This window comes from Variovorax sp. F042, assembly GCF_057814215.1.
In genome coordinates this window covers 1-108,792 of the sequence record NZ_JBVASX010000002.1, presented here as the reverse complement: position 1 = coordinate 108,792, position 108,792 = coordinate 1, and the positions used below count along the sequence as shown (strand labels likewise).

The window sequence follows — 108,792 nt, the reverse complement described above, 5'->3', positions numbered from 1 at the left end:
ACTTCCGCGGAGAAGCTGGAGAAGGTGGTGAGCGTGCCCAGGAAGCCGGTGATGACCATGAGCCGCCACGCGGGGTTGATGTCCGGCAGGCCGCTGAACACACCGATGGCCACGCCGATCAGGTAGCCGCCGATGAGGTTCACCGCCAGCGTGCCCCAGGGCAGGATGCCGCCGGGGTTGAGCCACAGGGCAAAGCCCCAGCGCATGAGGGCGCCGACACACGCGGCGAGGCAGATGACGAGGACGTTCAGCAGCATGCCGGCGATTATCCGCAAGCTGCCGGACGGCCTTGCTCTTTCTACTTCTCCTTGCCCATCACCACATCGGGCAGGATCGTCACGATGCTCGGGAACAGCGTGATCAGCACGATGCACAGCACCAGGCAGAAGAAGAACGGAATGGCAGCCTTGGCGATCACGTTGCTGTCTTTCCCGGTCATGTTCTGCAGCACGAAGAGGTTGAAGCCCACCGGCGGCGTGACCTCGGCGATCTCGACCAGCAGCACGATGAAGATGCCGAACCAGATCAGGTCGAAGCCCGCCTTCTGGATCATCGGCAGCACCACCGCGCTGGTCAGCACGATCATCGAGATGCCGTCGAGCGCCGTGCCCAGCACCAGGTACACGACGACCAGCGCGCCGATCAGTGCATAGGGCGACAGGTGCATGCTGTCGACCCACTCGGCCAGCTCGCGCGGAATGCCGGTGAAGGCCATGGTCTTGGTGAGGAAGGCGGCACCAGCCAGGATGAACATGATCATGCAGCTGGTGCGGGTGGCGCCCATGATGCCGTCCTTGAAGTTCTTCCAGGTCAGGCTGCGGCCCCAGGCCGCGATGGCCAGCGAGCCCAGCACGCCGAAGGCCGCGCACTCGGTGGCCGTGGCCCAGCCCGCCACCAGCACCCAGACGATGAAGACGATCAGCAGCGCGCAGGGAATCAGGTTGCCCGAGAGCCGGATCTTCTCCATGAAAGTGGTCGGCGGATCGGCCGGCGGCACCTGGTCGGGATTGCGCAGGCTCCACCAGCCGATGTAGCCCGAGAACAGCAGCATCAGCAGAAAGCCCGGAAGAAAGCCTGCCAGGAAGATGCGGATGATCGACGCGTCGGCGGCCACGGCGTACACCACCATCGTGATCGACGGCGGGATCAGGATGCCCAGCGTGCCCGCGGTGGCGAGCGAGCCGATGGCCAGCTTCTCGTTGTAGCCGCGGCGCTTGAGCTCGGGCAGCGCCACCTTGGCGATGGTCGCGCAGGTGGCCGCCGACGAGCCCGAGACCGATCCGAACACGCCGCAGCCGAGGATGGTGGTGTGCATCAACCGGCCGGGCACGCGGTTGAGCCAGGGGCGCAGGCCCTCGAACATCTCCTCGCTCAGCTTGGTTCTGAAGAGGATCTCGCCCATCCAGATGAACAGCGGCAGCGCCGCGAGCTCCCAGCTGGCGTTACTTTCCCAGAAGGCCGAGAACAGGTTCTTGCCCGGCAGCGTGTTGGTGAAGAAGGCCTGGCCGACCCAGCCGACGATGGCCAGAGTCATCGCGATCCAGACGCCGCCCGCGAGCAGAAGCAGCATGATGGCGAGCAGCAGCGCGCCCATGAGCAGGGTTTCAAGCATGGGCGTCAGACGTCGGAGGAGAAATCGCCGGCAGCATGCCGCTCTTCGATGGCGCGCTGGTAGCTGGGCTTCTCGCCGCGCACCACGCCCACCAGCTCGTCGACCATGGCAATCAGCAGCAGCCAGCAGCCGATGACGAAGGTCGATTGCGGAATCCAGATCGGAATGACGACGAGGCCGGTCGCCATCTCGGCGAATTCGTAGCTCTCGTAGGTGAAGCTGGTGGCCCAGTAGGTCAGGTAGGCCACGGACACCGACGCGATCAGCAGGCATGTCACGTCGAGGATGCGCCGCACTTTCGGCGGCACGGCTTCGAGCAGCAGCGTCACGCGCACGAAATCGCCGTGACGGAATGCATGCGCCATCGCGAAGAACGCGGCGGCGGCGCACAGCCAGGCCACCACGTCGTTGAGCCCGCTCACGTGCCAGTTCATCTGCCGGCCCACGCCGGCCAGGATCATCAGCACGAAGATCAGGAACACGCAGAACGCGCCGAGCGCGCCTGCACCGTCGTACAGGCGGTCGAGGAAGCGGCGCACGGCTTACTTCTTTTTATAAGCGTCGACGATGGCGGCGCCATCGGCCCCGGCTGCCTTGAGCCAGTCGGTCTGCATGATGCCGCCGACCTGGCGCATGTCGGCGTCGAGCTTGGGCGAGGGCTTGTGCACCTTCATGCCGCGCTCGGCGAGCAGGCGCTTGTATTCGTCGTTCTTCTCCTGCGCGACCTTCCAGCCGCGCACCTCGGCATCGGCTGCGGCCTTGGTGACGGCGGCCTTGGTGGTGGCGTCGAGCGCGTCGAAGGCCTTGGCGTTCACGAGGATCGCGTTCTTCGGGATCCAGGCCTGCGTGTCGTAGAAGTTCTTGATGTGCTCGTAGGTCTTGGTGTCGTAGCCGGTGGAGCCCGAGCTCATGTAGCTCTCGATCACGCCCGTGGCCATGGCCGCGCTGAGCTCGGCCTGCTGGATCTGCACGGGCTGCGCGCCGATGAGTTCGGCGATCTTGGCGGTGGCCGGGCTGTAGGCGCGCCACTTGATGCCGCGCAGGTCGGCCACCGAGCCGATTTCCTTCTTTGTGTAGATGCCCTGCGGCGCCCACGGCACCATGAACAGCACCTTGATGCCCTGGGCCGCGAGCAACTTGTCCATGGCGGGCTTCGATGCGTCGTAGAGCTTCCTTGCCTCGGGGTAGGTGGTGGCGAGGAAGGGCACGCCGTCGAGCGCGTAGATCGGGTTCTCGTTCGCGTAGTTGGCCAGCAGGATCTCGCCGGCTTGCGCCTGGCCGCTTTGCACGGCGCGCTTGATCTCGGGCGCCTTGAACAGCGAGGCGTTGGCATGCACCGTGATCTTCACCTTGCCGCCCGTGGCGGCGTCGACGTCCTTCGCGAACTGCGTGATGTTTTCCGTGTGGTAGTTGGTGGCGGGGTAGGCCGTGGGGAGGTCCCACTTGGTCTGCGCGAAGGCTGCGGCGCCGAGGGTGAGGCCCGCGAGGGCAATGCCGAACTTGTGATTCATGTACGCGCTCCGGAATGGATTGAAAGCAAAACGAAAGGAAGCTTACGTGCAAATTCCGGACCACTTCCTGAGGCATTTCCCTGCCATGGCGCGCATGAAAAAGCCGCCCGAAGGCGGCTTTGCATATTTCTACCGGAGCGGAATCAGGGCTTGGCGGCCTTGGGAGCTTTCGCTTCCTTCGATGCGGATGGCGCCGCGCCACCGAAGCTCTTGCCATTGACCGTCAGGCCCTCGGCCGACAGCTTGGCCGCCTTCTTCTCCTTCACGCCCTTGACGCGCTGCATGAGGTCGGGCCAGTCCTTGAACTCGCCTTCCTTGCGTGCTTCGAGAATGCGCTTGGACATCGACGGGCCAACGCCCTTGACGCCATCGAGGTCGGCCTCGGTGCCTTTGTTGACGTCAACGGCGGCGAACGAAACGGCCGCGAACAGCATGGCCGTGATGGCCAGGATCTTCTTGAACATGATGAAAAACTCCCTCTTTTTTGTTGATGAGTGACAGCCGACAGAAGCGTCGGCCCAGGCTCAACGAGGAGGGAAAGAACGGCGTTGACGCGTAAAAGCCGTGCCGGCTTCTACGTGACCATTGTTCAGAAATGTGATCAGAGTTCTTCGACGCGGCGCGGCGGATAGCTGTCCCACGCCTGGCAGCCGGGGCAGTGCCAGAAGTACTGGTGCGCCTCGAAACCGCAGGCTGCGCAGCGGTAGCGCATGAGCGGCCGGGTGGCCTGGTCGAGCGCGCGCTGCACCTGCGGATGGAACTGCTGGTGCTCGAAGTGTTCGCCCGCGAGCCAGCGCGAGGCCGCAACCAGCGAGGGCTGCTGTGCAAGATGCGCGATGTAGCCGTCGCGCGGCGTGGGGTTGGGTTCTTCTGCGGTGGCGGTCGGCGTGCCGCCGAGCGCCATCAGCGCCTCGAGCACGTCGATCGACGGCGACTCCACATAGCGGCGTTGCAGCAGTGCGAGCGCTTCGCCTTCGCGGTGCGCGGCCACGGCAGCCTGCTGCAGCGCGGCTGCGTAGAGCGGCAGCGCCAGCGGTGCGGTCTCGCTCAGGGCCACGAGCGTGTCGAAGGCCGCGGCCGCCTCGCCGTTGCGCAACTGCAGGTTGGCTGTGTCGATGGCGGGGCGCGGTGCCTGCGGCGCGAGTTCGACGGCCTGCGCGAGCAGCTTTGCGGCGTCGGGCAGGTCGCCCGCCGCAACGCGTTCGGTCGCCTGCTCGCAGAGGTGATGCGCGCGGCGCGTGCTGTAGCTGGCCTGGTCTGATTCGTCGAGCTTCTGCGCCACGTCGGCGGCCTGTGCCCATTCGCGCGAGCGCTCGTAGATGGCCAGCAGCGACAGCCGCGCCTCGTTCTCGTAGCGCGTGCCTTCGAGCTTCTGCAGCGCGGCTTCGGCACGATCGAGCAGGCCGGCGCGCAGGAAGTCTTGCGCCAGTGCGTGCTGTGCGCGTTCGCGGTCGCTGCGGCTCAGGTCGCCGCGGCCCAGCAGGTGCTCGTGCACGCGCACTGCGCGCTGGTACTCGCCGCGACGGCGGAAGAGATTGCCGAGTGCGAAATGAAGCTCTTGCGTGTCGGGGTCGTTCTGTACGGCTTCGATGAAGGCGTCGATGGCCTGGTCCTGCTGCTCGTTGAGCAGGAAGTTGAGGCCGCGAAAGTAGGCCTTGGGGGCTTGGCGGTTCTCGAGCTTGAGTTGCCGGATGTCGAAGCGCGATGCGAGCCACCCGAGCACGAAGGCGACGGGCAGGCTGATCAGCAGCCAGCTGGGATCAAAGTCCATGTTGACGTACGGCGGGGAGGTCGGTGGCGGAGATGGTCGGAGCCGCTGCGGGCGCGGTCGTGGCGGTCGATGGTGCGGAAGCCTGGGTTTCGGCAGCGGCAGGCACTTGCGCCGCGGCGGTGCGGTGCTTCCACCAGCCCGGCAGCATGCCCAGTGCACCCACCACGAGCCCGCCGGCAAAGGCCGCGAGCACGACGAGCACCAGCGGCGCACGCCAGTAGGTGCCGAAGAAGAAATAGACGGTCGCGTCGTGCTGGTTGTTCAGCGCGAAAGCGAAGAGCGTAAAAAAAATGGCTGCCTTGAGCAGCCACAGGAGGTATTTCATAGCCGTTCCCGTTGCCGGGAGCATTCTACGTTTGCATCCACGTGCGTCAGGCCTTGCGGCCCTTGGCTTCCTTGCCGCCGGCGTCGAGCTCCGCGGTGCGTGCATCGACGGCTTCGCGCAGCGCCTTGCCGGGCTTGAAGTGCGGCACCCGCTTCTCGGGAATCTGCACGCTCTCGCCCGAACGCGGGTTGCGGCCGATGCGCGGCGGACGACGGTTGACCGAGAAGCTGCCGAAGCCACGGATCTCGATGCGGTGTCCGCGCACCAGCGCGTCGCTCATGGCATCGAGGATGGTCTTGACGGCGTATTCGGCATCGCGGTGCGTGAGCTGTGCAAAGCGCGCTGCGAGTTCTTCGACGAGGTCTGAGCGGGTCATAGGCCGAACATAAACGAAAAACGTGGACGAAAAAAAAGACAGAGCGGCCCCAGGGCCTGCTCTGTCTTCCGACTCAGCTTACTTGCTGTCGTTGTTGTCGAGCTTGGCGCGCAGCAGGGCGCCCAGGCTGGTCGTGCCCGCGTTTTCGCGTGCCGACTGCTGGCTCAGGCTGGCCATGGCGCCTTGTTCGTCGACCATGTCCTTCTGCTTGATCGACAGCTGGATGTTGCGGGTCTTGCGATCCACATTCACGACGATGGCGGTGACTTCGTCGCCTTCCTTCAGCACGTTGCGGGCATCTTCAACGCGGTCGCGCGAGATTTCCGAAGCACGGAGGTAGCCGATGATGTCTTCGCCGAGGTCGATTTCAGCGCCGCGGGCGTCCACGGTCTTGACCTTGCCGGTCACGATCTGGCCCTTGTCGTTCACGGTGGTGAACGTGGTGAACGGGTCGCTGTCGAGCTGCTTGATGCCGAGGCTGATGCGCTCGCGGTCGACGTCCACAGCCAGCACGATCGCTTCGACTTCCTGGCCCTTCTTGTAGTTGCGAACGGCGGTTTCGCCGGCTTCGTTCCACGAGAGGTCCGAGAGGTGAACCAGGCCGTCGATGCCGGCAGCCAGACCCACGAACACGCCGAAATCGGTGATCGACTTGATCGGGCCCTTGACGCGGTCGCCGCGCTTGGTGTTTTGCGCGAACTCTTGCCACGGGTTGGCCTTGCACTGCTTCATGCCCAGGCTGATGCGGCGCTTGTCTTCGTCGATTTCCAGGACCATGACTTCGACTTCGTCGCCCAGCGAGACGATCTTGTTCGGAGCGATGTTCTTGTTGGTCCAGTCCATTTCGGAGACGTGCACCAGGCCTTCGATGCCGGGTTCGAGTTCGACGAACGCACCGTAGTCGGCAATGTTCGTGACCTTGCCGAACAGGCGGGTCGATTGCGGGTAGCGGCGCGAAACGCCCATCCACGGGTCGTCACCCATTTGCTTGAGACCCAGCGAGACACGGTTCTTTTCGGTGTCGAACTTGAGGATCTTGGCGGTGATTTCCTGGCCGGCCTGAACGACTTCGCTCGGGTGGCGAACACGGCGCCATGCCATGTCGGTGATGTGCAGCAGGCCGTCGATGCCGCCGAGGTCCACGAACGCACCGTATTCGGTGATGTTCTTGACCACGCCGCGCACGACTGCGCCTTCCTTCAGCGTTTCCATCAGCTTGGCGCGTTCTTCGCCCATGCTGGCTTCGACCACGGCACGGCGCGACAGCACGACGTTGTTGCGCTTGCGGTCAAGCTTGATGACCTTGAATTCGAGGGTCTTGTTCTCGTACGGGGTCAGGTCCTTGATCGGACGCGTGTCGATCAGCGAGCCCGGCAGGAACGCGCGGATGCCGTTGACCAGGACCGTGAGGCCGCCCTTGACCTTGCCGCTGGTGGTGCCGGTGACGAAGTCGCCCGATTCCAGTGCCTTCTCGAGGGCGAGCCACGAAGCCAGACGCTTGGCGGTGTCGCGCGAGAGGATGGTGTCGCCGTAGCCGTTTTCAACGCTGCCGATGGCAACGGAAACGAAATCGCCGGCCTGAACTTCGAGTTCGCCCTTGTCGTTCTTGAACTCTTCGATCGGCACATACGCTTCGGACTTCAGACCGGCGTTGACGACGACGTGGTTGTGTTCGACACGCACGACTTCGGCCGTGATGACCTCGCCGGTGCGCATTTCGGAACGCTTCAGGGACTCTTCGAATAGGTCGGCAAAAGATTCAGACATTTATGGTTCCTTCCGTCAGGCAGGGTTGGCAGGCGCTCTTGCGAAATTGCGTGCGGCTGCTGTGGGTCTGTAGACGGCGGTTTTGTGGGCTTTTTGGATATAAACCCGGGTTGGTTGAACAACCAGCAGGCCAGTGCGCTGTCGCGCGGAAGGAGCCTGCTGGAGCGGTATGCGCCTTATGAATATTTCGGGATATTCCGTCGGGCGCCAGCTTTTCAAGCGGGCTTGAAAGGCTGTACTTGTTGCCACCAGTCCAAGACCTGATCGATCGATTGCTCGATGGACAGCTGGGAGTTGTCGAGGTGGCGAGCGTCCTGCGCCGGCTTCAGAGGGGCGACACTGCGGGATGAGTCCCGGGCATCACGTGCTTCCAAGTCGGAGCGAAGACTGTCGAGTGTAGCCGAAATACCCTTTGAAATCAACTGCTTATGACGCCGCTCGGCGCGCTGGGCGGCACTGGCCGTGAGGAAGACCTTGAGCGCCGCGTCGGGAAAGATCACGGTGCCCATGTCGCGCCCGTCGGCCACCAGGCCGGGCAGTTGGCGAAAGCGCTGCTGCAGGGCCAGCAGCGCCTCGCGCACGGCCGGCAGCGTGGAGACGCGGGAGGCGTCCATGCCGGCGGCTTCGGTGCGGATGTCGTCGCTGACGTCTTCGCCGGCCAGCAGCACCTTTCCTTCGGTGAACTGCAGGGGCAGGGCGGCCGCGAGTGCAGCGATCTGCGTTTCGTGCTGGGCGTCAGCGCTCAGGCCTGCGCGGCGCATGGCCAGGCCGGTCACGCGGTAGAGGGAGCCCGAATCGAGGTAGTGGTAGCCGAGCAGGCGCGCTACTTCGGCCGCGAGCGTGCCCTTGCCGGAAGCGGTCGGGCCGTCGATGCAGATCACCGGCACCTCGGCGGCCTCTGCCACCGAGAACAGGGTCTCGAAGTAATCGGGAAAGGTCTTGGCGACGCAGTGCGGATCGAGAATGCGCACCGGCACCCCCGCCGGGTTGAATGCCGCGAGCGAGAAGCACATGGCCACGCGGTGGTCGTCGTAGGTGTGGATGCTCGCCGGGCGCCAGCCGGCCTGCGCCAGCGGGTGCACGCGGATGAAGTCCGGGCCGGCCTCGACGGCGGCGCCGAGCTTCTTCAGCTCGTTGGCCATGGCGTCGATGCGGTCGGTTTCCTTCACGCGCCAGCTCGCGATGTTGCGCAGCGTGCTCGGACCGTCGGCGTACAGCGCCATCACAGCCAGCGTCATCGCGGCGTCGGGAATGTGATTGGCGTCGAGGTCGATGGCCTTGAGCGGCCAGGCGCCGCGGCGCACTTCGAGCCAGTTCGGACCGCTGTCGACCTGCGCGCCCATCTGGCGGGCGGCGTCGATGAAGCGGATGTCGCCCTGGATCGAATCGGCGCCCACGCCTTCGATGCGGATGCCGTCCTTGCCGGAAACACCCGTCGCTATCGCGCCCAATGCTATGAAATAGCTAGCAGACGAGGCATCGGCCTCGACGTGAATGTCGCCGGGAGAGCTGTAGCTGCTGCCCGCCGGAATGGTGAAACGCTCCCAGCCGTCGCGCCGCACCTGGATGCCGAAGCGCGCGAGCAGGTTCAGCGTGATCTCGATGTAGGGCTTGGAGATCAGTTCGCCGACCACTTCGATCACGATGTCGCCGGCCGCCGCGAGCGGCAACGCCAGCAGCAGGGCGGTGAGGAACTGGCTCGACACGTCGCCGCGCACGCGGATCGGCGCGTCGAGCGCCAAATCACCGTGTGGCACCGGATGGATGCGCAGCGGTGGATAGCCGGGGTTGCCGAGGTAGTCGATTCGGCAGCCGAGCTGGGTCAGCGCGTCGACGAGATCGCCGATGGGGCGCTCGTGCATGCGCGGAACGCCGCTCAGCTCGAACTCACCGCCCAGCAGCGACAGCGCCGCGGTGAGCGGGCGCATCGCGGTGCCGGCGTTGCCGAGGAACAGCGGCAGCAGCGTTTCGCTGGGCTTCAGCTGGCCGCCGAGGCCGGTGATGCGCAGTGTGTTTCCGTCCGGGTCGATGCCGCAGCCGAGCGCGCGCAGGGCGTCGAGCATCACGCGCGTGTCGTCCGAATCGAGCAGGTCGTGGATGGTGGTGGTGCCGCTCGCGAGCGCGGCGAGCAGCAGCACGCGGTTGGAGATGCTCTTGGAGCCCGGCAGCCGGACCGTACCGGCCGCGCCCGCGAGGGGCGGGAGATCGAGGAAGGTCGTAGAGAACATCTCAGTTGTCCTGCTGCTGCGACGAGGTGTCGGTGGCCGGTTTCCAGGCCGCGCGGGCCTTGCTGGCGGCGGCAATGGATTGCTCCAGCGCCTGCAGATCGCCAGCGGCCATCAGCGCTTCGAGGTCGTCCAGGGCCTTGCGAAAGGCCTGTGACTGTTGCAGCACTTGTTCGCGGTTGGCCAGCAGCACGTCGCGCCACATGACCGGGTCGCTCGCGGCGATGCGCGAGAAATCGCGAAAGCCCGGTCCCCCGAGACTCAGGAAGCGGTCGCCCTGCGGCTGGCTGGCGATGGCGTTGGTGTACGCGAAGGCCAGCAGGTGCGGCAGGTGGCTCACGGCGGCGAAGGCGGCGTCGTGCTCTTCGTGCGTCATGGTGACGACGTGCGCGCCGATGCCGCTCCACACCTGCGAGGCCCGCTGCACGTTCGAGCGCAGCGTGGTCTTCACGGGCGTCAGCACGACCTGCCGGCCGGTGAACAGCGAAGCCTCTGCGTGCTCGATACCCGAGAGCTCCTTGCCGGCGATCGGGTGTGCCGGCACGAAGTTCGCAAACTGGCGCTGCAGGCCGTTGCGCGCGGCTTCGATCACGTCGCCCTTGGTCGAGCCGACGTCCATCACCAGCGTCTCGTTCGAGATGCCGTGGCGGATGGCCTTGAATGTGGCTTCCGATGCGGCCACCGGCACCGCCAGCAGCACGATGTCGGAGCCTGACACCGCCAGCAGCGCCGAAGGCGCTACCACGTCGATCACGCCAAGCTGGCGAGCCCGCTCGGTGGTGGAGGGCGACTTGCTGTAGCCGACCACGCGTTTCACCAGCTTCGCGCGCTTGAGTGCGAGCGCGAAAGAGCCGCCCATCAGGCCGCAGCCGATCAGTCCCAGTTGTTCGAACATGTTGTGGGGCTGCCTGCCGCTCAGGCCTTGACGGGGTAGGCGCCCAGCACCTTGTAGAACGCGCAGAGACCGCGCAGCTCGGCCAGCGCCGCGGCCACGTTGGGCTGCGAGGGATGGCCGTCGAGGTCGATGTAGAAGTAGTACTCCCACTGGCCGGTGCGAGCGGGGCGCGACTCGAAGCGGGTCATCGATACGTTGTTGGCCTTCAGCGGCACTAACAGGTCGTGCACCGCGCCGGGCCGGTTTGGCACCGAGACGATCAGGCTCGTGCAGTCGCGGCCCGAGGCTGGCGGCATGGCCAGCGTCTGCGGCAGGCAGATCACCGAGAAGCGGGTGCGGTTGTACGAGTCGTCCTGGATGGCGTGCGCCACGATGTGCAGGCCGAAGCGGGTGGCGGCGCGTTCGCCGGCCAATGCGGCCCAGGCCGGGTTGGTGGCCGCGAGGCGTGCGCCTTCGGCATTGCTCGATACGGCACGGCGCTCGGCGTTCGGCAAGTGCTTGGACAGCCAAGTCTGGCACTGTGCCAGCGCCTGCGGATGGGCCAGCACGGCCTCCACGCCTTCGAGCGAATTGCTGCTGCGCAGGAGGTGATGACGTACCAGCAGGCTGACTTCGCCGACGACATGGGTCGGCGAGTGCAGGAACAGGTCGAGCGAGCGAGTGACTACGCCTTCGGTCGAGTTCTCGACGCCGACCACGCCGTACTGGGCGCTGCCAGCGGCGGTGGCGTGGAACACCTCGTCGAAGCTGGCGCAATAGATCAGGTCGGCGGCGCCGCCGAAGTATTCGATGGCGGCTTGCTCGCAGAAGGTGCCTTCGGGGCCAAGCACGGCCACCCGTTGTGGCGACTCGAGTGCCAGGCAGGCCGACATGATCTCGCGCCAGATGGCCGCCACATGGAGGTCCTTGAGCGGGCCGCCATTGCTCTTCTGCATCTTGTCGATGACCTGCGCCACGCGGTCGGGGCGGAAGAACGGGGTGCCCTCGCGCTTCTTGACCTCGCCGACCAGCTCGGCCACATGGGCCCGCTCGTTGAGCAGGCTGAGCAGTCGCTGGTCGAGCGAGTCGATCTGCACGCGCAGATCGGCCAGGCTTTCGGAGTTGTCGGAGGGAGAAGAGGGCGGTGTGGGTGCGGAGGCGGTCATCGGTGCGAGCAGCTGGGCATGCGCCTAGGCATGCGATCGCTCGAATTCTCGCATGTAGGCCACAAGTGCCTGCACCCCTGCCAGCGGCATGGCGTTGTAAATGCTCGCGCGCATGCCGCCGACCGACTTATGGCCCTTGAGCTGCAGCAGCCCGGCTTCGCGCGCGCCGGCCAGGAAAGCCTCGTTGCGGCCTTCGTCGGCCAGGAAGAACGGCACGTTCATGCGCGAGCGGCAGCCCGGATCGATCCGGTTGGCGTAGAAGTCGGAGCCGTCGATGAAGTCGTACAGCAGCTTCGCCTTCGCGATGTTGCGCTGCTCCATGGCGGCCACGCCGGTGTGCGCGCCTTCGGTCTGCTGCAACAGCCATTGGAATGTGAGCCCCGCCATGTAGATGCCCCAGGTCGGCGGGGTGTTGTACATGGAGTGGTTGTCAGCCACGGTCTTGTAGTTGAACGCGCTCGGGCAGATCTCGAGCGCGTGGCCCAGCAGGTCGTCGCGCACGACCACGATGGTCAGGCCGGCAGGGCCGAGGTTCTTTTGTGCGCCGCCGAAGGCCAGGCCCACGCGGCTCCAGTCGACGCTGCGCGAGGCAACGTGCGAGGAGAAATCGATGACCAGCGGGGCGTTGCTGCCGAGCGCGGCCAGATCGGGCAACTGCTGGAACTCGATGCCGTTGATGGTCTCGTTCGAGCACACGTGCACGTACGAAGCATCCTTGGAGAGCTGCCAGGTCGTAGGGTCGGGCAGCTTCGTGTGCTGGTCGTCGGCGTTGCTCGCGACAACGCGCGCTGTACAGTAGCGCTGCGCTTCCTTGTGCGACTTGATGCTCCAGCTGCCGGTGATGACGAAGTCGGCGGTTTTGCCGCGCGACAGGTTCAACGGCACGATGGCGTTCTCGCCCAGTCCGCCGCCCTGCATGAACAGGACCTGGAAGTGCGAGGGAATGGCCAGCAGCGTGCGGATGTCGGCTTCGGCCTGGGTGCAGATCGCACCGAATTCCTTGCCGCGATGGCTCATTTCCATCACGCTCATGCCGCTGCCCTGCCAGTCGAGCATTTCGGCGGCGGCGCGTTGCAGCACCGCCTCCGGCATGGCAGCCGGACCGGCCGAGAAGTTGTGGGGGCGCTTGCCGGCCGGCATCTGCTGCTGGGTCACGTTGCTTTTACTTCTTGGCTGGGGCCTTGGCAGGTGCCTTGGCGGGAGCGGAGCCTTGGGCAGCGCCATCGGTCGGTGCGCCGAGTGCCTTGGCGACTGCGGTGTCGAGCGCGCGCATCTTGGGTTCGACCGTGGTGCGCGTGTCGGCCACGAGCTTTTCCGTCAGTGCGGTCTGCATCTTCGGGTTCAGGTCCTGGTACTTTTTGCTCAGGGGCGAGTTGATCCAGGCCAGCAGCTGCTTGAGTTCGTCTTCGTTGAAGTTCTGCTCCATCAGCGGGGTGAGGGCGCCCGGGGCCAGTTGAACGGCCTTGTCGCGAACGATGGGGTAGGTTTCGTCGAAGTACTTCTTCAGCTCGGCGTCGGCAGCCTTGGCGGCAGCTTCGCGCTTGGCTTCAGGCACTTGCGTCTGCAGGTATTGCGAACCCGCTTGTGCGATCGGAGCGCTCGATTGCTCGACAAGGCCGCGTGCCAGCGATTCGATACCGGGGCGCTGGATGTCGATGAACTGCTTGATGAGCGTGGCCTTGTCCTGGGCCATGGCGGCCATCGAACTGCTTGCCAGGGCGACCGTCAGAAGTGCGAGTTTGATTTTTTTCACTGAGGATTCTCCGTTGAAGATGAGGAAGTATCGTCCGCGTCAGGCTCGCTTTCGCCGTTCGCGTCGTTTTCGACGATACGTTGTAGCCCGCTGAGTTTGGCGCCTTCGTCGAGTCCGATCAGCGTAACGCCTTGCGTCGCGCGACCAAGTTCACGAATTTCGGCAACCCGGGTGCGCACCAGCACGCCCTTGTCGGTGATGAGCATGATCTCATCATCCGCATGCACGAGAGTGGCAGCAACGACCTTGCCGTTGCGCTCACTCTGTTGAATGGCGATCATGCCTTTGGTTCCCCGGCCGTGGCGGGTGTATTCCGTAATGCTTGTTCGCTTTCCGTAACCATTTTCCGTGGCCGTGAGCACGCTTTGCTGCTCATCTTCGGCAACCAGCATGGCAATCACGCCCTGTCCGGGGTCGAGCGACATGCCGCGCACGCCACGGGCATTGCGGCCCAGCGGGCGGACGTCTTCCTCGTCGAAGCGCACGGCCTTGCCACCGTCGCTGAAGAGCATGACGTCGTGCTTGCCGTCGGTCAGTGCCGCGCCGATCAGGTAGTCGCCCTCATCGAGGTTCACGGCAATGATGCCGCCCTTGCGCGGGTTGTTGAACTCGTCGAGCGCCGTCTTCTTGACCGTGCCCATCGAGGTCGCCATGAACACGTACTGGTCGGCCGGGAAGTTGCGCTTTTCACCCGTCAGCGCGAGCGCGACGTTGATCTTTTCGCCTTCCTGCAGCGGGAACATGTTGACGATGGGACGCCCGCGCGAGCCGCGCGAACCCGCCGGCACTTCCCACACCTTGAGCCAGTACAGCCGGCCGCGGTTGGAGAAGCACAGGATGTAGTCGTGCGTGTTGGCGATGAAGAGCTGGTCGATCCAGTCGTCGTCCTTGGTGGCGGTGGCCTGCTTGCCGCGGCCGCCGCGTTTCTGCGCGCGGTATTCGCCCAGCGGCTGGCTCTTGATGTAGCCGCTGTGCGAGAGCGTCACGACCATGTCGGTCGGCGTGATCAGGTCTTCGGTCGATAGGTCGTAGGCGCTGTGCTCGACCAGGCTGCGGCGCGCGCCGACCTTCGACTGGCCGAACTCCTGCTTGATGGTGCCGAGCTCGTCGCCAATGATGGTGGAGACGCGCTCAGGCTTGGCCAGGATGTCGAGCAGGTCGTCGATCTCGGCCATCACGTCCTTGTACTCGGCCACGATCTTGTCCTGCTCGAGGCCGGTCAGGCGCTGCAAGCGCATCTGCAGGATTTCCTGGGCTTGCGTTTCCGACAGGCGATAGAGGCCGTCGCCGCCCATGCCGAAATTGCGCTCGAGGCCTTCGGGGCGGTAGTCGTCGGCGTTGATCACACCGCCGTCGGCGCGCGTGCGCGTGAGCATTTCGCGCACCAGCTTGCTGTCCCAGCTGCGGGTCATCAGCTCGGCCTTGGCGACGGGCGGTGTCGGCGATTCACGGATGATGCGGATGAACTCGTCGATGTTGGCCAGCGCCACTGCGAGGCCTTCGAGCACGTGGCCGCGTTCGCGGGCCTTGCGCAGCGTGAAGACGGTGCGGCGCGTGACCACTTCGCGGCGGTGCTGCAGGAAGACCTGGATCAGGTCCTTCAGGTTGCACAGCTTGGGCTGGCCGTCGACCAGCGCCACCATGTTGATGCCGAAGGTGTCCTGCAGCTGCGTCTGCTTGTAGAGGTTGTTGAGCACCACCTCGGGCACTTCGCCGCGCTTGAGCTCGATCACCAGGCGCATGCCCGACTTGTCGGACTCGTCCTGGATGTGGCTGATGCCTTCGATCTTCTTCTCGTGCACCAGCTCGGCCATGCGCTCCTGCAGCGTCTTCTTGTTGACCTGGTAGGGAAGCTCGTCGACGATGATCGCCTGGCGCTGGCCGCGGTCGATGTCCTCGAAGTGGCACTTGGCGCGCATCACGACCTTGCCGCGGCCGGTGCGGTAGCCGTCCTTCACGCCGTTGATGCCGTAGATGATGCCGGCGGTGGGGAAGTCGGGCGCCGGCACGATTTCCATCAGCTCGTCGATGCTGGCTTCGGGGTTGCGCAGCAGGTGCAGGCAGGCGTCGACAACCTCATTCAGGTTGTGCGGCGGAATATTGGTGGCCATGCCGACCGCAATACCGCCGGAGCCATTGACCAGCAAATTCGGCAGCTGGCTCGGCAGCACCTTCGGCTCTTTTTCGGAGCCGTCGTAATTGTCCTGAAAGTCGACAGTTTCCTTGTCGATATCGGCCAGCATTTCGTGCGCAATTTTGGCCAGCCGGATTTCCGTATACCGCATTGCGGCCGCGTTGTCTCCATCGACCGACCCGAAGTTGCCCTGGCCGTCGACCAGCATATGGCGCATCGAGAAGTCCTGGGCCAGGCGCACGATGGTGTCGTAGACCGACTGGTCTCCGTGCGGGTGGTACTTACCGATGACGTCGCCGACGATACGGGCCGACTTCTTGTATGGCCGGTTCCAGTCGTTGTTGAGTTCGTGCATCGCGTACAGCACGCGGCGGTGCACAGGCTTGAGGCCGTCGCGGGCATCGGGAAGCGCTCGGCCCACGATCACGCTCATGGCGTAGTCGAGATAGCTGCTGCGCATTTCCTCTTCGAGACTGATGGGCAGGGTTTCTTTTGCGAAGGAGGTCATGAGCGAGGGGCTGGCGGCAGGAAGGCGAAATTTTACGCTGTGAGGGGTGTCGCACCGCCGCAACACAAGGCGCCTATTCCGCCTCCGTCCTACGCTTCGGGGCCGTCCAGCGGCCTGTTTGCCAAAGACCCTATGGCACAATCGCCTCAACGTTTTGGGTGGTGGTCACTTAAAGCGTCCTTGATTCGCAGCGCGGCTGCGGCTTTTTCCCCAAGAGGAGAACCATGAAGAAACTGAATAAAGTGGCGATGATGTTTGCAGTCGCTGCGCTCGCCACTGCCGCCGGCGCGCAGACCCGTGTCACCGCTGCGGACGGCGGTCCTACGATCGACAACTGGCAAAACGGCACCGGCGAACTGGTCTGGAAGAACGGCACGAATGAACTGTGCTGGCGCGATGCCAACTGGACGCCGGCTACGGCTGCCGCTGGTTGCGACGGTGCTCTGGTTCCTGCTGCTCCGGCTGCTGCTGCTCCGGCTGCTGCTGCCCCGGCTGCCCCGGCCGCACCGCAAGTCGCTGCCAACAAGGTGACCTTCGCTGCCGACGCATTCTTCGACTTCGACAAGTCGGTTCTGAAGCCTGAAGGTCGCGCCAAGCTGACCGATCTGGTCGAGAAGATCCGTGGCGTCAACCTCGAAGTCATCATCGCTGTGGGCCACACCGACTCGATCGGTACGGACGCCTACAACCAGCGTCTGTCGGTGCGTCGCGCCGAAGCCGTCAAGGCCTTCCTGGTCTCGAAGGGCATCGAACGCAACCGCGTCTACACCGAAGGCAAGGGCGAGAAGCAGCCTGTGGCTGACAACCGCACCAAGGAAGGCCGCGCCAAGAACCGTCGCGTGGAAATCGAAGTGGTCGGCACCCGCGCCAACTAATCAATCGATTCCATCGATCATGAAAACCCCGCCTCGGCGGGGTTTTTTTATGGCTGTCGAATTCGTGATTGATCTTTGGCAAAGCCCGCGCGGTGTTTATTGGACATTGCTCGTTTCATAATCGCTGCATGACAGAAAACGTGAATGCGGATCCGGCCGAACTGGCCAAGTTTTCAGAGCTCGCGCATCGCTGGTGGGATTTGGAAAGCGAATTCCGCCCGCTGCATGAAATCAATCCATTGCGCCTGGAATGGATTGACGGTATTGCACCTATTTCGCAGCGCCGCGTACTCGATATCGGCTGCGGCGGCGGCATCCTGGCTGATTCGATGGCGCGCAAGGGGGCCGACGTGCTGGGTATCGACCTCGCGGGCAAGGCGCTCAAGGTCGCGCAGCTGCATGCGCTCGAGGCCGGTACCCGCGGCGTGAAGTACCGTGAGATCAGCGCGGAGGCGCTGGCAGCCGAGCAGCCGGGCAGCTTCGACGTCGTCACCTGCATGGAGATGCTCGAGCATGTGCCGCAGCCAGCCTCGGTGATCCAGGCCTGCGCTACGCTGGTCAAGCCGGGTGGCTGGGTGTTCTTCTCGACGATAAACCGCAGCTTGAAGTCCTTCATGCTGGCGATCGTGGGCGCCGAGTATGTTCTCGGCATGCTGCCGCGTGGGACTCATGAATATGCGAAGCTGATCCGGCCCAGCGAGTTGGCTGGATACTGCCGCGCAGCGGGTCTGGACCTGCGGCACACCCGCGGCATGGAGCACAACCCCCTGACCCGGCGCTATTGGCTCAGCGGCGACACCAGCGTCAACTATATGTTCGCCACGCAGAAGCCGGCCGAACTGAAGTCGGAATCGCAAGGATGATGGGCATCGAGACGAAAGCCGTGCTGTTCGACCTCGACGGCACGCTGATCGACAGCGCGCCCGATCTGGGCGCCGCAGCCGACAAGATGCGCACTGAGCGCGGCCTCGATTCGTACCCGCTGGAGCGTTACCGTCCCATGGCTGGTGCGGGCGCGCGCGGCATGCTCGGCGTGGCGTTCGGCATCACGCCAGAATCGCCGGAGTTTCCTGAGCTGCGCGAAGAGTTCTTCGTGACCTACGAGCGCCGCATGCTGCTCAACACGCAGGTGTTCGATGGCGTCCAAGCGCTCATCGAGGCGCTGCGCGAGCGCGGCCTCTTGTGGGGTGTCGTCACCAACAAGTCGATGCGCTTCACCGATCCGCTGACGCGCGCCATTCCGCTTTTCGCGAGTGCGGGCGCGGTTGTGAGCGGCGACACCACGCCGTTTGCCAAGCCGCATCCCGAGCCCTTGCATGAAGCTGCGCGCCGGCTTGGCGTGGCATCGCGGGCATGCATCTACGTCGGCGACGACGAGCGCGACATCATCGCGGGCCGCGCTGCAGGCATGCGCACGGTCGCAGCCACCTACGGCTACATGGGGACACAGGCCGATTCGGAGCTCTGGCAGGCCGATGCTTCAATCTCTTCGCCCCTTGAACTCTTGAAGTTACTCAATAGCGCCTAAAATGAGTCGCTTGGGGCTGCACTGGTTTCGACGTGGGTTCGGAGTCGCAGCGGGGCATGTCGAGCTGAATGCGCTCGTAAAACAGATTCAAACAAACTAACTGCAAACGACGAACGTTTCGCACTCGCTGCTTAATTGCCAGTGAGCCTTGCAACAGTTGGCCGATGGGCTGGGCAAGGGGGTCTGGAGCAATCCTGACCTCCCGGCTGCAAGGATAATTACATGGGCTGGCTCCGATCCGGGTACCTTGGGTCGGGGCGAGAAAATAGGGTGCTGGCGTCCGGTTTAGCGTGTGACTGCGCGACTCCGGAAGCGAGACTTAAATCAGATCACTAAACATGTAGAACTGCGCGATGAAGGCTTGCGGACGGGGGTTCAAATCCCCCCAGCTCCACCAAATTTCTAGAGCCAAGTCCAATTAAATCAAGGACTTACGAAAAGGCTCTCCGTCTCGGACCGTCACTCACCGTCTCGGGATTCACACACTTCTCACACGCGATTCGCACCTGAATCGCTCGCGTCGCCGACCTCCGGCAGACCAGGCAGATGCTCCCGACCGTACTTTACCTGCGGTCGGTCGAAGCCCAGAGTGGCGCCTTGCTCGACCCACCGGCCGTAGTTCCTGATCACCATCTCCGTCGTCTTGTGGCCGAGCAGCTTGGCAATGTACGCCGGGTTCTCGCCCTGGCTCAGCAGTTGGCTCGCGAACGTGTGCCGCATCTGGTACGGATTGCGATAGCTGGCCATGGCCTTCTTGCAGGTGCGCTGCCACAGCCGCAGCAGCGACTGGTCCGTCCATTCCTTGTCGTTGCGCGGGTTCATGAAGACCCGACCACCAGCTTTCTCGGTGCGTTGCCGTTGATCCTCAAGCGCCTGGCGGGCGGCAAGAAGCAGCGGGATGGTGCGCACGCCGGCACGCGTCTTCGTGCCTTTTTCCTCGCCCTCGACGACAGCCCTGTGGACGCGCACAGTCCCGGCCTGCAGATCGATGTCGGCCCAGGTCAGCGCGATCAACTCGCTCGTTCTGACACCCGTGTATGCCCAGAACTGAAATGCCGCCCGCTCGGCGCCGGTCATGCTGACCAGCAGCGGCACTAGCTCTTCCACGCTGTACGGCTGCGGCTCGTAGTCCGTGTGGAGCGTGTCCCGCGGCAGGATCCGCGACAGCTTTAGCCGGTCGAGCGGGTTGAAGTCGATCACTTCGTCGGCCAGTGCTTCCGACAAGGCGTTGCGCAGCGGAAGAAGCAGGTTGCTCATGCGCTTGCGCGTGACCTTCTGCAGTGCGATCCACTCTCGCAATGTGCCCGTGCTCAAGGCTTGGACCTGCAGGTGCCCGAACTGCGGGATCAGGATGTTGTCGATGGCCATTCGGTAGCCGCGCCAGGTGCTGGGCTGCAGCGATGCCTTCGAGCGTTCGCGGTATCCCTCCAGCAGCTGCTTGATGGTCGCGTCCTTGCCCTTCGCCGAGCCGTGGCCGAACACCCGGCATTTCGCCGAAGACGGGAAGTAGTCGTTGTACCGGAACGTCCCGTGTTCTATCTTGCGCAGGATCTCGCCGCGCAGTCGTTCGGCGTAGCGCAGGTTTTCGCGCGTGCCGGGCAGGTCCAGCGTCTCGCGACACTGCACCCCCTGGAAGCTGAAGGCGATGCGGATAACCTCTTTGCGTTTGCGCTTGAGGACCGTGATCCCCTGGCTCACGCCTTGGCCTTGCGCTTGCTCGACACGTCGGGCTTGCGGCCCGCGGCCCAGTCGTTCACTGCGCGCACGTTGACCCACGACTGCTTGCTGCCATCGGGGTGGCGCACATGCACATCGCGCAGCCAGTGCCCGCTGCGCACGCGCTTATCGACAGCATCGGCCGTCTCGCCGAAGAGCTCGCAGTAGCGGCTCATAGGGACCCATTCGAGGGCGACGACGTTTGTCATGCGACCACTCCGAGCGGCGCTATGCTGCTTTCACGATCAGGCATATACCTAGGGGAACTATGACGGCAGCGGATCCGGTGCAGATGTACGTGAATCGCATGGGCGAACTCAAGAAGCGCTTTGTCGCCGTGGAGGCAGTGCTTCAAGCGAACCCTGGCCTTGGTGCGGACGCAGTACCCCAGGCGGACTGGTATGCGCTCGAGAGCGTTTGTCTCCAGCTTCGAAAGATTCTGGAACTGATCGCGTTCAGCGGCTTGCTTGCGCACAAGTCGAAATACGAACAGGCGCACGAAGATTTTCTGACCCATATGTTCGTCACGAAGATCGCTCGCAGGCTCGATGCTATCCACCCCCGCTGGTTTCCAGAGCACGTCACGATCACAACGATCGGTGATGGAAAGACGCAGGCGGGCGTGACGCCCACCGCTTCCGGCTTTAATCGAAAGGTCTGGGCACAACTCTACGACCAGATGAGCGAAATCTTGCACGTCAACAATCCCTTCGCCGGACGAACTGTCGTGCATGCAACTTGGCGCATTCCGGAGACGGTCGCACGGTTGAAGCGGCACATGCAGACCCATCTGGTGCACATTGTCGATGGGCCCTCCTTGATCGGAGACCTTGGGACTTGGCCCGCTGGCCGCTGTCAGGTTCACGAGGCCACCGTTGCGGATCCCGACAGCCTTTGAGTTACCTATCCAGCTCGTCAACACTTGCTGCTTTGTGCTGGTGCAGGCTGGGTACTTCATCGCTTCCCATCCTCCGCCATGACGGCGCGCACGATGGCATTGCGCAGGCCCACCCGCGCGGTTCTGGGCAGCGTCTCCCAGAGAGTCGGGTGCTCGGTGTCGATGTGCTCCATCACGGTGAAGGCCACCATGTCGGCATCGATCGTGCCTTGGGGCTTGGGCACCAGGCGCAGCGCTGGCTTGCGGGTGGTGGCGGTGCTCACGGCAGGCTCCCCACGTTGTCGTCGAGCAGTTCCTTGGCCAACACCAGCAGGGCGAGCGCGCCTTGGGCCGCAAGGTCCGGCGCTTCGTCGGTTACGAGCGTCAGGACTTCGATTGCCTCGTGAAGCGCGCAACTCGCGTACTCGCAGTTGTCGCGCGTGTTGGTTTCGTCCGCGGCGCTAGTGGCATCGACCGCGACCTTCACCAGCGAGCGTGCGCCGTAAGCGGCTCCGGTGTTCATTTCCGATACGCGAGAGTCGAGGATCGCGAATGCTTCGATGGTCCTCTCGTAGGCATCGAAAATGCGGCCCGCTGCGTCTTCGGTCGTCGCGGCTGCCGGTGAACGTGCTGCAAGATCGCTGTCGCCCCGGTCGGCTTCGGCGATGTCCGCGCGGTGCGGCAGTACGTCACCCATGCCGGTGAAGTCCATCAGGGTGTTCGCTTCGTCGAGCAGCACCCATGCTTCGCGCAGCGTGTCCTCGATGACCTGCCCGCGAGACAGGGCGATCACGCCGTCGATTGCTGCAAGCGATGTGAACATGCCAGTGTAGGCCGCGTCGGTGTCGTTGCGCGTCAGGGGCTGTCGGTACATGGGGGCGATGGCCGGTGGCAGCATGTCTTCGATGACTGCGCGCAGAAGTACATCTGCAGCATCACCAGGGTCCGTCATCTCAACCGACTGGTGTGCGAGCTGCAGTTTTTCCTGGCCGAGCTTGAGGTTGGAGAAGATCGCATCCAGTCGCGTCTGCAGTGCACTCTTCGTTGCCTTCGGCGCGACCTTGGCGCGGGGCTTGTCGAGGACGGCGCTCATTGCATCACCTCGCCGTTCGTCAGTTCGCCGATCGCGCACTTGGTGAGTTTCTCGACAGTCCAGTAGCACATCGAGAGGTAGCGATCTCCCAATCGGAATCCACGCTTTCCGTTGAAGAGCTCGTCGCGGGACTGCGCGTCGAGATGGCTAGCAAGAGAATTGGCGTGCTGGATTACTGTCCGCGCGCCGTCCGTGGCACCAGCCATGACGGCGTGCACGTTGGCCGCAGCGAGCAGACTTGCGACGCACTGGACCATCCCTGCGATGCCGGGCGCATCGCTCGGCTCGTCGAACGATCCGTCTCCGCCGAAGTTGTGGGAGAGAAGTCCGGAGATCATCTCTGCCTGTTGCAGGAGATCAACCAGATGGTCGTTGTCACCCTCAGGCATCGCGGCCAGATATGGACCCACGGGGGGGTAAGGTGGCAGGGTTGCACCTGCCAGCGGGGGCGTGGCATCATTCGACATGATTCGTTTCCTTGTTAGAGGGGTTTCGGGTCACAGAAGTCGTCATGCGGGTCCAAGCGCATGGCGACTTCGCCTTTTGGGGAGCTCTCGACCAAAGATACAGAGAGCGCAGAGAGTTCGTCTAGGTTGCTGGCGAATATTTCTGATTTCAAGCGGCCTCCTTCTCGGGGCCGAGTAGCGGCAGCACGTTGGGGCTCCACTTCACTTGCTGAATCGGAACGCCGCTGCCATGCTTCTTGCCGGTGTCCAGGATGCGCGCGAACTCGCGGCCGGCATCGGTGACCTCCCAGACATCGCCGCGCTTCATCTGCATGCCGGCCTCGGCGAGCAGCAGGTTCACGCCGCGAGCACTGGCACCGATGCGCTTGCCCAACTCGGTCGGCGTGAAGAACTGGGTGTCCTGCTTTTCGGCTTCGAGATGTACTTGACCGAGACCTTCAAGCAGGTTCACGTCGGTGAGCTTGCGCACCATCTGGTTGGCGCTGATCGCCGCGGCGTTCTTGTCGCAGCCGAGCAGACGGGCCACACGGAACAGCGGCGGGAATGCTTTGGCGGCGTCGTAGGCCAGCCGGACAGGCGATGGCGCTACCTTCGGTGCCGTGTAGCTGCCGGTCTTGCGGATCGAGGGCAGCACCTCCTCGAACACCCAACGCTCGAAACGCTCAGCCGCGGGCAGGGAGCTGTTCACGATTAAGCGCAGCATGTCGGGTTCGGAGATGACCCGCAGATCTTGCACCCCGCCGCCTGTTTGAAGGGGGCGGCGATTCACCGCTCCCTTGCAGTGCTGCTGAATCGCGTCGTTTGGACGAGCGTAGCCCAGGGCCTCGGCGACATCTTTGCCGACAAAGTAGGGCTCGCCGTCGATCTCGAGCGCCCGGATGTTTGCGCCTTCGAAGGTGTAGGGAACGATGTTGCTCATTGCTGTCCTTTCGGATTAGGGGAATGCGGAGCGCGTTTGTCCTTGAAGGTCACCCGAAGGCGATGCAGGATTTCGGCGTTGTATGAGCGCCCCTCCTCTTTTGCTGCGGCATGCAGCGATGCATGAAGCTCTGCCGGGAGGCGTAGCGCAGTCTTCACAAAGGTCTTTTGGCTCATTTGGTGTTTCCATCATGGAGGCGTTTTGCGGAATGTACAGTGCTTCCGTCATGGAGGCAATATCCGACAATAGCGAAGGGACTATCATGGAGGCATGGCAACTCGACTCGACCAAAGCGAATTCGTGAAAACGGCTCTTCGGCTGCCGCCTGCTTTGCATGCGGCAGTGCATGACGCGGCAGAAGAGTCGGGGCGCTCGTACAACGCGCAGTTGATCGCGCTGATTGAGGCGGGTCTTAACCCCAAAGACGACGACGCTGCGATCCGAGCTATGGCTGTGACACTTGCTGCTGCAGAGCACGAGGTGGCCGGGCTGACGCTCGTCGCCTACACGCGTTTGCTTGACTTGGTGCTCGTCTGCTACTCGATGGATGAATTGCTCGACGTGCTGAAAGAACTGGGCATCGAAGACGCCATATCCGAACAGGAAGTAGCCGATTTCAAAGAAATCGCCGAGCAGGCATACGAAGAAATGAGCGATGCCGGCGAGGTGGACGCGAGGACGCTTTTGGACGGAATACTGGCGGCAGAGAAACGTATGATGTCTGCCCAAAAAGCACTTAGACCCACGCCAGCAAAAACGCTGAAACAAGAGCGCGTAATCAAGGTCATGAAGCAAAGGGCCGCCAATCAAGCAAAGCCGCGAAAGAATGCCCGCGTCTCGCTGAAAAACTGAGCGTTCGGTCCCTGGTATCGGTGCCTTGTCGTTAGTTTTCAATGGTGAGCGCATGGTTTGCAGCGTATGACGAGCCGCCAAACATTGCGACCCACTGAAAAGTCGCTTTTCAGTAACTCGCAATTCCTCGCGAGATGTGGCATGCCCAGCCACATCTTCGGGACGACGCCCAGCGCTCCGCCGACGGTGTCCCGTCATGATCGTGTTCATGATTGGTTCCCCGCTTAGAGGGAAGCGATCAACTTGTCGATGTCGGATGCGCGCCAGGCACTTGTGCGCGGGCCGAGCTTGATGGCGGCGGGGTAGCGGCCGTCCTTGATGCCCTTCCACCAGGAAGCCCGGCCAACCGGTACTTTGGTGAGGACTTCAGGGAGGCGCAGCAGCCTGTCGGCTGGCGGTGCGGAATCAGGTTCGCGGGTCATAGGTGCTTTCAAGTAAGCGGCCAAACATTCCCCGGACCCGGTTAAACTTTTCCTCGTCTCCCCAGACGGGTGCCAGTTCTTTCGGGTTCGGGTGCTCAAGAGGGCCGCTTGCGTTGATCGCTTGCGGCCCTTGCCTTTTGGACAATCGGTGTAGGTAAAAACAGTTGAGTTGGTCCAAGTAGGTATCGCAAATGCTACTCCTGTGCCGGAGTCGGGCGTGGCGACGAGGCCGTGAATAACTACGAAATGGATCGAATTGCACCCTCCGCTCTGCAGTGGCGGCGCGTCCGTTGGGCTTGTGAAACGGAACGTCGTCGTCCATGTCGTCGAATAGAAGCTTGGCCGCAGCTGAAAGCTTCTGCCACCGATTGCCCACCGGCTGCGAAGCATCTGCATCTCTTCGACGCGGATTTCGGTGGTGGACTTGTCGATACCGATCTGGTAGCCGTGCTTACGCAGTGAGAAACGCCGTAGACCGTCACTGTGATCGCCTCGCGGAAGTTTGTCCGCGGTGCATCCGACGTGCTGCGGTATGGGGCGACTGTGCCGTGCAAGGTGGCGCAAGTCACTCCCTGCTTGCTGGCTGACCGTCCGGTTTGCTAGTAAGCGGGGTATCTTTCAGCCATACCTCGCGCAGTTGCTTCTCGGTGACCGCAACTCCAAATTCGTTCTTGAGGCGGCGAACGTAGTCACGGGCGAACGCAGATTTGTTGTGGTCATAGGCCGGTCGGTGCGCATGCCATTCCGCGATCACGAACTCCTTTGCATCCTTGGTTTTGATGTGCCGACGATTGGCCGATTTCCTTGCGGATGCGCGCCGCTTTTCAGCATCGCGCACGTACTCAAAGCACTCGAACAGTTGCTCATGCAGAACAAAGCACTCCACAGCGCCGGCTCTTCCCCAGTCGAGTTCGGCCATGCGGCCCAAGAGCACAAGCCCATAGGCTGAGAGCTCGGGAAGGCATTCCGAGGGCTCATCCAAAAAGTCGCCCACGTAGTTGTATTGAATAACAACCTCGAGGAGCTTGGCGAGCGGCTCGTCCGAACCAAATCCGAGGCGGTCCAGGCAATCAAAGAACGTGTCACGGTACATCTCGAAGTACGACGCAATCGAGTCGTCGTCGACCTTGATGCCGTTCAGAGTGCGGTAGTCGTACAGCAGCCGACGCGCTTCCTTCAGGTCGAAGTGCATGGCGCGGATTGGGGCTACGGATGACGGTTCTTGATCACACCCGTGATATTGCCATCAACACGAAGGGAGGGGGTTGATGGTGCTCGTTTATCCTAGCGCTGCAGGCGCGGCAGCTTGGCGATACTAATCAAGGCCAACGATTTAGGAACCTATGGCCGAGCACCTCGGCCAGCGCGGAAAGCCATATCGAACTCGGGTCAACATGAATGTACGCTACGAGGCGAATTACTGAACGACCATCGTTCAAGCCCCGCTGCAGCTCTTAGCCCATTCATTTCGAGTGTGACGCTGCCAAATTGAAGCACTGAACATTGACTGGATAACGTAATGAATCGCAAGGCCGTGCCTGCAGAAGTACAAGCCAAGCTGCTGGCCGAAAGCAGACGTAGGTGCGCGGTTTGCTATGCGATGAAGGGCGACTTGGAGGAGAAGCGCGGACAGATAGCGCATCTTGACCAGGAGCCAAGCAACAACAAGCCAGAGAATCTTATTTTTCTTTGCTTTGACCACCACGATATCTACGACTCCACAACTCGTCAGTCGAAGAATTTCACACACACTGAGCTGGTGACTTACCGTGAACAGTTGATAGCTGAACTGGAGCGCCGCTGGACTAGCGGCGAGTATGTTTCCTCGCCAAAGCCTGCGAGCATTTCTCTAGTGCTCAATGTCCAAAACTCTGGCGGGGCGGGGGGCGCAGGCGGCTTATTTGGCGGAGGCGGCGGTGGTGGTGGTGCCCCAGGTGGTGACGGAGGTGCCGGTGGGCGCGCGAGCAACTTCGGTGACCGCCCCGAAAGCGCATGAGCTATTCGCTCACCGTCTCCGTTGACGGGTCGCGAGAGATATCCTGTTCTATAGACATAGTCTTTGGCCGAACACTGGCCCTTCTTGGACTGCTGTTGCCGCAGCATTTGTCGGAAAGACCGCAGGACACAGCAATCGCAATGGGCTGCGTACTGCGCACCATTGAGTTCGCTTTGCAGAGCAGCCCTTCTTCGCATTCGAAGTGGATGGCGCTGCAACTCTCTCAGATGGTGGAGCCGGTGGTTGTAGATCTCGTCAGCCTTGATGAGGTCGTCAAAACATCTCTCGACGAGTCTGGCGGCGTAGGCGGCACGGGTGGTTGGCCTGCTGGCGGTGGCGGCGGCGGCGGAAGCGGTCCGCGAGGAAGCTCCGGTGGGGCAGGGGCTGATGGTGCATTGATGATCATGATGTACGACGCGAACGACCAACTCGTAGATATCGATTGCTTCGTACTCCAGGGCGAGTCCAACTGGGTCTGTCCTGCCGGAGTTGCTTCAGTCCTTGTATCCGCATTCGGAGGAGGCGGCGGAGGCGGTGGCGTGCGTGGTTGGCGAATTTGATCGCCCAGCAGCTGCAGCCCTCCTGAATCTCGGGCAGCACAGCTACCATCTGTACTATCTTCGCGACGGCTAGTTCAGACGGCGATTGCGACAGCAGTGCAGACGGTGCTGTCAAGCATGCCGGTTCGATGCCGGCCCCGGGCTGGTTGCCAAGAATCAAATTTGTCTGACATGGCCGAGGCCTAGGTAGTCCTACATTCCTGACGCCACGGCGCTCAACCGTGGCGCTTTGCTGTAACTCTCAGCCCGGCCAAGCGCCGGGCTCTTTTTTTGTGGCAAGTAGGTGGCGATCGGCTCGTTACCTTGGCCTCTTGAAAACTTTGTGGACGGCGTCTAAATTAAGCGTCGTTGAGGTTTTGGTCAACCGAAAAGGAGGCTTGAAATGACCATGAACTTGTTGCGGCAGATAGCGACTTCTCGCTTGCCCATCTCGTTCTATCGGACTGAAGACATCGACCAGGTCCGAATCCTTCGGGCTGCAGGACTGGTGGTCGCGCTGGTCCCAGCGCCATCTGAACCGCTCATCCTGTCAGGGGGCAGCTCAGCCGCACAGGTACTCTCGGTTACCCAGAAGGGGCGAGAAGTGCTCGCGGAGTTCAACTATCCGGAAGCCCGAGCACCGCTATGGCGCAAGCGGATGCCGCGGTTCATCACCAGGCACCGGGATTCCTCGAAATCATCGGCCGAGCAGTCCTCGTCGGCTCGAATGCAGTAGCCGAAACAGGGCCCGCTCAGTGCGGGCTCTGTTGGCTTGCGGTTTGATGATCAGCGAAGATCGCACTCGTGGGTGAGTGCGCCTTCTTCGGCTAGTCCTCAGCGAAGATCTCGCCAAATCCCTGGAAGACCCAACCATCATTGCTGCGCGCATAGACGGCCGTGAATTCGTTGTTGACGCCACGAGACCAAAAGTGCAGGCCAAGCCGTCCGCGATACAGGATGATCTGCGCCAGATCGGCGTTGATCTCCCCGAGTGCATCGACCATCTCGTCGATATGCGGGAGTACGGCCTCCAGCGTTGGCATGACCTCGCGTTCAAGCTCTGCTTGATCGACGGCATACACCTGAACCGTCACCTCGTTGGCCGTTCCACGGAAGAGATCGGAGTTGAACTCCACGCGGCCCTCGGAGTCGGGCTGGTCATCAGCCTGATGGAAGCCTTGATGTCGAAGTTCGGCGAGGTACATGTGGTAGCGATGTGTTGATGCTGCAGGCTGTAGAGCGTAGCCCTACGTCGAGAAGATGTGCCGGCTTGATTCCGGTCCGGGAATGAAAAAGCCGCCTCTAGGGCGGCTTCGACAAAGTGGGGTGACGTTATGGCGCCGCGAGCGCGGGTTTTTGCACCGCTGCCAAGATCGACTGGCCGCTATTCGGCAGGAACACGCCTTGGTTGACCTTGCTCTTGATGTACTTCGGTAACGACTCCTGTGCGTACTCTTGGTACATCCACATCTTGAAGTCACCCATCGCCTGCACAGGATAAATCCATGCCGCGACAGGGTTGGCTGCGGCTTGCGGGAACCATGACGGATAGCTGTGCGGATGCTTCATGCGTGGGCCATGAATTGATTCGAGGCCAGCTTCGTTCCAGTGCTTGGACCAAGCCAGCCCGACGCTGATGTCTGGCACCGTGTGGTTGTCGATTGGGCAGCCGCCGCGAATCAGATGCACTACTAGGTCTGCCATCTCGCGGAAAATGGAAAAGTAGCCGAGCGGCACCTGGTCGTTCATCATCACCCGCTCGGCGAAGGTGCGCCAGGATTCCGGGATGTGCTTGTCTGGGTCGTATCCGCAGCCTTGGTAAATGAATGTCCGGAACGACGACCGTGCGAGCAGGCGGAAATTCTTGAGTGCTACTTCCGAGGCTGCCTGCTTCGCGTCAAACGCGTAATACTCGAGCACAGCCATGCACACGGCATCCGTAATTGCCAATGTCTCCCCATAGACCCCATTGGTTCGAAGGAACAAGGCATCGGACTTGTAGCCCTGCGCGTTGAGCAACTCTTGAACACGCACGCCTCGCGGTTTGGTTTTTTCCTCCGACCAGTTTGAAATTAGTCGCTGAAGTACTGAGTGGTCCACGCCACAAAATCGCGCGAGTCCACGGAGATGCAGGTATGGCGTACCGTCGCTGAGGACGCCCATAACAACACCGTCGCGTTCGACTTCGGCGATGGGAAACAGAGCCAACTGAGGCTGGTGCTCAGAAGGGAGGTAAATCGAGCTAACTAGTTGATTTGAAACGGTTTTTGCTGGTGCTCGACCGGCTGGTTTCTTCTGCAAAGTCATAGGGTAAACCTTCGACAACTTCGCGCCTTCGGTATTACTTTGGCTGTTGACGGTGTCGTCAATAGTTTCGTATACTCCAGATCGCGCTAAATAAAACGTGAATCCCACTTAGTCTTGGCGGACGGGGTTTCACACGAAGCAAAAATTGCCGACCTTGGGGTCGGTATTTTTTTGCCCGCTCATCTTATACTGAAGTTCTATACAGCGGTTTAGCACTCCCTTGCTGAGAGTGCTAATATTTATGACCGCCTAGTCATTAGGCTAATTCGCCGCTGCCAGGTTGGTTCTGAACGTGGTAAACTCCTGGGGGAATCACGACCGAAAAGCCCGTGTTCAAGCTTTCCGAGGATCCGCGCTAGAAAAGCGCATGCCTGAACCTCGCGGCCGTCGCCACCCTCTGTTCCTCCGGCTGACCAAGCCGATCGATCCTGTCTACCCGGATGCTGTGACGCCTGTCGCCTGGGACGATGAGGAGTTCTACGAGAACGTGAGGGGCGTGGTCTACATCGTCACTCGGCAGTGCGCTCGGATGCGAGCCTGGGCGCAGCAGCTACGCAAGCTGCACGGAGCCGACGAGACCTACAGGACGGAGGAGGGGCTCAGCCGGCTCAGCGGTGCGCCATTGCGGGAAACGAAACTCCGTGGGCTTGGAACCAGCCTCGATCTGTATGCAGAACATGGCGGTGAAGTCCTCGCTGCGAGGTCTGCGGTGCGTGCATACGTGGCCACCGATCTGCTGGCGGTCGTGACTGATCGCGGCGGCGGTGGCGCTGTTGGCTTCGTCTCGTTCGGCCTGAAGTGGATCGCCGATGCCTTCGATGGCATGGATGACGAGGTCGAGTTGGAGGTTGAGCTTGACCAGGCCTGGATGGCTCCTGCGTTCCGGCGGCGCGGCTGGGGTGAGTTAGCAGCGACCGCCATCGCTTGCGCCACCAAGCGACACGTTGATCAGGTGGAGGCCACGACTCACTGGCCCGCCGGCTTCGTCGCTCCGCTCAAGATCACGGTCTGCGCCGACCTCTACAGCACGAGCGGCGAGGCGCTGCTGGCCAAGTGTGCTGACTACGTTGCGCTTGCGTTGGGGATCAGCTCGGAGCTGCAGCGGGTGCAGGTATCGAAGATCGTGCTGGATGGGCGGTGGTAGGTAGCGATAGCGGCTGAGAGAGCTGCCGATATAGTGACGTCGAATCACTTTTCAGGCGCCACCATGGATCTCTCTGTCTCGACTCTCGTCATCAGTTCAGTCCTCGCCATCGTTGGCATATCTATCTCGATCGCAGCACTGGATGAAGCAAAGCGTGCCTGGTTGTTTGGCTTTTGGAAGCGCTGGACGGGAAGGGCGTTCATCGTCGTGATGATCGTGAACTCTGTCCTTGGTATCACTCAGTTCTGGTGGCTCAAGGCAGCACCCGGAAGGGGCGAGATCCTTATGCTCGTGGTACACGCGTTTAACCTGTGCTCGGCAGTCTTCATCATCTTCATGTCGGAACTGGAGAAGGCTCTTGAAGTTCGAAACGCCAAGCGAGTTGCGCTCGAAGAGACGATCAAACGGCTCGAACTGAAGATCGAGGCCCTGACTTCGTTCAAAGCGATGCCAGCGACCGTCGACAGCAGTAAGCGGCTATAGGGCGAGGGGCTAACCTTGGAAGGTGCGAACTCCGGCAGGCAAGACATCCTCCTCGCCTCGCTTCGCGCGACGGTTTTGCTCGTGACGGAAGGCGCGCTCCTCAAGCTTCATCTGGATCTGAGTGTCCGGAGCGCCACGAAGCATCCGGCAGACTTTGCAAGAGCAGGACTTCGGGGTTTGCTTTGATGGCATCGCGGCGATTATCGGGGCGGTAGCGCCCATAAAGAAAGCCGCCTCGAGGGCGGCTTTCTTGATCGACTCACATCTATTTTCCGGCTATTGCTTTGGCGACTCTTTTGGCTGCAGGCCGATGAGGATCGGGCAAGGCGAGCTTGGTGGCGCCGAAGTACATTTTCGCGTCGCGATCAAGCAGATCCTTACTCCTCTTCTTGAACCCTGGGTCCGCGAAAAGCTCCTGTAAGTCTTCTACCATCCTGATCAAATTGACTGTCGGCATCGCGATAGTGACTACATGACGTGGAAAGTCCGATTCATCGTCATCACTGACGCCCAAGGTGAACTTGCTTACGTATGGGCCTACCTGAACTTCCGCTGGCTGGTCCGCGTAAATGATCGGCGGCTCGCTCTTGGGTAACGGTGTGGACGACTGCGACTTCTTGTTGCTCATTGAGGTCTTCCAGTTCTAAGGAGTAGGGGGCCGCGCACTGCTCGGCTTCGCCGAGCCGCTCGCTTTCGTACGCGAGTTGAGAATATGAAATGAACTTCACTGAGAGCGCGCAATCTAGTGCCTTGGCTACGTTGACCAAGGTTTCAAGACTGTGGGATCCGTAGCTAGGGTCTTCCAGTCGAGACACCGCAGATTGATGGGTGCATAGCATGTCAGCGAACTCGCGTTGCGTAAGGCCTCGAAGCTCTCGGTTTAGCTTGATCTGCCATGCAACACCCTGCTCAATCGCAGCCTCCATATAGGCTTCTCGATATTCTCGGTCGCGCCATTTTGGCCGCCTCACGAGGGCGTTCTGGACTGGGGACTTTTGGTACTGTTTGACCTCAACTGCGATTGCAGTTTGCCCCACAGATGTTGCAAAAATCTTCGAATGGAATGGTAGTGCCTTCGAAGTCCTTGTCGCAGTGGGTTCTGTGATTCTGCGCCAAGTTTTCGTAGTCTTCGGGGTAGTAGACATCGTCTTTCTCAAAGCCTTCCAGGGTCATTGCAAACGATTGGTGGCCGTCGAAAAAATGCCCAAAAATCCTCAATTGTGTTGAGGAAACTTCCTTGAATCGTATCACATATGTGTGATCGCCAATCTTGCTTGCTGGGCTGGGCTTCGACCATTTCTGCTTGGGAAGGAAGCGCACCTGGTCCAATGCGCGGTCCAAATTTGCCCTTGTCTTGACAGACCAATGAGACGAATCGATCCATTCCGAGATCACGCCCTTCCCTCGGTCGAGTCGCTCGTGAAAATTCCATTGACTCGAAGAAGTCCACCGCTCCGGAGTCGGGTGGATAGATTTCTCCTTGCTATCTTTGGCATGCTTCCTCTTACGTTTGTCCATCTGCGCCTGCGTGCCTCCATTGCGCAATCATAGGCAAGCGGTTACAAGAGCTTTCTAGTCGTAAACCAGCATCACTGTCTTTGATCTCAGCAACTTGCTTGCTGTGCCAGTCTGCTGCTGCAGTAGCCAATGTCGTGGCCCTTAAGCGAGGTGACTGTCCAGCGCACGCTCGGCGTGCCCCTACGCCCTCTAAAGCACGCTTCGCGCCGCTGGGCTTGAGGTGCTCCACTACTTCGTGGGCACAGGGAAAAACCGCTCGATGTCCGCGATGGTCTGCTCGATGAGCGCCGTGTCTTTCGGGTGCTCGATCAGATCGACCAGCAGGTTCGCCAAATTCTTTCGAAGAGTCGGCCGCTGCTGAGCGGCGATCTCGGCCAAGTACTCCACCAGCGCCCGTACTGACGGCTCGGCATCGGCACCTACGAGCTTGAGCGAGGCGCGTTCGGTCCTGGGGCCCTTGCCCGTCTCCAGCCACTCAGGCGAGACACGTAGCGCTTTTGCGATGGACACGAGCTCCCGCGGGCGCTGCCTCAGCCCGGACTCGATGTTCCCGATGGCGCTCTGGGTGACGCCGGCTTCGTCCGCCAGTTGGACCTGACTCCAACCAATCGCGCACCTGGATTCTTTGATGCGACTGCCGATGGTCATGGGGAGTTGCTACCGCTTCTGGATCGCGCTCTTGAGCCCGCGAGCCATGGCCAGCATCGCCAGTTGGTGCTCCGGGCCTAGCGAGCGGTAGATCTGCACGAGTTCAGCCTCTTCTGGACCGGTCACCGCCTGGGCTGGAACCGATGACGTGCTGACCGCCATTTCCCCGTCTCCCTCCGCGAGCCATTCGGAGCTGATGCCCAGGACGCGGGCGGCCTTGACGTGGTTCTCGACGCTCAGCGTCTTGCTGGTGCCCAGCATCACCTTGCTGATCGCTGCTGCGGAGATTCCAAGTGCTGCCGCAAGAGCGCTAGGTGACATCTTTCGCTCGGATAGAGCCAGACGGAGGCGGTCGCTGTAGGTGGGGGTATTAACCATGGTTGATATTGTGCCCGAGCGCCGGACAGTTGTGGAAATAATTGTTGAAAGCAAAAATGACTCATGGTTAAATGACGGCCATGAAGAAGCAACTCGCCATCGAACTCTTGGGCGGCACTGTGTCTGCAGCGGCGAAGACCCTCGGGGTGTCATACGCAGCGGTCCACAAGTGGCCTGAAGAGCTGCCCCGTCGCATCTCCGATCGTGTCGAGGGCGCGTATGCCCGCCGGAAGCGCCAGATCGCTGCATCGGTGGCAGCGGCCGAGGCTGCGCTGGCTGCAAGCCTCGCAGAGGAATAACGTGGGCGCTCATCACTTCACCCTTCGCGGGCTGGACGAACGGGTCAAATCGACCTGCTGCGCTGCAAATCGCACCTCGACATCTCCGTCTAGCCACCGTATGACCAGTCTGCTGGTGCGCAGCATCACGCGCGCCGGTGCTCGGCCCGTGGGATCCGCGTTGGTGCTCAGCGTTGTCCGCGTGCTGTTGTGGATGAAGTCCGGGTCGTTGGTGGCGGCTGACATGGCTTGGGGTGTGTTCATGGGTAGGCAGTCTCGGTACACGCACCTGGAAGCGCCAGCAAGACGGGCTGCAGGTTCTTGCACCGGCCGCAACCGGATGCACGGTGCTGGAACCTGGTGCATGTCGCTGCAGGGAGCTGGAACGTGACCGTCGAGCCTCCCGAAGATCGTGCCCGCAAGATCGTGTCGAGCATCCTCAAGGCGACCCAGCGCGACGCCTCCCAGACCGCTATTGCCGCGGCGATGGGCGTGAGCGAATCCACTGTCTCGAGGCTGCTCAGCGATCACCTGGACAAGCTGGCTCTGGTGATGGCACATGCCGGCCTGCGCGTAGTCGGCCAGGACATGCGGTGCTTCCCACCCGACTACGTCGATGCGCTGCTGCTGATGGCCAAGCAGCATCTGAGCGCCGTGCAGACCGTTCGCACTTTGGAGTGGGACTGATGCGCGCGCCGATCAATCGCGTGATCTACGTCGCGCACTTTCTCTACTACCTGCGCATCCATCGCTCCTGGTCGAGCGCGCTGTGGTGCATGGCCCATGAGGGCAGAGCTTGGAGATCACAGTAAATGGCCCGCGCACGCAATATCAAACCAGGTTTCTTCCGCAACGCGGACTTGGTTGAGCTTCCCTACGAGGCCCGTTTGCTGTTCATCGGGCTGTGGACGATCGCCGATCGCAAAGGGCGCCTTGAAGACCGGCCGAAGCAGATCAAGATGGAGCTATTCCCCGCAGACAACATGGACTGCGATGCGCTCTTGGATCAACTCGCGAAGATCGGCGTGGTGGCACGCTATCAGCACGGCGATGCGCGATACCTGCAGGTGGTGAATTTCGAGAAGCACCAGAACCCGCACAAGGACGAGAAGGCAAGTAGCGTTCCTGGACCGTGCGACGACGATGCCGAAACCGTCAATGCACAAGGTTTGCATGGTGCAAGCACGGTGCCCGCACCATGCACAGGTGGCGGCGACACCGTGGCAATCGGGCTGATTCCTGATTCCCGATCCCTGATTCCTGATTCCGGAAATACCCCCCTTACCCCCCAAGGGGGGAGGCGGCTGCGCAAGTCCTCGACTGCAGGCATCGAAAGCCTGCCGGGATTCGCGGGGTTTTACGCAGCTTATCCCCGCAAGATCGGTAGGGAGGCCGCGTTGAAGGCCTGGATCAAGCTGGCGCCGGACGAAGCACTGCAGGCCACGATCCTAGGTGCTTTGGCAGCACAGAAGCCGCACCTCGACAGGCGGGAGAAGGGGCGGTACATCCCCCACGCCGCGACCTGGCTCAACCAAGCCCGATGGGAGGATGAAATTCCGGGCGAAAAGCCTGCACCGGTCGATTCGGATGGCCGTGTGTGGTGGGAAGTCGCGGGGTTCACGCACATCGCGGAAGCGCAAAACGAACGCTGCCACCTCGGCAACTACCGCGAGTTCCGGGACGGCAAGCGCGTGCCGCAGGAGGCGACCGCTTGAACGCCGCCGAGGTGAAGCAGATGCTGGCCAGCCAAGCCGCCGAGATCGCGCGATTGCTGCTGCCGCAGGGCAGGGCGAAGGGGGGCGAGTGGAAGGCCGGCAACACCAATGGCGAGCCTGGCGACAGCCTTTCGGTGTGCATCCGCGGGCACAAGGCAGGCGTGTGGTCCGACTTCGCAAGCGGCCAAGCGGGCGACCTGATCGACCTGTGGATGGCGTGCCGCAACCAGTCGATGGCCGAGGCGATGAAGGACATCAAGCGCCACTTCGGCATCCGCGACGACTTCCCGCGTCCGCCTGAGCGGACCTTCCGTCGGCCCGAGAGCCCGCGCGCACCAGCAGCGAAAGCTCGTGCCGCCGAGTGGCTGATCGGACGCGGGCTGACCGAGGAAACGATCCGCGCGTTCAAGGTCGCCGAGCAGGTGCAACACGGCAAGACCTACGCCGTCTTCCCGTTCATCGATGAGTACGGCGAACTCATCAACATCAAGTACCGCAATCCCGATGAAAAGAGGGACATGCGGCAGGAAAAGGACGCGGCGCCGTGCCTCTTCGGCTGGCACCTGATCGACCCGAAGGCGCGCACGGTCACGATCACCGAGGGCGAGATTGACGCCATGACGTTGCACCAGATGCGCGTGCCGGCGCTGTCGGTGAACCAGGGGGCCGGCAATCACCAGTGGATCGAACACGACTGGGAAAAACTCGAGCGCTTCGACGACATCCTGATCTGCTTCGACAACGACGAGGCCGGCGACAAGGGCGCGGCCGAGGTCATCAACCGCCTTGGCGTGGAGCGCTGCCGCCGTGTGCGACTGGGCGCGAAAGATGCGAACCAGTGGCTGCAGGACGGCGCGGAGGCCGTCGATTTTCAGCAGGCGATGGAAGATGCGCGGCCCCTCGACCCCGACGAACTGCGCAACGCCAACGACTACACCGCGGCGGTGGAGGCGCTGTTCTATCCGCCGCCAGGAACCCCGCTGGATCCGGCGCTGTACATCGACAAGGAGCTCGACTGGTTCCGCTTCCGGCTGGCCGAGTACACCTGCTGGACCGGCATCAACGGGCATGGCAAGAGCTTGATGCTCGATCAGATCCTGCTCGGGCTGATGTTGCAGGGCGAGCGCGTGGTGATCTTCTCTGGCGAGATGGGCGCAGCCCGCCACCTGAAGCGCCTGCACAAGCAGGCTAGCGGGTTGGATCGCCCGAGCCGGGAATACATCCGCGCCATCGGCGCCTGGTTCCGCGAGCGCTTGTGGCTCTTCGACCTGGTGGGCGTGGCGAAGCTGGATCGCTTGCTCGAAGTGTTCGCCTATGCCGCGCGCCGGTATGGCGTGCGCCACTTCGTCATCGACAGCCTGATGATGATCGACGTTCCCCAGGACGGTCCCGGCGCGATCACCAAGCAGAACGAGGCCGTGCAGAAACTCGTGTCGTTCAAGAAGACGCACAACGTCCACGTCCATCTGGTGGCGCATCCGCGCAAGCTGCGCGACGAAACCGAGGCGCCCGGAAAGATGGAAGTCGCCGGGGCAGGGGGCATCGTCAACGGTGCTGACAACGTGTTCTCGATCTGGCGCGCCCAGAAGGATGAAGCACCCGCCAACCCAAACGACCCCGAAGCGCTGGCTAAGTGGAAAGAGGAACAGGAAGGCATCGACGCCAAGTTGATCCTCAAGAAGCAGCGCGAGGACGGAGTACAGGACTACACGCTGCGCCTGTGGTTCGACAAGCCAACCCAGCAATACCGCACCAGCCCGAGGCGCTACCCGCTGCGCTTCGTGGAGTTCTCAATCCAAGACCAGGAGATGCCCCATGAGCATGCGTGAGTTCGAGCAGTACCTCAAAGCTTCAGATTTCTTCGCCGACACGATGAACGCGCATCGAGCGGCCACAGCCGAGGTGATCGCAGGTTTCGCCGGACTGCTCAAAAAACGAGGCCAGCTCACCGACACCGAGATGAAGGAGTTGCTGCGCCGCATGGAGGACGCGACAGGACGACCGTCGATTGACAGCAGCAGGCGCAACCTGGCGGCACGGATCGGCGATAGCTTGAAAGGCCGTGCATGAACGTGATCGAGCGCTACGCCAGCGCAGTTCGTTCGACGAACTTGGAGATCAATGAGCGCACGACCCGCTCGGACTCGGATGTGCTGGGAGCGATGGGGCTCGCTGCCCGTGAGTTCCCCTTGGCCGTGGCGCTGCAGCGGCTGTTCCTGGGTGACAGCACCGCGGCGCGTGAGCTGGTCGAGATCCTGGCCGACGACGCATGGCGGCAGGCTAGGGCGATGAATGTGAAGCTCAACCGCGTGCAGGCCTATGACTTGGCGCAGGGCTGCGTCGCCTGGCACCGCAATCCGACCTGCGACAACTGCGGCGGTCACGGTGCGACGGTCATTCCGGGCAGCACCACACTGGGCGTGAAGTGCAAGCCCTGCAAGGGCACCGGACGTACATCGCTGAGCAAGGTCTTCAAGGAGCAAGCTGAGATCGCTGACTGGCTCGTGGCTCACATGGAGAAGCACCAGGCGATGGCAGGGCCTGAGGCGATGAAGCAGATTGCGGGCTATCTGGATCTGAAGATCGCTGCAGCCAAGGCTGCAAAGTAAAAACAATTTACACGGCTGCCGTTTCCGCTTTAAAATGGCGTGGCCTGTACAAATCCCGGGTGAGCCGGGAACAATAAGAGCAGCTCAACCCTTGATGGCGGAGCTTTCTCTTCAGGTTGATGACCCGCCCTGCGAAAGCCCGGCGGGTTTTCTGTTTCGGGCTCTGGTTCTTCAGCGTTTTCGCAAGAGCTCAGCTCGGCCCAATGGCGTTATTCGCTTCACGATGGCGAACTCCCTCTGCTCATAGGTCTGCGGGGACTTAGGGGGCGACGTGATCGTGGCTTCTATCAGCCCGGCAGCCTCGAGCACCGCAACGCAATTGATCTCGTTCTGGTCTTCGACGCGCAGAGGGAAGTCAGCGTTTTCGATTCTGCGCAGGTAGTCGAGTGGCATAAGGCCCTTGTAGTGATCGGCTGCCATTTTTCTTCATGGTCGCAATACTGCGGCCGCATTTTCGCGGTATGGCTCAGCCTGGTCGGACAGCGGCTCTTCAAGTGCCGTCCAAAAAAAGACCCACCTAGCGAAAGCCGGGCCGGTTTTCTTTTCACTGAAGGGTGAATTTCTAGGGCCGATTTCTCTTGTAGTTGTCGTCCCCGATCGTGACTGCGCCCGGGCATTCCTTTTTCAGGAGCGCGATTCCGTGCTCGCAGTCTTGAAGATTTACGTAGCCTTCGCCGCTGTCCGCGATGGTTTTGCTATTGGATGCAACAAATCTCCATCGCCATTGCGATGCCACGTCTTTGTAGACGTAAAAGTAAGGGACGCTCATGGACTCTCCTCACGATATTGTTTTGACGATTGACGAGACAACGTTCGCAGTTTTGCCAAACGGAGATTGCGAAATCTTGCGCGCGGACCGGCCCGCCTTCAGCTGTCCTGCCAGCGACATCTTAGGATTTGCGGCGATGCACCAGTCGAGAGTGCAAACCCCACGTTCAGACAACGAAAAGGGTGCTAGCTGACATCGGCGTTGACTCTATGGAATCCAAGTGGTGTCGTCACCCATGGCATTGAAGATTGCGATGGATATGTGATCACCTCTCCACATGCAAGTCAGCCCATAGGTCATGTTCAGCCAATCGAGTCTTGCGCGTCCTTCCACACTGTAAGCAACAACAATCATCCAGCGATTTGAACCTGCGGGGGCTAGCGTCCGTAGTTTGGTGATGTCACTCATGATCGCGGCATCCATACTCGGCTTGCCTGCATACGTACCTGCGTGGTGGGCGCTTTCGACTTTGAGCTCTACCCAGTACTGTTCTCCTTCATGTCCATAGACAAGATCACAGGTCTTTCGTGAGCCAGGGTAGGGCAGTTCCCGACCCATGACATTGAAGTGGGCCAGGATTTGAAGGGCCATGTCCGACTGGGCAGAGACCTCGTATTGCGCGCCCGTAGAAATAAACGAGGCTATGCGAGCGGCAAGTGGGGTGAGCGCATTGAGAAGTTCGGCTGGTGTCATAGCAAGATTGATAGTCGCGATTCGGCTTTTTCAGTTCGCCGAAGGCTGAGGTGACTGCCGGCGGGAGGACCGGACTCTTGTAATGCTGTGGGGCACGAATACTTCGGCGGTCGAATTGCCCTCAGCGGACCGAACCATCTGACTAGCGTTCGCGATCCGCAATTTCGCGTTTAACGCGGCGGACTGCTTCTTTGTGCGACTCGTTGCTGGTGTCGGAGACGCCTCCGCGAGTGACTTTCGTTGCCCCCCCAGACGTGGTTATCGTGACCGTCTGGCCGTCTCCTCCCTTCACCCGGGTGGTCTGAGGCGCAGCGAATGCCTGTGACACAGTCAGTGCGATTGCCGCCAGGACGACGGCATTGCGCCGGATATTCGGTTTCATTCTTTCCTCCAGTAGTTGGCGCTAGTGATCGTGACCGGTTGAGCTATCTCGGGTATCCCATAAACATGGGTTTCTTGACCGTCCGAGGCGTCTCAAGGACGGAGGGCTGTGTCCAACGGAGGACGAACCTCATGGCACTCGCAACCCTGAAGCCCAGACTCAGTGCGTCCAGCCTGACCCGCACTCCTGTGCTGCAGACCAAGGCCGGCACGGTGGAGCGGCAGCGCGGTAGAGCATGGATGGCAACCCGGGAGCGCGTGGCCCAGCGTCACGGCTACCGCTGCGCCAAGTGCGGCGCTGTCTGGGTATCGAGTCGGGACCACATCGACCACATCGTCGAGTTGGCCGATGGCGGGACGAACGACGACAGCAACCTGCAGCCCCTATGCGATGTCCCATGCCACAAGGCCAAGACAGACGCAGAGGCGAGAGCAAGGGCAAGAGGCTACTGAGGTCGAGATCGTGCAGCCAAGGCCCGCCTGATGCGGCGCAGGGGCGGCGACGAGGGGGAGGGGGCGTCGAAAGCCTGCCGACCCGATGTGCCGGAAACCACCAGGTTCCTCACGCGCAAAACACGCCCCGGAATCAAAGGAAAATCAAATGGCAGGTGTCAAAGGACGCAGCGGTGGTGCCCGTCCGGGCGCCGGCCGCAAGCCGAAAACCGTGGACCCGGCAACCACCGAAGACTCGAAAGAGTTCCTGACGATGGCCATGCAGGGGCTTTTGGACCCGAGCCCGGCTCAGTTGAAGGCCGCAATCGCGCTGCTGGGCGTCCAGCATGCCAAGAAGACTGAAGCGCCCAAGCCGGCGGTGCCTGAGCGCCCCGCTGGCGGCAAGTACGCGGTGCGGCAGGGCCCGCGCCTGGTCGCGAGCAAGTAACTCGTGGAGTGGTCCACCGCCTGCGTCGATTGGGAGCGCAGGATCGTGGCGCGCGAGAGCCTCATCTCCTCGCCGCCGCTCTTCAAGGCGCAAGCGGATGAGGCGTGGGATGTTTTCGGCGGCCTGGTCCTGGTGGATGTGGCTGGTCAGCCGACCATGCGCGAGGCCTGCCTGCCCTGGGTGAAGGATTGGGTACGCGCGATCTTCGGATCCTATGACGCCGACCAAGGGCGCCGGCTGATCAACGAGTTCTTCTTCATGGTCAGCAAGAAGAACATGAAATCGACCGCTGCGGCCGGGATCATGCTGACGGCGCTGGTGTTGAACTGGCGACCTTCGGCGGAACTGCTGATCCTGTCGCCGACCAAGGAGATTGCGGACAACAGCTACAAGCCGATCCGCGACATGATCAAGGCGGACGACGACCTGGCGGCCATGCTGAAGGTGCAGGACTACTTCCGCACCATCACCCACCGTGACAACGCGGCGACGCTGAAGGTGGTGGCCGCAGACAGTGACACGGTTTCGGGGAAGAAGGCCTCGTTCGTCTTCGTTGACGAACTGCACGAGTTCGGCAAGCAGGCCAAGGCCTCGAACATGCTGCTGGAGGCCACGGGTGGCCTGACATCGCGGCCCGATGGGTTCGTGATCTACGCCACCACGCAGTCGGCCGAGCCGCCGGCCGGCGTGTTCAAGGACAAACTGAGCTACGCGCGCAAGGTGCGCGATGGGCTCATCAAGGATCCGCGGTTCCTGCCCGTGATCTACGAGTTCCCGCAGTCCATGCTGGATGCGGGAGCGCACAAGGATCTGGCGAATGCCTATGTGACGAACCCGAACTGGGGCGCGTCGGTGGACATCGCGCGTATCACGCAGCTGCACAGCCAGGCGCTGGAGGGCGGCGAGAAGGACTTCAAGGAGTTCCTGGCCAAGCACCTGAACGTCGAGATCGGCATGAATCTGCGGTCCGACCGTTGGGCGGGTGCCGATTTCTGGGTGCCACGAGCCGAGGTTCCTGGTCTGACCCTCGAGCAACTGCTCGACGAGTGCGAAGTGGTGGACATGGGAATCGACGGCGGTGGTCTGGACGACTTGCTCGGCGCCGCGGTGGCCGGCCGGCGCAGGAAGGCTGAAGAGTTCCTCATCCCGGAGCACTTCGACGAAGAAACGAAAGCCGTTGTCCCAGCGAAGACTGTTCTGCGCAAGCGTTGGCTCTTGTGGACCCGCGCGTGGGCACATCCCTCGGTACTCGAACGGCGCAAGGAGATTGCCCCGCGCCTGCAGGACTTCGCCAAGGACGGCGACCTGATCCTGGTGAGCGCGATCGGTGAAGACGTGGCGGGAGCGGCTGATGTCGCCGCTCAGTGCGAGGCATCGGGTCTGCTGGACAAGATCGGCTGCGACCCGGCGGGGCTGGGCGGCATCCTGGATGCCCTTGTGGAGGCCGAGGTGCCTGAAGAGAAGGTGATTGGCATCAGCCAGGGCTGGAAGATGACCGGCGCGATCAAGACGACCGAACGAAAACTCGCCGAGGGCGCGCTGATCCATGGCGGTCAGCCCCTGATGGCTTGGTCGGTCGGCAACGCGAAGGTCGAGCCGAAGGGCAACGCCATCGTGATCACGAAGCAGGCCTCCGGCACCGCAAAGATCGACCCGCTGATGGCCACGTTCAACGCAGTGACGCTTCTGTCGCTCAACCCCGAGGCGCGAGGTAACTCAGTCTACGAAACCCGGGGCATCCGCTTCCTGTAAGGACCGACTGAATGAAGATTCTCGACTTCTTCCGGCGCTCGAATGCGTCGGAGGTGCAGTCGCGTCCGCGCGCGGAGGCCTCGCAGGGGCATCAGTTCAGCGGCCTCGACGATCCGGCGCTGTTGGAGTACATCCGCGGCGGAACCACGGCCGGCGTGGATACGGCCCGTGACCGCAGCCTTCGGAACATGGCAGTGCTGCGTTGCGTGACGCTGATCTCCGAATCGATCGGCATGCTGCCGGTGAATCTGCAGAGCAGCGACGACAAGAAGCAGGTGCAAAGCGACAACCCGGCGCACCGGCTGCTGAAATACAAGCCCAACGACTGGCAGACGCCCATCGAGTTCAAGAGCCTCTTGCAACTGCGGGCCCTGCTCGACGGGCAGTCCTTCGCGCGCGTGATCTGGTCGGGCAGCCGGCCGATCCGCTTGATCCCGATGGATCGTGGTTCGACCAAGCCGCGTCTGAATAGCGCTTGGCAGATGCAGTACGACTACACGACGCCCGACGGCAATCAGATCAGTCTGCCGGCGAAAGAAGTGTTTCACCTGCGCGATCTGTCGCTTGACGGCATTAACGGAATCTCGCGTGTCAAGCTGGGTCGCGATGCGTTGGAGCTGGCCGAGCAGGCGGAGCGCGCGGCGTCGCGGACGTTCAAGACCGGTGTCATGGCGGGCGGTGCCATCGAAGTTCCGAAGGAGCTTTCCGAGAACGCCTACAACCGGATGAAGTCGTCGCTCGACACCGACTACACGGGCGCGGAGAACGCCGGCCGCTGGATGTTGCTAGAGGAGAACGCGAAGGCCAACAAGTTCGCCAGCACGGCATCCGAGTCGCAGCAGATCGAGAACCGAAACCACCAGATCGAGGAAGCCGCGCGCATGTACGGCGTGCCCAGGCCGCTTCTGATGATGGATGACACGAGCTGGGGCAGCGGCATTCAGCAGTTGGCGATCTTCTTCATCCAGTACGGGCTATCGCATTGGTTCGTGTCCTGGGAGCAGGCAGCCGCGCGCTGCCTTCTTCCCGAGGAGCAACTCGGACGCCTGCAATACAAGTTCAACGAAGGCGCGCTGCTGCGCGGCACGCTGGCTGACCAGGCTGCCTTCTTCTCCAAGGCGCTCGGCGCCGGCGGCCAAGCGCCCTGGATGTCGCAGAACGAGGTGCGTGAGCTGTCCGACCTCCCGAAATCTGCCGACCCACAAACCGACGCACTGCGCAACCCGATGACCCAGCCGGGCAAGCCGGCATCAAGGAACAACGATGAGCCTCCTGAACCTGCCTGAGATCCGGGCCGATCACCGCCTGGGCGTCGCACAGTTCGACGTTCGCCCTGATGCGCTCGAGCGCTGGCAGCCGGAGGTGCGCGCCGCAGTGGAAGGCGAGGCCTCCATCTCCATCTACGACGCCATCGGTGAGTCGTGGGACGGGCAGGGCTTCACGGCCAAGCGCATGAGCGCGGCACTGCGCAGCATCGGCGCCCGAGACGTGACGGTCAACGTCAACTCTCCTGGCGGCGACTTCTTCGAGGGTGTCGCCATCTACAACATGCTGCGCGAGCACAAGGCCAAGGTCACGGTGCGCGTGATGGGGCTTGCTGCTTCGGCGGCGTCCGTGATCGCGATGGCCGGCGACGAGATCCTGATGGGTGATGGCGCGTTCCTGATGGTTCACAACGCATGGGCCGTCGCCATCGGCAACCGCCACGACATGGCCGACGCAGCCGCACGGCTGGCACCGTTCGACGACGCGATGGCGCAGGTCTATGCCTCGCGCACCGGCCTGTCGAAGGCTGAGACCGCCACTTTGATGGACAAGGAAACCTGGATCAGCGCGGCGCAAGCGGTCGATGACGGCTTTGCCACTGGCCTGATCGAGCGTTCCGACATCACCCAAGACACCAAGGCGCAGGGCGGCAAGAAGGCTCTCGCGCTGATCGAAGCGTCGATGGCGCGTGCGGGGCATTCCCGAACCGCTCGCCGTGATGCCTTCAAGTCCCTTTTCACTGGCACGCCGGGCGCTGCCTCTGAAGCCGCCATGCCGGGCGCTGGCGAAACCGCAGCTTTGCTGCTTTCTCTCACCAACTCCCTCAAGGTCTAACCATGAAACGCACTCTCATCTCTCTCGCGGCTGTTGCCGCACTCTCCGTCCTGGCCGCCGGTGCCGCCTATGCGTCCGCCGTCGATGCGGTCGCTGCCAAGGCTTCCGCGAATCCCGTCCCGCGCGGCCTCATTGCCGTTCGCGCGGACGGTGGCCCTCCGGGTGACATCAAGGCCACGGTCGAAGCACTCAACAAGGCCTTCGCCACCTTCAAGGAGGAGCACACCAAGCAGCTCGAAGACATCAAGAAGGGCAACGCCGATGCGCTGCAGGCCCTGAAAGTCGAGAACATCAACGCGGACATCGCCCGCTTGCAGAGGGAGGTTGACGACACCAATGTGAAGTTGGCAGCGGCCCAGATGGGCGCAGGGACCGGCGGCAAGGCCGTGGCGGATGCCGAGTACACCGGTGCGTTCCGCGCGCACTTCAAGAAGGGTGATGTCCAGGCGGCGCTCAACAAGGGCGCGGACGGCGAAGGCGGCTACCTCGCCCCGGTGGAGTGGGATCGCACCATCACCGACAAGCTCGTGCTCGTCTCTTCGATGCGTCAGCTGGCCACCGTGCAGCCGGTGTCGGGGGCTGGCCTGACCAAGCTGTTCAACCTGGGCGGCACCGCATCGGGTTGGGTTGGCGAGACCGCGGCGCGTCCGCAGACTGCTACCGGCACCTTCGCTTCGCTCGGCTTCGGCTGGGGCGAGATCTATGCGAACCCGGCGGCCACCCAGCAGATCCTCGACGACTCGGCCATCAACCTCGAAGCCTGGCTCGCGGGTGAGGTGGAGACTGAGTTCTCCAAGCAGGAGGGCGCCGCATTCTTCTCCGGCGACGGCACGAACAAGCCGTTCGGCATCCTCACCTACGTCACCGGCGGCGCCAACGCAGCGAAGCATCCCTTCGGCGCGATCAAGACCGTGAACAGCGGCGCAGCGGCTGCGATCACCTCGGACGGGATCGTTGACCTCATCTACGACCTGCCTTCGGCATTCACCGCGAACGCTGGATTTGCGATGAATCGCAAGTCGCAGGGCACGATCCGCAAGCTGAAAGACGGTCAGGGCAACTACCTCTGGCAGCCGTCCTATGTGGCCGGCCAGCCCGCCACCCTGGCCGGCTTTCCGATCACCGAGGTGCCGGACATGCCCGACATCGCCGCCAATTCGGTGCCGGCCCTGTTCGGTGACTTCAAGCGCACCTATACGGTGTACGACCGTGTCGGCGTGCGCGTCCTGCGCGACCCGTTCACTGCGAAGCCCTACGTGCTGTTCTACACGACCAAGCGTGTTGGTGGCGGCGTTCACAACCCGGAGCCGATGCGTGCGCTGAAGATCTCGGCGTAAGCAGGGGGACACCATGAAGCTAAGCAAGCCGTTCAAGGGTGTCCCCGACGGGGAGATCTACCCGGTCGAGTACCAGGCGGGCGACGAATGTCCGCCGGAACTCGAAGCTGGTGCGCGTGAGCTCGACGCCTTGGAGCAGAGCGACGACAAGCAGCCCAAGGCGAAAGGCAAGGGCTGACCATGCCCGTCATTACGCTCGATCAGGCTCGTGCGCACCTGCGCGTGGGTGCAACGTACCCGCAGGAGCAGATCGGGCCGTACATGGCGGGTGCGGAAGACCATGCCTCGCAGTATCTGAACCGAGTCATCTACGCCGATTCCGATGCGATGAACACCGCAATCGAGGCGCTGCCCGCATCGTTGACCGCCGCACGCGTTGCCTACGAAGAGGCCATCGCTGCGGCGGCGCTGATCGAGAACGCCAGCGATCGCCGCGACGCCGTGGACATCGCGGAGTCGCTACTTCGTGCTGCCCGGGCGGGCAGGGCGCGGGCGCTCAATGGCATCGTCGTCAATCCGAGCATCATCTCGGCGGTGCTGCTGATCCTGGGGCATCTGTTCGAAAGTCGGGAAGACGTGGTGATCGCCGCGACCGCGGTTGAACTCCCGCACGGCGCTCGCGCGCTGCTTCGCCCCTACCGCCGGGTGATGATGCCGTGAGAGCCGGCACGCTCAAGGACTGGATCGCCATCCAGCAGGCCGGCACGGTGCAGGACGAGCTCGGTCAGCCGATTCCTGGGTGGCCTGTGCTCGATTCGGTGTGGGCGGACATACGCTTTCTGTCGGGGCTCGAATCCGCGCGCGCAGATTCGCCCGTGAGCATCGTCAAGGCCAGCATTCGCATCCGCCGGCGCACGGACGTGCTCGCGAGCATGCGTGTCGTGGACGACGAAGGCCGGATCTACGACATCAAGGCCGTCCTGCCGAACAAGCAAAGCCGCCAGTACATCGACCTGGTCTGCGAGACGGGTGCCAACAATGGCTAACGGTCGAGGCAACCCGGACGGGAGTGCTTTTCACATCGGCTTCGACATGTCGGGCGCCGATGCATGGCTGGACGGCATCCAGCGAGCCACAGAGGAATCGATTCGCCCCGCTGCCCAAGCAGGGGCCGAAGAACTCTACCTTGAAGCCCGACTGAGGGTGCCGCAGTCCGCGGAGCCGCATTACTTCTACGGCAAGAACAGCAAGTCAACGGGAGTCCGCTACTACTTCGAGCCCGGCAGCCTGCGCAACGCGATCTACCAGGTCTATTCGAAGGACAACAGCGGAAAGGCGAGGGCGACGTATCACATCGCGTGGAATCACCAGAAGGTGCCTTATGGCTTCATGGTCGAGTTCGGTACGAGCCGGGCTCCGGCACACCCGTTTCTGCGCCCGGCCTACGCGGCGCGTCGTGACTTCGCGATGGAAGTGGCTCGGGCCTATCTGGTCCAGGAAGTGAAGAAGGCGATATGACGGTCGAGGCAGATCTTCACAACGTGCTCGCCGCCCTGGTTGACGGCCATGCATATCCCGATGTCGCGCCGGAAGACGCCGTGACGCCCTACATCGTGTACCAGCAGGTCGGCGGCACACCGATCGCATTCGTCGAGCGCGCCTTGCCTTCGAAGAAGAACGGTCGTTTTCAGGCCGCAGTGTGGGCCGCGACGCGCAAGGAAGCTGCAGCAATCGGCTTGCAGATCGAGAACGCGATGCTGCTCGCAACCGAATTCCAGGTCGAGGTCGTCGGCGGCCAGATCGCCGACTACGACTCCGAGACAAAGCTGCGCGGCTCGCGCCAGGACTTCAGCATCTGGTCCGACCGATAGACCGCAACCTTTTCCAACCCGGCCCGCCTCGCAGCGGGCTTTTTTCTGCCCGCTCCGGGCTCTGCAACCACCGGCATCGCCCGGATTTCCTCTGAAAGGCCATCACCATGAGTGCATCGCTCCCTAACGGCACGATCTTCTCGCTCGCCGCCAGCTACGCCGCTGCGATTCCGTTCACCATCTTGAGCAATGCCGCGCCCCCGCAGGCGACAGCAACTGCCCACGGCCTGACCAACGGCGACATCCTGGAGGTGACCTCGGGCTGGCCACTGCTGAATGACCGTCCCGCACGCGTCGCCGGTTCGACCGCGAACACCTTCAACCTCGAAGGCCACGACTCCACTGATCTGACGCGCTTCCCTGCGGGCAGTGGCCTTGGTTCGGTGCGCAAGGTACTGACCTGGCAACAGATCTCGCAGGTGATGCAGAACGCATCGTCCGGCGGCGAACAGCAGTCGGTCGAGTGGGTCTACCTGGAAGACGGCATCGAGCGCAGCAAGAACACCTTCAGGAAGGCCAAGGTGCTGACGCTCACGCTCGCCGACGACGCCGCGCAGGCCTGGAACGCCGTGCTGCTGGCCGCCGACCAGGACGGCAAGAACCGCATCCTGCGCGCCCAACTGCCGAGCGGGGGTTCGATCTACTACAACGTCAACGTCGGTTTCGACCCCGAGCCGAAGCTGGATGCCAACCAGATCATGACCGTGACTGCGACCTTCCGCAGCCAAGGCCGCTTCATCCGCTACGCGAACTGATATGGCACGAATCAGTCTCAACCCCAACCCGACCTTCAAGGCGATGGTCGAGATCTGCCGGCCAGGCCTCGAAGCCGAGAAGGTCGAAATCACGTTCAAGCATCGCACCCGCGATGAAATGGACGAGTTCATCAAGCAGATGGCCGAGATGTCGATCGAAGACCAGGTGATGGCCGTGGCCACTGGCTGGGAACTGGTCGATCCGTTCAACCTGGAGAACGTGAAGCTGCTCGCGCAGAACTACATCACGGCGCCCATGGCGATCCGCGACAAGTACATCAGCGAGCTCATCAAGGCCAAAGAAAAAAACTGATCGAGCTGGCCAGGGCCATCTATACGCCCGATGCAACGCCGTATGAAGCGGCCGAGCTCGGGCTGACGGTAGAGGAGGCCAGCTTTTCGGTGGAATGTTGGCCCGAGCACCAGGCTGCCCTTTCGGTTTTCTACAAGCTGACCACCCAGTGGCGCACCGGCTTTGCTGGTGCAACCGGGCTGGACTATGGGGCGCTGCCGGCGGTCTTCCGGCTGGCTGGCGTGCCTCGGGCGGACTGGGCGGCTCTCTTCGAAGACATCCGCGTCATGGAGCGCGGAGCGCTTCACTACATGCGCGAGCAGAACTCGCAATAGCCACCTTCGGGTGGCTTCTCTTTTTCTGGGATACCGATGGCCGATCTAACCGCACAGATGGTGTTCACGGCCGACGCGTCAGGCGTTGAGGCTGGTGTTGGCCAGGCCAAGCGCTCGCTCGCCGATCTGGGCGTGACCGCTGCCAAGGAAGGCAAGAAGGCGGCCGAGGGCGTTGCTGCCATCGGCGAAGGAAGCCAGCAGGCCGCGGCCAAGGTCGACACCAACACCAGGAACCTGATCAGCTCCATCCAACGCGCGACCGCCGCGGCCGAGGCTAGCAAGAAGTCGGGTTCAGAGTTCTACGCAGCGCTGGCCAACCAGCGGGGTGTCAGCACCGAGGTGCTGAAGCCATACCTGGCGCAACTCGATCAGGCGCTCGCCAAGCAGAAGGCTGCCCAGGAGGCGTTGAACGCGACGGCGCCGGCACTCGGCAGGGTAGGCGTGTCGGCCGCACAAACCGCCGCCGCGCTTCGTGGCGTGCCGGCACAGTTCACCGACATCGTCACCAGCCTGCAAGGCGGTCAAGCGCCGTTGACGGTGTTCCTGCAGCAGGGTGGCCAGCTGAAGGACATGTTCGGCGGCATCGGGCCCGCAGCCAAGGCTCTTGGCGGCTATGTGCTCGGCCTCATCAACCCGTTCACTGTGGCTGCAGCGGCTGCCGGCGCATTGGCGCTGGCCTACTACCAGGGCAGCCAGGAGGCAATTGCGTACAACAGGGCGCTGATCCTCACGGGCAACTACGCGGGGCAGACTGCAGGGCAGTTGCAGGAGATGGCCAAGGAGGTGGCCGGCACCACCAGCACGCAGGGCAAGGCGGCCGAGGCGCTTGCAGCGCTTGCAAGTACTGGTCGCGTGACGGGCGATGCCCTGAAGCAGGCAGCCGAGGCCGTCGTGGGGGTGAACCGCGTTCTGGGGACTTCGGTCAAGGACGCGGTCGATCAGTACATCAAGCTCGGCGATGAGCCCACGAAGGCGTCGGCCAAGCTGAACGAGTCGATGCACTACCTGACCCAATCGACCTATGAGCGGATCAAGGCGCTGGAGGATCAGGGGCGAAAGGAAGAGGCCGCGGCTCTGGCTCAGTCGAGCTATGCGTCTGCGATGAAGCAGCGTACCGGTCAGGTGACCGAGAACCTCGGCAGCATCGAGCGCGCGTGGAAAGCCGTGACGCTCGCCGCCAGCCAGGGCTGGGACGCGATCCTCGGCGTCGGGCGCAGCGCCACGATGCAAGTGCAGCTCGCGGAAGTGCAGCGCAAGATCACTGAGGCGCAGAAAGCCTCCAGCGGCAACAGCGTCACTGCGTCGTTCTACGAACCGCTGCTGAAGCGCCTCAATACACAGCAGGCTGTGATGCAGGCCGCCATCGGCTTCGAGAACGGGTTCGCGAAGATGGCCTCCGAGCGCGCCAAGGCGGAACAAGCAGGTGCCGACGCGACCGACGATGTCAACAAGTGGCAGGACAAGGCCAAGGGCGTCGATGCGGTCACGCGCGAACTGAAGAAGTACCGCGACGGGCTGGAGGCCATCCGCAAGGTCAACCCGAACAGCGAACTACTGACGCCCGATGCGATCAAGGCGGGCGAGGCGGCGATTCGGAAGGAGTTCGCCGGCAGCAAGGGGCCGAAGGAGAAGGCCTTCCAGGACGATGCGGCCACCAAGATGCTGGAGACCCTGCGGCAGACGGAAGCGGCGCTGAAGGACCAACTCGACGGCGAACTCAAGATCACCGACACGCAGAAGAAACAGGTCGAGTTCCAGCAACTAATCGCTGATCTCAAGGGCAAGAAGATCCTCACGGCGGAGCAGCAGAGCCTGCTCGCGAACAAGGATGCGATCGAAGAGCAACTCAAGAAGAACGTCGCACTGTCCAATCAGCTCGAGTTCGAAAAGAAGATCGCCGAGATCACAAAGAAATCGGCCGAGGACGCGAAGCAGTTCCGCCAGCAAATGGATGCAATCAATGTGTCGATCGCAGGTGGCCAGGATTCTCGGAATGAACAGAGTGACCGCAGTCTTGCTGCATTCGGCCTTGGTGATCGGGCCCGGCAGGAAGTTGAGGCGCAGCGCTCGATTCGGGCGGAGTTTCAGCGCTATCTGACCAGCGCCAACAAGGAGGCCGGCAAGACCGGTCAACTGGGTTCGCCGGCATATCAGGAGGAAGTCGCGCGCATCAAGAAGGCGCTCGACGACGCACTGGCTGCGCAGTACAACTACTTCGATGCACTGAAGTCCAAAGAGACGGATTGGCAGAACGGCGCCACGACAGCGCTCGCCAACTACACCGACGCGATTCGCAACGTCGCTGCCACGACCGAGCGAGCATTCACGGATGGGTTCAAGGGGGCGGAGGACGCGCTGGTGCAGTTCGTGACCACTGGCAAGCTGAGCGTCAGCAGCCTGGCGAATTCCGTCGTTGCCGATCTTGCGCGCATCGCGGTTCAGCAGACCATCACTGGGCCACTGGCAAAGGGGCTGCTCGGTGCTCTGAACGGGGTGGGGGGTGGATCGGCACTCAGCGGAGACGCCGGCTACCTCAATCAGATCGGTCTTTCCGGAACTTCGGGTCTCGCTATCACAGGGGGCGGACTGGACTGGGGCAAGCTCTTCGGCAGCGTCGGCGGATGGTTCAGTGGCTTGAAGTTTGCACAGGGTGGCGTTCCACCGGTTGGCAAGGCAAGCCTGGTCGGCGAGAACGGCGTCGAGATGTTCGTGCCGAGTGTGCCCGGCACCATCATCCCGAACCACGCGCTCAACGGCGCGGGCGGGAGCGGCGGGACCACCGTCTACAACCTCACGGTGGGTGATGTGGCGACGAAAAGCATGGTGATCGAAGCCATGAAGACCGTGCAGAACCAGCAGATGGCGCGGTATGCGCGGAGCCGCGACTTCGGGGGAGGTGTATGACCGTCATTGCAGCCCCAAGCACCTTCAAGCCCGATTCGTTCTCGATGTACTTGGCGACCAATGAGCGCGCGTTCGCCTCGCCTTACGAGGGCAGCGAACAGGTACTCGACATGGGGAATGACCGCTGGAAGATCTCGTTGACCCTACCTCGCGATAGACCGGAGGTCGCTGCGCGCAACGAAGCCTTTCTGAATGCTCTGCGCGGCCAGACCAACACCTGCTATCTCTGGCACATGAAGCAGCGCGTACCGCTAGGCACCATGCGCGGCGCACCTTTGACGAATGGGGCTTTCGCCGGCACCGACTCGATGATCATTGGCACAACGCCAGGCGCCACGCTGTTGGCGGGCGACATGCTGGGCGTGGCCGGCCTGCTGCTGCAGGTGCGCGATGACGCTGTTGCGGATGGCTCCGGCGTGATGACCGTCACGTTCGTCAACAAGTTCCGCAAGTACATCAACGCCGGTCTGCCGGTGATCTGGGACAGGCCCACTGCACCGTTTCGCAAGGTGTCGAATGCCTCGTTTCAACACTTCTTCGGCTACGCGGAGGGGGTATCTATCGACTTCGTGGAGGCGATCTCGTGAAGTCGCTCTCGCCGGCCTTTGTCGCTGCATTGGCCGGGCCGACTCCGCAAGTCGCGCAATTGGTCTCAATGCACTTCGCTTCGGGCGTTGTCGCGCTCAACTCGATGAATCGGGATCTGGACTTCGGCGGTATTACCTACAGGGGCGCGGCCGGCTTAGGTGAGATCAGCCCGATCAAGGACTCAGCCGGTAGCGAGGTGCAGGGCCTGCAGTTCGCCATGTCTGGCGTCGCGTCAGAACTCCTGGCCCTGGCCTTGTCCGATGCCACCGTGGTGCAGGGCACTCGTGTCGTGATCCGCCTGGCACTGATCGGAGAGGATGGTGCTGTCATTGATGCGCCAGTTGACTGGGATGGCTACCTGGACACGATGCCAATCTCTGCAGACGGCCAGACCTGCACCATCACCGCGACGGCGGAAAGCTCCGCGGTGGATCTGTTGCGGGGCAATGCGATGACCAACAGCAACGCCGATCAGCAGGCGCTGTACCCAGGCGACCGCTCCATGGAATACATCGTGTCGCAGGACGGCGTCCCCGTCGTTTGGCCGACCAAACAGTACTACATAGACAGCCGATGAGACTTCCTGACTGGCAATTGCGCCTCGCCGAGTTCGGCCAGGCGCGCGCAAGCATGCCCTTCCGCTGGGGATCGAACGACTGCTGCTCCTTCGCGGCCGCAGCAGTTGAAGCGATCACCGGCGAGAACCCAATGGCCGCGGCAGATCGCTATGACAGCGAGTTCGGTGCGCTGCGCCTGATTGCTGCCGCTGGCGGCCTTCGCGCGTTGGTGTCGTCGTTCCTCGGCGATGAAATCCGGCCCGCCGCCGCTGCCGTGGGCGACATCGTGCTGGTGTTGAACGACGGCGCCGAACTGGTGGGCGTCTGCAATGGCGTCAACGTCATGGCGCCCAGCGCAGGCGGCATGGTCGCGCTCTCAATGGATGCTGCCGTCGCAGCCTGGAGGATCTAATGCCGCAGGCAATTGGATACGTGCTGGTCAACGTTGCGGGGTGGACCGCAGCCGCTGCCACCGTGGCTGCCTACGCCATTACGCTCGTGGGCACCATGGCGCTCAGTGCCTACCAGAAGCGCAAGGCCGAGCGTGCAGCGAAGGCTCAGTTCGACGCCGCGCAGGTCGATCGGCTGGTCAATCTGCAGGGCACCGTCGTCCCGCGCCAGCTGGTGCTCGGGCGCACGCGCGTGGGCGGCCATTGCTTCTTCAAGACCAGCGTTGGCCAGTACAAGGAGCTGTTCGTCATGTGCGTGGCCCTGGCCGAGCACGAGATCGACGGCATCGAGCAGATCTACCTGAACAACCAGCCGGTCGAGGTGAACGGGCTCGGGCAAGTCATCACCGCGCCCTATGGCCGGCCGGCCAACATCAGCGTCGAGAAGACTTCGTCTTCCACGACCATCGAGCTCGATTTCGACCCCATCGCGGGTTCTGTGTCTGCGGTGGAGCGATACCCTGGATTGCTTGGCCAGCACGAGGTCGAGTGCAGCGTCAACGGTCGGACGGTGACCATCATCAACCCGCTACCGGGCTGGTACTTCACGGTCTACTACCAGTACTCGGGTTTCAATTCGTTCGTGCGCATCCTCCAGCACTATGGCTCTCCGGATCAGGAGGCCGATGGCGAACTGATCTCGATGCTGCCCGGGGTCTGGACACCGGCCCACCGTGCACGAGGCATCGCCTACCTGGTCTGCCAGTTCGCCTACAACGATGGAGCGCTACCTTCCGGCATCCCGACCGTGACGGCGCGGATTCGCGGCGCGAAGCTGTACGACCCGCGGGATGGTGTCACACGCTTCAGCGAGAACCCGGCGCTGATGATGCGCCACGTCATGATGCATCCGCGCTTCGGCAAGCGCATGAGCATGAGCGCCAGCGAGGACTCCAGGATCATCGCCGCTGCCAATGCTTGCGAGACAGCCATCAACTACACCGGCACCGAAGAGGTGGCGATGTACCGGTCGGCTGGCGTCTACCTCGAGGGCTCGCCCGCGCGCGACGTGCTCGACGACCTTGCCCAGGCGATGGCCGGCAAGTGGGCTTACGCCTCTGGCGAGTTGTTCGTCCGAGCTGGTGTGTACCAGATGCCGGTCATGGATCTGACCGAAGCGGATCTGGCCGTCGTGCAGACCGAGACTGGCGGCTCTGTTTCTCAAAGCGCGATCTCGATCAATCCGCATCAGCCGCGCAACGAGAAGGTGAACACGGTAGCAATCCGCATTTGGGACCAGGCTGCGAACTATGTGGAGACGCCGATCACGCCTTTCCGGGCCGATGCGCTGGTGGCCGACGACGGTGCCGAACTGTCGCAAGAGGTCACCATGCCAGGAGTTTTCTATGCCGGGCAGGCCTACCACGCCGCTGGCATCCTGCTGCGCGATAGCCGCGATCCGCTCACCGTCACGCTTCCGTTCAAGCTGCGCGCCTACCCACTAGAGATCTTCGACACGGTGCGGCTCACGCTCGCCCACTTCGGGTGGGTCAACAAAGAGTTCCTGATTCAAGACCGCACGTTCTCGCCGAGCAGTGGTGTGATGCTGGTGCTGAAGGAAACGTCTGCGGCGATCTTCCAATGGGGCGCCGCCTTCCTGCCCGGCGGCTATGCACCCAATACTGGCCTGCCGAAGCCTTGGGACATCCACCCGCCGCAGATCCTGTCGGTGGACAGCGGCGAAGGACAACTCATCGTGCAGAACGACGGCACGATCCTGAACAGCGTGCTTGTGACGTGGGCCCCGATTCAGGATGCTTCGATCCTCAACGGCGGCACGGTCGAGGTGCGGTTCCGCGTGCTGCCCGATGGCGGCTGGCGCAGCGTCACGGTGCCGGGCGATGCCACCGAGGCCAGGCTGACGGGGGTGAATGACCTGGATGTCATCCTGATCATCGCTCGCACGTCCAACACCATCGCGGGCAGCGACTGGAGCACGCAGCTCTCGCATACCGTGATCGGCAAGACCGAACCGCCGCCGAACGTCGAGAACCTTTCGATCTCGGGCTCTGTGCTCTCGTGGAGCCTGCTACGGCGCGTGCCCGACTTGGCCGGATTCGTCTTCCGTTTTCACTATGGGCAGAACCTCGACTGGAACAGCGCGGCGCCGCTGAACACCGGATTGGTCACGCAGAGCCCTTGGGAGCCGGAGATGCGACCCGGGGGCGTGGTCACCATCATGATCAAGGCCCAGGACACGAGCGGCAACCAGTCGTTCCTTCCGGGCAGCATCGTCATGAACCTGGGCGATCCGCCGATTGCCAACGTGATCGAGCAGTGGAACTACAAGGCGATGGGCTGGCCCTATGACGCCGCCGAGTCGTCGGGTTGGTCTTTCGTCAGTGGCGATCCGACGGCCGATCCGCTCGACTCGTTCTACGGTTCGGATAACCAGGCGTTCTACGGCGGAGACACCGATCCGTTCTACAAGGCCGAGTCCTATACGGAGATGGTCTACGTTACGCCGTATCTGCCGATCAACTCGGCGCTGGCCGGGTCGGTCATGACGCTGACTGCCGACACGGAAGGTATCGATCTGCGCATCGAGTATCGGTTCGCTGGGCCGGGCGCTTTCTACGGGCCGGACAGCGATTCGTTCTACGGGCCTGATGCCGACTCGTTCTATGGCGCTTCGGGCGATTGGCTGCCCTGGCCCGGTCAGATCGCTGTCACCAACGATGTCTATCAGTTCCGCGTGACCATCGGCGCCGGCGCGGCGCGCGGCATCCTGAAGCAACTCATCGTGACCGTGGACGCGCCTGACATGGAGGAGCGGATCGCCGATCTGCCTGTCGCTGCGGGCGGCACAGTGATTCCCTACACCAAGAACTTCACGAAGATCGCGGTGGTGAACGTGCAGCTGCAGGCCAACGCCAGCGGCGCAATCACCACCGAGACCGACAAGACGGCACCGCTTGCTCCAAAGATCCGCGCCTTCAACGCGGCGCACACCTCTGTGGCCGGCGCCACTGTCGACATCCTGATCCAGGGCTACTAGCCCGAGCTTTCCCATCTCAATCGGCCCGCCGCGTGCGGGCTTTTTTTCGTTCATCGAAAGGAGCTTCCATGCCAGCACCACCCGCAAAAAATGACATCTCCGGCAGCGGGGCGACCCCGAGTAACGCGCAGGCTCGCTCCGGCTTCGGCGCGCTGTGGGAGTGCCTGTTCGGCACCGGTGGCTTTCTGGGCACTACCGGCAATCAACCAGAGGCACGCGCCGGGCTCGGCATCCCCTCGATGCTGCAATACGAAGTCGTGCTGTCTGGTGGCAACCTGGTGCTGCTGCCGCGCGACGGAAACCTGATCTGCATCAACGGCTACAACCGGCCGATCCCGGCCGCTGGCGTCACGCTGGCGGCCACCGGGACCGCCGCGAACACGAGCTACAACATCTACGCCTACTGGACCGGCTCGGCGGTGGCGTTGGAGCGCGATACGGCCAGCCATGCGCTCGATGCGAACTACGGCGTTCGCGTGAAATCGACGGACGCCACCCGGACCCTCCTGGCGAAGGCGCGCACCGTCTCCGCAGGGGCATGGGTCAACTCTTCGTCGCAGCGCTTTCTCATCAACTGGGTAAATGGTGGTCGAAAGGTGTCTGCCAAAACCGCGCTCCCCAGCACGCTGACTACCAGCTCGACGAGCCCGCAGTTTCTTGGATCGGTGGAATTCCTTTCGTGGGGCAACGAAACGATCAGCGTGAGTTTGGCCGGCGGCATGCAGAACAACACGGCCAACGCTGTGAACTTCATTGGCATCGGTTTGGACTCGAACACGGTTTCGAGCACGCCCTCTTCCTATGGCCAGGCTGCGGTGAACAACGGCTACATGAGCCTGACGCAGACCTATCCGATTGACGTGGCGACCGAGGGCAATCACAGCCTGTCGATCCTCGGTTGGGTGAACTCGGGCATCGGTTCGTTCCTTTCGGGTTCAGGCATGTCCGCAATGGTCAGCGTCTGATCGAGAAGCGAGGCACACGATGGAAGAAGACGTCCAACCCGATGCGCCCGAGCTGACGCTCGAGCAGCGCATCGAGGCACTGCACATCGCCGTGAACGCGCACATGAACGTTGCGGCCGGTGCGCGGCGCTACGACAGCATCCACACCGCCGCGTTGCGCGCGGGCTACCCGGGCCCGTTTCACGAAGAGGGCATGGCGTTCGCGACATGGATGGATGCCGTCAACGCGAAGTGCTACGAGGTGCTGGAGCAGTTTCAGGCCGGCGCGATCGCCGAACCGACATGGGAAGAACTGCTGGTCATGTTGCCAGTGCTGGAGTTGCCGACATGAACGCCATGAAGAAAGACCCGAGTGCCATCGCGACCAGCGATCCGACGGCAACAGATTTCGGCCACCTCAGCGAGCGCGTGGGTCACCTCGAAGAAGGATTCGGCACGTTCAAGGCCGAACTTGCCGACAACACGGCGGCGACGAAACGAATCGAGGCGAACACTTCCGATCTGGTGGAGGCGTTTGCGAACCTGAAAGGCGCGTTCAAGGTGCTCAACTGGATCGGCAAGTTCGCGCGACCGCTCAGCTACATCGCCGGCGCGCTGGCCGCAGTGGTGAGCCTCTACACCGCCTTCAAGGCCGGGACGACCGTCAAATGAGCGCCAAAACCAAACTGATCAGCACCATCGTCGTCGCCGGTGCCACTCTCGTTGCCGGCAGCCCGTATCTGATGGGCTTCCTGCAGAAGTGGGAGAGCGGCAAGGCCCGAGTTCTGGTGGTCTACGCCGACAAGCTGGCTGGGGGCTTGCCCACTGTCTGCAACGGCCTCACGCGCCATGTCACCTCGACGCCGATCATCGTCGGCGAGCGCTGGAGCGATGAGAAGTGCGAAGCAGAAGAGCGTGCCGCGGTCGTCGATGTACAGCAGCGCTTGGCACCGTGCTTCAAGCGGGCACCGTCGCAAGCTGTCTTCGACATGGCGACATCGCATGCCTGGAATCTCGGGCCGGCCGCGACTTGCGGCAGCGGGGCCATGGTGGCATGGAACCGCGGGCAATGGGCTCTGGGCTGCCAGCGCATCGCGCGCGGGGACGATGGTTCGTTCGTCTGGTCGTACACCTGCAAGACGGTGAGCGGGCAGCGGCAATGCACCTTCGTGCAGGGCCTAGCCAATCGAAGGGCCGACGAGGCTCAGACCTGCAGCGGGAGCCTCTGATGCTGCCCGACCTCAAAACGCCGTTGCTCTGGGCCCTTGGCCTGGGGCTCGTTGCGGCGCTGGCCACAGCCGGCATCGAGCGCACGCGCGCCGCTGGTTCGCGCGCAGATCTGGCCTCAGAGAAGGCGGACCGTGCGAAGGAAAACTCCGCGCGTGCGCTGGCAGCACTGGTCGATCTTCAGCGCGTTGTGGCGCTGATGGCCAGTCACGCCAAGACCCAACAGGAGAACGTCAATGCTTTCGAGAAACGCCTCAAGGTGCTGGATGATCGCCGCCGCACTGTTGCTGCTGAGCGCGACCGGCTGCGCAAGCAATATGCCGATTTCGCCGCCCTTGATCGGGACCAAGCCGCAACCGACGTCATTGCCTGCCAGCGTGTTGCAGATCGATCCGCAGTCCTCGCAGCCATGGCTGCTCGAAGTCGAGAGCTTCTTGAAGGAGGCCGACTCGTTGTTGAAGGGCGAGACAACGAAGTGCAGCTTCTGCTCGACACCGTGAAGAACGACCGGGCGCTGCTCGCGCCGCCTTAGGGCCATCCATCGCTGCGGCCGAACTATCCCCCTAGCCTTCGGGCTGGGGATTGCTCATTGCGGTGTCAGAATCTGTTTGAGCCACTTCATGCTCGCGCGATGGCCGTTGTTTCCAACGAGCCAGTACCGGCATGGCTGGTATAGCTGGTCCACTGGGTAAACTTTGAATGCAGCGACCAGGTCATCCCTGACAAAGAAGGCGTTCACGCCACTCAGGTTGCAGCTCACCAGCGTATATCTGCCACTGAATAGATCCACCCACGCTTGCAGCGTTGCACCGTAGTAGTCGTCCTCTGCCCACTGGTGATCGCCGACGTAGGCCATCGACAGGCTTGTCGGTGGCGGGAACTTGCCGTTGTATTCGACGCAAATGATCTTGGGTGCAATCTCCTCCAGCGCAAGGGGCATGAGGTGAAGGTCATTCCCATCGAGATCGAACGAGAAGAAATCGATGTCGGCGGTGTCGAGGTGCTCGCGGAACTGCGCTACCAGCGGTCTGACGGTTTCTTTCGTCACGAACGCTTCTGTGACCAGGAGGCGTTCGCTCTTGAGCGTCCCAAGGTGCTCGGCGATGAAGGCGATGTTGCGCGGGCTGCCGTCAAGCCAGCCACCGCGGTATCCATCAAGTAGCAACTGGTGTGTGTTGTTCTCCAGACCGTTTCCACACCCGATCTCGATGAAGGTTCCTGACATTTCGGCTCGGCCCTTCAGGCGCTCCAGGCAGGCCCGGATCATCCCGTCCTCGTCGCACTGGGCGTAGCTATTCCAGCCCTGCAGCGCGACGTTGTCAGGCATCGTGCGCGCGAGCTCTGACCGCAAGCTCGCGAGCAGTTGCGCCGAATCCTGCCAGGTGTGGCCGATATTCCGATTTCCCTCGATGCCGGGCCGCGCGGCAATGGCGTCTAGCCTCGCAGAGAGGTCTGCAACACGGTCGGCCATCTGTGCTGACTGCACATTCGAATTCGAGCTGATGTCGTGGGCCTCAGCGTGAGACTGCAAAGCGACTTGGTGAAGTTGTGCCAACGTGTCCTGTTGCCGATTCAGGGAGGCCGTTGCCGAAAGCACCGAGCTGTAGATGCGGGCCAACTGACGGAAGGGGGTAACGGACTTGAGCATGGCGTTACTGTGCGATCAGATCTTGGATGGACGCGAGCCTGTCGCTACCTTGAGGAATTGCCACGATGTTGATGAAGCCCTGAGACTGCGGAGACATGCTGCTGGCCAAACCGGCGCGCACCCGCTGCTCATTGAGCGGATGAAGTTGGGGCTGCTCCTCGGTGAGTTCGAACATTTGATAGTCGAGCTCGACCAACTCATTCCACAGAGCCAGAGGATCGTCACCGGAGCCAGTCAGGCCGAACGGCCAGAACTCCATGACCAACACAGGTCGCCAGCCGCGCGCGAATGTAGCGCGTGCTCCGCGCAGGATTCGGGCCTCTGAACCCTGGGTATCGGACTTGACCAGATCTGGCAACTTCGGCCCGTCAGCGAGCAGCGCGTCAAGGGTCGAGGTGGGCACGTTGATGAATGGCCGCTCGGTGCCGTCGTCGAAGATTCTGTGGTCGCCGCGGTTTTCCGGGTCAATGAAGAGCTTCAGGGCCCCCTCCGAGTCGCTGACGGCCGCATGCCTTGGCAGTGTCTGCGCGCTCCCTTGAACTCGCTCTAGGTTACGCGACAGGATCTTGAAGTTGTCGGGGTCAGGCTCGAACGTCATGATGCGGCCGGAGGGTCCGATAGTTTTGGCCGCCACCACGCTGTACCAGCCGATGTTTCCCCCGATGTCCAGCACATAGTCGCCTTCTCGGCAGAGCCGTCGCATCACTTCCGTTTCCAGTGGCTCCCAACTGCCCGTCTGCTCCAGTTGGGTGGAGATGAAGGCATCGCCAGCACGATGGATTTCGAAAGGGAAGGGGGCCATCCCATGCACACGGCTTTCTATTAGGAAAGGGCGCGTGGTGTCGCTGGCAACCTGCATACGTAGATGGGCCACAAGCGTTTCCAAGCGCTCAACCCGTTTCGCCACGCTCGCCAGATCGCGAGAGTTCGCATCGAGCTGCAGTTGCGCGGCCGAAAAATCAGGAGTGGCCACAAGAGGCTGTGGTGCGGGCGGCGGCGTCGGCGCAGCGGCGTGCTGGCTGATCTTGGCAAGCGAATCTGCGACGGAAATCACGGCCGCATAGATGCGCGCAAGCTGGCGAAATGGGGTGCGTTGGGAAATCATTCTGGAACTCTGTTACGCGGCCGATGGTAGAGCATGCAGCCGACGCACCCCCAAGGCGCACTGCTTCGCTACTACAGCGCCACTTTGGTGCCGTCGGCAGCCATCGTCACGCCGGGCGTGTTCTCGCGACCATGAGGTCTCGCCATGAAAAAGCCCGCACGAGGCGGGCAAAGGTAGCCCTAAGGAGGGAGGAGGAAGAAAACGCGGGCTACCGAAGTGAATTCTATTGTATTAATTTCACGGAGCGCGGCTGATCTTCGATCATGCTGGGCGGTGCCTCGCCGCATTCCGGAGTGACCGGGGGATCACTCACTTCTCACACGAATCGAGGCCCTGAATCCGAAACCCGCATGGATAAAGGCCTGGCGGGCGATTCTTCGAGGGTTCAAATCCCCTCAGCTTCACCGAAGGCGATCCCCGCTGAGACGTTCCCTGCGTTATCAGGCTCCGGGACTCAGTAGCACTGAAACAAAACACCCTGCTCCGCAGGCGCCTTGCCAAGCCAGCGCGGCGTCTTGCTTCGCGCGTCGCAATAGTCCGAGGCTTGAACGTAGGTCATGGCACGCAGTACGCCTTCGCGAACTTGCGTCACCTCGTTGGGGGGGGTCGAGCAGCCGGTGAGGACCAGGGCAAGCGGAAGCAGTGTGCGCCAATTCATCGGGGCATTCTAAGTAAGACCACCGGGATCGTTCGAACTCCGCCCGCGGTCGGGATAGAGATACTTGAAGTACTTACCGGACTGGCCGAACAATTGCCGCGCCAGTTGCACCGGATCTTCGCCCTTGTGCTTTTCGTAGAGCACGGGCCCCCAGATGATGAAGCCGTCGATGCTGAGGCTCCTCGGGGAAGGCTCGATGGCCTTCCATGCATGTGCGAACTTCGAGATCCAGGCCAGCGCTTCCTTGAGCGCATGATTGGGCGGGGTGGTTGTTTCCTCGGTAAGAGACATGGCGGCATCCTTTGTTAAAAGACTGTACAAATATACAGTAGACTATGCCCATGAAGACATCGTTTTTTCCACCCATCCGAATTTCTCCTTGACGGGTAAACCGTCCCCCGCTGGTCAACCTGTGCGGGGGCCTTGATGCATGCCAAGCAGATAGGCTTTCAAGCCCAGCCTCACAGCTGGGCTTTTTTTATGCGCGGTTCGCGAGGCCCTGTGCAAGCCCGCTTTTTTTCGCCGGAACGCGGGGCTATAGTCGGCCAGCACTGTCACATTGCAGTCACTGCAGTTTCCAGCTGCCTGCCCAGATCCCGATAAGGACGCCCGTGCCGGATTCCCTGACTTCCGAGTTGACCAGCTATTACGACACGGTGCCCTATGACTCGCATCCGTTTCCACAGTCAGCGATGGAGCATCTGGAAGCCTTGGCATTTCTCTTCGGGCTCGATGCTCCGCCTCCCGCGAAGGCCCGTGTGCTGGAGCTCGGCTGCGCGGCCGGCGGCAACCTGATTCCCTTCGCGGCACGCCATCCCGAGGCGAGTGCAATCGGCATCGATCTGTCGCCGGTGCAGGTGGCGCAAGGTACTGCCGCCATCGGGCGCGCCGGGCTGTCGAACATCGAGCTCAAGGCTTTCAACCTTGCGGACATCGACGCTTCGTTCGGCCAGTTCGACTACATCGTCTGCCACGGCGTCTACAGCTGGGTGCCAGGTCCGGTGCAGGACGCGATCCTGCGCATCTGCTCCGAAAACCTCGCGCCCACCGGCGTGGCCTACGTGAGCTACAACGTGTACCCCGGCTGGAAGGCGCGCGAGATCGTGCGCGACGCGATGATCCTGCGCGGCGGTCCGCGCGACACGCCCGAAGAAAAGCTGTCTTACGCACGCGGCATGCTCGACTTTCTCGAGCAGTCGGCCCGTGCCGACAGCGTGCTCAAGAAGACGCTCGAAGAGGCAATGCCGATCGTGCGCAACGCCAACAGCTCGTACCTGCTGCACGAGTTTCTCGAGCCCTGCAATGCGCCGTGCTATTTCAAGGAGTTCGTGGCGCGAGCGGATGCCCACGGCCTTGCCTACCTGTGCGACGCGGAGCCATCGACGATGTTCGTGCAGAACTACGGCGACAAGGTGCGCGATCCGCTGCTGCGCGAATGCGGTGGCAGCCAGATCATGATGGAGCAGTACCTCGATTTCCTGGTCAACCGCACCTTCCGCCAGACCCTTCTGGTCAAGCAGACGCAAGCGGCGCACATCCGCTACAAGCTGGACCCCGCGCGCATCCGCTCGCTCGAATTCGCCGGCATCTTCAGGGCCGACGACGGTGGGGCGCTCACGCTCGATGCCCGCGAGCAGCCCTGCAGCGCAATGCGAGGCCTGAAGGTCACGCTGCGGTTGCCCGTGCACAAGGCGGTGGCGCAGCTGCTCGATACGCGTTATCCGGCATCGATCTCTGCGTCGGCCCTCATCGAGGCCGCCTCCGGGCTCACGGGTCAGCCGCAGGCCGCCATCGAATCTGCCGCGATGGCGATGCTCGAGGAGCTGCTGATCCTCGGCGCCCTGCGCATCCGGCGCACGCCGGTGTTCGCGGCCGACGTGGTCTCCGGTTTGCCGCAAGCGCTGCCCGCGGTGCGAGGCGCTTCGGGTCTTGCGTCGGGCGTCGGCGCCACCGCCAACACCTGCAATCAGTGGCACGAGCCCGTGGTGTTGACGCTGCTCGAACAAAGCCTGCTGCCGCTGCTCGACGGCACGCACTCGCACGACGCGCTGGCCGAGCACCTCGAAGCGGAGGTTCGAAGCGATCGCCTGCGCTTCGTCAAGGACGACAAGCCGCTGACTGACCCGTCGGCAGTCAGGGAATTCGCCCGCCAGCAAGTCTCGCTGGCGCTCGACGGCCTGCGCCGCAAGGCGCTGCTCACGGGCTGACCCGTACGTACATCACCGTTTTTCTTCAACACACTCAAAGAGGAGATACCTGCATGCAACAAATTCACTGGGCCCCGAAGCTGCGCGCCGCCGTTGCGGCGGTGCTCGCGCTGGCGGCCGCCGGCGCGTCGAATGCCGCATCGGTGGCGCCCGTCGCGGCCGAGCACGGCATGGTCGTGAGCGCGCAGCACCTGGCGAGCAAGGTCGGCGTCGACGTGCTCAAGCGCGGCGGCAATGCCGTCGACGCGGCTGTGGCCGTGGGCTACGCGCTGGCGGTGGTGTACCCCGCTGCGGGCAACCTCGGCGGCGGCGGCTTCATGACCGTGCAGCTGGCCGACGGCCGCAAGACCTTCCTCGACTTCCGCGAGAAGGCCCCGCTGGCCGCCACGGCCAACATGTACCTCGACAAGGATGGCAACGTCATCAAGGGCCTGAGCACCAACGGCCACCTGGCCGTGGGCGTGCCCGGTTCCGTGTCGGGCATGGAGTACGCGCGCGAGAAGTACGGCACCATGAAGCGCGCCGACCTCATCGCCCCCTCGATCCAGCTGGCCGACAAGGGCTTCGCGCTGGAGCAGGGCGATATCGACATGCTGTGGACCTCCACCGCCGATTTCCAGAAAGACCCGGTCTCCGGTGCGATCTTCCTGAACAAGGGCCAGCCCTTCCAGGTCGGCCAGAAGCTGGTGCAGAAAGATCTGGCGAAGACGCTGAGGGAAATCAGCGCGAAGGGCCCCGACGGCTTCTACAAGGGCTGGGTCGGCAACGCCATCGTGGCGTCGAGCCAGGCCGGCAAGGGCATCATCACCCAGGCCGACCTCGATCAGTACAAGACGCGCGAACTCGCGCCCGTCGAGTGCGACTACCGCGGCTACCGCGTGGTGTCGGCGCCGCCTCCCAGCTCGGGCGGCGTGATCATCTGCGAGATGCTCAACATTCTCGAGGGCTACCCGCTCAAGGACCTGGGCTTCCGCTCGGCCCAGTCGGTGCACTACCAGATCGAAGCCATGCGCCACGCCTACGTGGACCGCAACAGCTACCTGGGCGACCCCGACTTCGTGAAGAACCCGCTCGACCGCCTGCTCGACAAGGGCTATGCCGAGAAGATCCGCGCCGTCATCGATCCGAAGAAGGCCGGCGTCTCCAAGGACATCAAGCCCGGTGTCGCGCCGCATGAAGGCAGCAACACCACCCACTACTCGATCACCGACCAGTGGGGCAATGCTGTCTCCGTGACCTACACGCTGAACGACTGGTTCGGCGCCAAGGTCACGGCCGCCAAGACGGGCGTGCTGCTGAACAACGAGATGGACGACTTCACCTCGAAGATCGGCGTGCCCAACATGTACGGCCTGGTGCAGGGCGAGGCCAACGCCATCGCCCCGGGCAAGCGCCCGCTGAGCTCGATGAGCCCGACCATCGTGTCGAAGGACGGCAAGCCGGTGTTCGTGGTGGGCACGCCCGGCGGCAGCCGCATCATCACGGCGGTGCTGCACACCATCCTGAACGTGGTCGACTACGGCATGAACGTGCAGGAAGCGGTGGACGCTCCGCGTTTCCACCAGCAATGGCTGCCTGATGTCACCAACGTCGAGACCTTCGCGCTGAGCCCCGACACGCGCAAGATCCTGACCGACATGGGCCACAACCTGGGTGTGCCGCAGCCGGCCAACCACCTCGCGGCCATCATCGTCGGCGCGCCGTCGCTGGGCGGCAAGCCGGTCGGCAACAACCGCTTCTACGGTGCCAACGATCCGCGCCGCAACACGGGCCTGGCGGCGGGCTACTGATCCTGCGGCAAACTAGAAGGCGGTCGTGCCCTTGTCGGCGCGGCCGCTTTTTTCATTTTTCATGCACCTGCAAGACATCCTCTATACCCAGGGCTTCGGCACGCGGCGCGTGTGCGCGGGCCTCGTCCAGCAAGGCCACGTGACCATCGAAGGCCAGGCGGTGACCGACCCCTTCGCCGATCTCGACCCCGAAGGTCTTCACTACACAGTCCAGGGCACTGCGTGGGCGTACCACGAGAAGGCCTACCTGATGCTGCACAAGCCGGCCGGCACCGAGTGCTCGCAGAAGCCCTCGACCTATCCGAGCATCTACACGCTGCTGCCGTCGCCGCTGCGCCTGCGGCCCAACAAGGGCGCGGTGCAAGGCGTGCAGGCCATCGGCCGGCTCGACCAGGACACCACCGGCCTGCTGCTGCTGACCGACGACGGCCAGTTCATCCACAAGATGGGCTCGCCCAAGCATCACGTGCCCAAGGTCTACGAGGTGACGGCCAAGCACCCCGTGGACGAGGCGCAGATCGCCAAGCTGCTGGCCGGCGTGGTGCTCGACGACGATCCGAAGCCCGTGCGCGCCGCCGCTTGCGAATCCGACAGCCCGCTGCATCTGCGGCTCACGCTCACCGAGGGCAAGTACCACCAGGTCAAGCGCATGCTGGCCGCGGTCGGAAACCGGGTCGAGGGGCTGCACCGCTCGCGCATCGGCGACCTGGCGCTGCCCGACGACCTTGCGCCGGGGCAGTGGCGCTGGCTGACCGCCGACCAGGTCGCCGCCCTGCGCGCGCCGGCCAAACCGGCCAAACCGCCGAAATAAGCGGAACAAAGCGCCCCCTGACGGTCAGCCAGTCCTAAGGCTCGACCGTTAATCTCGCCAAGCTCTCTCCCGGAACCTTCCCTTGCGACTCCCTGCTCGACCGAACGGCCGCATCGCGGCTTTCCTGTTTTCCTGTCTGACGGCCCTGGCGGCATTCCCCGCTGCCGCCGCCGCGCCGGCCGAACCTCCCCCGATCTTCGTGCTCAACTCGCTGGACGCCAGCGTAAGCGTGATCAATCCCGTCGACTGGACGGAAAAACAGCGCATTGCCACCGGCAAGGAGCCGCACCACATCTACATGACGCCGGACGAAAAGTCGGTCATCGTGGCCAATTCGGCGGGCGATTCGCTGACGTTCCTGAACCCCCGCACGGCGGAAGTGCAGCGCGTGGTCTACGGCATCATCGATCCGTACCAGCTGCAGTTCTCGCGCGACATGAAGTGGTTCGTCACGGCCGGCAACCGCCTGAACCACGTCGACATCTACCGCTGGGACGGCAAAGACCTGAAGCTGGCCAAGCGCATCGCCAGCGGCAAGACGCCCAGCCACATCTGGATCGACAACACCAGCACCATCGCCTACGTGACGATGCAGGACAGCGACGAGATGATCGCCGTCGACCTGCCCACGCAAACAGTCAAGTGGCGCGTTGCCACCGGCACCATGCCTGCCGACATCTTCGGCGTGCACAACGACAAGACCCTGCTGGTGGGCCTGACCGGCAGCGACGGCGTGCAGGTGTTCGACGTGGCCGGCGCCGAGCCCAAGCTGGTCGGCAAGATCCCCACCGGCAAGGGCGCCCACGCCTTCCGCTCGGCCGGCGACGGCAAGAGCGTGTTCGTGAGCAACCGCGTGGCCAACACCATCAGCCGCATCGACCTGGCGACGCTGAAGGTCATCGCGACCTATCCCGTGCCCGGCGGTCCCGACTGCATGGACCTGTCGGCCGACGGCAAGACCCTGTACGTGACCTCGCGCTGGATCAAGAAGCTCAGCGTGGTCGACCTGGCCAGCAACAAGGTCGTGCGGCAGGTGAATGTCGGCCGTTCGCCGCATGGCGTCTGGACGCTCGATCATGCCAAGCGCATCTAGCCGCATCGGCGCGGCCCTCGCGCTGTCGCTGGCCGGAGTCGTGGCTCCCGTCGCCTGGGGGGCGACACCGGGCGCCACCTGCGAAAAGCCTGTCTACCTGACCTTCGACACCGGCCACATGGGCGTCGCTCCGCTGGTGGCCGACGTGCTCAAGCGGCAGGACGTGCGCGTCACCTTCTTCGCCGCCGCCGAGCGCACCCAGACCGACGGCGACAGCCTCGACGACCACTGGGCGCCCTGGTGGAAGGCGAGGGCGGCCGAAGGCAACGAGTTCGGATCGCACACCTACGACCATGCGTACTGGCGCGCCGACGTCAAGAGCACGCCGCCGAGCTTCCGCATCAAGCCCTCGGCGGGCCCGCAGGACGGCAAGGAATCGACCTGGAGCGCGGCCGAGTACTGCGCCAACATCCGCAAGTCGTCCGACCGGCTGGCCGCCATCACCGGCAAGAAGCCGCTGCCGCTGTACCGCGCGCCGGGCGGCAAGACCTCGCCCGCGCTGCTGGCCGCCGCCGAAGGCTGTGGCTACAAGTACGTCGGCTGGGCGCCCGCCGGCTTTCTCGGCGACGAGCTGCCGAGCGAGAAATTCAGCAACGCCAAGCTGCTGACGCAGGCGCTCGACACCATTCGCCCCGGCGACATCCTGCTCGCGCACCTGGGTATTTGGTCGCGCAACGACCCATGGGCTCCGGCCAACCTCGAGCCGCTGATCGTCGGGCTCAAGGCCAAGGGCTTCTGCTTCCAGACACTGCGCCAGCACCCGGACTTCCGCGCCTGGATTGCATCTCACCCTTGAACGAGTTTTCGCCGTGATCGATTGGCTGACAGACGCTTTTTCCGCCATGCAGGGCTGGTTCTTCGAGGCCGCCGTGCAGCCGCTGGTCTACGCCGTCGGTCTCGGCGGCTGGACCGAAGACGCCTTCGACGCCACCGGCTGGCTGCTGGTCGGCGTCATCCAGATCCTGGTGTTGCTGGCGATCATCGGGCCGCTGCAGCGCTGGCGATCGGTGGAGCCGGTGGTCGACCGCCACGCGATCCGCATCGACATGCTCTACACGCTGATTCACCGGCTCGGCCTGTTCCGGCTGGCAATCTTCTTCACGCTGCAGCCCTTCTTCGACGATGCGATGGGCAGCCTGCGCACGGCGGGGTGGGGCACCTTCCACCTCGACGAAGTGTGGCCCGGCGTGACCGACGTGCCGGTAGTCGCCTTCGCCATTTACCTGGTAGTGCTCGACTTCGTCGGCTACTGGATCCACCGCGGCCAGCACCAGTTCAACTGGTGGTGGGGCCTGCATTCGCTGCACCACTCGCAGCGCCAGATGACGATGTGGAGCGACGACCGCAACCACCTGCTCGACGACATCGTCCACGACACGCTGATCGTCATCGTGGCGCAGCTGATCGGCGTCGCGCCGGGGCAGTTCATTGCCTTTGTCGCCTTCACGCAGCTCAGCGAAAGCCTGCAGCACGCCAACCTGCGGCTCAGCTTCGGCGCCATCGGCGAGCGGCTGTGGATCAGCCCGCGGTTCCACCGGTTGCACCACAGCATCGGGCTGGGGCACGAATCGAACGGCAGGAGCACGCTCGGCGGCCACAACTTCGGCGTGCTGCTGCCTTGGTGGGACATGCTGTTTCGCACCGCCAACTTCGAGAACCGCTACGACCCGACCGGCATCCGCGACCAGGTCGAACCCAGCGCCGACGGCCGCGTGCGCGAATACGGGCGCGGTTTCTGGGCCCAGCAGTGGCTCGGCCTGAAGCGAATGGTCGGTCGCGGTTGAGGGGCTCCAGCCCCTGAACGGCTCGTCCGAGGCGTTATCCTCGCTGCTCAATGCGCCTGCTCCTCGACTCCTTCTGGCGCGCGGTCGCCTATTGCATGCTGCCGCGCGTGATCGTGCTGTCGCTGCTTCCTTTGGGGTTGATGGTGGTGCTGGCCGCGGGGCTCGGTTATTTCTACTGGGACTCCGCCGTGACCTGGACACGCGGCGCGCTCGATGCCTGGCCGCTGCTGTCGAGCTTCTGGGCGTGGATCGGCCGTCTTTTCTCGGGTGACGTCACTTTCGCGCTGGCGTCCCTGGTCGTGGTGTTCGCCGCCACGCCGCTGATCGTGGTGGTCTGCCTGCTGATCGTGGCCGGCTTCATGGCGCCTGCGCTGACCAGGCTCGTGGGCGAGCGGCGTTTTCCCTCGCTCGAGCAGAAAAAGGGCGCTTCGTTCTTCGGCAGCGTCGCGCGTTCGCTCGGCGTCACCATCCTGGCGCTGATCGCCCTCGTGGTGTCGATGCCACTGTGGCTCATTCCGCCGCTGGTGCTGATCCTGCCGCCGCTGATCTGGGGCTGGCTCACCTATCGTGTGATGAGCTTCGATGCGCTGGCCGAGCACGCCAGCCCCGAGGAACGCGCCGCGCTGTTGCGCGCGCACCGGCTGCCGCTGCTGTGCATCGGCGTGCTGTGCGGCTACCTGGGCGCCGCGCCCAGCATCGTCTGGGCATCGGGCCTGCTGTTCGCCGCGGCCTTCTTCGTGCTGGTGCCGATCGCCATCTGGATCTACACACTGGTCTTCGCCTTCTCGGCGCTCTGGTTCGCTCACTACTGCCTCGACGCGCTCGCGCGGCTGCGTGCCCAGCGCGCTGTGGCCGAGGCATCGGCCGCCAACGGCACAACACCGGCGCTCGAAGCCGAAGAGGCCAGCAAGGCCGCTCTTTCCCAATGGGGTTCACCATGACACGCGCATTCGGTCTCATCGTCGTCGGTGACGAGATCCTTTCCGGCAAGCGGGCCGACAAGCACATGGCCAAGGTCATCGAGCTGCTCGCCGCGCGCGGCCTGCAGCTGAGCTGGGCCGAATACGTGGGCGACGAACCGGCGCGCATCACGGCCACGCTGGCGCGCGCCTTCGCCTCGGGCGACATCGTCTTCTCGACCGGTGGCATTGGCGCCACGCCCGACGACCACACCCGCCAGTGCGCCGCCAAGGCGCTGGGCGTGCCGCTGGCGCTGCACCCCGAGGCCGAGCTGCTGATCCGCGAGCGCATGCAGGACACCGCGCGTGAGCAGGGCGTGCCCTACGAGCCCAACCGCTCCGACAACGTGCACCGGCTCAACATGGGCGTGTTTCCGCAAGGCGCCACGCTCATCTACAACCCGTACAACAAGATCCCCGGCTTCAGCGTTGGCGACGTGCACTTCGTGCCGGGCTTTCCCGTCATGGCCTGGCCGATGATCGAGTCCGTGCTCGACGGCCGTTACGCCGAACTGTTTACCCGTAATGCCGTCGCCGAGAAGTCGGTGATCGTTTTCGGTGCCATGGAAGCCACGCTGACGCCGCTCATGCAGGCCATCGAGGCCACCCACGCCGGCATCAAGGTGTTCAGCCTGCCGAGTGTCGATCACCCCGAATACGGCCGCCACATCGAGCTGGGCGTCAAGGGTGACCCCGGCCGGCTCGATGCCGCCTATGTCCAGCTGATCGAAGGGTTGCACACCTTTGATGCCAAGCTTGGTCCAGAATTGGTGCGTTAATACTGAGCGCACCATTTTGGTGAAATTCCGCCTTCATTTGGGGTTTGCGGCGGCCACTAAAGCCTCATCGAGTGAGGTGACAATGGCACAGAAACTGCATCCCTCATCCCTGTATTCCTAACCACCATCCAACTCAGGAGAAACTGATGGCAAAGACCGTCGCCGATGTACTCAAGCTCGTCAAGGAAAACGAGGTCAAGTTCGTCGACTTCCGCTTCACCGACACCCGTGGCAAAGAGCAGCACGTGACCGTGCCGGTCTCGGCTTTCGATGAAGACAAATTCACCTCGGGCCACGCATTCGACGGCTCGTCCATCGCTGGCTGGAAGGGGATCGAAGCTTCGGACATGCAGCTCATGCCCGACCCGAACACCGCCAACATCGACCCCTTCTTCGAAGAAACGACGCTGATCCTGACCTGCGACGTGATCGACCCCGCCGACGGCAAGGCCTACGAGCGCGATCCGCGTTCGCTCGCCAAGCGCGCCGAGGCATACATGAAGGCTTCGGGCCTGGGTGACACCGCCTTCTTCGGTCCGGAACCCGAATTCTTCGTGTTCGACGGCGTCCGCTGGAAGAACGACATGTCGGGCTGCTTCGTGAAGATCGACTCCGAAGAAGCCTCGTGGAACACCGACAAGGAATACGAGCACGGCAACACCGGCCATCGTCCGGCAGTCAAGGGCGGCTATTTCCCGGTTCCCCCGGTCGACAGCTTCCAGGACATGCGCTCGGAAATGTGCCTGGTGCTCGAATCGCTCGGCATCCCGGTCGAAGTGCATCACCATGAAGTGGCCAACGCCGGCCAGATGGAACTCGGCACCAAGTTCAGCACGCTGGTCCAGCGCGCCGACTGGGTCCAGTTGCAGAAGTACGTGATCCACAACGTGGCCCACGCCTACGGCAAGACCGCCACCTTCATGCCCAAGCCCATCGTCGGCGACAACGGCTCCGGCATGCACGTGCACCAGTCGGTCTGGAAGGACGGCAAGAACCTGTTCGCCGGCGACGGCTATGCAGGCCTGTCGGACTTCGCCCTGCACTACATCGGCGGCATCATCAAGCACGCCCGTGCCCTGAACGCCATCACGAACCCCGGCACCAACAGCTACAAGCGCCTGGTGCCCGGCTTCGAAGCCCCGGTGAAGCTGGCCTACTCGGCCAAGAACCGCTCGGCCTCGATCCGCATCCCGTTCGTGGCCAACCCGAAGGGCCGCCGCGTCGAAGCGCGCTTCCCCGATCCGCTGATGAACCCGTACCTCGGCTTCGCTGCGCTGCTGATGGCCGGTCTCGATGGCGTGGAAAACAAGATCCATCCGGGCGAAGCCGCCAGCAAGGATCTGTACCACCTGCCGCCGGAAGAAGACGCGCTGATCCCGACCGTCTGCCACAGCCTCGACCAAGCCCTGGAATACCTGGACAAGGACCGCGCGTTCCTGACCAAGGGCGGCGTGTTCACCGATGCGTACATCGATGCGTACATCGATCTGAAGATGCAGGAAGTCACGCGCTTCCGCATGGCGACCCATCCGGTCGAGTTCGACATGTACTACTCGCTGTAATCGCGCGAAGTACAACCTCACCAATCCATTGGCGAGGATGTAATGAAAAAGGACGGCCACGGCCGTCCTTTTTCAATGGAGTGGAACATCTTGTCACTGGTGGCATCGAATTGCACGAAAATGCACCTTTGTCGCCGCCCTCCACCGATACACATGAAGACTGCTTCTCTCATTTTCCTGGCCGGTTCATTGATCGCGCTGCCGGCGCTCGCGCAGGAACGCGTCTGGCGTTGCGGCAACGAGTACACCAACAACGCCACCATCGCCCAGCAGAAGGGCTGCAAGGTCATGGAAGGCGGCAACGTCACGGTCGTGCAAGGCACCAAGTCTTCGGGCGGTGGCTCTGCGTCATCCGGTGGCTCTTCCGCGGCGCGTGCGCCGGCGGGCAGCCCGCGTGTCGAAGGCGTCGACCAGCGTGCCCGTGACGGCGAGGCTCGTTCGGTGCTCGAGTCTGAGCTCAAGAAGGCCGAGGCGCGCCAGGCCGAGCTGCAGAAGGAATACAACAACGGCGAGCCCGAGAAGCAGGGCAGCGAAGGCCGCAATTACCAGAAGTACCTGGATCGCGTCGCCGAAATGAAGGCTGAGCTGGCGCGCAACGAGAGTGACATCGCCGGCATCCGCCGCGAAATCGGCCGCCTGCCGAACAAGCAGCAGTCGCAGTAGTCATGGTGTTCGGGAAGAAGGCGACCGGCGCCAATCCGCGCTTCCAGTCCTTCGACCTGCTGTCCACGCTGATCGCGGTGGTCAACAGCAACGGCTCCGTGCTGTTCGCCAACGCAGGCCTCGAAGACGCACTGGGCACCTCGCGCCGCACCCTCGAGGGTTCGCAGTTCGGCGCGTGTTTTCATGAGCCGCAGGTGCTGCGCACGGCCATCGACGGCGCGAGCAGCAACGACTTTGCAACGCTGCGCTATGAGGCCTTCCTGCGCCGCGTCAACCACGAGCTGATGCCCGTGCAGGTCACGCTTGCGCAGGGCGACAAGAAGGGCGAGCTCATCATCGAGATGTCGCCGCTCGAGCAGCAGGTGCGGCAAGACCGCGAAGAGCGCCTCATCGATCAGGCGCAGGCCAACAAGGAGCTCATCCGCAACCTCGCGCACGAAATCAAGAACCCGCTCGGCGGCATCCGAGGCGCGGCGCAGCTGCTGCAGATGGAGGTCGAATCGCGCGACCTCATCGAATACACCCAGGTCATCATCCACGAGGCCGACCGGCTGCAGACGCTGGTCGACCGGCTATTGGCACCGCACCGCCGTCCGCACGTGGTGGGCGACGTCAACATCCACGAGGTGTGCGAGCGCGTGCGCTCGGTCATCCTCGCGGAGTTTCCGCGCGACCTGCACATCGAGCGCGATTTCGACGTGTCCATTCCCGAGTTCCGCGGCGACCGCGAGCAGCTCATCCAGGCCACGCTCAACATCACGCACAACGCGGCGCAGGCGCTGACCGAGCGCCGCGCGGCAGGCGACGCGCAGATCACTTTCAAGACGCGCATAGCCCGTCAGGTGATCTTCAACAAGCAGTGGTATCGACTGGCACTGGAATTGCATGTAATCGACAATGGACCGGGTGTGCCGGACACGATCAAGGACCGCATCTTCTATCCGCTGGTATCGGGCAGGGAAGGCGGGACAGGGCTGGGATTGACGCTCGCGCAAACTTTTGTGCAACAGCATCACGGCGTGATCGAGTGCGACAGCGTCCCGGGCCGAACCGATTTCAAGATATTGATACCGCTGCCCTAGCGCAGCCACCGGCAACAGAGGAGATGCATGAAGCCGATCTGGATAGTTGATGACGACCAATCGATTCGCTTCGTGCTCGAGAAGGCTCTATTGCGCGAAGACCTGCCCACGCGCAGTTTCACGAACACGCGCGAGGTGCTGGCAGCACTCGAACAGGCCGCCGACGACGATCAGCAAGGTCCCCAGGTTCTGGTGAGCGACATCCGCATGCCCGGCGGTTCCGGGCTCGACCTGCTGGACAAGATCAAGGCCAAGCACCCCGGCCTGCCCGTCATCATCATGACGGCCTTCTCCGACCTCGACAGCGCCGTCTCGGCCTTCCAGGGCGGCGCCTTCGAATACCTGCCCAAGCCCTTCGACCTGCCGCGTGCAGTCGAACTCATCCGCCGTGCCGTCGATGAAAGCCAGCGCGAGGAAGTCGCCGAAGAACGCATGGTCGCGGCGCCCGAAATGCTCGGCCAGGCCCCTGCGATGCAGGACGTGTTCCGCGCCATCGGCCGGCTTTCGCAGAGCAACGTCACGGTGCTCATCACCGGCGAATCGGGCTCGGGCAAGGAACTGGTGGCGCGTGCGCTGCACAAGCACTCGCCGCGCGCCAACGGCCCCTTCGTTGCGATCAACACTGCGGCCATTCCCAAGGACCTGCTGGAGAGCGAACTCTTCGGCCACGAGCGCGGCGCCTTCACCGGTGCGCAAACCATGCGTCGCGGCCGCTTCGAGCAGGCCGAGGGCGGCACGCTGTTCCTCGACGAAATCGGTGACATGCCCTTCGACCTGCAGACGCGCCTGCTGCGCGTGCTGAGCGACGGCCATTTCTACCGCGTGGGCGGCCACAACTCGGTCAAGGCCAACGTGCGCGTCATCGCGGCCACCCACCAGGACCTGGAGCAGCGCGTCAAGCTCGGCGGCTTCCGCGAAGACTTGTTCCACCGCCTCAACGTGATTCGCCTGCGCCTGCCGGCACTGCGCGAACGCGGTGAAGACGTGCCCGCGCTCACGCGCCACTTCCTGCAGGTGAGCGCGCGTCAGCTGGGCGTCGAGCCCAAGCGCATTTCCGATGCGGCGCTGGCCAAGCTCGCGGCCTTCGGCTTCCCGGGCAACGTGCGCCAGCTCGAGAACATCTGCCACTGGCTGACCGTGATGGCGCCGGCCCAGCTGATCGAAGCGAAGGACCTGCCGCCCGAGGTGATGGCCGTCGGTGCAGGCGCTGAGACTCTCCACGTGCCCGAAGCCGCGACCGTCGCGCCGACCGCAGCGGCCCAGCCCGTGGCGTCGCTGCCAGTTGCAGGCAGCGAATCGGCGCCCGCGCACGCCGTCTCCGAGCCCGCTGAAGCCCATGCGGGCGTGAGCAGTTGGGAAAGCGGCCTGGAGCACGAAGCCCAGGCCTTGCTCGCGGCCGGCCGCACCGATGTGTGGGACGTGCTCTCGCGCCGCTTCGAGTCGAGGCTGATCCTCACAGCCCTGGCCAACACGCGCGGCCGCCGTATCGAGGCCGCGCAGAAACTGGGCATCGGGCGCAACACCATCACCCGGAAGATCCAGGAACTCGGCATCGAATGAAAAGGCCCCTTGGGGCCTTTTTTATTACCGGCCGGACTTATCCAGCCGGCCGTACCAGTGCAGAAGATCGCCCATCCCTCGTTCAAGTGATGCGCTGCTTCACCAATTGACTCACATTCCGGCCTGAGACCAAGGGGCATCCGGGCCCGCGCGCCGCGGGTACCGTCCACTCAAGCAAGGAGCGTAGCCATGTCTTTCAAGATTCTCTGCTGCGACGGCGGCGGTATCCGCGGCGTCATCACGGCGATGCTGATCCAGGACCTGGACAAGAGTTTCGGCATCGTCGCAAGCGCGAACGGTTTCGCCGGCACGTCGACCGGCGGCCTGATCTCGCTGGGCCTAGTGAACAAAGTGAGCATCGACAAGATCGTCAGCGTCTACCAGAACGATGGCTCCACCATCTTCAAGCCCAACGGCTGGCTGCTGGACGCACAGGCCAAGCAGCAGGACCGGGCACCGGCGCAGTCGACAGAAGACCTGCTGGGCAGCGGTCCGGGCATCTTCAAGTGCCAGTACGTCAACACCGGCTTGCAATCAGTCGCCCAGCAGCTGGTGGGTAGCGGCGGTGCGCTGTCCTCGGCGAGCCGCTTCGTGGCCGTCAACTCCGCGCGGCTGTGGGATGCGAACCAGAACAGCTGGGCGCCGTGCACCATCTCCAACGGCCAGAGCAACGCCTACCGCGGCATCAGCATGGTGGACGCCGCGCTGGCCACCTCGGCCGCGCCAACGTACTTCCCGCCGTACCAGATGGGCGACTTCGGCTACTTCGCCGACGGCGGCACCTTCGCCAACAACCCCTCGATGACGGCGATCGTGGAAGCGATCTACCAGGGCTACGCCACCGCCCCGTCGGACATCGTGATGCTGTCGCTGGGCACCGGCGTCAATCCGGTGGGTGTGCCGCCCAGTTCCGTGTCCAACCCGCTGGACTGGGGCGTCACGCATTGGCTGTGGCCGTTCAGCGACGGCGTGGTGCCGGCTACTGCGCTGCTCAACCTCACCATGGATGCCACCGCGGAGTTGGCGGCGACCCAGGCCGGCCAGCTGCTCGGCAGCAACTACATGCGCGGCAACGTGCCGCTGGCCCAGCCGTTCGGCCTGGACGACTACAAGAACGTGGGCGAGTTGGTGAGCGCGACGCAGAAATACATCGAGAGCTCGCCCGAGTGGGCGGCGGTGCGCAGCTGGGTCCAGCGGAACTGGACTTGAGCGAGGCGAGCGACGCCGGCGGCGTGACTATCGGCTTCGCTGGCCCAGGGTCAACGAATCGATCTGGAACTTTCCGCTCTTGTCCCAGAGCCAGGTATCCACGTACGTATGGGCGCCGAGCTTGCCGGGGTTCGGCAAGGGCGACGTGGCCTTGATCAGCTCCGCAATCATCGGCGGCACTTCGGGCGCGTGGCTCGGCGTGCGGCTGAAATCGACCCTGATCACCTTGCCCGTGGCGTCGATGTCGGTCTCGACGACCACCACCGCATACACCAGCGGCGGGATCTTGCCCTTGTAGATGCGGCTCGCGTACTTGTTGTAGATGTGGCGCGCGCCGATCTTGCGGTAGGTCCGCACGGCCGGCGTCTGCGCGGTGATCAGCCGCACCGTCGGCACGTCGCGTCCGGACGCGGTCTCGTCCGCAGGCGAGGTTGCAGCGCTCTTGCCGCCTTCTTCCGCCTTGTCGCCGGGCTTCAGCAGCGAGCAGGCCGTGAGTGTCAGCGCGACGGCCACGATTGCGAGGTTGCGTATGGTCATGGGCTCAGGCACCCTGCTCGAGATCGAGCACCACCGGCGCATGGTCGCTCGGCTTTTCCCACTTGCGCGGCACGCGGTCGATGATGCAGCCCTTCACGCGCGGCACCAGCGGCTGGCTCACCAGGATGTGGTCGATGCGCAGCCCGCGGTTCTTCTGGTAGCCCAGCATGCGGTAATCCCACCACGAATAGCTCTTCTCGGGCTGCTCGAACATGCGAAAGCTGTCCGTCAGGCCCAGGTCGAGCAGCGCCTTGAAGTGGTTGCGCTCTTCCGTCGTGTGATGGATCGTTTCCTTCAGGCCCACCGGGTCGAAGCTGTCGCGGTCTTCCGGCGTGATGTTGAAGTCGCCCAGCAGCACCAGGTTCGGGTTGGCCGCCAGCTCCTGGCGCAGCGAGTCGCGCAGTGCGTCGAGCCACTTCATCTTGTATGCGAACTTCTCGCTGCCCGGCTCCTGGCCGTTCACGAAGTAGCCGTTGACCACACGCAGCGGACCCGAAGGCGTCTCGACCGTGGCCGCGATCACGCGCGACTGGTCGTCGCTGAAGCCGGTGATGTTCTTCACCACGTCGCGCACCGGTGCAAGGCTGAGAATCGCCACGCCGTTGTAGGTCTTCTGGCCGAACACCGCGGCCTCGTAGCCGGCCGACTTCAGCACCTCGAGCGGGAACTTGTCTTCGGTCATCTTGAGCTCCTGCAGGCACAGCACGTCGACCGGGTTGGCAATGAGCCAGTCGAGCACGTGCTGCAGACGCGCAGTGAGGGAATTGACGTTCCAGGTGGCGATTTTCATGAAATTCTCTAAGTTGTTGATTTCAAACGATTTATTTTTGTTTTTGGCATATTTTCTGGCTTGTACCCGCTGGCGTACCCATTTCTGGATTGCTGAGCTTCGGCCGTGGGACGCCGGTCGGGCAGCTTAGCAAGCTCTTGAGCTTCGCGTGTGCTGCGGTTCATGGCTGCGCACGCGGCTTGCCCCAGTCCAGCGATCGACCAATCTCGAAAGGGCTCCACTCATTCCGGCCAGGGAAATCCCTCGGATCGCGGTGGCACGTCCAGTCAATGCCGTCGCAACGATGCCAGACCGCCCCGGTGGCATTTCCTACCCTTGCCTGACCCTCATTCATGGAAGCAGCGCAATGGACGCCTCGACAAAAATAGACAGCAGGACAACGATGTTCGCGCTGGCGATCTGCATGGTGACAGGCATGGGCACCATCCAGATGCAGCCCGTCCTCGGTGGCGCCCTGGTGGACCGCATGGGCATCGGTCTGCAGCAAATGGGAGTTCTGTTCGGGATCGAGCTGGTGTCGATGGCACTGGCTTGCACGGTCGCGGCTTTTGGCGCACACCGGCAGAACCGGCAGCAACTCGTGCGAATAGCCTTGGTCGTGCTTCTGATCGCCAGCGTCTGGAGCACGTTGGCAGAGAGCTTCGCGACGTTGTGCGTCGCGCGCTTGCTGGCGGGGGCTTCCGGAGGCGTGGTGCAGGCGGTGGTGTATGCCAGCACCGCCTTGCGTACCCACAAGGACAAGACGTTCGCGGTTCTCAACATCTGCATCCTGCTGTGGGGCGCAGCCTCCCTCGGCGTTCTCCCGCCCGTGATCTCGGCCTTCGGTATTCCGGCGGTGTTCGCAGGTTTCGTCGTCCTTTGTCTCCTGAGCCTGGGCCTATGCGGAAGAATCCCCGCCCGAGCTCCGGCGAGCGGGCAGGGCGGTCCGGGGCGCGCCGCTGTCTACGCGCTGCGCACAGACAGCACTTTGCTGCTTGTCCTCGTGGTCCTTCTGTTTGCCGGGCATGGCGCTCTGTGGGTCTACCAGGAGCGCATCGGCAAGGCGATCGGCATCGCGCCTGATCACATCGGCATGATTCTGGGGCTGAGCGTTCTGTCTGGCGCGGTGGGCGCTGCGCTGGCCGGCATCGTGGGCCGGCGGATCAGTCATCGCTCGGCGCAGCTGATTGCATTTGCGGGCTCCATCCTCGCCACCTTGCTGATGGTCTACGGCACTGGCGTGGCTGCCTACGCGCTGACAGCCTGCGTGATCATGCTGGTGTGGTTCTTCGGGCTCACCTATCTCCTGGCCCTGACGGCTGAAATGGACCAAACCGGCCGCCTGCCCGGCCTCGCCAATGCCGCGATCTTCATCGGCCAGGCGCTGGGGCCGGCCGTCGGGGCGGTTGCGGTGGGCACCGGCAGCTTCAGGAGCGTCGGCTGGGCTGCCACTGCCATCTATGTGATCGCACTCGCTCTCTCCGTGGTCGTGACATCGCACCACGCGCGCTCTGAGCGCCACCGTGTGCGCTCGCCTCTCGGTTCCACCTGAAACCGGGGCATCCGTCCTCGTTCCCGTCCCTGTTCCCGTCCCGAAGTTCACTCTTGTCCATGCACAACGACTCAAGCACTCCACGCAATTTCCCTGCATTGCCGCATTTCTCCGGGATGAATGCGCCCTCGCGCGTCGAATGCCAGATACAGGACCTGGAAGTCATCGGCGAGCTGCCGGCGGCACTCGAGGGCACCTGGTATCGCTGCGGCCCCGATCCGCAATACCCGCCCATGCTGGGAGACGACATCTACATCAATGGCGACGGTGTCGTCAGCGCGTTCACCTTTGCGAATGGCCATGTCGACTTCAGGATGAAGTACGTGCGCACGCAGCGGTTCGAGGCCGAGCGCGACGTTCGCCGATCACTGTTCGGCTTGTATCGCAACCAGTTCACCGATCATCCTTCCGTGCGCGGGCTCGACCGGGGCACGGCAAACACGACGGCGTTCATGCATGCGGGCCGGCTGTTCGCGCTGAAGGAGGACAGCCTGCCGTACGAGCTGGACCCCCTGACCCTGGAGACCAAGGGCCGTCACGATTTCGACGGAAAGCTACGCTCGCGCACGGCTACCGCTCATCCCAAGCGAGACCCGGAGACCGGCGAATGGGTGTTCTTCGGATACGAAGCGTCGGGCGACGCGAGCAAGAGCGTTGCCTACTGTGTCGCGGACAGGCACGGCACGCTGGTGCGGGAAGAGTGGTTCGAGGCGCCATACGCAGCCATGCAACACGATTTCGCGGTGACGCGCGACTACGTCATCTTCTCGGTCTTTCCGACGACCTGCGATATCGACCGCCTGAGATCGGGCGGAACCCACTGGATGTGGGACGGCTCGCTGGACACCTGGATCGGCGTGATGCGCAGGAACGGCCCCGCGAGTGACATGCGCTGGTTTCGCAGGCCGGCCTGCTATTCCTACCATGTTGCCAATGCCTTCAACGAGGGCAGCCGGATCACGATCGACCTCTGCGTCTCCGCGCGAAATGTTTTTCCCTACATACCTGCGGTGGATGGAAGCGTGTACGAGCCTGCGGCAAATGCTCCCTTTCTCACGCGCTGGAGCTTCGACGCCGAAAGTCCGGACACGTCGTTCGACGTGCGTGTCCTGAGTCCGATACCGGGAGAGCTGCCCCGGATCGACGAGCGCCTGTCGATGCGTCCGCATCGCTTCATCTACTACGGCGGAATCGACCCCGCCCGAAGTCAGCTCGTGGCGGGACCGATCGGGCTGGGTTCGAACCATCTGGTGCGCGTAGATACCCGGAGCGGCGACGTCAAGGCTCTCTTCCTGTCCGACACGACCACATTCCAGGAGCCTCAATTGGTGCCCGTCCCCGGGGCGGAAGGGCTGCTGCTGGCTGTCGTGGACCACCACGACACGGCACTGGCATCCGTGGTCGTGCTGGACGCCGCCGACATCGAAGCCGGACCGATTGCGCAGATCAAGCTGCCGATCCGGCTGCGCGATGCCTTCCACGGCGACTGGGCTCCCTTCAATCCAACGACCATTCAGGAAAACAGATGAACATTGTTCAACTTCAGATTCATGGGGAGCTTGCCCCTGCCCGTTCAGGCGCAACGTTTCAGCGATGCAACCCGATCACCAGGGAGGTGGTCACGACGGCGGCGGCAGCAGCACCCGAGGACGCCGTCGCGGCGGTTGTCGCGGCCGAGCGGGCCTTTCCAGCCTGGGCGCGAACCGGCCCCGCCGAAAGGCGCGCGATGCTGACGAAAGCGGCCGACGAACTGGAGCGCGACCTGCCGACCCTCGTCGCCACCATGATGAGCGAGACCGGCGCCAGCGAACTCTGGGCCGGTTTCAACGCCGTCACCGCGGTGGGAATACTGCGTGAAGCAGCGGCGCTCACGACCCAGATCAACGGTGAAATCATTCCTTCGGATCTTCCTGGCAATCTGGCGCTTGCCGTGCGCCAGCCCGCCGGCGTCTCCCTGGGCATCGCGCCCTGGAATGCGCCCTTGATTCTTGGCGTGCGCGCGATCGCAGTGCCCCTCGCATGCGGAAACACCGTGATCCTCAAGGCGTCTGAAGCCTGCCCGGCAACCCACCGGCGCATCGTCGATGCGTTCTCGCGTGCCGGTGTTGCGCCCGGTGTCGTGAACTTCGTGAGCCACGCCCCAGCCGATGCTGGGCCTGTCGTCGACGCCATGATCTCGCACCCCGCTGTGCGCCGCGTCAACTTCACCGGCTCCACCAGGGTCGGGAAAATCATCGCTGTCAAATGTGCGGAGCACCTGAAGCCAGTGGTGCTGGAACTCGGCGGCAAGGCGCCGCTTGTGGTGCTCGACGACGCCGACCTCGATCAAGCCGTGGACGGCGCAATCTTCGGCGCCTTCCTCAACTCGGGCCAAATCTGCATGTCCACAGAGCGGATCATTGTCGATGAGTCCATCGCCGATGAATTCGTCGAGCGGCTGGCCAGGAAGGCGCGCTCGCTGACTCCCGGCCCGGCAGGCTCCAGCGCGGCACTGGGCTCGGTCATCGACATGGTGACAGTGGATCGCTGCAACATGCTGCTCGACGACGCGCTGGCCGCGGGCGCCCGCCTGCTGTGCGGCGGTCGCGCGGACGGCACGCTCATGGTGCCGACGCTCCTCGATCACGTCGCGCCAGGCATGAAGATCTACGGCGAAGAGTCCTTCGGTCCCATCAAGGGCATTGTCCGGGTCAACGGCCTGGAAGAAGCGGTGCGCTGCGCCAACGACAACGAGTACGGCCTGTCGGCCGCGGTATACGGCCGCGACATCGCGCGCGCGATGCAGGTCGCGCAGCGCATCGAGTCCGGCATCTGCCACATCAACGGACCCACGGTGCATGACGAGCCCCAGATGCCGTTCGGCGGCGTCAAGGCCAGCGGTGTCGGCCGGTTCGGCGGGCGCTCCGGAATCGACGCATTCACGGACTTGCGCTGGCTCACCGTACAGACTTCGGCCCGGCACTATCCGTTCTGAAAGCCCGTGGCCTACTGCGCCAGCCGGTAGGCTTTCGGGGAGACGCCGAGGCTGCTCCTGAACGCCCTGCTGAAATGCGATGGACTGGAGAACCCCCAGTCCATTGCAATGTCCGTGACGGAGCGCAAGGCGTTGGTCGGGTTCCTGAGTGCGCTTGCGCACTGTGCAACGCGTCGGCTCCAGATGTACTCGGAAACGGAACCTTGAGGATCATCCGAGAACGCGCGGTGAACACTGCGCACGGAACAGCCGCAGCCTTGCGCGATCATCTCGACGCAGAGACCGGGCTCGGACAGATTCTTGTCGATGAAGGCCTTGAGCTTGTTGCGCTGGGTGTCGCGAATCGTGTCCTTGCTCGAAGTCATGCACCGCTCCTGGACTGCGTGCCAAGCGAACGATGCAATGGCATCAGCCAGGACACTGGCGGTTTCCGACGGCAGCCGGTCGAACTGTCCATAGGCCTCGCCGAGCATGGTCTGCACCAGCCGCGAGGATCCCTTCTTCCCGACACAACGCAGCGCGCGGCCTCGCGTGATCAAGTCGGTCAGCGCCGGATCGGAAGGCCGGGGCGGTGTCAGGATGATCTGGTCGCAACCAGACGGATGGTCGATTGCAAACGGCATCGCGGCATCGAGGATGCACCAATCGCCCGGCTCCAGCATTCCGCTGCGCCCGTCCTGCGCGAACACGGCGCAGCCCTTTTGCTGCATCACGAGCATCAACGGGCTGGGCGCATCTTCCAGCCGGGTGTACATCGATCGGGTAAATCGATGGGGCGTTGCAATCAGCCGGCAAAGCCCCGCGCCACCCAGCGTGCCGTATTCGAGACTTCCGCAGAACGCCTGGCCGGCCAGGGGCTCCCACCGGCCGGAGTCGCGGGCCCGAAACGACTCCGGCGTGCGCCCCAGATGCGTACTCACCAGGCTATGCCAGGCGGGCAGCCGTTGGGATGGACTCACCGCATCTACCGAAACGTGAGCGCGACTCGTCATGTTTGTCTCCTTCGTTTGCGGCGGCATGTTCTGCAGGCCATGGGGGCCGGTCAAGTGGGTTTCTCAGGAATTGCGAATTCAACGAGAGAAAAGGTGTTAACCCTTCCTTTTGCGGACAGCGCCGCGCCGTCCAGGCCAAGCCCCGACTCGACGCACGCGGACATGAATTTCGCCGCGAATCCTGTTTCCGGAATCTGGCATCTGGATTCTCAGAAATTGAGAATTCTGTTTGTGCTTCGAGAGGCGGCAATCGATGATGCAGCCATCGAAAGATCAGGAGAGACAAGATGGAAATCGGTGCATCCCTCGCCGCGCTGGAGCTGTATTCAAGCAACCCGGCTGCGATCGCGGACTTCTATGCCAAGACCTTTCGGCTGCATTGCGACGGGACTGGAGGGTCAATCACCTGCAGCGCGGACGATCGTCAGCTGACGGTCTTCGAGGGGCAGTCCGGCCAATTGCGGCGGGCCGTTTTCCGGTTTCAGTCACCAAGCGATTTCGATGCTCATCGAATGCTTCTTTCAACGCGAGAGATCCGGTTGCTCGAGCCCGAGGCGAATCGCTACACCGTTGCGGACCCGGATGGCCGCCGGATCACCTTTCTTGCACCCGAAGTGGATCGAACGACGCCGTCGGAAGACAGTCCTTTGCAAGCACGCCTTCAGCACTTTGCATTGCGCTCGCCTGCACCGGCGAAGCTGGTCGAGTTCTTCGTGGACAGCCTGGGGTTTGTGCTTTCCGACAGAGTGTTCGACGCCGAAGGCGACCTCACCGCTGCCTTCATGAGGACCGATTCGGAGCACCACTCGCTGGCGATCTTTCGTGCGCCGGAGGCGCGCTTCGATCATTTCTCGTGCGAGGCGCCGGATTGGCAACAGTTGCGCGACTGGGCCGATCACATGGCCAGCACCGGCACCGACCTGGCCTGGGGCATCGGACGGCACGGGCCGGGCAACGACACATTCCTCATGGTCCGGGATCCTGACGGAAACATGGGCGAGATATCTGCAGAGCTGGAAGTCTGTCGGGCAGACCGCCCCGTGGGTGTCTGGCCGCACCGGCCGCAGACCTTGAACCAGTGGGGCGTGGCCATCATGCGCAGCTGAGGCGCTCGCCATGTCCAAGACCAGCAACGTCTTGCAGGTCCTTCGCCTTTTCGGCGGAGTCCGCAAGCAACTCCGTGCTGCCGATATCGCATCCTTGCTCGGCGTATCGGCCGCAACGGCCTACCGCTACGTATCCGAGCTGGAAGAGGCCGGGTTCATCGAGGGCGCATCGGCCGGCTACTACGTGCTGGGTCCGACGATCGTCGAGCTGGATCGGGAGATCCGGGTCAACGATCCCCTGATCGCTGCAGCTTCGGAGGTGATGCGAACGCTCTGCGAACGTGGTGGCGCCACCGTCATTCTCAGCCGGCTGCACGGCCACAAGGTGGTCTGCGTGAGGGAGATGCGGGGCCGCTACGGCCCCAGCACCGTGAGCTACGAACGGGGCCGCGCGATGCCGCTCTATCGAGGCGCGACTTCGAAAGTGATCTTCGCCCACATGGCTTCGGCCGAGATCGCCTCGATCGTGCAGCGCGACGCGAGCGGGCTTCGAAAAGCGGGCCTGCCGTCAACCCACGCAGCGCTGCTCGAATACCTCGCCGAAATCCGGGCCCGGCCCGTCTACGCAACCGCGGGCGAGGTCGACGCGGAGGCGATGGGCTGGGCAGTCGCCCTTCATCACGGCAAGCATCTGCTCGGAAGCCTGAGCGCGATCTATTCGACGGCGACGCCTGAGGCCGCCAGGGCCAGGGTCGGCGATCAACTGATTCGCGCAGGGTTGCGAATCGAGGGCCGCATCGAAGCCCATGGACCCACGGGGCAGACATGAAGACAGAACGAAAGCGCAGACACGCATGACCGAAGCAAACTCATTCGACGTTGTCGTGGTTGGCGCGGGGCCGGTCGGCCTCACGTTGGCCAATCTTCTGGGCCAGTACGGCGTCAAGACGCTGGTGGTGGAGAGAAGCAGTCAGCTCGAAGCCGAACCGCGCGCCGTGACCCTGGACGACGAAAGCCTCCGCACGATGCAAGGCGTGGGCCTCATAGACGCCGTGATCCGGGATGTGGTGCTGGGCTATGGCGTGCAGTACTTCGACTGGCAAGGCAAGCCGCTCGCGTCCATCCAGCCGACACGCCAGGAGTACGGCTACCCCAAGCGCAACGCGTTTCGCCAACCCATGCTGGTGAAGACGCTGTTCGAGGGGCTGGGCCGGTTCAAGGACATCGAAGTCCGGTTCGGCCATGAACTCGTTTCCATCGAACAGAATGCCCATGAAGTACGTTGCGAAGTGCGCCACGAAGGTGGTCCGAGCGTGACGGTTGCAAGATGGGTGGTCGCGTGCGACGGCGGGCGCAGCAAGCTGCGTGATCTCTTGAAGATCACGCTCGATGGCAAGACCTACCCCGAGCGCTGGCTCATCGTCGACCTGGCAGAGCGCAAGCTCCCGCTGCGCCACACGAGCACGTATTGCGACCCGCGTCGCCCCGCCATCCGGCTGCCCGGCCCGCGAGGAAGCCTGCGCTACGAATTCATGCTCCGGGAGGACGACCGCGACGAGGATGTCCTGAGCGAGCAGACGTTCCGTCGATGGATCCGCGACCGAGTGGCACAGGACGCGGAACTGCCCCTGGTGCGCAAGGCCATCTACGGATTCCACGCCCGCGTGGCGACGCGATGGAAGGACGGACGCGTGCTGCTCGCGGGAGACGCCGCACACCTGACGCCGCCCTTCGCCGGCCAGGGGCTCAACAGCGGGATTCGGGACGCCACGAATCTCGCCTGGAAGCTCGCTGCCGTCGTCCGATGGGGCGAGCCGCCAGCGCTGCTGGACACCTACGAACCCGAACGCCGCCCCCATGCCGCGGCCCTGATCCGCATGGCATTGCGCATCGGGGCTTTCATGCAGCCCAAGACGGTCCCGGGTGCGTGGCTTGCGCAATCCGCGCTTCGCCTGGCCTGCCTGATTCCGGCCTGCCGCGACTACATCCTTCAACTGCGTTTCAAGCCCAAGCCGCAACTGCGGCAAGGCGCGTTCCATCCGACGGCCGCGCATCCCCGATCCGAATTGATCCCGCAGCCGGACGTCGAGCTGCAAACGGGAGAAGTCGTGCGCCTGGACAGCATGCTGGGGGAGGGCTTCGCCGTGCTCGGCTGGGATACGCCTGCATTCCGGGAACATGCTGCCTCGCTTCTGCCGAGCGGTCCGCCGGGGCGGGTCGTCGCGCTGCTCCGGTCCGACGAAGACTTCCTGCCAGGGCCGATCGACGCTTCGATCGTGGCCGTGCGCGATCGCAGCCGCGAACTGGAGAAGACGCTGGCCCGACACGATGCGGTCGCGCTGGTCATCCGGCCCGATCGCTACTGGTCACGGCTGATCAACCAGAAAACTCTTGCCTCCCCCGCGAGCAGCGTCGTCGCGTCTTCGACCATCAACCTTTCGATGCCGGCCGGAGTGCATTCGCGCAGTTCGTTCGGCAGCAAACCAATGGCGGCAACGACATCGTCAAGTCAGTCAATCTCAAACTCGATCAAGGCGAAAACATGAAATTCATCAGCTACCTGTCTGCGGGCGAGGCATCCTATGGAATGCTGCGCGGCGCATCCGAAGTCATCGATCTTCGCAAGCGGCTCGGTTCGCGGGCAAGCACCCTGAAGGCGCTGATCGAGACCGGAGAGGCGATGGCCCTGGCGCGCGCACATGCAACGGCCGATGCCGACCACGCGCTGTCCCGGCTCGAGCTGCTACCGCCGATTGCCGACCCGAAGACGATCGCGTGCGTCGGTCACAACTACGAAGCGCATCGCGTCGAAACCCAGCGCGATCCGACGGCACATCCGTCAATTTTCCTGCGCGGGAGCGAGTCGCTCCAGGTCGCCGGCAAGCCCCTGCTGATGCCTCGCGAATCGACGCAGCTCGACTACGAAGGCGAACTGGCCGTCGTCATCGGCAGGAAAGGCCGCCGCATCCCCGAGGCCGATGCCTGGGACCATGTCTTCGGCGTGAGTTGCTTCAACGATGCGAGCGTGCGCGACTGGCAGCATCACACGCGTCAATTCACTCCCGGCAAGAACTTCCCGAAGACCGGTGGATTCGGCCCTTTCCTGGTGACCCTCGACGAACTCCCCGAGGACCGCACGCTCGACTTGCGAACGCGCGTGAACGGCCAGCAAGTGCAGCACGCGCAAACCGACCAGATGATCTTTCCCATCCCTGTGCTGGTGAACTACATCTCGACCTTCGTGACGCTTCTCCCGGGCGATGTCATCGTCACGGGAACGCCGGGAGGCGTGGGCGTGAAGCGCACGCCCCCGCTGTGGCTCAAGCCGGGGGATCGAGTCGAGGTGGAGATTTCCTCGGTGGGCCTGCTGGTGAACGGTGTGGTGCCGGAGGAATGAACGCGGACATCGCGTTGGTTCTTTCGCACGAGAGGCGGCGTTGCCGTCTCCTGGAGGAGGGCGATGTCGAGGCGGTTGCGGCGCTTCTGGATGACGAGCTTGTCTACGTGCACTCCACCGGTGTCGTGCACACGCACGCCGATCTGATGAATTTTCTTCGGGGCGGCATCCGCTATCAGCTGGTTCGGCGCCGTGCGCTGCGTGCGGTCCCGACGGGCGATGCCGTGCTGCTCACGGGCTTTCTGCGCATCGAGGGGCGCCGCGCACAGGGCGCAGAAAGCTTCGGATCCAGCTCGTTCGTCTCGCAGATATGGGTGCCCGCCAGGGACACGGGATGGACGCTGCGGCTGTTCCAGTCGACCCGGGTCCCGGATGAGCAGTGGGAGTCTGCGCAGTCGCAGGAGGACTGCGCGCAGGTCCCCTCTGATCGATCGGGTTAACCACGACAAGGCGACGGCGCGTCTGGACAAGTGTGTCGCCGCCGAGCAAGCCACCTCGGCCTTCGATTCCTATCCTTCGAGTGTCGAAGCAATCCGCTTCGAACAATCGAGAGACCAAGTCTCGGAGGAGATGAGCGATGGTGAAGAAGTGTGTGCAGTCTCGCGGCTCCCTGCTCGCGGCGGCTGTGTCATTGGCGGTGACTACAGGCGTCGCGGCGCAGACGCCCAGCGTGAGCCAGCCGGCAGGACTCAACCTTGGAGCGACCAGCTTCTACGACGGCTTCACGGGGTCGCCTGGCTGGACCTGGCTGAGCTGGTTGAGGTACTCCTCTGCCAACGCCATCAAAGACAACAATGGCAAGAGCGTGCCGGCCTTCAGCAATCCGAAGATCACCAGCTATGTCTGGGCAAACCAGATCGCCTATTTGTCTGAGACGAGCTTCGCCGGCTGGCGGCCGGGTTTCACCGCGATCCTGCCGACCGTTGCCCTGAACAGCAGCTTTGGTCCGGGACAGTCATTGACGAACGGTGGAACCGGTCTGGGCGACATCACCGTAGGCGCCTTCATGCAGGCGGATCCAGTGCTCGCATCGGATGGCCGGCCGCTCTTCGTGCAGCGCTTCTCGCTGGATGCAATCTTGCCCACAGGCAAGTACGACCAGCGAACGGACATCAACCAAGGCGCGGGCTTCGCGTCCATCAATCCTTACTGGGCAGCGACCTTGTTCCCGGCAGAGCGTTGGGAAGTCAGCTGGAGGCTGTACTACCTCTACAACTTCAGGAACAACAAGCCCGCCTCAAGCAACCCGCAGCAGTCGTTCAACGGTGCTCCGCTGGCGAGCACGCAAGCAGGGCAGGCAGCGTGGCTGAATTTTGCGGCGTCCTATGCGATCACGCCCTCATTCAGCCTTGGCATCAATGGCTACTACTTCCAGCAGGTCTCGGACAGCAAGGCGAACGGAACGACGCTGCCAAATTCCAAGGAGCGCGTGCTGGGCATCGGACCGGGGATGATGTGGCGCATCGACCGCGATACCGCGCTGTGGATCAACGCATATCACGAGACGATGGTTCGGGGCCGCACCAGCGCACCTCTCACGGCGCAGGTAAGGCTCGCGATCAAGTTCTAGGCGTCTTCCAGGCGGCACGGAAGCACTGAACTGGACCTTGCCGTCCTGCCGCCGATCGCCGCCGTTCGCCGCCGCACAAGGGCTCCACATTTCCTCCTTCATTGCCCCCTAGCCTGAAGGGGTGCCTGATTCCACTCGTATTCCATCGCGGCGATCCACCCGGTCCAGAACGATTGCCATCGTCCTGGGCACGGCGCTGGCCACCGCCTGCTCGCAATCGCACGTGGCGCCTTCGGAGGATCACGCCAAGGGGCCCGTGACTTCGCTTGCAAGCCGCTCGGGCGATCGGCATGGAGATCTCCATCCGGGCCTCGCGGACGCTTCCGTTGCTGCTGCCGCGAAGACGAACGCTGCCTGCAGCGTCGAGCTCTACGGCGACTCCATCCTTCATGGCGGTTACCTGGGCGACAAGCGGCTCGATGAGGCGCCGGCGGCCGCAATCCGTCGGATGCGTCCTCGATACCATGTGATAGACCGCTCCGTGAACGGAGAAACAGCCAGCGCGCGATCGGCGGCTTTCGCGAACGAGGCACGCTCGGGCCGCATCGTGGTCATCGAGCACGGGCTCAACGACGCCATGCAGAACTTGCCGCTGGAGTCGGCCTTGCGTTCCATGGTCTCGACGGCCAGGGCAGAGGGCCGCGATGTGGTCTTGACGGGCTTGTCGCAGACGCTTGCCGGCGCCGACGTGCGCGCCCGAGGCGACGCGACGGTGCGACGCGTGACAGCGGATCTCGCGGTGCCGTTCGCCGACTGGGGCAGCGTGCCGATGCGTCGCGGCGAGATGGCGGACATTCTTCATCCGTCCCAAGCCTATTCAACTCGACTCGTTGAGCGCTTGATCAAAGTGCTGGACAACCTTGCCCCCGAATGTGCTTGAGGGAGCGCCCTTGCGAGACGGGCCTCCTTGCCCGGGACGGGGAGTGCTCCGGTTTCTTCGGCCACAGGCGCCCGGACGGCGAATGCGATGCGGCTACTCCGGCGCAGCAGCAGGTGCCTGGGATTCCTGCGCCTGCTGCAGGCTTTGTTGCTGCGGTGCGTCGACCGGAGCGGCCGGCCCGCATGCACTGCGGTTCCTGATCGCGATGCCTTTGACGAGGTGGCGGGGCACGTGGTGTGTCCTTATCAACTGCGCCAGCGCCTCGCTGCGTGCTGGTTCGCATACCGGTAGAAACATGTGCAATGAGCTCATGGTGTCGTCCAGTGAACGCCAGAAAAGAAAGCTCGGATCTGAAAGAGGAGGGGACGGCGGCCTCTGGCGTGGCCGGCGGACATTATGAGCGCCTGAATTCCGCTGTGCGCAATCGCCCTCCCGGCGCAGATGCCATCGGTCGAATGACGCCTACAGCGTCTCGTTTTCCTTGAGCACGCCCGCCTTGCGCAGGGCGGAGTCCAGCCATTTGGCCGCCGTGTCGCCTTTCCTGATGGCCTCGATGCGTGCGGCTTCGTCCTCGACCTTCTGCTTTGCGGCCTGAAGAAGTGTCTCGACTCTTTCCCGCTCGACCACCACCACGCCGTCGGCATCGGCCACGACCAGGTCGCCTGCACGCACGGCCACGCCGCCCACGGACACCGGATGCCCGATGCGGCCCGAGGCCAGCTTCGTCGGGCCGTTGGGATTGGTGCCGACCGAGAAGACGGGAAAGTCCATCTCGTCGATCTCGACGCTGTCGCGCACCGCGCCGTCGATCACCACGCCGGCGATGCCGACCTGCCGGCAGGCGTTCATCATGATCGTGCCCATCAGGGCGGCGCTCTGGTCGCCCTTGCCGTCGATCACCAGCACGTCGCCGGGCTTTGCCAGCGCGATGGCGGCGTGGATCATCAGGTTGTCGCCCGGCCGCACTTCGACCGTGAGCGCACTGCCGACGAGCTTCATCCGGTGGCGCAAGGCCTGGATGCGGCCGTGCAGGGCGCCCCGGCGGCCTGCCACGTCGGCAAGGATGGCCGGCTGGAACGCCGAGGCCTGCCGGACCAGATCGGAGGGAACGCGCTCGAAGTCGCGAATGATGTCGGGTAGCTGGTTCATCGTCTGTCTCTCGTTCTCTTTCTTACTCGGCCTTGACGTCGGCGTCCTTCACCACGCGGCCCCACTTGCGCTTGTCGGCAGCCAGGAAGGCGCGGAACTGCTCGGGGGTGCTCCCTACGGGCTCCAGGCCGTCGGCAGCGAGCCGCTTGGAGATCTCGGGCATCGCCAGCACCTTGGCAACTTCGCGCTGTATGCGGTCGACGACGGCCGGCGGCGTGTTCTTCGCTGCGCAGATGCCTGCCCAGGTCACGGGGTCGAAGTCGGGAACGCCGGCCTCCGTCACGGTCGGAATGTCCGGAAAGGCCGCCAGCCGGCGCGGGCTGGCCACAGCCAGCGCGCGGAGCTTGCCGGCGCGTGCGTACTGCATCGAGCTGACGGGCTGGTCGAAGATCATCGAGACCTGGCCTGCAATGAGGTCCGTCATGGCCTGGCCAGTGCCTTTGTAGGCCACGTGAACGATGTCGATGCCCGCGCGGCTCTTCAGCATCTCGCCCGCAAGATGCCCGCCGGTGCCCGTGCCCGAAGAAGCGAAGTTGATCTCGCCGGGCTTCTGCTTGGCGTATGCAACGAGCTCCTTGACGCTCTTCACCGGCAGGGTCGAATTGACCAGCAGCATGTAGGGCGCGTTGACGACTTGCGTGACCGGTGCGATGTCCTTCTCTGGATCGAAGGGCATGCTCTTCAGGATGTACGGCTGGATCGACAGCGTTCCCGTGGTGCACATCAGCAGCGTGTGCCCGTCCGCGGGCGCGCCGAGCATGGCCGATGCCGCGATGTTGCCACCGGCGCCGGGACGGTTTTCGACCAGCACCTGCTGCCCGAGCCCTTCCGCCAGCTTCGGCGCGATCAGGCGCGCCACGACGTCGTTGGAACCGCCGGGCGAAAAGCCGACGAGGATCTTCACCGGTTTCGACGGAAAGGCATCTGCAGCCCACGCATGGGTGGCGCCAAGCCAGACGGTGCCCGCGGCAAGGGCCGGCAGCAGCTTCAGAAGAGGTTGGAGTTTCATTGCAGTTCCTGGTTGATGGCTTGGCCCGAGAGTTCGTCGCGCGCCTGCGCAATGCGGCGGCAACCTTCCAGCAGCTGCTCCGTGCTGGCGGCAAACGAAATGCGGAAATGTGTCGGCACGCCGTAGGCACTGCCTTGCAGCGCCGCCAGGTCCTGCGAATCGAGCAGGTGCATCACCCAGTCGTCGCTGCTCTCGATTGCGGCGCCCGTGCGTGTGCGAAGCCCGAACAGCGCGCTGCATGACGCGAAGATGTAGAACGCACCGTCGGGCGCTGCGCAATGGATGCCGTCGATGGCATTGAGCGAGGCAACCACCATGTCGCGCCGCTTCTCGTATTCGCGCCGGTTCGAGGCAATGGTGTCCTGCGGCCCCGTGAGCGCGGCGACTGCCGCAGCCTGTGCGATCGAGTTCGGCCCGGAGGTGCTCTGCGACTGGAGCTTGACCATCGCCTTGATCAGCGCCGAAGGCCCGGCGCCGTAGCCAATGCGCCAGCCCGTCATCGCGTAGGCCTTGGAAACGCCGTTCACTGTCAGCGTGCGGTCCTTGAGGTCGGGCGCCACCTGGGCCATGGTGGCGAACTCGATGTCGCCATAGATCAGGTGCTCGTAGATATCGTCGGTCAGCACCCAGACGTGGGGGTGGCGCCGCAGCACCTCGGCCAGTGCCTGGAGCTCGGCACGCGTGTAGGTCGCCCCGCTCGGGTTGTTCGGCGAGTTCAGCATCAGCCAGCGCGTCTTGCCGGTGATGGCGCGTTCTAGGTCGGCAGGCTGCAGCTTGAAGCCCGATGCCGCCGGGCAGTCGACGAAGACCGGAGCGCCGCCGGCCAGCAGGGCGATGTCCGGGTAAGACACCCAGTAGGGCGCCGGCACGATCACCTCGTCACCCGCCGCGACCGTGCACATGAGCGCGTTGAAGATCACCTGCTTGGCGCCGGTGCCCACGATGATCTCGCCCGGCGTGTAGGCCAGCCCGTTCTCGTTCAGGAACTTGCCGGCAATGGCCTCCTTCAGCACCGGCGTGCCGCCCACGTCCGTGTAGCGGGTCTGGCCGTCGGTCATTGCTCGGATTGCCGCTTCCTTGATGTGCCCGGGTGTCTCGAAGTCGGGCTCGCCCGCGGTCAGGCCGAGGATGTCCCGGCCCATCGCGCGCAGCTCGCGCGCCCTCTGGCCGGCCATGGAACTGGGGGATGGTTTGATTCGATTCAGGCGTGGTGCGATGTGAAGCATGCACGCAGTATCAAAGTCCGGCTGCCGCAGGACAAACGAGAAATCGGAGGAGCGCGGTATTCCTTTTTTTCCTGCAGAGCCATGGGCGTACATTCCGCTGGCATGAACTTCACTTTCAAGCAGCTGGAGGCCTTCCTCTTCAGCGCCAAGCTCCAGAGCTTCAGCGCCGCGGCGGTGAAGCTGCACACCACGCAGTCGGCCATCTCCAAGCGCCTGGCGGAACTAGAGGAGTCGCTCGGCGGCCCCTTGCTTCATCGCACCTCCCACGGCCTGGAGCTGGCCCAGGCTGGCCGGGAGCTGCTGCCGCTCGCGGAAGAAGCGCAACGGCTCTGGCAGCGCATCGAGCACGACATCAGCCTCGACAAGACGCTGCGCGGCACCTTCCGTGTGGGCGTGACGGAGCTGATTGCGATGACCTGGCTCACGCGCCTGATCCAGCTGCTGCAGAAGCTGCACCCCCAGGTAACGCTGGAGCCGGTGGTGGATGCGGGGCTCACGCTCTTCGAGCGCCTCGAAGCCAACAAGCTCGATCTGACCATCATGCCCGGCATCTTCTGGGGCCAGGCCTTCGAATCTATCAAGGTGGGGCAGGTCGACCAGGCCTGGATCGCGAGCCCGCGGCTCGACATTCCCGCGCGGGCATTGAAGCCGCACGAGTTTGCCGACTACCCCGTGATCGAGCAGCCTGCAGGCGCCTCGAAGAACAGGTTCTACGAAGCCTGGCGCGCGGAGCACGGCTTCCGCTTCGGCAAGGTCATGCTGACGAACAGCACGACTGTTCTGCGCGAACTGACGATCAGCGGCTTCGGCATCAGCCAGCAGGCGCTCGACTATGTGCGCCCGGACATCAAGAGCGGCCTGCTGCGTGTGGTGAAGAGCGACCCCATGCCGCCGCCGCTGGTCTACAGCGCGGTCTACCGGCGCGACAACTCCAGCCCCGCGCTGGCGCGCATCGTCGAGCTGGCCGTGAAGACTTGCGATTTCACCTTGCGGGCGAGCCAGCACGACGTGGCCCCGGCGCGCCCACCGCGGGGCTCGGGCGCGACGCTGAGGCAACGCTCGCTGCGCCAGGGCGTGAAGACGCCTGCCAGGAAGACCAGGAAATAGATGCGGGGTTACTGGGCCTACTGGGCTACTGGGCCACGTGCCCGTAGCAGGCCTTCAGGCCCGTGTAGTCGTAGTAGTGCGCCGTGCCCGCAGCCTTGGCGCCATCGCAGGCCGCCTTGAAGTCGGTTTCCTTCTCGTTGTAGAGCATGCGCACGAGCAGTTTTCCGCCGCCGTCGGCGAACACGTCCCACTGCATGTTGGCCGCCATCGGCGAGACGTAATCGCCGCGCCATGTGTTGCTGTCGTAGCTGAAGCTGGAGGCCTTGGGCACGCTCTGCTCCTCGCCCTTCAGGCCCATGCGCACCGCGAAGGGCATCATGATTTCCGCGTGCGTGAAGCGCAGCTTGGCCGCGTGCGAGCGGTCTCCCCTGGCGATTGCATCGACCTCGTTGAACATGTCGTCGACCAGGATCTGCGACATGCGCGAAGTGATGTCGCCCTTCTCCGTCATGCCGGGGCCCTTGTCGTAGAAATCGGAGCCGTCGTTGAGCGCGGCGAAGAACTTCGCCTGCGCTGCGGGCATGTAGGCCGTGAAATCGACGCCGGCCTCGCTGCGCATCGCGGGTGCGATCACATACAGCTCGTACAGCAGCGCGCCTGCGTCGCCGGGCGACTTGATCGATGTCTTGCCGTCGCCGCTCAGGCTGGGCGCGAACTTGCCGTCGTCGCTCGTGTAGCTGAAGCTGCCGCTGTTGGAAAAGCTGTAGGTGCCGTTGGCGATCTTGTCGACGAAGCTCCTGGCGAACAGGCGCTCCAGCAGCAAGCGGCCGGCAGCCGCGGCCTCGGGCGTGACAGTGAGCCCACTCTGCTTGGCGAGCAGGTCGGCATCGTTGCTCTTGTAGTTCTGGTAGGCCAGGCTGGCCTGGTAGGTCGTGTAGAGCGGGTCGGTGGTGTTCGTTACCAGGTCGGTCGCCTTCACCAGCTTGTGAAAGTACAGCAGAAAGCGGTTGGTGCCCACCGGCTGGCTCACGGCCGTGCCGTTGTCGGGGTAGGGCGCCGGTGCCGGCGGATAGGTCAGCAGCGGCGCCAGCGCAGGCTGCACCGCCTTGAGCGACTGCACGAAGAAGTTGCCGCTGTCGACTGCGCGATCGACGCCGGAGGTCACCGTCACGATCTGGCGTGGGGCGGAGCCGGCGTTGTCGCCGATCTGCTTCCAGTAGGCCGGCAGGCGCTGGACCAGCCTTGCCGCAAGCTGCGTGTGCTCGTTGATGCCAACCTGCGTCTCGTTGCCGTAGCCGGGCGTGCTGATGCCGGCCACGCCATAGCCGAGCAGGAAGTTGGCCTTCATGATCTTCAGCACGTCGGGCCCGAGCTTCTCGCCCAGCGGCGTGAGGGCGCCGTCGTCCTGTGCCTTCTTCCACATGTTGTAGACCGCAAGGTCGTACTTGAGGCCCGAGAGCCCGCGCGAGCCGTGGCGCGCAACCACCTCGGTGTAGACCGGCGAGAAGCCCGCGGGCGCCGCCTCGTAGGTGCTGACATCCTGCTGCGGGCGGTACGGCGCCTTGGTCTGGTAGTAGCGGTCGGTCAGGGCGGCGGCCGTTACCACCGCCTTGACGTCGTCAGTGTTCGCGGCCGATGCGAGCGCATCGCGGATGCGCTGCAGGCCTTCGTCGGAAGCGGCCTTGAGCGCGGCCTTGGCAACAGGGTCGCTCTCGGTGTTGATGTCGCCGAGCAGCTTCGACACGACCACGCCGACAGAGATTGCCACCTTGCCCGCAGCGGTCTTGAAGTCGAGCCCGTTGGCTTCCATCTCCGCGACCACCGCGGTCGATTCGAAGTCGACAACGCCCGGTGCTTCCTTCGGCGCACGCAGCACGAGCGCTGAAGTCACCGGCTTGGATGAGGGGATGGACGGATCGAGCTCGGTGGCATCGGTGCCGATCTCGGCCACGATGCCCGCGCCCGAGCCGGCAAGCGTGAAGCCGCCCTGCTTGTCCGATCGGGTGGACGGTTCGCCCGCATCGCAGCGGCCGTTGGAGTTGAGGTCCAGGCAGACCTTGGCGTTGACGAAGTAGCTGCCGACCACGACCCCGCTGGTGCTGGTGGTCGTTGTGCTGCCCGGCGTTGTGGAAGCCCCGGCGGCCGGAGGCAAGACGAAAGAAGAACCGCTGTCTCCCCCTCCGCATGCAACCAGCAGGAGCGCCGAGAGACTGAGACAAGAAACCGGCACGAGGGCCAGGGCGCGGCGAAGCGGAGAAGTAGGCTGCATGAGAGTCACGGACGAGGGAAAGGGGTGGAGCTTTCAGCGCGTGCGTGACATGGCGGTGACTGACAGAGCGCAGCAGAAGCTGGTCAGGTCCTGGTCAGCTGGCCAGGCTGGCACTGACTACGCGCGATCAGTGCCGTCCGCTGCGCTGGATGCGGTGGCGCAGTTGACTGGAAAGCGTGTCCGCAACAATCACCATCACGGTGATGACGATGATGCAGGTGGCTGTCTCCGGATAGCGAAAGAGCTTGAGGCTGCTCACCAGTTCGAAGCCGAGCCCGCCGGCGCCGACCATGCCCAGCACCGTCGCCGAGCGCAGGTTCACCTCGAAGCGATAGAGCACCACGGCGATCCACGCAGTGACGACTTGCGGCAGCACACCGAACACGATGACCTGCAACGGCCGCGCGCCGGTCGCTCGCAAGGCTTCGAGCGGGCCCTGGTCGATTTCCTCGATGGCATCCGCGAAGAACTTGCCCAGCATGCCCGCGCCATGGAGCGCCAGCGCCAGCACACCGGGAAACGGCCCCAGGCCCACGGCCGAGACGAACACCAGTGCCAGGATGAGCTCGTTGATGCTGCGCACCACGTTCAATGCCTGCCGCGTGCTCTGGTAGATCCACCGGTTGCTCTGCAGGTTGCGCGCGGCCAGGAACGAAAGGGGAATGGCGGGCAGCACGGCCAGCAGCGTTCCCCACACCGCGATCTGCACGGTCTCGAGCGCGGGTGCGACGAGGCGGCTGAGGATGTTCAGGTCGGGCGGCAGGGTGCGGCCGAGAAAGTCCAGGATCTGCGGCAGGCCCGCTGCGAGTTCCGTCCAGCTGAGCTGGGCTCCGGCGGAGCTCCATTGCAGCGCCCAGGCCACGATGCAGAGTCCGATGAGCAGGTTGAACCAGCCGCGGCGCCCTTCGGGGAGCGGGCCGGTCCAGGCGTATCTGGTCGATGCGGTCTTCATGTTCGTCATGTTCATCCTTGCGTGCCGGCCATCGAGGGCATGACCAGTGCAGTCGGGGTGCTGGCTGCGTCCTTCCGGTCGACGGCCGGTTGCGGCATGTTGTAGATGCGATCGATGTCGTCCTGCCCCATGGCCTGCGGCACGCCATCGAACACGACGCGGCCTTGCGCGAGCCCGACGATGCGGTCGGCAAACTCGCGCGCGTAGTCGACCTGATGCAGGTTGCACAGCACGGTGATCCCCAGGTCGCGCGAGGCATCGTGCAGGTACTGCAGCACCTTGCGCGAGGTCTGCGGGTCGAGACTGGCAACCGGTTCGTCCGCGAGGATCAGCCTCGGTCGCTGCGCAAGCGCACGGGCGATGCCCACGCGCTGCATCTGGCCGCCCGACAGCGAATCGGTGCGTTCATGCGCCTTGTGCGCAAGGCCCACGCGGCCCAGGCACTCGTGCGCCAGCGCGATGTCTTCGCGGCTGAAGAAGTGCATCACCGAAGCGAGCGTCGACACTGCACCCAGGCGGCCGGTCAGCACGTTCTTCAACGCGCTCAGCCGCGGCACCACGTTGTGGTGCTGGAAGATCATTGCGACACGCTGGCGCAGCGCGCGCGTGTCCGCGCACTGCACGGCATCCATGCCGTCGACCTTCAGTTCGCCGCCGTCCGCCACGGCCAGGCGGTTCACGCATCGCAGCAGGGTCGATTTGCCGGCACCCGACTCGCCGAGCACCACCACGAACTCTCCCGCAGCCGCGTCCAGGTCGACGCCGCGCAGCACGGCGTTGTCGCCGTACTGCTTGGTGAGCCGCCGGATGCGGATCACTTCATGCTCCGCAGATCGAGCTTGAGCACCTTGGCGGTGTCGCGCACGACGTTGTAGGCCGCGTCGTTCGTGGGCTGGAAGCCGTTGAGCACGCCCTGGTCGCCCCACGGCAGGTCCTTGACGTTGGCCAGGGCCTTCGCGATCTTTGCCTTCAGCGCCGGATCGAGATCTTTGCGCCACACCATCGGCGATTCGGGAATCGGGTTCGACGACCAGACGATCTCGAACTCGTCCGCTTTCACCTGGCCCTTGGCGATGGCGCTCGCGAGGATGCGGTCCGCCACGGCTGCGGCATCGACCTTCTTGTTGGCCACGGCGAGGATGCTGGCGTCGTGCGAGCCCGAGAAGATGACGCGGCTGAAGAAGGTCTCGGGGTCGTAGCCGGCCTGCAGCAGGCCCGCCTTGGGGAACAGGTGGCCGGACGCGGAGGTCGGGTCGACGAAGGCGAAGGTGCGGCCCTTCAGGTCGGCGGTCTTGGCGAGACCGCTTTCCTTGCGCGCAATGATCACGCTCTTGTAGGAGCTCTGGCCAGTCTTCTTCGTGACGGCCACCGCGAAGGCTTCCACGTCGGCGATCTGGTTGGCAAGCACGTACGAGAACGGGCCGAGGTAGGCCACGTCGAGCTTCTTGGAGCGCAGGGCTTCGATGACGCCGTTGTAGTCGGTGGCAACGAAGGGTTTGACCGGCATGCCCAGTTGCTGCTGCAGGCTGTCGAGCACCTGGCGGCTGCTCTCGATCATGGCCTGCGAGTCCTCGGCCGGAATCAGGCCGATGGTGAGCGGTGGCGCGGCCAGCGCCGGCATGGCGGCGACGGTGGACAGGGCGAGGGCGATCAGGCTTCGGCGCAGGCGAAAGAGGGGGCTCATGGGTGGTGCTCGGTGGGGTGAAGGTTGGGAATTAGCGCAAGACTAAGAACACCATGTGACAACGAAATATCAAATCGATCACGTATTTGTCACGCATCTATTGAGACAATCTATGGATGTCAGCAGCCAGACTCCGTGCTTTTCTCGCCGTGGCCCAGCACGGCAGCTTCAGCGGTGCCGCGCGTGCCGTGGGCCTGAGCCAGCCGACGCTCACCACCCAGGTCCAGGCCCTTGAGCGCCAGCACAACGTCGTCCTCTTCCATCGCCAGGGTCACCGCATCGAACTCACCAGCGTGGGCGAGCGCCTTCTACCCATCGCGCGGCAGATCGCTTCGCTGGAGCAGGACTCGTACAACCTCCTTCACGACAGCGGCGACCTCCAGTCCGGCGAACTCAAGCTCGGGGCGGTTGGCCCCTTCCACGTCATCGAGATGGTCGATGCCTACCGCAAGCGCTACCCGCGCCTCGACGTCTCTATCCGCATGGGCAATTCGTCCTCGGTGTTCAAGGACCTGGAGGAATACGCCGTCGACATCGGCGTGCTGGCGCGCTTCCACGAAGCGCCCGGCTTCAGTGCCACGCCGTATGCGCGGCACGCACTCATCCTGTTCGTGCATCGCGACCACCCCTTCGCGAGCCGCGGCCAGATCCGGCTGGACGAGTTGCACGGACAGCCGATGCTCCAGCGCGAAAGCGGCTCGAGCACGCGGCGCGCGCTCGACGAGGCTTTCCAGCGCGCGGGCGTCCGTCCGAAGCTCGCCATGGAAATCGGAAGCCGCGAGGCCATCCGTGAAGCGGCCGCGCGCGGCATCGGCATCGGTGCCGTCTCGGAGGCGGAGTTCATTCCGGACGAGCGCCTGCGCACCGTTCGCATAGAGGGCGACCCCGCCGTGACGCACACCTACCTCTATTGCCTCCAGATCAGGCGCGAGAGCCGCGTGCTCGCATCTTTCTTCGACGTGGCGCTGAAGCTGCGCAAGGGGCTGCAGCCTGCGGTTACCTGAGCGCTGAGGAGGCAAGCGACGGCATCGATCCTCCGCGAGCCTGCAGGCGGGCGTCGATCGCATCGAAGAACGACGAGATCAGCCGACTCTCCCGACGCTCGCGCAGGCAGCACACGTGAATGTGCGTGGAGACGACATCGCCTTCGATGCGCACCGGCCTCAGGCGCGGATCGGGCACGTATTCGGACTGCGAGACGGTGCCGATGCCAAGCCCCCTGGCCACGGCTTCGCGCAGCGCCTCGCGGCTTCCGATTTCCATCGCGACCTGCACGGTCACGCCCTGCGCGATCAACGCGTCCTCCAGCGCCTTGCGGGTCGTGGAGGCGGGTTCGCGCATCAGCAGCGGTTGTCCCGACAACTCCTTCAGCGCGATCGACTTGCGCTTGGCGAACGGATGATCGACGTGCACGAACACGATCACCGGGTACTGCGCGTAGAGCTGCGTGTAGTAGCGCTCGTCGGGAAACCGGCTTGCCAGCACGCCCACGTCGCTCACGTATTTGTCGAGCGCGTCGAGGATCACTTCGGAATTGCCCAGCGTGATGGAGATCTTGATGCGAGGGTGGACCGCGTGGTACGCCTCGATCATCTCGGTGACATGAAAGGGCCCGACCGCGCCGACCTTCAGCGATCCGTGCCGCAGCTTGCCGCTGTCGTCCAGCAGCGAACTCATGTCGCCTTCGAGCGCGATCATGCGTCGGGCCAGGGGCAGCATCTCCAGCCCCAGCGCCGATAGTTCCACGCGCCGGCCGCGGCGGTGGAACAGCTCGGCGCCGTATTCGCGCTCCATCATCTGGATCTGCGAATTGAGTGTGCTGTGGCTCATGCCCAGCGTGCGCGCGGCGGCCGTGAAGCCGCCCTCTTGCGCGACGGCGATGAATGCGCGAATCTGGTTGAGCGTCACTGCAGGGTCTCCCGGGCCACTGGGTCGTCTGAAAGGGCGCCATGATGCCGGGCGATCATGATGGCCGCATGTAAGCCACCGGGCTACGTGGCCGCGACCCCCATGGCCGGATCGCTCACGCCGTCCTTGCCGGTCTCCAGCCGCCCCGCGAAGCGCCGTTCGAAGCTGGTGCCCATGGTCAGCGTGAAGTCGTACCAGCTGTTGGTTCCTGCGAGCGACCATGACGGCTCCACCTGCATGCCGGGCGCCACGGTGTAGGTCCAGGGGCCGTCTGTGCGGTACGCGTTGGCGCCGACCGTCACGGTCGCTGGGGCGTTGCCCATGTTCATGATTGTCAGGTACACCGAGTTGCCGCTGCTGTCGTAGCACACGCGAACTTCCGGGTTCGGCCCGCTCGCCAGCGCGCCGAGGTCGCCCTTGAAGCGCCGGTGATAGCCGTTGGGCCCGAGCACCCACAGGCTGTATTTGCCCGCGTTGTCGGCCACCGCCGCCCAGGCGTCGGAAATCATCTTGCCGGGCTCCACGGTGAAGCGCCTGGGGTAGCGCGACAGGTTCAGCTCGTCGTACACATGGAACACGGCGCCTTGCGTGCCCGTGTTGCTGAACGTGAGCCACACCTGGCCGTTGGGCAGGTCGACGTTGGCGCTGGTGTGCAGGTGATACGGAAGCGCACGCGAAGGCCGCAGGGCGAGCGCCTGCGAAGGCAGCGGCACCGAACCCGCCGCGGGCACCGGCACGCCGGGCGCGGCCACCTGCTGCGACAGCGTGGCATCGGCCTGCGCCTTGGTCGGCGCCGTCACCAGCGCGGGCTTGGCCGCGTTCGGGTTGCGGAAGTCGAAGCACGACATCAGGTCGCCGAACACCGTGCGGCGCCACGGGCTGATGTTGGTCTCGCGCACGCCGAAGCGCTGCTCCAGGAAGCGCAGCGTCGAGGTGTGGTCGAACACCTGCGAGTTGACCCAGCCGCCGATGCTCCACGGAGAAATCACCAGCATCGGCAGCCGCACGCCGGCGCCGAAGGGCTTGCCGTCGGGCGTGCGCTTGCTCGAGTCGCCGGGCGGCGGCGGCATCGTGTAGTACTCGTTGGTGATGTCCGCCGTCGACTTGCCGGCATAGGTGCCGTCCGCGTTGCGCCACGGCGGGGCCGGCGGTGGCATGTGGTCGAAGAAGCAGTCGTTCTCGTCGAAGTTGATGATGAGCACGGTCTTGCTCCACACCTCTGGATTGGCGGTGAGCATGTCGAGCAGCGTCTGGATGTACCACGCGCCCTGCTGCGGGACCGACATGCTCGGGTGCTCGCTGTAGGGCCCCGGCGCGACGATCCAGCTCACCTGCGGCAGCGTGCCCGCGGCGATGTCGTCGGCCACCGCCTGCAGGTAGCCGCCGTCGGGCATGGTGTTGCCGAAGCCCTTGTACAGCGGCGACTGCGCTTCGATCGCAGGCGAGTACGCCACATTCGGCGAGCCTTGCGACCGCAGCTGCTCGTCGACGGCGCGATAGGAAGCGAACGCCACCAGCTGGTTGTTGTTGCTGTTGTTGCCCGGCCTGTTGTAGACCTTCCAGCGCACGCCGGCAGCCTGCAGCCGCTCGGGGTAGGTGGTCCAGGTCAGGCCATCGGTGGAGGGCCCCAGGCCGCCCCAGTTGGCGTTGGTCACGCAGGCCTGGCCGGCCACGTTCGCACCGTTCGTGCCGCTCCACAGGAACATGCGGTTGGTGAAGGTGCCCGTGTGGATCGACGTGTGATACGCGTCGCAGATGGTGAAGGCATTGGCCAGCGCCCAATGGAACGGCAGGTCGGACTGCTGCAGGTAGCCCATCGAGATCTTGGTGTTCTTGGCCTTCGGCCATGCCGCCATGCGCCCGCCGTCCCACGCAGACTGCTGGTCGCCCCAGTCGTGCGCGCCGCCGACGCGCAGCGCGTTGCCCCTGGTCGCATCGAGATAGAACGGCTGCACTGCGTCGGCGGTGCCCTGCTGCAGCCACACGGGGTTGCCCGACGCCATCGGGATGGTGAAGCGGTCGCTGAAGCCGCGCACGCCGGGCATGGTGCCGTAGTAGTGGTCGAAGGAGCGGTTCTCCTGCATCAGGATGATGACGTGCTCCACGTCGTTGATGGTGCCCGTCGCGTTGTTCGCCGGGATGGCAAGCGCGCGCTGGATGGCGGGCGGAAACGGGCCGAGCGCGGCGCCGGCCGCGGCGGCGCGAAGGAAGGAGCGGCGGTTGAATGGAGTCATGGTTGTTGCAATCGACGTGCCTTCAGGGCGCGCAGTTGAGCTTCGAGTTCGGGAGCGTTGGCGGCAGGTCGGTGCCGGCGGCTGCGCAGCTTGCGCATGGCGCCGCCACGATCGGAATCTCGGCAGGCGCCGCGCCGTCGCCGGTTGCCGCAGCAGCGATGGGCAACTGCAGGCTGGCCCCGCCGCTGTTGCCGCCGCCACCGCACCCGGCGATGAACAGGCACGCGATACCTGCTGCAAGGAAGAGGCAGAAGCTGGATTTCATGATGGGTGCCTCCTCAGTTGACCTGCAGCGTCGACAACGGCTTGTTCGACAGGAAGATCGATTGCAGCTCGGCATCGGTCAGCACGCGGTTCCACATCGCCAGGTCGCCGAAGTGGTGCTGGTACGTGGGCGCGGTTGCGCACTTGCCGGCGTAGTACGGCGGCGTGACGGTGCCGTTGCACTTGTTCATCAGGAAGGTGCCGGTGCCGTCGTCGCCGATGCCCCACTGCGGAAACGGCGAGAGCTTGGAGAGATCGACCGACCCCGTCGACTTGCCCACGGCCACGCGGTTGGTGGTGCTCGTCACCGGATCGAACACGTACATGTTCATGGTCTTGGCCACGCCGTCGACCGAGAAGGCGATGTACACCCAGCGGTTGACGGTGATCTGCGTGTAGGGGCTGGTCGGCCCGTCCGCACGCACGCCCCCGCCGGAGCCGATGTTGAATGCCACGCCGCACTGGTTGCCCGAGCTGGCGAACAGGCCGATGGCAACGCCGGCGTTGCCGCCGCTCACATAGCTCTTGTTGGAGACGATGGTCACGTTGTTGGTGGCAACGCACGATGGCGTCTTGAACCAGAGCCCGATGGTGAATTGCGGTGCCGTGCCCTTGGAGATGTCGAAGCCATCGGCCGGCGTGAGACGGTAACCCTCGACGCCGTTGGTGTTGACGAAGTTCGTGTCCACCAGCAGGCCGTTGGTGCCCGCGAACGGACCCGGTACCACGAGGCCGGCTGCGGGCGGAAGGTCGCTCGCGGCGGGCCCCATCGTGCTGTGCGCCATCGCATCGACCGGCGGCAGCGTGGCGCTGAACGGGTAGTAGGAGACCAGTCCGTTCTTCAGCGTCGGCGCCAGCGGAACCGGCGGAACGTAGGACACGAGTGGTGAGAGCACGGCTCTCGACGCGGCGTCCGCGCCGTCGCCGGCCTGCACCGTGTAGCTGAGCTGGTACGTGCCCTTGGCGCTCAGCACTTGCGAGAGCTGGTTGTCGGTGTATGTGGCGGTGCCCGCCGGCAGGTTCGAAGCGATTACCTGTCCGTCGCGCATGACCGTGATCGCACCCTTGGCCGGAGCCGTCCAGTTCAGTACCACGCTCGCGCTGGAGGAGTTGTTGTCGGCCACCGATGCAGTCAGCTGCGACACGGCCTGCGCTCCGGTCAGCGGGCTGCCGTCCAGCGCGTAGGTCTTCGCGTCCGGCAGTGCGCCCAGATAGCCGAGCACGGTCGGCGCAACGTCGGCGATGCTGGCGTTCGCATACAGGTCGATCAGCTTCTGCGGTAGCGCTGCGCCGACGCCTTGCGTTCCCATGTTCGCGGGCTGGTTCAGGCCGATGAAGGTGCTCGACTCGGGCACCAGCGGCAGGCCGTCGTCCTGGCTGTTGGCGCTGAGCCCGTGGTTGCCGGTCACGACGACGAGCCACCGGGTGTTCGGGCGCTTCGACGTGGCGTCGACGAGTGTGCCGACCGCCTTGTCGAGCTTGGCCAGCGTGCCTGCGTACTGCGTGGAGCCGAGTCCGAAGTCGAGTGTGGCATCCTTCATTGCGTGGTACTGCGCGAGCACCGTGGCGTAGTCGCCGCCGATCAGTTGCGTGGCTTGCGTGGTCACGCAGTCGGTGGCGGTCGCATTGCCGGAGCAATCGGTGAGCGAGTCGAGGTAGCCGCTGTCGTGGTCGGAAGACAGCAACTGGGCCAGCCCCGACGAAGCGACGACCGCGCCGTTTGGCCCCGTGTTCCTGCCCTTGGTCAACTGGAACACGGTGGCGCCGCGCACCGCCTGCTTCGGTGCTTCCGACATCACCTGGTGGCGGCTGGCCCAGGTGCCGGTGAGCAGCGTCGCCCAGCCGGGCGTGTCCAGCGTGGGTTGCTGGCTGGGCGTGCCGGCCATGCCGCCGCTGTAGGCCAGCCTCACTTCGAGCTTGGCGAGGTTCGGCAGCGTGCCGCCGGCGATGCCGCTTTGCACTGCGGCGTAGGTGGCGCCGTCGAGGTCGATGACCAGCGTGCGGTTGGCGAGCGGCGTCGATGGTGCTTCGGGCGACGTGGGGGCGGGTGATGACGGGGCCGGCAATGCAAGCGCCGCGCCGCCTGAACCGCTGCCGCCGCCGCAGCCGCTCAGTGCGGCAACGAGCGCGGTCGTGAGCGCGAAGGTGCGCGTCCATCCTGCAGCGCGCTGCCGCGTGCCGGTCGGGTCTGGTGCCTTGCGCGCCCGCATGGCGGCGCCTGGGGGAATGGCTTGGGGAATGAAGTGCTCGACTGACATTTTTTTCGGCTGCCTCTGGTGGGGGGAGTGGTCGAATTACAGAAGAGCGGGGTGACGTGCCAGCGACGAAAGCCCATGGGTATTTCGATAGTCCTGTCGGCTTTTTCGTCAGATCGAGGCGCATCCACGCGCGCGACTTCGGCGTCCCTGGCAAGGGACGCAAGACGATGGAGAGTGCGATGCGGTGGGCGGCCAGGGCCTGGCTCCCGGTGTATCCGGGAGCAGGCCTCGAGCTCACCAGGGCAACGAGTAGGTCTTGGTGTTGGTAAAGCTCTTCATGGCCTCGAGCACGCCTTCCTTGTATCCGAGGCCCGAGTCCTTGATGCCGCCGAAGGGCGTGAGCTCCAGGCGGTAGCCCGGTACCTCGCGCACATTGACACTGCCCACGTTCAACTCTCGGATGAAGCGCGTGATGTAGTCCATGCGGTTGGTGCACACCGCCGACGACAGCCCGTAGGCCGTGCCGTTGGAGATGCGGATCGCGTCTTCGATCGTCCTGAAGCGGATCACCGGCGACACCGGCCCGAAGGTCTCGTGCCTGGCCACCGTCATCCCGGGGTCCACATGGTCGAGCACCGTGGGCGAATACAGCGCACCGCTGCGCTCATTGCCGTACAGCAGCTTCGCACCCGCCTTGATCGCCTCGTTGACCACCGCCTCGAACTGGATCGCAGCCGCCTCGTCGATCACCGTGCCCATGTCCGTGGCCGGGTCCATCGGGTCGCCGTACTTCAGCGCCCGCGTCTTGGCCAGCAGCAGCTCCACGAACCGGTCCGCCACCGCCTCGTGCACCAGCATGCGCTTGATCGCCGTGCAGCGCTGGCCCGAGTTCTTGTACGAGCCGCTGGCCGCCAGCGTGGCCGCCTCCTCGACGTCCGCGTCCTCCATCACGATGATCGGGTCATTGCCCCCCAGCTCCAGGATCTGGCGCTTGTACACCGCCTTGCCCGCGATGTACTTGCCGATGGCCACGCCCCCCGTGAAGGTGACCAGGTCCACGTCGGCGC

119 protein-coding genes, 1 other RNA gene and 1 pseudogene (1 of these 121 only partly in view) are annotated in these 108,792 nt (G+C 63.6%); 66 read left to right on the top strand and 55 right to left on the bottom strand.

The window, feature by feature from the left end; genetic code table 11:
• The 15 genes from crcB to gyrA form a co-directional block, all read right to left on the bottom strand.
• Positions 1-257: the 5' portion of a fluoride efflux transporter CrcB gene (gene crcB / locus ACZYSP_RS08970; protein ID WP_093075291.1), read on the bottom strand. Its footprint begins 121 nt before the window's first position; the window shows 257 of its 378 coding nt (coding positions 1-257); the start codon lies at positions 255-257; its stop codon lies off the left edge, out of view.
• Between the two features lie 41 nt (positions 258-298).
• On the bottom strand, positions 299-1,612 hold the full coding sequence (locus ACZYSP_RS08965; RefSeq protein WP_093050084.1) for a TRAP transporter large permease: 1,314 nt from the start codon (positions 1,610-1,612) through the stop codon (positions 299-301).
• A gap of 5 nt (positions 1,613-1,617) precedes the next feature.
• The gene (locus ACZYSP_RS08960; RefSeq protein WP_093075288.1) at positions 1,618-2,151 is read right to left on the bottom strand and encodes a TRAP transporter small permease; all 534 of its coding nucleotides are present in this window, start codon (positions 2,149-2,151) and stop codon (positions 1,618-1,620) included.
• A 3-nt stretch (positions 2,152-2,154) separates the two neighbouring features.
• Positions 2,155-3,123, bottom strand: coding sequence for a TRAP transporter substrate-binding protein (locus tag ACZYSP_RS08955; RefSeq protein ID WP_093050090.1), 969 nt, complete (start codon positions 3,121-3,123; stop codon positions 2,155-2,157).
• 143 nt (positions 3,124-3,266) lie between these two features.
• On the bottom strand, positions 3,267-3,587 hold the full coding sequence (locus tag ACZYSP_RS08950; RefSeq protein WP_093050093.1) for a ComEA family DNA-binding protein: 321 nt from the start codon (positions 3,585-3,587) through the stop codon (positions 3,267-3,269).
• 137 nt (positions 3,588-3,724) lie between these two features.
• A complete protein-coding gene (gene lapB, locus ACZYSP_RS08945) occupies positions 3,725-4,894 on the bottom strand; it encodes a lipopolysaccharide assembly protein LapB (protein ID WP_489013857.1) in 1,170 nt (389 codons plus the stop codon).
• On the bottom strand, positions 4,884-5,219 hold the full coding sequence (locus ACZYSP_RS08940; protein ID WP_093050099.1) for a LapA family protein: 336 nt from the start codon (positions 5,217-5,219) through the stop codon (positions 4,884-4,886). Before ACZYSP_RS08940 ends, lapB begins: the two co-directional genes overlap by 11 nt.
• A 46-nt stretch (positions 5,220-5,265) precedes the next feature.
• A complete protein-coding gene (locus tag ACZYSP_RS08935; RefSeq protein ID WP_093050102.1) occupies positions 5,266-5,595 on the bottom strand; it encodes an integration host factor subunit beta in 330 nt (109 codons plus the stop codon).
• Positions 5,596-5,673: 78 nt separating this feature from the next.
• Complete coding sequence (gene rpsA / locus ACZYSP_RS08930) at positions 5,674-7,362, bottom strand: 30S ribosomal protein S1 (RefSeq protein WP_007829366.1); 1,689 nt, start codon at positions 7,360-7,362, stop codon at positions 5,674-5,676.
• A gap of 215 nt (positions 7,363-7,577) precedes the next feature.
• On the bottom strand, positions 7,578-9,590 hold the full coding sequence (locus ACZYSP_RS08925) for a bifunctional 3-phosphoshikimate 1-carboxyvinyltransferase/cytidylate kinase (RefSeq protein ID WP_489013854.1): 2,013 nt from the start codon (positions 9,588-9,590) through the stop codon (positions 7,578-7,580).
• Between the two features lies 1 nt (position 9,591).
• Positions 9,592-10,482 carry a prephenate dehydrogenase gene (locus tag ACZYSP_RS08920; RefSeq protein ID WP_093050107.1) on the bottom strand — a complete coding sequence of 297 codons (891 nt, stop codon included), beginning with the start codon at positions 10,480-10,482 and terminating at the stop codon, positions 9,592-9,594.
• Between the two features lie 20 nt (positions 10,483-10,502).
• Positions 10,503-11,627 (bottom strand): prephenate dehydratase, encoded by a 1,125-nt coding sequence (pheA, locus tag ACZYSP_RS08915; protein ID WP_093050110.1) that lies wholly within the window; start codon positions 11,625-11,627, stop codon positions 10,503-10,505.
• Positions 11,628-11,651: 24 nt separating this feature from the next.
• Positions 11,652-12,767, bottom strand: coding sequence for a 3-phosphoserine/phosphohydroxythreonine transaminase (gene serC, locus ACZYSP_RS08910; RefSeq protein WP_489014510.1), 1,116 nt, complete (start codon positions 12,765-12,767; stop codon positions 11,652-11,654).
• Positions 12,768-12,789: 22 nt separating this feature from the next.
• Positions 12,790-13,380, bottom strand: coding sequence for a DUF2059 domain-containing protein (locus tag ACZYSP_RS08905; protein WP_093050116.1), 591 nt, complete (start codon positions 13,378-13,380; stop codon positions 12,790-12,792).
• Positions 13,377-16,022, bottom strand: a complete 2,646-nt coding sequence (gyrA, locus tag ACZYSP_RS08900; RefSeq protein ID WP_093050119.1) for a DNA gyrase subunit A — start codon at positions 16,020-16,022, stop codon at positions 13,377-13,379. Before gyrA ends, ACZYSP_RS08905 begins: the two co-directional genes overlap by 4 nt.
• Positions 16,023-16,246: 224 nt before the next feature.
• Between gyrA and ompA the strand changes: the two genes are divergently transcribed.
• From ompA to ssrA, 4 genes are all read left to right on the top strand, one after another.
• Complete coding sequence (ompA, locus tag ACZYSP_RS08895; protein WP_093050122.1) at positions 16,247-16,897, top strand: outer membrane protein OmpA; 651 nt, start codon at positions 16,247-16,249, stop codon at positions 16,895-16,897.
• A gap of 128 nt (positions 16,898-17,025) precedes the next feature.
• Complete coding sequence (ubiG, locus tag ACZYSP_RS08890) at positions 17,026-17,760, top strand: bifunctional 2-polyprenyl-6-hydroxyphenol methylase/3-demethylubiquinol 3-O-methyltransferase UbiG (protein ID WP_093050125.1); 735 nt, start codon at positions 17,026-17,028, stop codon at positions 17,758-17,760.
• The gene (locus ACZYSP_RS08885) at positions 17,757-18,425 is read left to right on the top strand and encodes an HAD family hydrolase (protein ID WP_489013849.1); all 669 of its coding nucleotides are present in this window, start codon (positions 17,757-17,759) and stop codon (positions 18,423-18,425) included. The genes ubiG and ACZYSP_RS08885 overlap by 4 nt, the downstream gene beginning before the upstream one ends.
• Positions 18,426-18,437: 12 nt before the next feature.
• Positions 18,438-18,822: a transfer-messenger RNA gene (gene ssrA / locus ACZYSP_RS08880) on the top strand.
• A 92-nt stretch (positions 18,823-18,914) separates the two neighbouring features.
• Here ssrA and ACZYSP_RS08875 read toward each other — a convergent pair.
• Both ACZYSP_RS08875 and xisR read right to left on the bottom strand, forming a co-directional pair.
• Positions 18,915-20,123 carry a site-specific integrase gene (locus ACZYSP_RS08875; protein ID WP_489013847.1) on the bottom strand — a complete coding sequence of 403 codons (1,209 nt, stop codon included), beginning with the start codon at positions 20,121-20,123 and terminating at the stop codon, positions 18,915-18,917.
• Positions 20,120-20,350, bottom strand: coding sequence for an excisionase family protein (xisR, locus tag ACZYSP_RS08870; protein ID WP_489013845.1), 231 nt, complete (start codon positions 20,348-20,350; stop codon positions 20,120-20,122). The genes ACZYSP_RS08875 and xisR overlap by 4 nt, the downstream gene beginning before the upstream one ends.
• Positions 20,351-20,448: 98 nt before the next feature.
• Here xisR and ACZYSP_RS08865 point away from each other — a divergent pair, with 98 nt between their 5' ends.
• Entirely contained in the window at positions 20,449-21,039 is a 591-nt protein-coding gene (locus ACZYSP_RS08865) for a hypothetical protein (RefSeq protein ID WP_489013843.1), read from the top strand.
• Between the two features lie 56 nt (positions 21,040-21,095).
• Here ACZYSP_RS08865 and ACZYSP_RS08860 read toward each other — a convergent pair whose 3' ends face one another.
• The 5 genes from ACZYSP_RS08860 to ACZYSP_RS08840 all read right to left on the bottom strand — a co-directional run bounded on the left by ACZYSP_RS08860 (position 21,096) and on the right by ACZYSP_RS08840 (position 23,673).
• Positions 21,096-21,302 carry a hypothetical protein gene (locus ACZYSP_RS08860; RefSeq protein ID WP_489013841.1) on the bottom strand — a complete coding sequence of 69 codons (207 nt, stop codon included), beginning with the start codon at positions 21,300-21,302 and terminating at the stop codon, positions 21,096-21,098.
• Entirely contained in the window at positions 21,299-22,111 is an 813-nt protein-coding gene (locus tag ACZYSP_RS08855; protein WP_489013839.1) for a hypothetical protein, read from the bottom strand. The genes ACZYSP_RS08860 and ACZYSP_RS08855 overlap by 4 nt, the downstream gene beginning before the upstream one ends.
• A complete protein-coding gene (locus ACZYSP_RS08850) occupies positions 22,108-22,578 on the bottom strand; it encodes a hypothetical protein (RefSeq protein ID WP_489013837.1) in 471 nt (156 codons plus the stop codon). The genes ACZYSP_RS08855 and ACZYSP_RS08850 overlap by 4 nt, the downstream gene beginning before the upstream one ends.
• 148 nt (positions 22,579-22,726) lie before the next feature.
• Complete coding sequence (locus tag ACZYSP_RS08845; protein WP_489013835.1) at positions 22,727-23,497, bottom strand: BRO-N domain-containing protein; 771 nt, start codon at positions 23,495-23,497, stop codon at positions 22,727-22,729.
• Entirely contained in the window at positions 23,494-23,673 is a 180-nt protein-coding gene (locus ACZYSP_RS08840) for an Arc family DNA-binding protein (protein ID WP_489013833.1), read from the bottom strand. Before ACZYSP_RS08840 ends, ACZYSP_RS08845 begins: the two co-directional genes overlap by 4 nt.
• 94 nt (positions 23,674-23,767) lie before the next feature.
• Here ACZYSP_RS08840 and ACZYSP_RS08835 point away from each other — a divergent pair, with 94 nt between their 5' ends.
• A complete protein-coding gene (locus tag ACZYSP_RS08835) occupies positions 23,768-24,349 on the top strand; it encodes a hypothetical protein (protein ID WP_489013831.1) in 582 nt (193 codons plus the stop codon).
• 224 nt (positions 24,350-24,573) lie between these two features.
• On the opposite strand, the gene ACZYSP_RS08830 is transcribed toward ACZYSP_RS08835, so the two are convergent.
• Together ACZYSP_RS08830 and ACZYSP_RS08825 are read right to left on the bottom strand one after the other, a co-directional pair.
• Positions 24,574-24,771 carry a helix-turn-helix transcriptional regulator gene (locus ACZYSP_RS08830; RefSeq protein WP_489013829.1) on the bottom strand — a complete coding sequence of 66 codons (198 nt, stop codon included), beginning with the start codon at positions 24,769-24,771 and terminating at the stop codon, positions 24,574-24,576.
• 565 nt (positions 24,772-25,336) lie between these two features.
• Positions 25,337-25,963: a hypothetical protein gene (locus ACZYSP_RS08825; RefSeq protein ID WP_489013827.1), complete on the bottom strand. Its 627-nt coding sequence runs from the start codon at positions 25,961-25,963 to the stop codon at positions 25,337-25,339.
• A 327-nt stretch (positions 25,964-26,290) separates the two neighbouring features.
• On the opposite strand from ACZYSP_RS08825, the gene ACZYSP_RS08820 reads away from it, so the two are divergent.
• The 3 genes from ACZYSP_RS08820 (at position 26,291) to ACZYSP_RS08810 (ending at position 28,042) form a co-directional block, all read left to right on the top strand.
• Complete coding sequence (locus ACZYSP_RS08820; protein ID WP_489013825.1) at positions 26,291-26,767, top strand: hypothetical protein; 477 nt, start codon at positions 26,291-26,293, stop codon at positions 26,765-26,767.
• Complete coding sequence (locus ACZYSP_RS08815; protein ID WP_489013823.1) at positions 26,764-27,327, top strand: hypothetical protein; 564 nt, start codon at positions 26,764-26,766, stop codon at positions 27,325-27,327. The genes ACZYSP_RS08820 and ACZYSP_RS08815 overlap by 4 nt, the downstream gene beginning before the upstream one ends.
• A gap of 382 nt (positions 27,328-27,709) precedes the next feature.
• The gene (locus ACZYSP_RS08810; RefSeq protein WP_489013821.1) at positions 27,710-28,042 is read left to right on the top strand and encodes a hypothetical protein; all 333 of its coding nucleotides are present in this window, start codon (positions 27,710-27,712) and stop codon (positions 28,040-28,042) included.
• Between the two features lie 91 nt (positions 28,043-28,133).
• On the opposite strand, the gene ACZYSP_RS08805 is transcribed toward ACZYSP_RS08810, so the two are convergent.
• Both ACZYSP_RS08805 and ACZYSP_RS08800 read right to left on the bottom strand, forming a co-directional pair.
• Positions 28,134-28,511, bottom strand: a complete 378-nt coding sequence (locus tag ACZYSP_RS08805; RefSeq protein WP_489013819.1) for a hypothetical protein — start codon at positions 28,509-28,511, stop codon at positions 28,134-28,136.
• 127 nt (positions 28,512-28,638) lie between these two features.
• Positions 28,639-29,613 carry a BstA C-terminal domain-containing protein gene (locus tag ACZYSP_RS08800; protein WP_489013817.1) on the bottom strand — a complete coding sequence of 325 codons (975 nt, stop codon included), beginning with the start codon at positions 29,611-29,613 and terminating at the stop codon, positions 28,639-28,641.
• Between the two features lie 367 nt (positions 29,614-29,980).
• Here ACZYSP_RS08800 and ACZYSP_RS08795 point away from each other — a divergent pair, with 367 nt between their 5' ends.
• On the top strand, positions 29,981-30,757 hold the full coding sequence (locus tag ACZYSP_RS08795) for a hypothetical protein (protein WP_489013815.1): 777 nt from the start codon (positions 29,981-29,983) through the stop codon (positions 30,755-30,757).
• A gap of 63 nt (positions 30,758-30,820) precedes the next feature.
• Positions 30,821-31,240, top strand: a complete 420-nt coding sequence (locus tag ACZYSP_RS08790; RefSeq protein WP_489013813.1) for a hypothetical protein — start codon at positions 30,821-30,823, stop codon at positions 31,238-31,240.
• 265 nt (positions 31,241-31,505) lie between these two features.
• Here ACZYSP_RS08790 and ACZYSP_RS08785 read toward each other — a convergent pair whose 3' ends face one another.
• The 5 genes and pseudogenes from ACZYSP_RS08785 to ACZYSP_RS08765 form a co-directional block, all read right to left on the bottom strand.
• The gene (locus tag ACZYSP_RS08785; protein ID WP_489014536.1) at positions 31,506-31,868 is read right to left on the bottom strand and encodes a hypothetical protein; all 363 of its coding nucleotides are present in this window, start codon (positions 31,866-31,868) and stop codon (positions 31,506-31,508) included.
• A 115-nt stretch (positions 31,869-31,983) separates the two neighbouring features.
• Positions 31,984-32,166: pseudogene (locus tag ACZYSP_RS08780) on the bottom strand (helix-turn-helix domain-containing protein); the annotation flags it as partial.
• A gap of 85 nt (positions 32,167-32,251) precedes the next feature.
• A complete protein-coding gene (locus ACZYSP_RS08775) occupies positions 32,252-32,758 on the bottom strand; it encodes a hypothetical protein (protein WP_489013811.1) in 507 nt (168 codons plus the stop codon).
• Between the two features lie 228 nt (positions 32,759-32,986).
• Positions 32,987-33,406: a helix-turn-helix domain-containing protein gene (locus ACZYSP_RS08770; RefSeq protein ID WP_489013809.1), complete on the bottom strand. Its 420-nt coding sequence runs from the start codon at positions 33,404-33,406 to the stop codon at positions 32,987-32,989.
• 9 nt (positions 33,407-33,415) lie between these two features.
• Positions 33,416-33,727: a helix-turn-helix domain-containing protein gene (locus ACZYSP_RS08765; RefSeq protein ID WP_489013807.1), complete on the bottom strand. Its 312-nt coding sequence runs from the start codon at positions 33,725-33,727 to the stop codon at positions 33,416-33,418.
• Positions 33,728-33,864: 137 nt separating this feature from the next.
• Here ACZYSP_RS08765 and ACZYSP_RS08760 point away from each other — a divergent pair, with 137 nt between their 5' ends.
• Entirely contained in the window at positions 33,865-34,083 is a 219-nt protein-coding gene (locus ACZYSP_RS08760; RefSeq protein ID WP_489013805.1) for a Cro/CI family transcriptional regulator, read from the top strand.
• Between the two features lie 12 nt (positions 34,084-34,095).
• Here ACZYSP_RS08760 and ACZYSP_RS08755 read toward each other — a convergent pair whose 3' ends face one another.
• On the bottom strand, positions 34,096-34,326 hold the full coding sequence (locus ACZYSP_RS08755) for a hypothetical protein (RefSeq protein ID WP_489013803.1): 231 nt from the start codon (positions 34,324-34,326) through the stop codon (positions 34,096-34,098).
• A gap of 123 nt (positions 34,327-34,449) precedes the next feature.
• Between ACZYSP_RS08755 and ACZYSP_RS08750 the strand changes: the two genes are divergently transcribed.
• The 5 genes from ACZYSP_RS08750 (at position 34,450) to ACZYSP_RS08730 (ending at position 38,386) form a co-directional block, all read left to right on the top strand.
• Complete coding sequence (locus ACZYSP_RS08750) at positions 34,450-34,749, top strand: helix-turn-helix domain-containing protein (protein WP_143062545.1); 300 nt, start codon at positions 34,450-34,452, stop codon at positions 34,747-34,749.
• Positions 34,750-34,874: 125 nt separating this feature from the next.
• Positions 34,875-35,777 carry a hypothetical protein gene (locus ACZYSP_RS08745; RefSeq protein ID WP_489013800.1) on the top strand — a complete coding sequence of 301 codons (903 nt, stop codon included), beginning with the start codon at positions 34,875-34,877 and terminating at the stop codon, positions 35,775-35,777.
• A complete protein-coding gene (locus ACZYSP_RS08740; RefSeq protein WP_489013798.1) occupies positions 35,774-37,606 on the top strand; it encodes a toprim domain-containing protein in 1,833 nt (610 codons plus the stop codon). Before ACZYSP_RS08745 ends, ACZYSP_RS08740 begins: the two co-directional genes overlap by 4 nt.
• Positions 37,593-37,847, top strand: a complete 255-nt coding sequence (locus tag ACZYSP_RS08735; protein ID WP_489013796.1) for a hypothetical protein — start codon at positions 37,593-37,595, stop codon at positions 37,845-37,847. Before ACZYSP_RS08740 ends, ACZYSP_RS08735 begins: the two co-directional genes overlap by 14 nt.
• On the top strand, positions 37,844-38,386 hold the full coding sequence (locus ACZYSP_RS08730; RefSeq protein WP_489013794.1) for a hypothetical protein: 543 nt from the start codon (positions 37,844-37,846) through the stop codon (positions 38,384-38,386). The genes ACZYSP_RS08735 and ACZYSP_RS08730 overlap by 4 nt, the downstream gene beginning before the upstream one ends.
• Positions 38,387-38,557: 171 nt before the next feature.
• Here ACZYSP_RS08730 and ACZYSP_RS08725 read toward each other — a convergent pair whose 3' ends face one another.
• The 3 genes from ACZYSP_RS08725 to ACZYSP_RS08715 all read right to left on the bottom strand — a co-directional run bounded on the left by ACZYSP_RS08725 (position 38,558) and on the right by ACZYSP_RS08715 (position 39,848).
• Positions 38,558-38,806, bottom strand: coding sequence for a hypothetical protein (locus ACZYSP_RS08725; RefSeq protein WP_489013792.1), 249 nt, complete (start codon positions 38,804-38,806; stop codon positions 38,558-38,560).
• A 142-nt stretch (positions 38,807-38,948) separates the two neighbouring features.
• Positions 38,949-39,155 carry a YegP family protein gene (locus ACZYSP_RS08720; protein WP_489013790.1) on the bottom strand — a complete coding sequence of 69 codons (207 nt, stop codon included), beginning with the start codon at positions 39,153-39,155 and terminating at the stop codon, positions 38,949-38,951.
• Between the two features lie 207 nt (positions 39,156-39,362).
• The gene (locus tag ACZYSP_RS08715) at positions 39,363-39,848 is read right to left on the bottom strand and encodes a hypothetical protein (protein WP_489013788.1); all 486 of its coding nucleotides are present in this window, start codon (positions 39,846-39,848) and stop codon (positions 39,363-39,365) included.
• Positions 39,849-40,361: 513 nt separating this feature from the next.
• Here ACZYSP_RS08715 and ACZYSP_RS08710 point away from each other — a divergent pair.
• From ACZYSP_RS08710 to ACZYSP_RS08595, 24 genes are all read left to right on the top strand, one after another.
• The gene (locus tag ACZYSP_RS08710) at positions 40,362-40,682 is read left to right on the top strand and encodes an HNH endonuclease (protein ID WP_489013786.1); all 321 of its coding nucleotides are present in this window, start codon (positions 40,362-40,364) and stop codon (positions 40,680-40,682) included.
• Positions 40,683-40,830: 148 nt separating this feature from the next.
• Entirely contained in the window at positions 40,831-41,109 is a 279-nt protein-coding gene (locus tag ACZYSP_RS08705; protein WP_093073486.1) for a hypothetical protein, read from the top strand.
• Between the two features lie 3 nt (positions 41,110-41,112).
• Positions 41,113-42,861, top strand: a complete 1,749-nt coding sequence (locus ACZYSP_RS08700; RefSeq protein WP_093073488.1) for a terminase large subunit — start codon at positions 41,113-41,115, stop codon at positions 42,859-42,861.
• 11 nt (positions 42,862-42,872) lie between these two features.
• The gene (locus ACZYSP_RS08695) at positions 42,873-44,147 is read left to right on the top strand and encodes a phage portal protein (RefSeq protein WP_093073490.1); all 1,275 of its coding nucleotides are present in this window, start codon (positions 42,873-42,875) and stop codon (positions 44,145-44,147) included.
• A complete protein-coding gene (locus ACZYSP_RS08690; RefSeq protein WP_093073492.1) occupies positions 44,125-44,961 on the top strand; it encodes a head maturation protease, ClpP-related in 837 nt (278 codons plus the stop codon). The genes ACZYSP_RS08695 and ACZYSP_RS08690 overlap by 23 nt, the downstream gene beginning before the upstream one ends.
• A 2-nt stretch (positions 44,962-44,963) precedes the next feature.
• Positions 44,964-46,298: a phage major capsid protein gene (locus ACZYSP_RS08685; protein ID WP_093073494.1), complete on the top strand. Its 1,335-nt coding sequence runs from the start codon at positions 44,964-44,966 to the stop codon at positions 46,296-46,298.
• Positions 46,299-46,311: 13 nt separating this feature from the next.
• Complete coding sequence (locus ACZYSP_RS08680) at positions 46,312-46,476, top strand: hypothetical protein (protein WP_177192703.1); 165 nt, start codon at positions 46,312-46,314, stop codon at positions 46,474-46,476.
• 2 nt (positions 46,477-46,478) lie between these two features.
• Positions 46,479-46,958 carry a head-tail connector protein gene (locus tag ACZYSP_RS08675; protein ID WP_093073496.1) on the top strand — a complete coding sequence of 160 codons (480 nt, stop codon included), beginning with the start codon at positions 46,479-46,481 and terminating at the stop codon, positions 46,956-46,958.
• Positions 46,955-47,284 carry a phage head closure protein gene (locus ACZYSP_RS08670; protein ID WP_093073498.1) on the top strand — a complete coding sequence of 110 codons (330 nt, stop codon included), beginning with the start codon at positions 46,955-46,957 and terminating at the stop codon, positions 47,282-47,284. Before ACZYSP_RS08675 ends, ACZYSP_RS08670 begins: the two co-directional genes overlap by 4 nt.
• 46 nt (positions 47,285-47,330) lie before the next feature.
• A complete protein-coding gene (locus ACZYSP_RS08665; RefSeq protein WP_093073500.1) occupies positions 47,331-47,756 on the top strand; it encodes an HK97-gp10 family putative phage morphogenesis protein in 426 nt (141 codons plus the stop codon).
• Complete coding sequence (gp17, locus tag ACZYSP_RS08660) at positions 47,753-48,109, top strand: tail completion protein gp17 (protein ID WP_093073502.1); 357 nt, start codon at positions 47,753-47,755, stop codon at positions 48,107-48,109. The genes ACZYSP_RS08665 and gp17 overlap by 4 nt, the downstream gene beginning before the upstream one ends.
• 107 nt (positions 48,110-48,216) lie before the next feature.
• Positions 48,217-48,864: a phage tail protein gene (locus ACZYSP_RS08655; RefSeq protein WP_093073504.1), complete on the top strand. Its 648-nt coding sequence runs from the start codon at positions 48,217-48,219 to the stop codon at positions 48,862-48,864.
• A 1-nt stretch (position 48,865) separates the two neighbouring features.
• Entirely contained in the window at positions 48,866-49,177 is a 312-nt protein-coding gene (locus tag ACZYSP_RS08650; protein ID WP_426391964.1) for a phage tail assembly chaperone, read from the top strand.
• Positions 49,178-49,266: 89 nt separating this feature from the next.
• Positions 49,267-49,491, top strand: a complete 225-nt coding sequence (locus ACZYSP_RS08645; RefSeq protein ID WP_218149732.1) for a DUF1799 domain-containing protein — start codon at positions 49,267-49,269, stop codon at positions 49,489-49,491.
• 36 nt (positions 49,492-49,527) lie between these two features.
• Complete coding sequence (locus tag ACZYSP_RS08640; protein WP_093073510.1) at positions 49,528-52,395, top strand: phage tail tape measure protein; 2,868 nt, start codon at positions 49,528-49,530, stop codon at positions 52,393-52,395.
• The gene (locus ACZYSP_RS08635) at positions 52,392-52,982 is read left to right on the top strand and encodes a hypothetical protein (RefSeq protein ID WP_093073512.1); all 591 of its coding nucleotides are present in this window, start codon (positions 52,392-52,394) and stop codon (positions 52,980-52,982) included. Before ACZYSP_RS08640 ends, ACZYSP_RS08635 begins: the two co-directional genes overlap by 4 nt.
• Positions 52,979-53,560 carry a DUF2163 domain-containing protein gene (locus ACZYSP_RS08630; RefSeq protein ID WP_177192704.1) on the top strand — a complete coding sequence of 194 codons (582 nt, stop codon included), beginning with the start codon at positions 52,979-52,981 and terminating at the stop codon, positions 53,558-53,560. Before ACZYSP_RS08635 ends, ACZYSP_RS08630 begins: the two co-directional genes overlap by 4 nt.
• Positions 53,557-53,952, top strand: coding sequence for a DUF6950 family protein (locus tag ACZYSP_RS08625; protein WP_143062547.1), 396 nt, complete (start codon positions 53,557-53,559; stop codon positions 53,950-53,952). The genes ACZYSP_RS08630 and ACZYSP_RS08625 overlap by 4 nt, the downstream gene beginning before the upstream one ends.
• Positions 53,952-56,987 carry a phage tail protein gene (locus ACZYSP_RS08620; protein ID WP_093073520.1) on the top strand — a complete coding sequence of 1,012 codons (3,036 nt, stop codon included), beginning with the start codon at positions 53,952-53,954 and terminating at the stop codon, positions 56,985-56,987. The genes ACZYSP_RS08625 and ACZYSP_RS08620 overlap by 1 nt, the downstream gene beginning before the upstream one ends.
• 68 nt (positions 56,988-57,055) lie before the next feature.
• Complete coding sequence (locus tag ACZYSP_RS08615; RefSeq protein WP_143062548.1) at positions 57,056-57,952, top strand: hypothetical protein; 897 nt, start codon at positions 57,056-57,058, stop codon at positions 57,950-57,952.
• A 19-nt stretch (positions 57,953-57,971) separates the two neighbouring features.
• Positions 57,972-58,283, top strand: coding sequence for a hypothetical protein (locus ACZYSP_RS08610; RefSeq protein WP_489013777.1), 312 nt, complete (start codon positions 57,972-57,974; stop codon positions 58,281-58,283).
• Complete coding sequence (locus ACZYSP_RS08605; protein WP_489013775.1) at positions 58,280-58,603, top strand: hypothetical protein; 324 nt, start codon at positions 58,280-58,282, stop codon at positions 58,601-58,603. Before ACZYSP_RS08610 ends, ACZYSP_RS08605 begins: the two co-directional genes overlap by 4 nt.
• Positions 58,600-59,160 (top strand): lysozyme, encoded by a 561-nt coding sequence (locus ACZYSP_RS08600; protein ID WP_489013773.1) that lies wholly within the window; start codon positions 58,600-58,602, stop codon positions 59,158-59,160. Before ACZYSP_RS08605 ends, ACZYSP_RS08600 begins: the two co-directional genes overlap by 4 nt.
• On the top strand, positions 59,160-59,690 hold the full coding sequence (locus tag ACZYSP_RS08595) for a hypothetical protein (protein WP_489013771.1): 531 nt from the start codon (positions 59,160-59,162) through the stop codon (positions 59,688-59,690). The genes ACZYSP_RS08600 and ACZYSP_RS08595 overlap by 1 nt, the downstream gene beginning before the upstream one ends.
• 54 nt (positions 59,691-59,744) lie before the next feature.
• Here the strand turns inward: ACZYSP_RS08595 and ACZYSP_RS08590 are convergent, their stop codons facing one another.
• The 4 genes from ACZYSP_RS08590 to ACZYSP_RS08575 all read right to left on the bottom strand — a co-directional run bounded on the left by ACZYSP_RS08590 (position 59,745) and on the right by ACZYSP_RS08575 (position 62,860).
• Positions 59,745-60,806 carry a class I SAM-dependent methyltransferase gene (locus tag ACZYSP_RS08590; RefSeq protein ID WP_489013769.1) on the bottom strand — a complete coding sequence of 354 codons (1,062 nt, stop codon included), beginning with the start codon at positions 60,804-60,806 and terminating at the stop codon, positions 59,745-59,747.
• 4 nt (positions 60,807-60,810) lie between these two features.
• Positions 60,811-61,911 (bottom strand): FkbM family methyltransferase, encoded by a 1,101-nt coding sequence (locus tag ACZYSP_RS08585; protein WP_489013767.1) that lies wholly within the window; start codon positions 61,909-61,911, stop codon positions 60,811-60,813.
• A gap of 454 nt (positions 61,912-62,365) precedes the next feature.
• Positions 62,366-62,569: a hypothetical protein gene (locus ACZYSP_RS08580; protein ID WP_093050163.1), complete on the bottom strand. Its 204-nt coding sequence runs from the start codon at positions 62,567-62,569 to the stop codon at positions 62,366-62,368.
• A 9-nt stretch (positions 62,570-62,578) separates the two neighbouring features.
• Positions 62,579-62,860, bottom strand: coding sequence for a hypothetical protein (locus tag ACZYSP_RS08575; protein ID WP_097199680.1), 282 nt, complete (start codon positions 62,858-62,860; stop codon positions 62,579-62,581).
• A gap of 320 nt (positions 62,861-63,180) precedes the next feature.
• Between ACZYSP_RS08575 and ACZYSP_RS08570 the strand changes: the two genes are divergently transcribed.
• The 13 genes from ACZYSP_RS08570 (at position 63,181) to ACZYSP_RS08510 (ending at position 78,068) form a co-directional block, all read left to right on the top strand.
• Positions 63,181-64,776, top strand: coding sequence for a class I SAM-dependent methyltransferase (locus ACZYSP_RS08570; protein ID WP_489013764.1), 1,596 nt, complete (start codon positions 63,181-63,183; stop codon positions 64,774-64,776).
• 53 nt (positions 64,777-64,829) lie between these two features.
• Positions 64,830-66,566, top strand: coding sequence for a gamma-glutamyltransferase (ggt, locus tag ACZYSP_RS08565; RefSeq protein ID WP_489013762.1), 1,737 nt, complete (start codon positions 64,830-64,832; stop codon positions 66,564-66,566).
• Positions 66,567-66,627: 61 nt separating this feature from the next.
• A complete protein-coding gene (locus ACZYSP_RS08560) occupies positions 66,628-67,377 on the top strand; it encodes a pseudouridine synthase (RefSeq protein ID WP_093050175.1) in 750 nt (249 codons plus the stop codon).
• An 82-nt stretch (positions 67,378-67,459) separates the two neighbouring features.
• Positions 67,460-68,470: a YncE family protein gene (locus tag ACZYSP_RS08555; protein ID WP_307615682.1), complete on the top strand. Its 1,011-nt coding sequence runs from the start codon at positions 67,460-67,462 to the stop codon at positions 68,468-68,470.
• Positions 68,454-69,266, top strand: coding sequence for a polysaccharide deacetylase family protein (locus ACZYSP_RS08550; RefSeq protein WP_489013759.1), 813 nt, complete (start codon positions 68,454-68,456; stop codon positions 69,264-69,266). The genes ACZYSP_RS08555 and ACZYSP_RS08550 overlap by 17 nt, the downstream gene beginning before the upstream one ends.
• 13 nt (positions 69,267-69,279) lie before the next feature.
• A complete protein-coding gene (locus ACZYSP_RS08545; protein ID WP_093050184.1) occupies positions 69,280-70,254 on the top strand; it encodes a sterol desaturase family protein in 975 nt (324 codons plus the stop codon).
• A gap of 50 nt (positions 70,255-70,304) precedes the next feature.
• The gene (locus ACZYSP_RS08540) at positions 70,305-71,195 is read left to right on the top strand and encodes an EI24 domain-containing protein (RefSeq protein WP_489013757.1); all 891 of its coding nucleotides are present in this window, start codon (positions 70,305-70,307) and stop codon (positions 71,193-71,195) included.
• The gene (locus ACZYSP_RS08535) at positions 71,192-71,992 is read left to right on the top strand and encodes a competence/damage-inducible protein A (protein WP_489013755.1); all 801 of its coding nucleotides are present in this window, start codon (positions 71,192-71,194) and stop codon (positions 71,990-71,992) included. Before ACZYSP_RS08540 ends, ACZYSP_RS08535 begins: the two co-directional genes overlap by 4 nt.
• A gap of 146 nt (positions 71,993-72,138) precedes the next feature.
• Positions 72,139-73,554: a type I glutamate--ammonia ligase gene (gene glnA / locus ACZYSP_RS08530; protein ID WP_093050193.1), complete on the top strand. Its 1,416-nt coding sequence runs from the start codon at positions 72,139-72,141 to the stop codon at positions 73,552-73,554.
• 153 nt (positions 73,555-73,707) lie between these two features.
• Complete coding sequence (locus ACZYSP_RS08525; RefSeq protein WP_426391995.1) at positions 73,708-74,217, top strand: hypothetical protein; 510 nt, start codon at positions 73,708-73,710, stop codon at positions 74,215-74,217.
• Between the two features lie 2 nt (positions 74,218-74,219).
• Positions 74,220-75,299 carry a nitrogen regulation protein NR(II) gene (gene glnL, locus ACZYSP_RS08520; RefSeq protein ID WP_093050198.1) on the top strand — a complete coding sequence of 360 codons (1,080 nt, stop codon included), beginning with the start codon at positions 74,220-74,222 and terminating at the stop codon, positions 75,297-75,299.
• Between the two features lie 27 nt (positions 75,300-75,326).
• Positions 75,327-76,859: a nitrogen regulation protein NR(I) gene (ntrC, locus tag ACZYSP_RS08515; RefSeq protein ID WP_093050201.1), complete on the top strand. Its 1,533-nt coding sequence runs from the start codon at positions 75,327-75,329 to the stop codon at positions 76,857-76,859.
• A gap of 189 nt (positions 76,860-77,048) precedes the next feature.
• Positions 77,049-78,068 carry a patatin-like phospholipase family protein gene (locus ACZYSP_RS08510; protein ID WP_489013752.1) on the top strand — a complete coding sequence of 340 codons (1,020 nt, stop codon included), beginning with the start codon at positions 77,049-77,051 and terminating at the stop codon, positions 78,066-78,068.
• A 27-nt stretch (positions 78,069-78,095) separates the two neighbouring features.
• Here the strand turns inward: ACZYSP_RS08510 and ACZYSP_RS08505 are convergent, their stop codons facing one another.
• Both ACZYSP_RS08505 and xth read right to left on the bottom strand, forming a co-directional pair.
• Positions 78,096-78,605, bottom strand: a complete 510-nt coding sequence (locus tag ACZYSP_RS08505) for a hypothetical protein (protein ID WP_093082763.1) — start codon at positions 78,603-78,605, stop codon at positions 78,096-78,098.
• A 4-nt stretch (positions 78,606-78,609) separates the two neighbouring features.
• A complete protein-coding gene (xth, locus tag ACZYSP_RS08500; protein ID WP_426391999.1) occupies positions 78,610-79,395 on the bottom strand; it encodes an exodeoxyribonuclease III in 786 nt (261 codons plus the stop codon).
• Between the two features lie 346 nt (positions 79,396-79,741).
• Between xth and ACZYSP_RS08495 the strand changes: the two genes are divergently transcribed.
• From ACZYSP_RS08495 to ACZYSP_RS08485, 3 genes are read left to right on the top strand one after another with little or no spacing between them, the layout of a single operon-like run.
• The gene (locus ACZYSP_RS08495; protein WP_489013751.1) at positions 79,742-80,926 is read left to right on the top strand and encodes an MFS transporter; all 1,185 of its coding nucleotides are present in this window, start codon (positions 79,742-79,744) and stop codon (positions 80,924-80,926) included.
• A 59-nt stretch (positions 80,927-80,985) separates the two neighbouring features.
• Entirely contained in the window at positions 80,986-82,455 is a 1,470-nt protein-coding gene (locus ACZYSP_RS08490; RefSeq protein WP_489014508.1) for a carotenoid oxygenase family protein, read from the top strand.
• Complete coding sequence (locus ACZYSP_RS08485) at positions 82,452-83,900, top strand: aldehyde dehydrogenase (protein ID WP_489013749.1); 1,449 nt, start codon at positions 82,452-82,454, stop codon at positions 83,898-83,900. Before ACZYSP_RS08490 ends, ACZYSP_RS08485 begins: the two co-directional genes overlap by 4 nt.
• A gap of 11 nt (positions 83,901-83,911) precedes the next feature.
• Here ACZYSP_RS08485 and ACZYSP_RS08480 read toward each other — a convergent pair whose 3' ends face one another.
• Positions 83,912-84,892 carry a helix-turn-helix domain-containing protein gene (locus ACZYSP_RS08480; RefSeq protein ID WP_258350495.1) on the bottom strand — a complete coding sequence of 327 codons (981 nt, stop codon included), beginning with the start codon at positions 84,890-84,892 and terminating at the stop codon, positions 83,912-83,914.
• 287 nt (positions 84,893-85,179) lie between these two features.
• On the opposite strand from ACZYSP_RS08480, the gene ACZYSP_RS08475 reads away from it, so the two are divergent.
• From ACZYSP_RS08475 to ACZYSP_RS08445, 7 genes are all read left to right on the top strand, one after another.
• Entirely contained in the window at positions 85,180-85,998 is an 819-nt protein-coding gene (locus ACZYSP_RS08475) for a VOC family protein (RefSeq protein WP_489013746.1), read from the top strand.
• A gap of 10 nt (positions 85,999-86,008) precedes the next feature.
• The gene (locus ACZYSP_RS08470) at positions 86,009-86,767 is read left to right on the top strand and encodes an IclR family transcriptional regulator (protein ID WP_258350493.1); all 759 of its coding nucleotides are present in this window, start codon (positions 86,009-86,011) and stop codon (positions 86,765-86,767) included.
• The gene (locus ACZYSP_RS08465; protein ID WP_489013744.1) at positions 86,745-88,484 is read left to right on the top strand and encodes a bifunctional 3-(3-hydroxy-phenyl)propionate/3-hydroxycinnamic acid hydroxylase; all 1,740 of its coding nucleotides are present in this window, start codon (positions 86,745-86,747) and stop codon (positions 88,482-88,484) included. Before ACZYSP_RS08470 ends, ACZYSP_RS08465 begins: the two co-directional genes overlap by 23 nt.
• Positions 88,481-89,335, top strand: coding sequence for a fumarylacetoacetate hydrolase family protein (locus tag ACZYSP_RS08460; protein WP_489013742.1), 855 nt, complete (start codon positions 88,481-88,483; stop codon positions 89,333-89,335). The genes ACZYSP_RS08465 and ACZYSP_RS08460 overlap by 4 nt, the downstream gene beginning before the upstream one ends.
• On the top strand, positions 89,332-89,775 hold the full coding sequence (locus tag ACZYSP_RS08455) for a nuclear transport factor 2 family protein (protein ID WP_489013740.1): 444 nt from the start codon (positions 89,332-89,334) through the stop codon (positions 89,773-89,775). The genes ACZYSP_RS08460 and ACZYSP_RS08455 overlap by 4 nt, the downstream gene beginning before the upstream one ends.
• Positions 89,776-89,912: 137 nt before the next feature.
• Positions 89,913-90,905: a SphA family protein gene (locus ACZYSP_RS08450; RefSeq protein WP_489013738.1), complete on the top strand. Its 993-nt coding sequence runs from the start codon at positions 89,913-89,915 to the stop codon at positions 90,903-90,905.
• A 121-nt stretch (positions 90,906-91,026) separates the two neighbouring features.
• Positions 91,027-91,785, top strand: coding sequence for an SGNH/GDSL hydrolase family protein (locus ACZYSP_RS08445; RefSeq protein ID WP_489013736.1), 759 nt, complete (start codon positions 91,027-91,029; stop codon positions 91,783-91,785).
• A gap of 93 nt (positions 91,786-91,878) precedes the next feature.
• Here the strand turns inward: ACZYSP_RS08445 and ACZYSP_RS08440 are convergent, their stop codons facing one another.
• From ACZYSP_RS08440 to ACZYSP_RS08425, 4 genes are all read right to left on the bottom strand, one after another.
• Positions 91,879-92,097: a hypothetical protein gene (locus ACZYSP_RS08440; RefSeq protein WP_097199674.1), complete on the bottom strand. Its 219-nt coding sequence runs from the start codon at positions 92,095-92,097 to the stop codon at positions 91,879-91,881.
• A 150-nt stretch (positions 92,098-92,247) separates the two neighbouring features.
• The gene (locus ACZYSP_RS08435; RefSeq protein ID WP_489013733.1) at positions 92,248-92,934 is read right to left on the bottom strand and encodes an RraA family protein; all 687 of its coding nucleotides are present in this window, start codon (positions 92,932-92,934) and stop codon (positions 92,248-92,250) included.
• Positions 92,935-92,956: 22 nt separating this feature from the next.
• Positions 92,957-93,943: a Bug family tripartite tricarboxylate transporter substrate binding protein gene (locus ACZYSP_RS08430; RefSeq protein WP_489013731.1), complete on the bottom strand. Its 987-nt coding sequence runs from the start codon at positions 93,941-93,943 to the stop codon at positions 92,957-92,959.
• Entirely contained in the window at positions 93,940-95,169 is a 1,230-nt protein-coding gene (locus ACZYSP_RS08425) for a pyridoxal phosphate-dependent aminotransferase (protein WP_489013729.1), read from the bottom strand. The genes ACZYSP_RS08430 and ACZYSP_RS08425 overlap by 4 nt, the downstream gene beginning before the upstream one ends.
• A 102-nt stretch (positions 95,170-95,271) precedes the next feature.
• On the opposite strand from ACZYSP_RS08425, the gene ACZYSP_RS08420 reads away from it, so the two are divergent.
• Positions 95,272-96,276, top strand: coding sequence for a LysR family transcriptional regulator (locus tag ACZYSP_RS08420; RefSeq protein WP_093050221.1), 1,005 nt, complete (start codon positions 95,272-95,274; stop codon positions 96,274-96,276).
• A 25-nt stretch (positions 96,277-96,301) separates the two neighbouring features.
• Here ACZYSP_RS08420 and ACZYSP_RS08415 read toward each other — a convergent pair whose 3' ends face one another.
• The 4 genes from ACZYSP_RS08415 to phnD all read right to left on the bottom strand — a co-directional run bounded on the left by ACZYSP_RS08415 (position 96,302) and on the right by phnD (position 101,121).
• The gene (locus ACZYSP_RS08415) at positions 96,302-98,368 is read right to left on the bottom strand and encodes a histidine phosphatase family protein (RefSeq protein ID WP_489013726.1); all 2,067 of its coding nucleotides are present in this window, start codon (positions 98,366-98,368) and stop codon (positions 96,302-96,304) included.
• A gap of 244 nt (positions 98,369-98,612) precedes the next feature.
• A complete protein-coding gene (gene phnE / locus ACZYSP_RS08410; RefSeq protein WP_218132211.1) occupies positions 98,613-99,452 on the bottom strand; it encodes a phosphonate ABC transporter, permease protein PhnE in 840 nt (279 codons plus the stop codon).
• Positions 99,449-100,255, bottom strand: coding sequence for a phosphonate ABC transporter ATP-binding protein (gene phnC / locus ACZYSP_RS08405; protein WP_093082749.1), 807 nt, complete (start codon positions 100,253-100,255; stop codon positions 99,449-99,451). Before phnC ends, phnE begins: the two co-directional genes overlap by 4 nt.
• On the bottom strand, positions 100,252-101,121 hold the full coding sequence (gene phnD / locus ACZYSP_RS08400; RefSeq protein ID WP_426392005.1) for a phosphonate ABC transporter substrate-binding protein: 870 nt from the start codon (positions 101,119-101,121) through the stop codon (positions 100,252-100,254). Before phnD ends, phnC begins: the two co-directional genes overlap by 4 nt.
• A gap of 116 nt (positions 101,122-101,237) precedes the next feature.
• On the opposite strand from phnD, the gene ACZYSP_RS08395 reads away from it, so the two are divergent.
• A complete protein-coding gene (locus ACZYSP_RS08395; protein WP_489013723.1) occupies positions 101,238-102,125 on the top strand; it encodes a LysR substrate-binding domain-containing protein in 888 nt (295 codons plus the stop codon).
• Here the strand turns inward: ACZYSP_RS08395 and ACZYSP_RS08390 are convergent.
• The 5 genes from ACZYSP_RS08390 to ACZYSP_RS08370 form a co-directional block, all read right to left on the bottom strand.
• Positions 102,118-103,029 (bottom strand): LysR substrate-binding domain-containing protein, encoded by a 912-nt coding sequence (locus tag ACZYSP_RS08390; protein ID WP_489013721.1) that lies wholly within the window; start codon positions 103,027-103,029, stop codon positions 102,118-102,120. The two genes, ACZYSP_RS08395 and ACZYSP_RS08390, sit on opposite strands and share 8 nt — an antisense overlap.
• Before the next feature lie 83 nt (positions 103,030-103,112).
• Positions 103,113-105,263: a phosphocholine-specific phospholipase C gene (locus ACZYSP_RS08385; RefSeq protein ID WP_489013719.1), complete on the bottom strand. Its 2,151-nt coding sequence runs from the start codon at positions 105,261-105,263 to the stop codon at positions 103,113-103,115.
• A 22-nt stretch (positions 105,264-105,285) separates the two neighbouring features.
• The gene (locus ACZYSP_RS08380) at positions 105,286-105,528 is read right to left on the bottom strand and encodes a hypothetical protein (protein ID WP_440533815.1); all 243 of its coding nucleotides are present in this window, start codon (positions 105,526-105,528) and stop codon (positions 105,286-105,288) included.
• A gap of 13 nt (positions 105,529-105,541) precedes the next feature.
• On the bottom strand, positions 105,542-107,785 hold the full coding sequence (locus ACZYSP_RS08375) for a hypothetical protein (RefSeq protein WP_489013717.1): 2,244 nt from the start codon (positions 107,783-107,785) through the stop codon (positions 105,542-105,544).
• Positions 107,786-108,019: 234 nt separating this feature from the next.
• Positions 108,020-108,792: aldehyde dehydrogenase family protein (locus tag ACZYSP_RS08370; protein ID WP_489013715.1), on the bottom strand; the 773-nt coding region annotated here is incomplete at its 5' end.

Excerpts from the sequence above, each read along its gene's own strand:
- ACZYSP_RS08950 (WP_093050093.1), bottom strand. The coding sequence starts at position 3,587 with ATGTTCAAGAAGATCCTGGCCATCACGGCCATGCTGTTCGCGGCCGTT.
- ACZYSP_RS08745 (WP_489013800.1), top strand. The coding sequence starts at position 34,875 with ATGGCCCGCGCACGCAATATCAAACCAGGTTTCTTCCGCAACGCGGAC.
- ACZYSP_RS08845 (WP_489013835.1), bottom strand. The coding sequence starts at position 23,497 with ATGAGCAACATCGTTCCCTACACCTTCGAAGGCGCAAACATCCGGGCG.
- ACZYSP_RS08675 (WP_093073496.1), top strand. The coding sequence starts at position 46,479 with ATGCCCGTCATTACGCTCGATCAGGCTCGTGCGCACCTGCGCGTGGGT.
- ACZYSP_RS08885 (WP_489013849.1), top strand. The coding sequence starts at position 17,757 with ATGATGGGCATCGAGACGAAAGCCGTGCTGTTCGACCTCGACGGCACG.
- ACZYSP_RS08470 (WP_258350493.1), top strand. The coding sequence starts at position 86,009 with ATGTCCAAGACCAGCAACGTCTTGCAGGTCCTTCGCCTTTTCGGCGGA.
- ubiG (WP_093050125.1), top strand. The coding sequence starts at position 17,026 with ATGACAGAAAACGTGAATGCGGATCCGGCCGAACTGGCCAAGTTTTCA.
- ACZYSP_RS08480 (WP_258350495.1), bottom strand. The coding sequence starts at position 84,892 with ATGACGAGTCGCGCTCACGTTTCGGTAGATGCGGTGAGTCCATCCCAA.
- ACZYSP_RS08430 (WP_489013731.1), bottom strand. The coding sequence starts at position 93,943 with ATGAAACTCCAACCTCTTCTGAAGCTGCTGCCGGCCCTTGCCGCGGGC.
- ACZYSP_RS08505 (WP_093082763.1), bottom strand. The coding sequence starts at position 78,605 with ATGACCATACGCAACCTCGCAATCGTGGCCGTCGCGCTGACACTCACG.
- ACZYSP_RS08755 (WP_489013803.1), bottom strand. The coding sequence starts at position 34,326 with ATGAACACACCCCAAGCCATGTCAGCCGCCACCAACGACCCGGACTTC.
- ACZYSP_RS08575 (WP_097199680.1), bottom strand. The coding sequence starts at position 62,860 with ATGTCTCTTACCGAGGAAACAACCACCCCGCCCAATCATGCGCTCAAG.
- ACZYSP_RS08850 (WP_489013837.1), bottom strand. The coding sequence starts at position 22,578 with ATGTCGAATGATGCCACGCCCCCGCTGGCAGGTGCAACCCTGCCACCT.
- ACZYSP_RS08940 (WP_093050099.1), bottom strand. The coding sequence starts at position 5,219 with ATGAAATACCTCCTGTGGCTGCTCAAGGCAGCCATTTTTTTTACGCTC.
- ACZYSP_RS08420 (WP_093050221.1), top strand. The coding sequence starts at position 95,272 with ATGAACTTCACTTTCAAGCAGCTGGAGGCCTTCCTCTTCAGCGCCAAG.
- phnE (WP_218132211.1), bottom strand. The coding sequence starts at position 99,452 with ATGAACATGACGAACATGAAGACCGCATCGACCAGATACGCCTGGACC.
- ACZYSP_RS08935 (WP_093050102.1), bottom strand. The coding sequence starts at position 5,595 with ATGACCCGCTCAGACCTCGTCGAAGAACTCGCAGCGCGCTTTGCACAG.
- ggt (WP_489013762.1), top strand. The coding sequence starts at position 64,830 with ATGCAACAAATTCACTGGGCCCCGAAGCTGCGCGCCGCCGTTGCGGCG.
- ACZYSP_RS08635 (WP_093073512.1), top strand. The coding sequence starts at position 52,392 with ATGACCGTCATTGCAGCCCCAAGCACCTTCAAGCCCGATTCGTTCTCG.
- ACZYSP_RS08920 (WP_093050107.1), bottom strand. The coding sequence starts at position 10,482 with ATGTTCGAACAACTGGGACTGATCGGCTGCGGCCTGATGGGCGGCTCT.
- ACZYSP_RS08795 (WP_489013815.1), top strand. The coding sequence starts at position 29,981 with ATGCCTGAACCTCGCGGCCGTCGCCACCCTCTGTTCCTCCGGCTGACC.
- ACZYSP_RS08835 (WP_489013831.1), top strand. The coding sequence starts at position 23,768 with ATGGCAACTCGACTCGACCAAAGCGAATTCGTGAAAACGGCTCTTCGG.
- ACZYSP_RS08525 (WP_426391995.1), top strand. The coding sequence starts at position 73,708 with ATGAAGACTGCTTCTCTCATTTTCCTGGCCGGTTCATTGATCGCGCTG.
- ACZYSP_RS08380 (WP_440533815.1), bottom strand. The coding sequence starts at position 105,528 with ATGAAATCCAGCTTCTGCCTCTTCCTTGCAGCAGGTATCGCGTGCCTG.
- ACZYSP_RS08865 (WP_489013843.1), top strand. The coding sequence starts at position 20,449 with ATGGGCGAACTCAAGAAGCGCTTTGTCGCCGTGGAGGCAGTGCTTCAA.
- ACZYSP_RS08815 (WP_489013823.1), top strand. The coding sequence starts at position 26,764 with ATGAGCTATTCGCTCACCGTCTCCGTTGACGGGTCGCGAGAGATATCC.
- ACZYSP_RS08535 (WP_489013755.1), top strand. The coding sequence starts at position 71,192 with ATGACACGCGCATTCGGTCTCATCGTCGTCGGTGACGAGATCCTTTCC.
- ACZYSP_RS08825 (WP_489013827.1), bottom strand. The coding sequence starts at position 25,963 with ATGCACTTCGACCTGAAGGAAGCGCGTCGGCTGCTGTACGACTACCGC.
- ACZYSP_RS08475 (WP_489013746.1), top strand. The coding sequence starts at position 85,180 with ATGGAAATCGGTGCATCCCTCGCCGCGCTGGAGCTGTATTCAAGCAAC.
- ACZYSP_RS08720 (WP_489013790.1), bottom strand. The coding sequence starts at position 39,155 with ATGAGCGTCCCTTACTTTTACGTCTACAAAGACGTGGCATCGCAATGG.
- ACZYSP_RS08785 (WP_489014536.1), bottom strand. The coding sequence starts at position 31,868 with ATGAGCAACAAGAAGTCGCAGTCGTCCACACCGTTACCCAAGAGCGAG.
- ACZYSP_RS08685 (WP_093073494.1), top strand. The coding sequence starts at position 44,964 with ATGAAACGCACTCTCATCTCTCTCGCGGCTGTTGCCGCACTCTCCGTC.
- ACZYSP_RS08560 (WP_093050175.1), top strand. The coding sequence starts at position 66,628 with ATGCACCTGCAAGACATCCTCTATACCCAGGGCTTCGGCACGCGGCGC.
- ACZYSP_RS08605 (WP_489013775.1), top strand. The coding sequence starts at position 58,280 with ATGAACGCCATGAAGAAAGACCCGAGTGCCATCGCGACCAGCGATCCG.
- ACZYSP_RS08510 (WP_489013752.1), top strand. The coding sequence starts at position 77,049 with ATGTCTTTCAAGATTCTCTGCTGCGACGGCGGCGGTATCCGCGGCGTC.
- ACZYSP_RS08585 (WP_489013767.1), bottom strand. The coding sequence starts at position 61,911 with ATGATTTCCCAACGCACCCCATTTCGCCAGCTTGCGCGCATCTATGCG.
- ACZYSP_RS08790 (WP_489013813.1), top strand. The coding sequence starts at position 30,821 with ATGGATCTCTCTGTCTCGACTCTCGTCATCAGTTCAGTCCTCGCCATC.
- ACZYSP_RS08465 (WP_489013744.1), top strand. The coding sequence starts at position 86,745 with ATGGACCCACGGGGCAGACATGAAGACAGAACGAAAGCGCAGACACGC.
- ACZYSP_RS08775 (WP_489013811.1), bottom strand. The coding sequence starts at position 32,758 with ATGGACAAACGTAAGAGGAAGCATGCCAAAGATAGCAAGGAGAAATCT.
- ACZYSP_RS08610 (WP_489013777.1), top strand. The coding sequence starts at position 57,972 with ATGGAAGAAGACGTCCAACCCGATGCGCCCGAGCTGACGCTCGAGCAG.
- ACZYSP_RS08715 (WP_489013788.1), bottom strand. The coding sequence starts at position 39,848 with ATGACACCAGCCGAACTTCTCAATGCGCTCACCCCACTTGCCGCTCGC.
- ompA (WP_093050122.1), top strand. The coding sequence starts at position 16,247 with ATGAAGAAACTGAATAAAGTGGCGATGATGTTTGCAGTCGCTGCGCTC.
- ACZYSP_RS08695 (WP_093073490.1), top strand. The coding sequence starts at position 42,873 with ATGAAGATTCTCGACTTCTTCCGGCGCTCGAATGCGTCGGAGGTGCAG.
- ACZYSP_RS08810 (WP_489013821.1), top strand. The coding sequence starts at position 27,710 with ATGACCATGAACTTGTTGCGGCAGATAGCGACTTCTCGCTTGCCCATC.
- ACZYSP_RS08925 (WP_489013854.1), bottom strand. The coding sequence starts at position 9,590 with ATGTTCTCTACGACCTTCCTCGATCTCCCGCCCCTCGCGGGCGCGGCC.
- ACZYSP_RS08485 (WP_489013749.1), top strand. The coding sequence starts at position 82,452 with ATGAACATTGTTCAACTTCAGATTCATGGGGAGCTTGCCCCTGCCCGT.
- phnD (WP_426392005.1), bottom strand. The coding sequence starts at position 101,121 with ATGAGCCCCCTCTTTCGCCTGCGCCGAAGCCTGATCGCCCTCGCCCTG.
- ACZYSP_RS08580 (WP_093050163.1), bottom strand. The coding sequence starts at position 62,569 with ATGAATTGGCGCACACTGCTTCCGCTTGCCCTGGTCCTCACCGGCTGC.
- ACZYSP_RS08460 (WP_489013742.1), top strand. The coding sequence starts at position 88,481 with ATGAAATTCATCAGCTACCTGTCTGCGGGCGAGGCATCCTATGGAATG.
- ACZYSP_RS08690 (WP_093073492.1), top strand. The coding sequence starts at position 44,125 with ATGAGCCTCCTGAACCTGCCTGAGATCCGGGCCGATCACCGCCTGGGC.
- gyrA (WP_093050119.1), bottom strand. The coding sequence starts at position 16,022 with ATGACCTCCTTCGCAAAAGAAACCCTGCCCATCAGTCTCGAAGAGGAA.
- ACZYSP_RS08625 (WP_143062547.1), top strand. The coding sequence starts at position 53,557 with ATGAGACTTCCTGACTGGCAATTGCGCCTCGCCGAGTTCGGCCAGGCG.
- ACZYSP_RS08760 (WP_489013805.1), top strand. The coding sequence starts at position 33,865 with ATGAAGAAGCAACTCGCCATCGAACTCTTGGGCGGCACTGTGTCTGCA.
- ACZYSP_RS08620 (WP_093073520.1), top strand. The coding sequence starts at position 53,952 with ATGCCGCAGGCAATTGGATACGTGCTGGTCAACGTTGCGGGGTGGACC.
- ACZYSP_RS08640 (WP_093073510.1), top strand. The coding sequence starts at position 49,528 with ATGGCCGATCTAACCGCACAGATGGTGTTCACGGCCGACGCGTCAGGC.
- ACZYSP_RS08425 (WP_489013729.1), bottom strand. The coding sequence starts at position 95,169 with ATGCTTCACATCGCACCACGCCTGAATCGAATCAAACCATCCCCCAGT.
- ACZYSP_RS08805 (WP_489013819.1), bottom strand. The coding sequence starts at position 28,511 with ATGTACCTCGCCGAACTTCGACATCAAGGCTTCCATCAGGCTGATGAC.
- ACZYSP_RS08495 (WP_489013751.1), top strand. The coding sequence starts at position 79,742 with ATGGACGCCTCGACAAAAATAGACAGCAGGACAACGATGTTCGCGCTG.
- ACZYSP_RS08840 (WP_489013833.1), bottom strand. The coding sequence starts at position 23,673 with ATGAGCCAAAAGACCTTTGTGAAGACTGCGCTACGCCTCCCGGCAGAG.
- xisR (WP_489013845.1), bottom strand. The coding sequence starts at position 20,350 with ATGACAAACGTCGTCGCCCTCGAATGGGTCCCTATGAGCCGCTACTGC.
- pheA (WP_093050110.1), bottom strand. The coding sequence starts at position 11,627 with ATGACCGCCTCCGCACCCACACCGCCCTCTTCTCCCTCCGACAACTCC.
- ACZYSP_RS08735 (WP_489013796.1), top strand. The coding sequence starts at position 37,593 with ATGAGCATGCGTGAGTTCGAGCAGTACCTCAAAGCTTCAGATTTCTTC.
- ACZYSP_RS08385 (WP_489013719.1), bottom strand. The coding sequence starts at position 105,263 with ATGACTCCATTCAACCGCCGCTCCTTCCTTCGCGCCGCCGCGGCCGGC.
- serC (WP_489014510.1), bottom strand. The coding sequence starts at position 12,767 with ATGCCGGCCGGCAAGCGCCCCCACAACTTCTCGGCCGGTCCGGCTGCC.
- ACZYSP_RS08435 (WP_489013733.1), bottom strand. The coding sequence starts at position 92,934 with ATGAACCAGCTACCCGACATCATTCGCGACTTCGAGCGCGTTCCCTCC.
- glnA (WP_093050193.1), top strand. The coding sequence starts at position 72,139 with ATGGCAAAGACCGTCGCCGATGTACTCAAGCTCGTCAAGGAAAACGAG.
- ACZYSP_RS08450 (WP_489013738.1), top strand. The coding sequence starts at position 89,913 with ATGGTGAAGAAGTGTGTGCAGTCTCGCGGCTCCCTGCTCGCGGCGGCT.
- lapB (WP_489013857.1), bottom strand. The coding sequence starts at position 4,894 with ATGGACTTTGATCCCAGCTGGCTGCTGATCAGCCTGCCCGTCGCCTTC.
- ACZYSP_RS08665 (WP_093073500.1), top strand. The coding sequence starts at position 47,331 with ATGTCGGGCGCCGATGCATGGCTGGACGGCATCCAGCGAGCCACAGAG.
- ACZYSP_RS08800 (WP_489013817.1), bottom strand. The coding sequence starts at position 29,613 with ATGACTTTGCAGAAGAAACCAGCCGGTCGAGCACCAGCAAAAACCGTT.
- ACZYSP_RS08590 (WP_489013769.1), bottom strand. The coding sequence starts at position 60,806 with ATGCTCAAGTCCGTTACCCCCTTCCGTCAGTTGGCCCGCATCTACAGC.
- ACZYSP_RS08965 (WP_093050084.1), bottom strand. The coding sequence starts at position 1,612 with ATGCTTGAAACCCTGCTCATGGGCGCGCTGCTGCTCGCCATCATGCTG.
- ACZYSP_RS08705 (WP_093073486.1), top strand. The coding sequence starts at position 40,831 with ATGGCAGGTGTCAAAGGACGCAGCGGTGGTGCCCGTCCGGGCGCCGGC.
- ACZYSP_RS08855 (WP_489013839.1), bottom strand. The coding sequence starts at position 22,111 with ATGAGCGCCGTCCTCGACAAGCCCCGCGCCAAGGTCGCGCCGAAGGCA.
- ACZYSP_RS08650 (WP_426391964.1), top strand. The coding sequence starts at position 48,866 with ATGGCACGAATCAGTCTCAACCCCAACCCGACCTTCAAGGCGATGGTC.
- ACZYSP_RS08615 (WP_143062548.1), top strand. The coding sequence starts at position 57,056 with ATGCCAGCACCACCCGCAAAAAATGACATCTCCGGCAGCGGGGCGACC.
- ACZYSP_RS08730 (WP_489013794.1), top strand. The coding sequence starts at position 37,844 with ATGAACGTGATCGAGCGCTACGCCAGCGCAGTTCGTTCGACGAACTTG.
- ACZYSP_RS08595 (WP_489013771.1), top strand. The coding sequence starts at position 59,160 with ATGCTGCCCGACCTCAAAACGCCGTTGCTCTGGGCCCTTGGCCTGGGG.
- rpsA (WP_007829366.1), bottom strand. The coding sequence starts at position 7,362 with ATGTCTGAATCTTTTGCCGACCTATTCGAAGAGTCCCTGAAGCGTTCC.
- ACZYSP_RS08820 (WP_489013825.1), top strand. The coding sequence starts at position 26,291 with ATGAATCGCAAGGCCGTGCCTGCAGAAGTACAAGCCAAGCTGCTGGCC.
- ACZYSP_RS08680 (WP_177192703.1), top strand. The coding sequence starts at position 46,312 with ATGAAGCTAAGCAAGCCGTTCAAGGGTGTCCCCGACGGGGAGATCTAC.
- ACZYSP_RS08655 (WP_093073504.1), top strand. The coding sequence starts at position 48,217 with ATGAGTGCATCGCTCCCTAACGGCACGATCTTCTCGCTCGCCGCCAGC.
- ACZYSP_RS08955 (WP_093050090.1), bottom strand. The coding sequence starts at position 3,123 with ATGAATCACAAGTTCGGCATTGCCCTCGCGGGCCTCACCCTCGGCGCC.
- ACZYSP_RS08725 (WP_489013792.1), bottom strand. The coding sequence starts at position 38,806 with ATGGCAGCCGATCACTACAAGGGCCTTATGCCACTCGACTACCTGCGC.
- ACZYSP_RS08550 (WP_489013759.1), top strand. The coding sequence starts at position 68,454 with ATGCCAAGCGCATCTAGCCGCATCGGCGCGGCCCTCGCGCTGTCGCTG.
- ACZYSP_RS08830 (WP_489013829.1), bottom strand. The coding sequence starts at position 24,771 with ATGACCCGCGAACCTGATTCCGCACCGCCAGCCGACAGGCTGCTGCGC.
- gp17 (WP_093073502.1), top strand. The coding sequence starts at position 47,753 with ATGACGGTCGAGGCAGATCTTCACAACGTGCTCGCCGCCCTGGTTGAC.
- ACZYSP_RS08440 (WP_097199674.1), bottom strand. The coding sequence starts at position 92,097 with ATGAGCTCATTGCACATGTTTCTACCGGTATGCGAACCAGCACGCAGC.
- ACZYSP_RS08765 (WP_489013807.1), bottom strand. The coding sequence starts at position 33,727 with ATGTCACCTAGCGCTCTTGCGGCAGCACTTGGAATCTCCGCAGCAGCG.
- ACZYSP_RS08375 (WP_489013717.1), bottom strand. The coding sequence starts at position 107,785 with ATGTCAGTCGAGCACTTCATTCCCCAAGCCATTCCCCCAGGCGCCGCC.
- ACZYSP_RS08600 (WP_489013773.1), top strand. The coding sequence starts at position 58,600 with ATGAGCGCCAAAACCAAACTGATCAGCACCATCGTCGTCGCCGGTGCC.
- ACZYSP_RS08395 (WP_489013723.1), top strand. The coding sequence starts at position 101,238 with ATGTCAGCAGCCAGACTCCGTGCTTTTCTCGCCGTGGCCCAGCACGGC.
- ACZYSP_RS08710 (WP_489013786.1), top strand. The coding sequence starts at position 40,362 with ATGGCACTCGCAACCCTGAAGCCCAGACTCAGTGCGTCCAGCCTGACC.
- glnL (WP_093050198.1), top strand. The coding sequence starts at position 74,220 with ATGGTGTTCGGGAAGAAGGCGACCGGCGCCAATCCGCGCTTCCAGTCC.
- ACZYSP_RS08540 (WP_489013757.1), top strand. The coding sequence starts at position 70,305 with ATGCGCCTGCTCCTCGACTCCTTCTGGCGCGCGGTCGCCTATTGCATG.
- ntrC (WP_093050201.1), top strand. The coding sequence starts at position 75,327 with ATGAAGCCGATCTGGATAGTTGATGACGACCAATCGATTCGCTTCGTG.
- xth (WP_426391999.1), bottom strand. The coding sequence starts at position 79,395 with ATGAAAATCGCCACCTGGAACGTCAATTCCCTCACTGCGCGTCTGCAG.
- ACZYSP_RS08770 (WP_489013809.1), bottom strand. The coding sequence starts at position 33,406 with ATGACCATCGGCAGTCGCATCAAAGAATCCAGGTGCGCGATTGGTTGG.
- ACZYSP_RS08455 (WP_489013740.1), top strand. The coding sequence starts at position 89,332 with ATGAACGCGGACATCGCGTTGGTTCTTTCGCACGAGAGGCGGCGTTGC.
- ACZYSP_RS08490 (WP_489014508.1), top strand. The coding sequence starts at position 80,986 with ATGCACAACGACTCAAGCACTCCACGCAATTTCCCTGCATTGCCGCAT.